The following is an 82,340-nucleotide window of genomic DNA, read 5'->3' on the forward strand; positions in this document are numbered from 1 at the left end:
AGATTTTCATCAAGGTGACCAGTGAGATTTAATTCTCGAACAAAAACTGACGCGCTGGCGGCTCATTCGCGGAGCAATACTCCAATAATCCAGCAGAGTCAAGTTGCCCGGCAGGTTCGCCGCGCAGCGGCTGGGTTCAATACCTAGATAGGCTTGCAAACCAAGCCGAGAAAATCTCTTTGCGCCTTGGCGGCTTTGCGCTGAAATTCCGGCGTGCCTGCGACGGAACACATTCGCAAAAAGTTGAACGATCTGCCCCACAAGCCCGGCATCTATTTGATGAAGGACCGGTTCGGGACGGTGATTTACGTCGGCAAGGCGCGTGATTTGCGCAAGCGGGTCAGCCAGTATTTTCATCCATCGCGGCGCATGGGCTGGGACTTGAAGTTCAACGCGCTGGTCGAAGCTGTTCACGACTTCGATGTGCACACGGTGAAAAGCGAGCCGGAGGCGCTGTTGCTCGAAAGCAAACTCATCAAGGAGTTTCATCCGCGCTACAACGTCAGTTTCCGCGACGACAAACGCTTCATCCTGCTCAAGGTCAATTTGAACGACCCGATTCCGCGCTTTACGTTCACCCGCATCAAACAAGAGGACGGCGCGCGTTACTTCGGTCCGTTCACGGATTCAGGCGCGGCGCGGTGGACGTTGGCGTTCGCCCGCAAACAATTCAACTTGCGCGGTTGCCGTCCATTGACGCCGAACAAAACGGATTACAAGCATTGTCTCTACGCCAATTTGAAATACTGCACCGCGCCGTGCATCGGCAACGTGACGCGTGAACAATATCTGCAACAGGTGGTCGCCGCCTGCGATTTCCTTTCCGGCCAATGCGAGGAACTCAAACAACAACTCGAAGCAGAAATGAAAAAAGCGGCGAGTGCGCAGGACTACGAAAAGGCAGCGTCCATCCGCGATGCGCTGGCGGACTTGCGTAGCACCACGCAAAAGACCAGCAAGTTCGAGCGTCTGCCGTACAGTTTGCCGCTGGCCATTGATCCACGAAAGGATTTGGCGGAACTGGCGAAAGCGCTCGGGTTGCCATCGCAGCCGCAACGCATCGAAGGTTTCGACATCTCCAACATCAGCGGCACGTTTGCCGTCGCGTCGCTGGTCAGTTTCAAAAATGGCCGGCCCGACCGCGCGAATTATCGTCGCTTCAAAATGAAGACGGTCGTGGGTCAGGATGATTTCGCCTGCATGGCCGAGACGGTGCGGCGGCGGTACACGCGGTTGTTGAATGAAACAAAAGAGTCAGTCCCTTCCGGTCACGCATCACGCATCACACATCACGCATCACTTCCCGACCTGATTCTCATCGACGGCGGCAAAGGCCAGCTCAGCGCAGCGTGTGCGGAACTGGAGAAACTTGGACTGGCGCACATTCCCGTCATCGGGTTGGCAAAGGAATTCGAGGAGATTTACCGCCCCGGCCAAAGCGCGCCTTTGCGGTTGAGCCACGATTCTGGTGCGCTGAAATTGTTGCAACGGGTGCGGGACGAATCACACCGCTTTGCCAACACCTACAACGCCCAACTGCGTTTGAAGAAGATTTCGGAAAGCTTGCTCGATGAATTTCCCGGCATCGGCGACCAGCGTAAGGCGGCGTTGTTGAAAAAGTTCGGCTCGGTGCAACGGCTGCGTCTGGCCACGGTTGAGAAAATCGCCGAAGTCCCCGGTTTCGGCGGCAAGGCGGCGGCTGAGTTGAAGAAGTTTTTGGAGGCGCGGACCGCCTCGGAAAGAGAACCACAGATGGACACGAATTCACACGAATAGAGGCGCCGCCGCAATGGCCCCCTCACCCCGTCCCTCTCCCCCTCGGAGGGGGGAGAGGGTGGCTTCCAGCCGGGTGAGGAGGAATGCTCGATCCATCTGTAACAATTGCTCGTGTTCCAATTCTGCCTCCTAAAAGAAATTCGTGCCAATTCGTGAAATTCGTGGCTTCCTCTTGGGCGTATGAACATTCAGGTCGCCGTGCTCTGTGACGCCGCCACGGACAGCAACGGCAAGTTAAATCTCCTCGGCGCGTTCGATACCATCTACACGCAACAGCTCCCCGCCATTCATGCGCAATGCTCGATCGCACTGCGGGCGACGTTTTCCAACACCGAAGAGGGCGCGCACAAACTCACGATCAACTTCGTGGATGAGGACGGCCGGTCCATCATGCCGAACTTTCCACCGATTCCCGTGGACGTGGCGGTGCCGGAGGAAGCGCATTTCATCTCGCGCAACTTCATCATCAACCTCCAGCAACTCAAGTTCGAGACGCCCGGCTTTTACTCCATTGATATCACGCTTGACGACAAGGAGCAAATGAGCATTCCGCTTTTGGTCCGGCAAATGCCGACGCAAACGGAGCCCGGCGAAGCGTGGAAACAGACAACGTGAACGAAACGCTGCTCCTCACGCTCCTGATCTTCATTGCCGCGCTGCTCTACTCCTCCGTCGGGCACGGCGGCGCGTCGGGTTACCTGGCGGCGATGGCCCTGTTCGATGTGGCGCCTGATGTGATGAAACCGACGGCGCTCGTGCTGAATCTCATCGTCGCGTCCATCGGAACAATTCGATTTTGGAACGCCGGATATTTTTCGTGGCAACTGTTCTGGCCGTTTGCAGTTTGTTCAATTCCCTGCGCCTTCGTTGGGGGCGCGTTGAAACTACCGGTCGGTTATTACAAGGTGATCATTGGCGTCGTGCTGCTCTTCGCGGCATGGCGTCTGGCCGTGACACCATCCATGTCCGCGGCTGCGACCACGAAGCCGATCCCACTCCCGTTGGCCTTGGCGCTAGGCGCGGCGCTGGGTTTGCTGTCGGGCCTGACGGGCGTGGGTGGTGGGATATTTCTGAGCCCGTTGATTCTGTTGATGGGCTGGGCGGAAGTGCGGCAGACTGCTGCCATCTCCGCGGCGTTCATCCTGGTGAATTCGTTTGCCGGACTGCTCGGTCACGTGGCGAGCGTCAAAATGTTGCCGGGAGCAATTCTCTGGTGGGCGCCAACTGCGCTGCTGGGAGGATTGCTGGGGTCTGAACTAGGCAGCCGCCGACTGCCGCCGATCGCCATTCGCAGATTGTTGGCGGCCGTTCTGTTCGTGGCCGGAACAAAAATGTTGTTCTTGAGTTCGTCGCCTACTTCCGTGCGGCCACCGCCTCATCCGTCGCCTCCGACAACACCGCAAGCCCTTCTTCGAGGGCGTCGCGGGGAATGGTGAGTGGCGGGGAGATTTTGACCGTCTGCCCCCACGCGCCGACGGGCGAGAAAAAGAGCAGCCCTTTGTGAAAGCAGCGTTCGATGATGTTGTGGGCGAGGTCGTGGTCAGGCTCTTTCGTGCCGGGCTTCACCGTTTGCATGCCGCCCACCAGACCGCGCGCCTTGATGTGGCCGACAACTTTGGGATGACGGGATTGAATGTTTTTCAGGCCTTCAAGCAGCACAGGTCCGAGTCGCGCCGCATTCGCGGTCACATCTTCTTTGACCATTTTTTTGAGGTTGGCCAACGCGGCCGCGCAACAAACAGGATTTCCCGTGTGCGTGCTGCTCAACGAGCCGGGCGGGAATAAGTCCATCACGTCGGCGCGGCCAATCACGGCCGAGAGCGGCAACGAGCTGCTGATGCCTTTGCCGCAACAAATGAGGTCAGGCACCACGCCGTAATGCTCGAACGCCCAGAATTTCCCAGTACGCCCGAAGCCGGCCTGCACTTCGTCGAAGATCAGCAGCGCGTCGTGCTTCCGGCAAAAGTCGGCCATGGCACGGACGTATTTTACCGGTGCAAAGTCCGGCCCGACGCCCTGATAACTTTCCATCATGACGCCCGCGACATTGTCCGGCTCAAGGCCCTTGGCCTTCAACGCAGCGAGAAATGTGTCGAAGCTCGTGTCCGTTTGCCAATAACCGTCCGGGAACGGCGCGTTGAGAATGGCTGGGTCTTCGTTGACAATCCACGCTTTCCCATCCGTCAGACCACCGGCTTGTTGCGCGCCGAGGGTGCGTCCGTGAAATCCGCGTTCGTAACCGACGATGCCGATCTTTTTCCGGCCACCTTTCTTGATGCCGTAGGTTCGCGCGAGTTTGATGGCGCACTCAGTTGATTCCGCGCCCGTGGTGAGCAGGAAAACTTTCTTCAACGGTTCGGGCGCAAGGCCGACAAGAAACTCCACGAGCGCAGCCCGTTCTTCGCTGGGGAAAACGTAATTGTGCAGCAGCCCGCTGTTGACCTGGTCGATGATCGCCTGGCGAATCTCCGGCGCGCCGTGGCCGACGTTGGCGACGAGCACGCCGCTCGACCAATCGAGCCACTGGTTGCCGTGCTTGTCATAGACAAAAATGTCCTCGGCGCGCTCCCACACAATCGGCGGCTGGCCGCGCATGGAGAACGGCTCGAACTGGCGGAGCTTCTTGAGCGTCGGCACGGAGTCCGGATGCGGCAACGGCGTGACGATGCGACGATACTTGGTTTCCACGCGCGGCACCTTGCGCGGCGTGATGCTGAATTCTTTGCCCATAGTTGAGACGACAGATGAACATGGATGGGCGCGGATGAAAAGCAGGAAGTGCACATCGCTCCCTCGCGGGCCAGGCCTGAAGCGGTCGGAGGGTTTCTAAGGCGGCGGGTTTGGCGCGGCGGGTTTTGATCGCTGGTTCAAGCGGTTCGCGCGCCTTGCCGGTCTGTCGGGTGGTGGCGGCGCTTTTTTGCCGCCCGCGGGATTAAGTTGATCGAGGACGCCCTGCAATTGCCGACGCGCGGCTTTCGCCGAGGCGTCTTGCGCATCGGCAGAGACCGGCTTCTCAACAAACGGAGAGTCTTTCATGTCGAAGAGTTCGCCGCGCTCGTTGAGCTTCCAGCCGTCATTGCGGGCGTACCACTTGTTGCCCAACTGAACGTAAATCCATTCGCGCGGATTGCCCTTCTCGCCACGTAATTGCGGGGCGAAGCTACGCCCATCAAACTTCACGTCCTCCGGCATTTTCGCGCCGGCGATTTCGGCAAACGTGGGAAAGAAGTCGCTGAAATCAACGAGGTCGTTGAGCACCCGGCCCGCGGGCACCGTGCCTTTCCAATTAGCGATCAACGGCACGCGCACACCGCCTTCCATCATCGTGCCCTTATGACCGTTGATCTGCCGGCCGCCAATGGTGAACGAACGTTGCGCCGTTCCATTATCGATTGAGAAAAGGATCAGCGTCCGCTCGCGTAACCCGAGCCGGTCAAGTTCACCGACAAGCTGGCCAATCTGCTTGTCGAGATAGGCGACGTTGTCGTCGTAAAGGGTTTCCCGGTTCGTCACTCCGGGCTTCGTGTCCGGTGTGCGCACGATCGGCCCATGCACGAGGTGCGTCGGGTAATAGAAATAAAACGGTTCGTCCTTGTGCCGCTTGAAGAAATCCTTCGCGAAGTCGCGGTACACATCCGGACAATAAACCTCCTTTTCCTCCTGCACGATTTTGCCGTTCTTGGTGTAACTCTTCTCCCAATACCAGCCGCCGGCGGTGTTGTCCGTGATGAACTCGTCAAAGCCCCAATCACCGGGCGAATCTCCCATCTGCCGCCACTTGCCCGCCATGCCGGTGACGTAGCCCGCTTGCTTGAGTGTCTTAGCCAGGGACGGTTCATTCTTGAACGATGGTTGTTTCGCCGTTGGATTGGTCAAACCGCCCGTGCGAAATCCGTAACGCGCCGTCATGATCTGGCAACGGCTTGGCCCGCACAACGGTGTCGAGTAGGCGCGCTCAAATCGGATGCCGGTCTTGGCGAGCGCGTCAATGTTCGGCGTCTTGTCCTTGAAGCGGTCCGATCCGTAACAACTGATGCCTTCGATACCGAGATCGTCGGCGAACAGGAACACGATATTGGGGCGCGCGGGTTTGTCTGCCGCGAGTGAATTGAAAGCAACGGCCGAAACGACGATCAAGGTCGTAAGAAGTTTTTTCATGATCCTGTGTGTGAGACGAAGTGAAGATGACGGAAGTTACTTTCAAAGTCACCTGGATTATTGGGTCTGAGTGCTGGGATGGGCAAGTTTCGTTGGAGTTCACGCTTTAGCGTGCTCTGGTGCCGCCGGCAAGACCCGAACAAGCTAAAGCTTCAACTCCAACTTACTAAGGCGGTCAATTGCCAGGCATTTACAGTCATACCTTGGGTTATTTTCTTCTTCTCGCATCGGCGAAACGTCTCTACGGTTCGACGCAATCAATTCCATTTGCTATGCAGACTTCACTCAAAATCAAACTCAGCGTTTTCATGTTCCTCCAATACTTCATCTGGGGGTCGTGGTATGTGAGCATGGCCACGTATCTGGGCAAGACGCTGGCGTTCGAGGGCGGGCAGATCGGTCTGGCCTACGGCGCATTTGCGATCGGCGCGATGATTTCGCCATTCTTCGTCGGCTTGATCGCCGACCGTTATTTCGCCTCGGAGAAACTGCTCGCCGCGCTTGGCATCCTGGGAGGCGCGCTGATGTTCACGTTGCCGAAGCTGACGACGTTTGCCGCCTTTTATCCGGTGCTTATCATCTATTGCGCCTCCTATGTGCCCACGCTGGCGCTCGGCAATTCGCTCTCGCTGCACCATCTCGCGAACCCGAAACGCGATTTCCCGCTGGTCAAAACTCTTTCCGCGGTCGGTTGGATTGCCGGCGGTGTCACGCTGAGTCTGGTGCTCAAGGGTGAGCAATCCGCGGTGCAGTTTTATCTGGCCGGAGCGGTTTCCATTGCGCTGGGGTTGTTCTCCTTGACGCTGCCGCACACGCCGCCGAAGAAGACCGGCAAAGACGTTCGTCTCGGCGAAATCCTCGGACTCGACGCCCTCGCGCTGCTGAAGAAGCCGTCCTTCGCGATTTTCATCGCGTGCATGTTTCTCATCTGCGTGCCGCTCTATTTCTACTTCGTGAACATGAACATGTATGTCACGGAACTCGGCTGGCGATACACCGCGGCGAAGATGTCCCTCGCGCAGGTATCGGATGTCATCTTTCTGGTCCTGCTGCCTTTCATGCTGAAAAACCTCGGCTACAAGAAGACGATCTTTATCGGCATCCTCGCCTGGGTGACACGCTATTTCCTGCTCGCCGGCAGCGTGAACAATTCCGGCCTCGCCACGTCACTCATCTTCGCCGCAATCCTGCTGCATGGCGTCTGCTACGATTTCCTTTTCATCGCCGGCCAACTCTATGTGGACGACGAATCCAACGAGCGGATTCGCGGCGCGGCTCAAGGCTTCATCGCGTTCATTCTCTGGGGCGTCGGCAATTTTGTCGGCAGCACACTCGCTGGCAAATCACAGGCGTTGCACACGCTCGCGCAACCGCAAGGCGCGATTGCCCATGACTGGCACGGCATCTGGATTTACCCGGCGTGGGGCGCGGCGGCGGTGCTGGTGATCTTTTTGATCTTCTTCCGCGACCCGCCGAAGAAGGCACACACGGACATCATCGCCGGTCGGAAAGAGGAAAATTTGGAAGCGCCTTGAGTTCGGCCGCCTAAGCGGTTTTCTTCCGCGCTAGAAATGAGCCGAGCAAGATCAGCCCGTACCCCACCCAAACAGCCACGACCAGGTGTGACGCGGTAAAAAACATTCCGACCATCTCCACAGATTGTCGGTCAGGCGACGGATTCAGCAGCACCAACATCAGGAAAGACAACCCAAAGAAAATCGCCACCAAGCTGAGCATCCATCTACGCTCCCATGTTCGTATCTTGTGCAGAAAGCAAAATGGAATCATGGCAACTATCGCATAGAGCAGGCCAAATTGGCGGACAGTGATTTCGCCATAAATCGGAATCTGCCCCGCGAGTTTGGCAAAGTCCTCCGTCGCCCATGTCCGTTCAAATTGCCCGCGAGTCAGCACATGGACGAAACCTTCCACCGTTCGCGCATAACCCCAATTCACCGGCGGACTCGTCATCGAGGCCAGCGGCACGTAAAGGTAGGGTGACAGGCCTAGGAGGAACATCGCGACCAGGAGCATAATCGCTTTCCATTCCGTGAAGAAGCTTCGGGTCTTGACGGTAAGGCAGACGCAGATCGTGGTTGTGATTATGCCGAAGGCGAGGTAGAGCGCCCAAAGCGGGCTGGCGATTGACGCGGGCTGGTTGAGCGCGGAAAGGTATCCCATTTGACGTTCCACCCATACCGCCACCCACGCTATGGTTGCGAGAGATAAAAAATCCCGGCCCAGCTTGGTATCCGCGAGCACTACAACGAACGGTAGTCCCACCACTGCCGGAGCAAGTGATTGGCTGCAAGTCAGGGTCACGCCATAAACAAAAACTGCGGCGTAGAGGTATCGCCTTCGCTCTGGCGAATAAAACCAGCGAAACAACAGGCAAATGCAGACCGACAACGACAACACGCTCAACGGCCATGGGCCAACGATCAGGGCTTCCCTCCAGAACGCACCGTCGAAACCCAGTCCCATTCCTGCTACAGCGCCGCAGACAACGCGAAGCACATTCTCCTCCTTCAACGTGAGCCGCTTCAATCCGGAAATCCCTTCGAGCATCAACGCCCCGCCGCGCGACACCATCAACGCGATCAAACCGCACGTCAGCGCGCCAGCCACAGCGGAGGACACGGCCACGCGCCAGGCAATATTCGAGAAGGGCAATAGCTTCGTGAAGAGCCAGCCATAGATCGTCCAGACGGGAAATCCGGGTACTTGAGGCACGCCTGCGTACATTGCCGCGACTGAAAAAATGCCGGAATCTTCCAGTGTCACGTTCGGCGCGAGCGTCCAGAGGTACACCACCAATACCAACGTCGTCGTGACCGCAAAGCTCAACCAATCCGAGCGTTGGAAGAATCGGGTAGCGGCAGAAGTCGCGGGTAGAGCAGCCAACGATTCTTTCAGGGATTCATCGGACGGTGTCGGATTCTCTGTGTTGTCGTTCACTGTGTCGAAACGAAGCGTAAGGAATCGCCTTCACAGAATAGACACCGCGGGAATCGAAATTCGTATATCAATTTGCTTTCTGGTGAATCTGCTAAAACATTTTCCCATCATCCACTCCCGTGATATCGAACTTGATGCCGCCGGTTGCAGAGCATCGTCACGGTTGTGCCTTAGCCCGCTGCTCTGCTCGAATCTTGAACGCGGACTGACTCCGCAACGGAAACGGCGGCGGCGCGTCGGGTGGCAATGAGGCGAGAACTCGTTGCAAACGCTGGCGGGCTTCGACAGCGCCCGGTTCTGCGCTACCGGCGAGGTCGCGTTGTTCGTCAGGATCGGCATTGGCATCGAACAGGCGGCCATCGGAGTAGAGCTTGAAGCGCGCATCGCGCACGACGCGGTTGGTGTGATACTGATTGAAGATCCAGTCGCGCGGCGGTTTCGCGCTTGGTTCGCCTCGCAGAAAGCGAGCGAACGACCGGCCATCGAGCGTCACGCCTTTCGGCAGCGGAATACCCACCAGTTCGCACAGCGTCGGATACACGTCCGAAAAATCCGCCAGTGGCAACGTGCGTCCATCGGGAATAAGTTTCGGATTGTTCGCGAGCAACACCACTTCGCTGCCCGCTTCCGTCAGCGTGTAAAGTCCGCCGCGCACTTCGCGACCGTTGCGCCGGGCGGTGAATTCCTTTTCCGTGCCATTGTCGCTGGCGACGAAGACGATGGTGTTGTCGCGCAGCTTGAGTTCGTCGAGCGCGCGCACCAGGTCGCCGACCAGTTTGTCCGCGTAACGCAGCATGTCGGCAAACATTTCCTGGTGCGGGCGGTTGGTGTTCAGATTGAGCGGTGTGGGCACGACCGGCTTTGTGAAAGTCTGGCCGTGCGTCAGCAACATCGGGTAGTAGAGCAGGAACGGTCTGCTGCGATGGCGGCGGATGAAATCGAGCGCGAACGCCTGCGTCACGTCAGGACCAAATTTGTCGGGATGCGTTTCGCGTTTGCCGTTGCGAATGAACACCGGATTCCAATAGCGGCTTTCAATGTGTTGGTTGAATGCCAGCGTCTCGTCCACGGATTCGCGGCGGATGGCGTCCCTGAATTTTGCGAACTCAGCAGGAGGCACCTCGTTCGTATCCACGCTGCCCGGCCAGACGAGGTGTTCTTCGAAGCCGTGTTGACGGAGAACATCCGGCTCGTCGTAGAGATTGTTGATCTGCCATTTGCCGGCGATGCCCGTGGCGTAACCGGCGTCGCGAAACGAACGCGCAAAAACGAATTCACGTTTGGGATCGAGTCCGCCGCCGCTGTAGAGCGCCGCGTCATGATGGAGGGTGAACCCGCTGCGTAACAGATAGCGACCCGTGAGCAGCACGATGCGGCTCGGCCCGCAGACCGGCGGGGTGTAACAATGTTCGACGCGCACGCCCGTTTGCGCGAGCCGGTCAATGTTCGGCGTGCAATGCTCCTCGCTGCCGTAACAGCCGAACCATTCCTGCCCGACGTTGTCGAGGAGGATGAACACGACATTGGGCTTCGTCGCTGGCGCTGCGTGTAACAGGTTGAAACCGAAGAACAGGAGAAATAGAAGCGCGATAAGTGTGTGTCCCAATTTCGCCCGGGCTTCAAATCGGCTTCTCATAAATCTTCTGGAATACTTGCGTTCGCCAGAATACTTGAAGTTCAAGTCGCGGAGGAGTCGCTTTTCCTCAGGATGCCGGCGCACACAGATTCTGAATCTGTTCAACCGCCTGTATCAACTGTGATTCGCTCTGAATCACGCTGGCATCGCATAGATTGCCGGACGATAAACCGGTTTGGGCACCCGCTGCTTATGCGCCCTGGCGCTGGCAAGCCACGCCTTTTTGGCGACCATGACTTCCCGCAATGCTTCATCCGGCGTCTCACCGTGAGCGGAACAGAATTTTAAGTCCGGGATGTCCGCAATCCAGCATTCGTCCTCGTTGCTCCAGAAAAGATTGATGTAATATTCGCTCATCTAGTCGCCCAAAGTTAAGCCGTTTTCTTCCACCAATTCAAGCAATTGTCGCACTTGATAGAATTTGGCCTGCCGTTCCGGTCGGGCTGAAAGTTCACCATCAAGCCAGCGGGATGCCGGAAAATGCGGTGGCTGCCGCTGGTGCGATCGTGCCGAAAGCCGAAAGCCACAGCCAACCGGCACAAATCCTCGAAGCGGATATTGCGCGAGCCGGACAGGATTTTCTCGTAAACCTTGCGCGGGTTCATTCTTCAAATCGCCGCCTCGTAAATGCGCTGAAACACCTTTCCTTCGCTGGCGCGATTAGGATCAACGAGAGTGATGCCGTCATTGCCGAAGCGCGCCGTCACTGGCGCACCTTTGCCTTCTTGCAAGTATTTGAAATTCAAATCACGCACGAGGCGCGCGGCGTGGACGATGGCGACAACGATGCGCGCTTCTTCGGCGGTTGGATAAATCTCCGCCACGGCGTCGCGCGACTCTTTCAAGAATTTCATCCGGCAAATTGCCACCAGTCCGGCGATGAGGCTGTCCACGCCGTAGCCGACGTACGCTTGCGAGCCGTCGGGGCGTCTCACTTCGCGCGTGAAATGATTGTTGCTCGTGCGCGAGCCGCCGCCTTTGTTCCACCAGCGGAAGCCACGATATTGCTGGTCACTCTCCACCTTGCCGTCCGCACCGACGATTTCGTGGCCCTGATTCACCGGCCCTTCAAAATCCGGCGGTGTGATCCAGTTGTTGTGGAAGTTGATGCTCATGCCGTTGGCGAAATCCACGCGCACTTGCACGGCGTCGTAGGCGTTGATGCCGTCGCGCACGAGGCGTTTCTTCTGGCCGACGGCCGTGAGCGAGACCGGCTTGCTCTTGTAGTAGTGATAAATCAGATCCACCCAATGCGGTCCGACGTAACTGAACGGATCGCTCTGCTCAACCCACTTGAACGTGCTGGTGGAAACTTCCAGCGGCTCTTCGAGATACGCTGTGCCGTAAAGCGGCTGGCCGATGCGCTTCAGAATGTCGTCGCGGATGCGCAGATGATCGGGGTCGTAACGCTTGTGCATGTCCACGGCCACGACGCGCTTTTTCGCGCGCGCCAGTTCGATGATCTGGTCTGCCTCAGCGATGTCGAGGCACATGGGTTTTTCGGTGACGACGTGAACGCCCTTCTCCAATGCGGCGAGGATGACGGGCGTGTGCAAATTGTCCGGCGTAGCGACGGCCATCACGTCGAGATCGGGAACGTCGCGGAGGATATCGAGCCATGGGGTCTCGCCGAAGTAGGGGCGTGAAACGTGATGCGTGAAACTGGAAAACGATTCGGCCGTGCGTTTTGCAGAAGCTTCGGTTCGGGCGGCAACGGCAACCAACTCAAATTTCACGTCCGCGAAGTCACGTGAATGGTGATCCAGTCCGAGGCGGGCGAGCTGGCCGGCGATGCCAAAGCGTTGCAGGTCGGCGTAGGTGCGCAGGTGGACGTCGCCACCGAACATACCCGCGCCGATGAGAGCGATTTTAATTGTGCGTTCCATGTCCTGTGGTAGAGATACGTTTCAAAGTGCCTGAGCTTTGTTTTTTCCAGGGCAGATGCAAATCATTTTCTTCGCCACGCCATGCGTCCGGACGCTATTGGTGCCGGCTCTCAAATCACGTTTCACGTTTCACGTTTCACGTTTTCACCGCCCATGTCTCGATGAACTCTATTGGAACTCGGTCCACTCCGGTTCATTGGAGAAGATCCAGCGGTAATAGTCCGCGCCTCGCAATTGACGGGCGGCAGATTCGTCCACGACCACGGTGCAGCGTTGGTGAAGTTGCAGCGCGGTCGCGGAGATCATGGCGGTGATCGGACCTTCGACAGCCTTGGCGATGATTTCCGCTTTTTCGTCACCGGTGGCGAGCAACAAACAGCGCCGGGAACCCAGGATGGTGCCGACACCCATGGTGATGGCGCGGCGCGGCACGTTGTCCGGCCCGCCGAAGAACGCGGCGTTTTGCGCGATCGTCGCGGGCGCGAGCGCCTTCACGCGCGTGCGTGACTGCAGCGCGGAGAGCGGTTCGTTGAATCCGATATGCCCGGCGCGCCCGATGCCGAGCAGTTGCAGGTCGATGCCGCCGCACTTGCGGATGGACTCTTCGTAGCGCGCGCACTCGGCCTCCAGGTCTTGGGCCCGGCCGTTGGGGAGATAAGTGTTTCGCAAGTCGATTTCCACCTGGCGAAACAGGTGTTCGTTCATGTAATGGCGGTAGGAATGCGGATCGTGCTGAGCCAGGCCGACGTACTCGTCCAGATTGAACGTGCGACAGAGCGAGAAATCGAGGTTCGTTTCGCGGTGCGTGCGTGCGAGCTTGGCATAAACGGATTCCATCGTGCGGCCCGTGGCGAGACCGAGCACGAGGTGCGGATTGGCGCGCAACTCTTTGGCGATGATCTGCGCCACCAAATCCGCGGCGGCGTCGGCGTCCGGTCGTATGATGACTTCCATCGCGGTGAGTTAAACAAAACGGACGCGAATGGACACGAAGAAAAACCGGGACGGACAGCAAACCCGATCAACCAACCAGTCCCCCGCTTTGTCTCAGTCACTCAATTTCTTGAAGGCGTTGCCGGCCAAATGCTCCTTAAGGTGTGGGCTTGTCGTACCGCCAAGCTGCAACGATGTAGTTCAACGCGCCCCTCACCCTCACCCTCTTCCCGGCGGACGGGGAGAGGGTGATGGGTTTGTCGGTCCGCAGCCATCAAGCGGGATATTCCTTCGCGCTTTCAGCAAGCGTGAGAATAACTTTCTTCGCCGGGACTTTTTCCTTGAGCAGCGCAATTTCATCGACGCCGTTCGTCAGCGGCAAGGCGACCTGTCCGCCTTGCGCCGCGGAGCGGTAGAGCGAGGACATGATTTCAAAGCCTTGGTACGCGTGGGCGAAGCAGCAGGGGTGGATTTTGTTTTCATCGTCGAGCCAATCGGCCATTTGCTGGACGTAGGGCGGCATGTCGTAGTTGTAATCCATCCCGCCAGGGCCTGACTGAAAGCCGCCGCTCTTCGTGACTGCGCGCCAGCCGCCGCCGGTCATCACTTCAGTAAAACCTTCGCTGCCTTGCGCACCGATGCGGCACTTGCGCCACCAATACGGAACTTCTGGCACGTCAGGCGCGCCCCCGCCGCAATCGTAAATACCGCGCACGCCATTTTTGAAGTGCACCACGCCGGCGATATAATCGGGCGACGTGTGCAGGTCGGCGAGCTTGCCGCGACCCGCGGCCTGGGCCAGCGCCCACTCGGCCGGTTCGTAATGGTTGAACCAGCACGTGTAATCAATCAGGTGGCTGAGCATGTGCGCGGCCCAACCGGTGGCCGTGCCATAAACCGTGTGAACCCGGCCCAGCGCGCCGCTCGCCACGATTTCCTGTACCTTCTTGTAATGCTCGCCGTAGCGGTGTTGATGGCTCACGACCGCCTTCACGCCGCTGCGGTCGAACGCTTGTTTGATTTGCAAACCCTCATTGCTTGTCATCGCGACCGGTTTCTCGAAGGCGATCAATTTCGCGCCGGACTCAATGCCAAGCTTGACAAAGTCCAGGCGCAAGTTGGGTAGCGTGCAAAAGCAGAACACATCCGGCTTGAGTTTTTTTGCCAGCGCGGCGGCGTCCAGACTTTTTTCGGGATTGCCGAGTTTGGGCGCGGCGTCGTCGAGACGCTTTTGGTCGATGTCGCAAATGCCGGCGACCTGGAAGCGCGGGTTGGCATGGAACGCGGTGGCATGATGGACGCCGCGTTTGCCCATGCCGACGATGAGAACGGAATATTTGGTCATAATGAATTGATTGGTTGAGACGGACTTTATACGCAATCGCCGGTTCCATTGTCAGGAGATCGAACCAGCGACAGCGGAGCTTTCTTCTTGTCGCCGGCCACGGCGGGAAGCTCGATGATCACGGTGAACCCGGACAATGAAACCTTGTGAATCACGTTGGCGGAAACGGCCAGCACGCCGCCGTCGGGCAGCGCAATCTCCTCCACCTGCTCGGATTCAACGTTACGGAAACGCGCGGTGATCGGCTGATCCGACACATAAATCTCGGCGTGATGCTCGTGATAATGCTCGTCCTGCTCCGCCCTCTCGTTGGCGAAAGAGAGCGCGAACGGTCCGGCTGTACCCGTCGCAGTTTCGCCATCCGTAAAATCGCTGGAAAGGCACAACGGGTTCGCCTCACCGGGAGCGGCGTGACGCCAGACATGGCCTTCGAATCGTTCCTCCGGTTTGGCCTTCCGTCCTTCCGAGCACAATTTCTGGAGCAAGGCCGGGCCAAGCATCTCCGGGGCGACCACTTTTAGGTCGTAGCGCCCGTTCATGGCGAAATGCGTCGCGACTTCGGATTTTGGTATGGCGAGGATTTTTCCGTTCATAGCGTCTGTCGGCGGTGCTTGCCACACGCGGACTTGCCCGCTGAGGTCAACGCAAATGCTCTTCAGAAAACTGAATTTTCATCTTTGCGCTAAGCGGTCTGGCTCGCGTCCCATTCTTTGACCTTGGCGATCACGTAATCCACTTCGTCTTCCTTCAATTCAGGAAAGATCGGCAGCGAGACACAAGTTGCGGCGTTGCGCTCGGCGTTGGCGACTGAGCCCGCGATGCGCGCGCCTTTACCCCACGGATAACCGGCCTGCTGGTGAATCGCGATGGAGTAGTGCGTCTTGGCGTCAATGTTATTCTTGACCAGAAAATCCACCAATTGATCGCGTTGCGCAGGCTGCTTCGTCTCCACGACGTAGAGATGGAAGATGTGCCGATAACCGGGCAGTTCGACCGGCAGTGTGATCGACTTGCAATCCTTCAGTCCGGCGGTGTAGCGCGCCGACCACTTCCGCCGCAGATCGTTCCACGCGTCGATGTGTTTCAGCTTCGCGCTGAGGACGCCGGCCTGCAGGTCGTCGAGGCGGCTGTTGAAGCCGAAGCTGTGGACGTTGCGCGCGTTCGAGCCGTGATTGCGCAGCTTGCGGACGCGCTCGTCGATCTGCGGATTGTTCGTCACCAACGCGCCGCCGTCGCCAAAGCAGCCAAGGTTCTTTTGAATGATGAAGCTGGTGGCCATGGCGTCGCTCAACTCGCCGATCTTGAAGCCGTTGCCGCGCGCGCCGATGGATTGGGCGTTGTCCTCGATCAGCTTGAGCTTGTGTTTGTCGGCGATCTTTTTGATGGCAGCCATGTCGGCGCATTGGCCATAGAGATGAACAGGGACGATGGCCTTCGTCTTCGGCGTGATGGCGGCTTCGATCTTGGTTGGGTCAATGCACTTGGTTCTTGGATCGCAATCGACGAACACGGTCGTGGCGCCGGCAATCCAGATCGCCTCCGCCGTGGCGAAAAAAGTATTCGGGTGCGTGATGACTTCATCGCCGGGGCCAATTCCCAGCGCCATCAACGCCAGCCAGATGGCGTCGGTGCCGTTGCCGACGCCGATGGCGTATTTCGTGCCGTGATACGCCGCGAGTTCGCCTTCAAACTGCTTGAGCATCGGTCCCATGACGTAGGCGCCGCTGAGCAGGACCTTCTGGATATTGGCGTCGATTTCCTTCTGGATGTTTTGGTATTGTCGGACGTGGCCGTAGAATTCAACTTTCATGGGGCGAGAAGCTAACTGGCGGCAGACTGAGGTGACAAGTTTTTTGTCTGGGTTGGTGTTCCGCCATCAGGCGGTGCGTGAGGCAAAAGTCGTTTCACCGCCTGAAGGCGGGACTCCGAACGGGCTTGCCGCCGGGCGCTGAAAACTTGTGAGCATCCTTGGAAAAAATCTTCCCGTCAAAATGGTGCGGGCGCACCTCGACAACGTGCCGGAGTTCGCGCTGCCCGACGGCTTTTCGCTGCGCCGGTACCAAGCCGGCGACGAAGCGCATTGGCTGCGAATCCATGCCGTCGCCGACCGCTACAATGAAATCACGCAAGCGCTCTTTCGCCAGGAATTCGGATCGGACGAAAAACTTTTACGTGAGCGACAATTTTATCTGCTTGATCCGCACGGCGAAGTTATTGGCACGGGCGCGGCTTGGTTCAAAGATGGTTTTGAAGGCTTGCAGTGGGGTCGCGTGCATTGGGTGGCCATTGTGCCGGAGTACCAAGGCCGAGGTCTGGCAAAGCCACTGCTGACGGCGATTTGCCGCCGGTTACGCGAGCTCGGCCACGGCCGCGCCTACTTGTCCACGTCCACCGCACGCGCCGCAGCCATCCGCTTGTATCTGCGCTTTGGTTTCAAGCCGATGATTCGGAGCGCGGAGGATGACGCGATTTGGAAGAAGATTCTCTCCGCTTCATGTTGAAATTTGTTCGCCGCCGCGGTGCTTGCCGGAGTAGTCTGCCACCATGAATTCCGCCGAAACCTTTTCCGCCGAACGCGGTTTCAATACTCACAGAGGACACCGATGACCACGACACCTCAAATCGCGCACGCGATCTACCAAAACATTTCCGCCAACATTGCCCGCGTCATGCAAGGCCAGACGGCTGCGACGCGCAAACTGCTCGCCGCGCTGGCCAGCGGCGGGCATGTGTTGCTCGAAGATTTTCCCGGCACGGGCAAAACCACGCTGGCCAAGGCCCTCGCCCGCTCGATTGACGCCAAATTCAAGCGTGTGCAGTTCACGCCCGACCTGTTGCCGTCTGACATTCTCGGTGTTTCGATTTTCAACCAACGCGAGCAACAATTCTTTTTCCACGAAGGCCAGATCTTCACGAACATCCTGCTCGCCGACGAAATCAACCGCGCCTCACCGCGCACACAGTCGGCCCTGCTCGAATCGATGGGCGAAAACCAGGTGAGCGTGGATGGCGAGCGGCGCAATCTCTCGGAACTCTTTTTCGTTGTCGCCACGCAGAATCCGGTCGAGTTTCGCGGCACGTATCCGTTGCCGGAGGCCCAAATGGATCGGTTCGCCATGCAATTCAAGCTCGGCTACGTGCAACCAGCCGAGGAAGTCGCCGTGCTCTCGGCACAGGAACACATTCATCCGCTGGATGAACTTCAACCCTGCGCCTCGCTTGCGGACGTCCTCGCGCTCAAACGCGCGGCGCAAGGCGTTCGCATCAGCGACGAACTCAAGCGATACGTCGTGGACATCGTGGGCGCGACGCGTGGCGCGAGTGGTGTACAACTGGCGGCCAGCCCGCGCGCATCCATTGCGTTGATGAAGGCAGCGCAAGCCCTGGCCTTGTTCGACGGTCTGGAGTTCGTCACACCGGAACAAATCCAGGAACTCGCCGTGCCGGTCATTGCGCATCGCGTGGTGATGGAGCCGCAGGCGCGGTTCTCCGGTCTGACGGCACGCGGCGTGGTCGAAGAAGTCGTAAAGAAAATCAAAGTGCCGGCGTGAAGGCCGGGCAATGAACATCCAACATCGAACATCCAACATCCAACGTTCAATGCCCAAGCGTTGGTTTATGCTTTGGGTGTTCGATGTTGGATGTTGGGCGTTGGATGTTTTCCCATGAATATCCTCTTCCGCCTCCTCTATCTCAACTATCGCATCTTCTCGACTCTCCAGTATTGGGCGATGCGGCGGTTCACGCGCCCAGGGTTGGCGCTGGTCGTCGCGGTCATTGTCGCAGCCACGCTGGGGGTCGATCCGGAAAACACCGTCGGCTACCAAGGGTTCACGCTGTTGTTTTCCCTGCTGCTCGTGGCGTTTCTGTTTGCAGGTTTTTTCAAGGTTCGCTTTACCGCCGAGCGACTTCTGCCGCGCTTCGGCACGGTCGGCAAACCGTTTCACTATCGCGTTGCAGTCAGAAATCTCACGGGCAAAACCCAGAATGGTCTCACGCTGCTGGAGAACATTGCCGATCCGCGACCTTCGTTTGCGGATTGGAAGGCGCGGCAACTCGACGACGAGCGACATCTCCGTCCGTTCAGCTTCAGCCGGCGGCGACGCGCGAATCCCTTCAAACTGGCGACGCTCAAAGATGCCGCGGTGCCCGCCGCTCCGCCGAATCAGGAAGTCGAGACGCGTGTGGAAGTGACGCCATTGCGGCGCGGCATTTTACGATTTGCCGGTTTGTCGCTCGCGCGGCCTGATCCGCTGGGACTGTTCCGCGCGATCCGCAAGATTTCGTTGCCCCAATCCATCCTAATCCTGCCGAAGCGCTACTGGCTTCCGCCCGTCGCGTTGCCGGGCGCGATGAAATATCAGCAAGGCGGCGTGGCGCTGGCGTCGAATGTCGGGCTGAGCGATGAGTATGTTTCGTTGCGGGAATATCGGCGCGGCGATCCGGTGCGGCACATTCACTGGCGGAGTTGGGCCAAAACCGGAAAGCCCATCGTCAAGGAATTTGAGGACGAATTTTTCGTGCGGCACGCGCTGGTGCTGGACACCTTCACCGACCAGTCGCACAGCGACGAGTTCGAGGAGGCGGTGTCGGTCGCAGCGTCGTTCGCCTGCACGGTGCTCACCCAGGAATCGTTGCTGGATTTGCTGTTCGTCGGGTCGCAGGCGTATTGTTTCACGGCAGGCCGCGGCCTGGCGCACGCGGACCAAATGTTGGAAATCCTCGCGTCGGTACGGCCTTGCCACGAACAGACGTTCACCTCGCTCGAGGATTTGGTTCTGGACCACGCGAGCGCGGTGAGTGGCTGCGTCTGCGTGCTGCTGGCGTGGGACAACGAGCGACAACAATTGGTGAGAAAGTTGAAGGCGCTTGGCTTGCCGGTGTTGGTGTTGGTGGTTCGGCCCGCTGGAAAAAATGAACCGCGCGATTCCGGTCCGATGCGCGACGAACCAGGCCACTTGCACTTTCTTGAAATCGGGCGGATAGAAGAACAACTGGCGGGGATGATGTGATTAAATCCGAAATCCGAATGTCGAAATCCGAAACAAATCCGAAGATCGAAGTCCGAACCAGAAGGCTTGACCGCATTTCGGCATTCGGAATTCGGGATTCTTTCGGATTTCGGATTTCGGGCTTCGGATTTTTCAGCAAATGAAGCCTCCTCCCTTGTTGCTCGGCGCCGCGCTGCTCTTCTGGGGCTGGCAATCCGATCTGCTGCTCGTGGGCGCGCTCCTGGCGGTCGTGCTCGAAAGCGCGCGGCTCACCAAGGCGCGTTGGGAATTTTCCGACGAAGACTTCAGCCGCATCTGGACTTTTTGCTGTGTGGTCTTTCTGGGCGCGGCGGTTTATGCGTTCACCTCCAACGAGGGCCCGGCAACCTTCGGCAGCCTTTTCCAGAATCCGAATTTCTACACCCAACGCAACGCCGGCGCCTCCACCGCCAAAACCGCCGCCTCACTCTTCCGCTGGCTGCCGATGATTTTCTTCCCGTTCCTGGCAATGCAAATGTTCAGCACGCGCGAGATGATTCCGCTGGCGACGATTTCGCTCATCCTGCGCCGCCGTTGGAAGAAGGCCAAGAAGGCCGGCAAACCCACGCCTGCGTCGCGCGATGTCAACATCGCGTATCCTTATTTTGGCGGCACGCTGCTGGCGGCGAGCGTGCACCCCGCCGAGGGCGCGACGTATTTCTGGGGTCTGTGTGCGCTGTTGGCATGGGCGCTGTGGGCCCAGCGCTCGCGGCGGTTCGCGGTTGTGGTCTGGGTCATTGCGCTGGCGGTGGCGGTGACGCTCGGTTTCTTTGGTCAGCGCAGCATCGGACAGTTTCAACGCTACCTGGAAAATTTCAATGCGCAGTGGGTCTCGCGGTTCATGCGGCGCGGATTCGGCTTCGACCCGACGCAAAGCCGCACCGCGCTCGGCAACATCGGCGAAATCAAGACCTCCGGCCGCATCGGCATCTGGCTCGAAACGAAGAACGGCAGCCCGCCGCCAACTTACCTCCGCGCGGCGAGTTACCGCGGCTACAAGTCGCCGATCTGGTTCGCTGGCTCGTCCAAGGACGATTTCACGAGCGTCCAGGAAGATGTCCTCAACAGCGGTGAGTGGACATTGCTCCGGAGCAAATCCAACAACGCGTCGGTCAATATCACCTGTTATCTGGCCGGCAGGAAAGACAATTACCCCGCCGACCTGCTGCCGTTGCCAACCGGGAGCGCACGGCTGGAAAACTTTTTCGCGTATCTGCTCCAGAAGAACAGCGCCGGCGCCGTGCTCGCCGAGGGGCCGCGTCTGGTGATGTTCGACGCGCTCTATGGACCGGGGGCAACGATTGATTCGTTTGCGGACACCAACGAGGACCTCAAAATTCCCGACCGTGAGAAGCCGGCGCTCGATTCGGTGATTGAGGATTTGCAACTTCGCGGACAAAGCGCGGAACAGGCGCAGCGGACGCTCGCCGCATTTTTTGCCGACAAATTCACCTATAGCAAGTGGCAGGGCCTGCCGCGCTTCAAAAAGAACGACGACACACCGCTGAGCCGTTTCCTGCTGCAGACCCGCAGCGGCCACTGCGAATACTTCGCCACGGCGACCGTGTTGTTGCTGCGCCGAGCCGCCATCCCGGCGCGGTACGCCGTGGGCTGGTCCGTGCATGAAGGTTCCGGCGGCAAATACGTCGTGCGCGCGCGCGACGCGCACGCGTGGTGTCTGGTCTGGGACAAGGAACAGGAAAAATGGCTGGACTTCGATACGACGCCAGCATCCTGGGTTTCGGCGGAAGGGAAAAACAAGTCGGCGTTCCAATGGCTCTCGGATTTCTGGACGCGTATCGGTCTGGAGATCTCGAAAATCCGTTACGGCCAGAGCAAGCTGCGGCAATATCTCCTGTGGATCATCGTGCCGGTGCTGGCGCTGTTGCTGTATCGAATCATCTTTCGTCGCGGGCGACGGCGACAGCGCGGAGCAAAACCGGGCAGCGCGGAAGTTCTCGACTGGCCGGGGCTGGACTCGGAGTTTTACCAACTCGAAAACAAACTTGCCGAACGCGGCGTGCCGCGCGGGGCAAGCGAGCCGCTGAACGAATGGCTGCATCGCATGGCGGAAACGCCTGACCTCTCCGGGTTGCGCGCGCCGTTGGAGGAATTGTTGCGGTTGCACTACCGCTACCGCTTCGATCCGTTGGGTTTGAGCGAGGCGGACCGGGAATTGTTGAAGCGGGAGGCGAGGAAGTGTTTGGAGAAATTGTCGCGCGCGGAGAAGGCGGTTGTCGCCGGAAAATGAAATAGATTTGCAGCGTTTGTCCGCGCGGGTTTCAGGCTCATTTCAAAAGCAAACGGACGCTGGACTGAGATTCACGTCCAGTATACGGTTGCGACTTGAATCTGGATAGGCTTCAAACCCGGTCGCTTGGTTGGAGGTTAGTCTTCATCCAGTTCGCGCATGGAATCAGCTTCCAAAACTGAGCGCCAAAAGAGCAAGCCGTGGATCACTATGGTGGTTGTCGGCCTCGTTCTATATTTCGTTAGTGTTGGCCCGGCTGCACGGCTGATGTATGGAAAGAATGCCAGCGCAACTGCTGCGCACACTTTCGAGACCATTTACGCACCAGTGATTTGGCTTCAGCACACTCCAATACTGGGTTGGTTCATCTATTGGTATGTAGACCAGTGGGAAGCTATTGACGACTAATACGGAGATAGGCTGCAATCGTTAGCGTCATTTTCCAAACGGCACCTGCACGATTCTCGCCCCGCTATCATTACCGGCACTTCGTAATTTCAATTCGGTACCAACTGCGTTTGCCTCGCGCCGCACGTAACCGAGAGCAACGTTGGCTTTGAGCGTTGGTGAGGCGATGGCGCTCGTGATGTGGCCGACTTCCTTGCCGTCTTTGAACAGTTTGTCGCCGCGCACGGGCAAGGTTTTCAAATCGTCGGCCAGACGCAGGCCGCGCAGTTCGCGGTTCACGTGGCCGATGGTGTGGATGCGGTTGATGACTTCTTGGCCGATGTAGCAGCCTTTGTTGTAACTCACCGCGCGCGCCTCGATGCCGCACTCCAGCGCAATGTTCGTCTCGTCCATGTCCGCGCCGAATCGCGGAATGCCCGCCTCGATGCGTGCCATCTCCAAAGCCATCCACCCGCACGCAAGTCCGCCGACGCTTTTCGCGGCGGCGATGAGTTTGTCAGCCACCACTCCCAATGCAGGCAATGGCACGAACAAGTCAAAGCCTGAACGATCATGTGGCTCGTGACCGCTCACCGTAGCAGCCGACGTCAGTCGGCTCTGGCTCTCCTCGGGAGAAGCTTGAGCCGACTGACGTCGGCTGCTACGACGCCCCAGCCGCGACTGCTTCATCAAATAGATTTCGCCCAGAGTCGGGTCGGTGACTTTTAAGGAACTGAGCGTCGCGTTGGGGATTTCAGCAAACAGACTCAAGCTGCGCACGACGGATCCAGCTTTTGGCCCTTGCACGCTGAGCAAGCCGTAGTGCGGCGCGACATCCACCACTTGCACATCGTCGGCGACGATGTATTTCTCCAGCCGTTGCGTCACGACGGCGGTGAGGCCCGGCTCGAAGTCGAGCAGCAGTTCGTCTTGCAGACAGAAGATGTTGAGGTCGCTCTGCATCTTTCCCTTGGCCGTGACGAGCGCGGCGTAACAACCTTCGCCGACGCGCAGGCGTTTCACATCATTCGTGACCTGACCGTGCAGAAAGCGAACGCGGTCCTTGCCAGTCAGGCAAAGCCGGCTGCGAAAGCTCAGTTCAATTACGCCGGCGGTTTCGCGCAACGCCGCGTGCTCCGCCAGCGCGTCACCGTAATGACTGACGACCTCCGCGCCGTTCACCTCGGCGAAGGTGGCGTTCAGGTCTTGATGAAGTTCGTGCAGAGCCAGTCTTACCATGGAGCGAATGTAACGATTCCTCATTCGCGAAGCACAATGAAAATTGAGAAGTCGGTGTGGGCGAAAGCTGGAGTTCACGCTTCAGCGTGGCCGGAACAAGCTAAAGCTTGAACTCCAACCAACGGACACGGTCCCCGCATCTACACAATCGCCTTTCCCGTCGTTGGATCGAAGAAGTGCGCACTGCGCGTGTCGAAGACGAGGGAGGTTTTTTGCTTCACGGCCACTCGATCGGTTGCGTTAACGCGGGCGATAAACGAGTGCGAGCCGGTGGTGAGATAAATGTAGGTCTCAGAACCCATCGGTTCGATGATTTCCACCGAGGCATCCACTATTCTTTCCGGCGGCGCTTCGCGGGCGTGAAGTTTATCAACGATGTTTTCCGGGCGGATGCCGAAAACAATTTTCTTCCCGATGTAGTTGCTCAATTTTGGCGACATCACATCATCCAGTTGAACGGTGAAGTTGTCAGGTGCGGGAATCTGTGAGTGTTGTTCCCGAAAACAAAGTCCGTTTCCTGCTTGCGCTATCTCACCACAAAAGACATTCATGGGTGGCGAACCGATGAAACCAGCGACGAACAGGTTGGCTGGATGGTGGTAGATGTTCATCGGCTCGTCCACCTGCTGGATGACGCCGTTCCTCATTACCGCGATGCGGTCGCCCATCGACATGGCTTCCCCCTGGTCATGCGTGACGTAAATCATGGTGGCGGCGAGGCGGGCCTGGAGTTTAACGATTTCGGCGCGCATCTGCACGCGCATCTGGGTGTCCAAATTGGAAAGCGGTTCGTCGAAAAGGAAGACCCTGGGTTTGCGCACCATCGCGCGACCTACCGCCACGCGCTGACGCTCGCCGCCGGAAAGCGCCTTGGGCAAACTGTCGAGCCAGGCCGTGAGGCCAAGAATCTCTGCCGCTTCCTTGACGCGGTGTTCGATCTCCGCCTTGGGATGCTTCCGTAGCTTCAAGCCGAACGCCATGTTCTCATACACCGTCATGTGCGGATACAGTGCGTGGTTTTGAAAAACCATGGCGACGTCGCGGTCTTTTGGGGACATGTCATTCATCACCTCGTCATCAATGGAAATTGTGCCGCGAGTGATTTCCTCCAAACCGGCGATCAGGCGCAACGTCGTAGTCTTGCCGCAACCGGACGGGCCGACGAGAACAAGGAGTTCCTTGTCCTCGACGGTGAGGTTGGCGTTGTTGACGGCGCAGATCTCCCGGCCTTTTCGCTCTTTGAAAACCTTGGTGAGGTTTTCGATCCGTACTCGTGCCATGAATGAAGTGTTGAATGTTCAGCGCCAAACGTCGAGCGCGGAGTGATCCAGGTGCGGAGGGCGGAAGTTGTATCGGTTGCCAAAAGTAATCTCCAATTTGAACGACGCCCCCTCACCCTTCCCTCTCCCCATCCGATGGGGAAAGGGTGGCGAAGGCCGGGTGAGGGGTTGTTCATTTTTCTATCCGGAAATCTTTTTTGATAATCACTCCAAGACTTGCTTTTCCAGATGGCGAATATGGCGTTGACGCTGGCGCGAGCTTCTCCGCATGATGCGAATCGCGCCCGACAATCCAGCTTGAGCGAAGTGATCGGAGTCGGTTGTCGTGGCCAGAACTCAACACGGATCATGAATCTCGATGCGCTTTATTCGGAGCTGACGTTAAACACTGATGCGAAACTTGTTCTCCTCGTGCTCGACGGCCTGGGTGACATTGCCACAAAGGAACAGGGCTACTTGACGCCCCTGGAAGCAGCCGCGACGCCCAACCTCGATGCATTGGCCAAGGACGCAGCGCAGGGAAGGATGATTCCGGTCGCACCCGGCATCACACCCGGCAGTGGGCCGGGTCATCTCGCGCTGTTCGGTTATGATCCGTTGGAGTTTCAAGTCGGACGCGGCGTGATCGAAGCGCTCGGATTGGGTCTTGAGTTGAAAGCAGGCGACGTGGCCGCGCGTGCCAACTTTTGCACGCTCGACGCCAAAGGGATTGTGACGGACCGCCGCGCTGGGCGGATCGAAACCGAAATCTGCGAAGAGCTTTGCGAGTTGCTGTCGAAAAAGATCAAGAAGGTGGGCGACGCGCAGGTCATCATCAAAGCCGGCAAAGGTCATCGCTTTGTGGTCATCCTCCGCGGCAAGGGTTTGGAGGGGCCGCTGACGGACGCCGACCCGCATCGCGAAGGCGCGCTTATTCCTATTGCTCAACCAGTTAACCGCAAGTCGGCCAAGGCCAAGAAGGCGGCTAAATTGATCAAGGAGTTCTACAAATTGGCGTTGCCAATCATCGCGAAGCGAAAGCCTGCGAACGGCTTTTTGATGCGTGGCATTGCCCACCGACCGGCGATTCCGCTCTTCGAGGAGCGCTACCATCTGAAGCCTGCGTGCCTCGCTGTCTATCCGATGTATAAGGGGCTGGCGCAACTGGTCGGCATGACCAAACTTGAAGGACCGCAGACCATTGCCGGGCAATTCGAGCGTTACCTGGCCGAGTACGAGAACTATGATTTCTTTTTCATTCATTACAAGTACACCGACATGCACGGTGAGGACGGCAACTTCGAAGCGAAGAAAAAGGCGATCGAAGAGTTCGACGCGGCGCTCCCCATCTTGCTGCGAAAGAGACCCGACGTCCTCGCGATCACTGGCGATCATTCCACGCCGTGCGCGTTACGGGGTCACTCGTGGCATCCGCAACCGGTGTTGCTGGTGTCGGCGACTTCCGGTTCGGACAAACTCGACCGTTTCACCGAGACGAATGCGAACCGTGGCTCACTCGGAGTGTTCGAAGCGAAATGGCTGATGCGTCTCATGCAGGCGAACGCAAAAATGTTTGACAAGTTCGGAGCTTGAGCTGGAATTTTATCCAGTTGCCAAAAAACTTTTTCAAAAAATGTGTTGCATGTCGGTAGAAAAGATTTTTTATTTTTTCAAAATAAGACTAGTCAGCAGAAAGATTTCTGTCTAAATGAACTTAGATGAACCCAAAAAACTGATCGGGGGTGATATTCGTGGCAGCTAAAAAGAAAAAAGCAGGAAAGAAAAAGAAGTAACCATCACCCAACACCAGGATGGCAGGTCTGGTCCCAGCGACAGGTTTCCCATCCTGGTCAATTGATCTGTCTCGCCCCGCCGCCGCATGGCCAAATTGGTTTTTGACATCGAGTCCTCCACGCTGCCACTGACAAACTTCGATGAAGTGCAGCAGGAGTATCTTTTTCGCGAGACGGAAAAAATCACCGACGTAGTCGCGCGCGAAACCCGCCGCGCCGAAATCCTTCAGCAGTTCAATCTCTGGCCCTTCACCGCCCAGGTGGTGTGCATTGCCATGCTCAATGCGGACACGGTGCGGGGTCAGGTGCTGTTCACCGCGGATGATTGCGAGGCGGACACTGCCGAGGCCGGGCCGGTCGAGTTTGTTGCCTGCGTGGATGAGACTGAACTACTGACGGCCTTTTGGGACGTGGCCCAGCATTATGAGGCGATTGTGACGTTCAATGGGCGCGGTTTTGATGTGCCCTTCCTTTACCTGCGGTCCGCTCTCTTGAACGTCCCGATCAAACGCAAGGACTGGCTCGGCTACCGTTTTCAAACTGAACCGCATTGCGATCTGGCAGAACAACTTACATTTTACGGCGTCAGCGGTCGGGATGGGGCGGCGCGCAAGTTCAATCTCGATTTCTACTGCAAGGCCTTCGGCATTGAATCACCCAAGAGTCACGGCGTCACGGGGCTGGACGTAAATCATCTGCTGGCGGAAGGCAAGTATCGCGAGATTGCCGAGTATTGTTTGCGGGACGTGCGCGCCACCGTGGAGCTTTACCGGATCTGGAAAGAGCGGCTGGCGGGAATCAAATGAGTGCGGAGTGCGGAGTGCGGAGTGCGGAATCCGAAGCGCGCCGCGGTCGTGAGAGGACGTTCGTTTGTTTTGCAGTCAAGGAGGAGGCGGCTGCGTTTCGAAAAATCGCAGCGGGCAGAACCGATGTTGCGATTCTCATCACCGGCATCGGACAGAACAACGCTCAAAGGTCGGTTCGCGATTTTCTCCGGCAGCATTCTCCTCAGCGTGTGTTCACCTGCGGTTTTGCCGGTGGTCTGAATCCCAAACTCAAAATTGGCGATGTGATTTTTCTCACTGTCTATCCCGATTTGGACAAGGCTCTGGCTGAGTCGGGCGCATCGCCAGCAAGTTTGTTTTGTGCACAGCGCATCGTGACGACGGCGGCGGAAAAGCAAGAGTTGCGTCGCACCACAGGTGCCGACGCGGTGGAAATGGAATCAGGCGCGATTCAAGCCGTCTGCCGCGAGCGCGGAATTCCTTGCGCGACAGTGCGCGTGATCTCAGACACAGCCAACGAAGATTTACCGCTTAACTTCAACCGACTTGCGAAGCCGGACATGAGCCTCGATTACGGCAAGCTGGCGCTGGCAATTGCGAAATCGCCCGCGCAAATTCCAGCACTGTTGCGGCTGCAGAAGAATTGCCGGTTCGCAGCGGAGCAGCTCGCCCGTGTATTGGCGAAGGTCATCTGGCCGCCGTAGGCGTTTGGGCGGCGGGGATTGCGTCCGCCGGTTTGGACTTCGCCTTCTCGCTGTAGCTCACCAGTGCCGCGCCGACGACTATCAGCGCCACGCCTGCCCAACGCAGCGCCGACACTTCTTCCTTGAGAATGATCTTCGCCGCAATGGCGGTGATGACGAAACCAAGAGAAGTCAACGGCCAGATCAGACTGACATCCCGCTGGGAGAGCAGGTATAGCAAGCAGCCAAAAAAAATCGCCTCGAAGAAAATGCCCAGCAGAATATTGCGGTTGACGGCACCGCGCGCCACGAGCCGGCCGATTTCCGCCAGGGTGACCTGTTGAAGTTCACCAATCTGTTTCAGGCCGGCGCTTAAAAAAACCACGCCCACCGCCTCGAACAAAAGACCGATAATCAAGACAAACAGAATTTTGGTCATGCTATAAATCCTCGTAACGAATCAACTTGATGCCGAGTTCTTCAACCAGCGCCTTCACCCGTGGACTGACCAAGGCATCGAACTCGTGCTTAAATTCGTCGAGCGACGGATGCGAGTAAAGCTCCGAATCGCCGGCCGGCAACTGCGGGAGAAGCCGCGTGACGAATCCTTGATCCACGCGCGCATTTTGCAGCAGGCCGAACACCTGCAAGGTATGTCGAATATTTTTGCGCTGAAGAACGGGAAGCGCGCGTCCGGAAAGCAAGCGATGAATCAACGCATGACTCACCCGATACCCCCAGTGGCCGGAAGCCAGGCGCGCATTCAACCAAAAAGGGTCGCGGGTGAAGCGGAAACGCCGGATGCCGAGCCGGTCGGCGTCCTCCATCAGAATCCGGAAGATGGTGGGGTGGAGGTGGAGGTGGAGATGCCCGTTGACATGGTCGAGCGGAAGACCGGTGGCGCGGAATTTTTCGAACTGCGCATGAATTTCCTGACGTAACTGATCGCGCAGGCTTTTTCGGGCGAAGTACCGAAGGCCGGCCTTAACCGGACAATCGACGAATTCGTGTTGCGGGTTGACCAGGCTGGGAATCTCTTCTGCGGACAATGCTGAATGACCGCCCAGCAGGGTCAGGTGCAGCCCCACGCCCAGGCGCGGATTTTCCTTCGCCAGCGCGACGGCTTCCGCAAAGGCCGGCTCGTTCACCATCAAACTGGCGGTGGTGAGGATGCCCTCCCGATGAGCGCGGATGACCGCTAGGTTGATGGAACTGGAGCGGCCGAAATCGTCGGCGTTAACAATGAGGCGGCGGGCGGAGGTCATCAGGCGACGGGTGTTTGGTTCTTAATGTTAATCTTAATCTTGCTCTTCTGCTCCTCCTTCGCCGGCAGATTAAGAGGAAGATTAAGATTACGATTAAGAAGCGAACAAGGCTTAGGGCGTGCCATAATTCGGCGCCAGGGCGCCCGAGACCAACCGACACCAGGTGCGGAAGATGAGCAGGAACTTCTGGCCCTTGTTCAAGCGCGTCGGTCGGTCGCCAAAAACGTTGAACTGCTGCCGCTCCAGTTTGCGCAACAACCGCCAGTAAACCGAGCCCATCAATTCCGCCGCAATCATGGCGCGACGGTCTTCAGCGGGCAAAGTCTCCCGGGCAAGTTGATAAAAATGGCGCGCGCGGCTGGCAACACTCGCCGCCAGTTCACGAAAGCGAGTTGAGTATTCAAGTCGTAGAATTTCCCCGGATGAAATTTGAAAGCGGGCCAGCTCGGCAAGCGGCAGGTAGATGCGGCCGCGTTCGGCGTCGGAACGCACATCGCGCAGGATGTTCGTCAGTTGCAAGGCCTTCCCCAGATGGATGGCATAATCGCGAGACGCCGGATTCTTGTAGCCGAAGATCTCGATGCTCAAGAGTCCGACGACGGAAGCCACGCGATAACAGTATTGTTCCAGGTCGGCATAATTTTCGTAGCGCTTGATGGCCAAGTCCATCTCCACACCGCGGAGCAACTCATCAAAGTACTCGAACGGAAGCCGATATTGTTGAATGACCGGTTGGAGTTCGCGGTTGACTGGAAACTGTGGTGTCTCCGCTCCGCAGGCCCGGCGGATGTCGTCGCGCCACGCGGCCAGAACCTGGCGACGCCGGTCGATTGGCGAAGTTTCATCATCGGTCACATCATCCACTTCGCGGCAAAATGCGTAGAGGGCGGATATCCCATCGCGTTTGGTCCGCGGCAACAGCACGAACGCCAGCGCCAGGTTGGAGGCGCTTTTGCGGGTGATTTGCCGACTTTCTTGCATGCCTTACTTTGGCGGTGGGGGTTGATCCTCCGGGCGGATGGGCGGGAGGCCGCCGGTTTCCGCGAGCGTGGGATTGCGCGGCCGATGTTCCTTGCGGTGCCGGTGCCTTCGGCGATGCCGGTGGCGCGGGGGACTGGCGGAGGCCCCGTCCGGTGAATGGATTTGGGCGAAGGAAGGTGGATGCGGAGTGCGCAACAGGCCGCGGCGGCGGTGTTTACGATGCAGGAGGTAGGCAAAGAGAAAAACCAATAATGTGATGGCCACCAGAACCGCCACAAAAATCGTCACCTCATCGAACCGACGCGTGGCGACCAGTTGGTTGGCTGGTTGAGCATCGCTCACATTGGTATCAACCTGGGCCAGAATCAGACTGGTGGGTTTCATAAAGAATCTTCCGCTTCAGCCGGCAACGCACTCACCTCACTACCCTCGGGCACCGCGCTGATGTTCAATCGCCGCAGCCGGTAGCGCAGAGCGTGTCGGCTGATCTTCAACTGTTCGGCCGCCTTGGCGATGTTGTAGTGATGTTCTTCCAGCACACTGGTCACCAGTTCGCGTTCGAATTTGTCCAGCAGGGAATCCAGGGATTGGGTGCGGAGGGCGGCCGGCGCCCCGGGTTTGTGCAGCCGGGTTTCGATTTCAAAATCCGGCAGGCTGGCGGCTTGGATTTCGTCGGTCGTTTCCAAAATCAAGGCGCGCTCCACGACGTTGCGCAATTCCCGGACGTTGCCGGGCCAGTGATGGGCCAGCAACTGTTCGCGCGCTGGTCGGGAAAATCCTTTCGTGGGCTTGTTCACCACCCGGCTGAAATGATTCAAAAAATGGTCGGCGAGCAACAACACATCGTCGCCTCGTTCGCGCAGCGGCGGCAGGCGGAATTGGAAGACATTCAAGCGGTGGAACAGATCCTCGCGGAAGGTGTCGTCGCGGATCGCCGCCACAATGTCCCGATTCGTGGCGGCAATCAGGCGCACATCGACCTTCAACGGCTGAGTGCCGCCGACGCGCGTGAAGCTGCCGTCTTCCAAGAAGCGCAGCAACTTGGCTTGCAGCGGCTTGCTCATGTCCGCAATTTCATCCAGAAAAATCGTCCCGCCGTCCGCTTCTTCCACGCGTCCGGGTTTCTGTTTGTGCGCACCGGTGAACGCCCCTTTCTCGTGGCCGAACAGTTCGCTTTCCAACAGCGTTTCGGGGATGGCAGCGCAATTGATGCGGATGTAATTGGCGGCGTGCCGACGGCTCAGGCTGTGAATGGCGCCGGCCACCAATTCCTTGCCGGTGCCGCTTTCGCCGAGGACCAGCACGGTCGCATCAGTCGGCGCAACTCTTTGAATCAACTGCCGCAACTCCCGCATTTGCGGCGATTCGCCGATGATGTGTTCGAGGTGATACGTTTCAAAAGCCTGCGCGCGCAAGGCGACGTTTTCCTGCAGCAGGCGATAACGCTCGGCGCAACGCGAGACGGCGTGCAGCAACTCCTCGGGCGCAAACGGTTTGGCCAGATAATCAATCGCCCCTGCTTTGATGGCTTCCACGGCCAGCTTGGGGGTGGCGTAGGCGGTGATCATCAGGATCGGCAGGTCCGGCCATTGGGCGCGCGCTTTGCGCAGGAATTCAAAGCCGCTCATGCCACCAAGCCGGGCATCCGTGATGACCATGAAAAAATTCTCCTGCGCCAGCAGGCTCAGCCCCGCTTCGGCCGATTCAACCGCGCGGGTCGAATAGCCTTCGTCGCCCAACACAGTCTCCAGGGAGAGACGCATGTTTTTTTCATCGTCCACGACGAGCACGGGTGGCAAGGGAAAGCTCATGGGCCAAGTCTCAGCAACAGTTTCGCGGGGAACAATAATATGAAGCGCGCCCCTTGTCCAAGCTCTGATTCAACGCGCACAGTTCCACCGTAAAGCTCCACGTTGTGTTTGACGATCGCCAGCCCCAGTCCCGTGCCTCTTTCCTTGCTGGTAAAGTAGGCATCAAAAATCTTCCCCAACTTGTCGGCGGCGATGCCCGGCCCGTCATCCCGGACAATCACTTCAATGGAATAATCGCGCTGACAATGAGCGCTCAGAAAAATGTTTCCCTTTCCCCGCAATGCTTCACGAGCATTTTGCAGCAGGTTCACAAATACCTGGAGCAGATGGGCGCGCTGCATCAACAGCGGCGGAAAATGGGCCGCATAATCGCGATGGATTTGGATCTCATATTGCGCGCCGCGCGGAAAGACTTGCTCGACGGCGCGCTCCAGTTCCTCGATCACGCTCAATTTTTCCACACGACCTTCGCTCAACTGCGCATAACCAATCAGTTGCGTGATGATGCGGTCCGAGCGTTCCACCTCCTCCTGAATGATTTGAATCTGTTGAGCCGCGTCGCCTTTGCCTTCACGCAACGCGCGCTGGAGGGAGAAGGCCGCATTGTTGATGATGCCCAACGGGTTTTTCATTTGATGGGCGATTTCGGCGGCCAGCCGGCCAGCGGCGGCCAACTGTTCCTGGCGGGCGGCAAATTCCTGCGCTTCCTCCTCCACATGACGTTGCTTTTCCAACAAAGCCCGCACCCCGTAACAACTAATGGTCATCAACCAAAGGATGATCAGGCGTAGTAGAAAGGGTTCAGTGGCGACCTCGGCGCTCGGGGCTTCGGGTTGTGAATTCACCAGAATCCGATGGCGGGCAGGTTGAGACTTGACCGATGGTTGAACAACCTTCCGGGTCGGCGGCAGATAAAGCGCGGTGGTTTCCAGCTCGCCGACGTTGATGGCCAGGCTGCCTGCGCCAAGGTAAAAACCGCTCAACATCAGATTCAACACGATTTGCGGCATCGCCAGCGGAATGCTCAGAGCGTTGACCACGATCAACCCTGGAAAAACCCAGAAAAGAATGCTTTCGAATCCGCCAGTCACCAACGTCAGGCCCGCCAGCATCAGACCGTCCAACAAACCGACCGTAAACACCAGCCATTGGATCATCCCGAGGGGAAAGCGTTTCACCACTAGGAGAACGCTCGCGGCGCCGGCTTGAAACAGCACGTAGAAAACAAAGAAGTTTTGCAGCGTTTCCAGGACGACGCCCTGCGTTGTGGCCACCTCGGCGAGCCAGCGCGAGTAAAACAGATAATAAAGCACCACTCCCGTCACCATCACCCGCGCCGGCAAAACGATGTTGCGCTGCACCGCCAGAATGCGTGAGGTTTGCTGGGGCGGATCGGGGGCTGGAATTTCCAGCATTGCGGCCAGTTTTTTTGGCCATTGCCATTGGAATTGATTCATAGGCAATCTGCCCTCCGGGCATCTTTACTTATCAGGCCAGCAATTCCAGAACGCGGGCAGCCACTTTCTCCACTGGCCAGAGCCGTCCCAACCCTTCGTAACCGCAGGAGAGTAGCCCTTCCTCCGGCCCGATGAACTCGGCGCCGCGCGACTTGAGCGTTGCCACGTTTTGTTGCGTGGCCGGGTGCAGCCACATCTTGCCGTTCATGGCCGGCGCGATCAGCACCTTGGCTTTGGGATTCAGCGCCAGCGCAATGCACGTCAAGGCGTCATCGGCAATGCCATTCGCCATTTTTGCCAGCGTGTTGGCCGTCGCGGGCGCGACGAGCAACAGCGCCGCCTCATCGGCGAGTTTGATGTGGGTGGGTTTCCAACCTTCCTCCTCGTCGTAAAGGTCGGTGACGACCGGATGGCGGGACAGGGTCTTGAAGGCGAGCGGCGTGATGAAGCGGAGCGCATCCGCGGTCATCACCACGTGCACATCACCACCCCGTTGCGTCAATTGGCTGGTCAACTCCGCCGCTTTGTAAGCCGCGATGGAGCCGGTCACTCCAAGAACAATATTTTTACTCTTGCTCATCGGTTGCGCCTTGCGTCGGCCAGTGCTCAATCAACTGCCGGCGGTTGCGCCCGGGCCGGGCGCATTTTTTCCGCCTCTACGATCGCCTGCATCCGTCGCAAATCTTCGGCAATGGTCGTGCTGATCAATAGGTAATCGAAATTCTTCCACTGCGCAATCTCCTGCCGCGCCACGCCGAGTCGCTTTTGGATGGTTGCCGGCGAATCAGCGCCCCGTTTCTTGAGCCGGTTTTCCAATACAGCCAGCGAGGGCGGCGTCAGAAACGTCATGACCAGCGCCCGTTTCAATTCCTCATCCTCTTCGGTCCGCGCGCGAATCGTGGCCGCGCCTTGCACATCCACGTTGAGCAGCACATCCCTGCCTTGCCGCAGCTTGCCCAGCACTTCGGTCTTTAATGTCCCGTAGCTGTGACCGTAAACTGTCGCGTGTTCCAGAAAATTGCCTGCCTGCACCCGTTTGAGAAAGGAGGCGGCGTCCAGAAAATAATAATCCACTCCGTCGCGCTCGCCTTCCCGAGGAGGCCGCGTCGTGCAGGTGACGGCCCGCGTGAGACCGGGATTGGCCGCGAGTAGTTGCTGGCAAAGCGTCGTCTTGCCGCCACCGGAAGGCGCGGAAATGACAATCAACAATGGACTCGGATGCGCATCAGCCATTTTGAAATCCGGCGTGGCCGGTGCGCAACAAGGTGCCGATACGAAGGCGCGCGGCAGCACACCTCCGACTTCCGACTTCTGACTTCTGACTTCGGGTCTTCATTCCACGTTTTGCGCCTGTTCCCGGAATTTTTCCAGTTCGGCCTTGAGCACCACGACTTCTCGCGAGATCAAACTGTCATTGGCTTTGGCGCCGAGGGTGTTGATTTCGCGGTTCATCTCCTGCGAAAGAAAATCCAGCGTGCGGCCGACCGGCTCCCTGGACTTCAAGCAATCCTCAAACTGCTGAAAATGACTTTCCAGTCGCGTGATCTCCTCGGAAACGTCCGAGCGATCCGCGAAGTAAATCACCTCCTTGAGCAGTCGCTCGTCCTCCAGTCCCGGCACTTCGAGGCCGGCGTTCTTGATCCGCTCGCGCAATTGTTCCTGGTACCGCTTCGCGACCTCGGGCGCCTGTTTGCGCACCCGCGCCACCGATTGGCGGATCACCGCCATCCGCGATTTCAAATCGTGCGCCAGATGGGCGCCCTCCCGCTCGCGCATCTTCACCAGTCCCGTCAACGCCTTTTGCGTGGCCTTTTCCACGGCCGGCCAGAAGTCATCCGCGTCGGTCACCGGCTCGTCCGTTTGCAAGACGCCGGGCGCGCGCGCCAGCAGTTCCAAGGAGACAGGGTCAGTCAGTTTAAGACTCCTGGCCAGTTTACGAAACTCGCGCGCATACGCCCTGGCCAGGGCCGCGTTCAACCGGACTTTGCCGCCTGCTTTTTCATCTGCGGAATGAAGCGAAACCCGCACCGTCAACCGGCCGCGCGCAATGCCGCGATTGATTTCATCCCGCAACCGCGACTCCAACGGCTCCAACTCGCGCGGTAAATTCACGGAGATATCGCTCTGTCGGCGGTTCACCGAACTGAGTTCCACCGTGATTTTGAAGCCGTCCTGCGCGCACTCGCCGCGTCCGTAGCCAGTCATGGATTTCATGCGTGCGGCGACTATGCGAAAACGTCGCCGCACAAGCGAACTTTTTTTGGACGTTCACCTCCCGATCCAAGAAATCACTTGCACTTGAGGTGTGCCCTGTCGAATCTCTGACCACTGATTATGAAATCTCCGGCTGTGTGGGTGAATCTATTGATCGGGCCGTCCCTCTTGATGGCCGCCGGCGCAACCAATGAAGTGTCCGTCAGCCCCAAGGACCTGCCGCGCGTCCCGCCCACCGAAGCGACCAACGCCCTCAGGAATTTCCGGATCAAAGCGGGGTTTCGGCTGGAACTAGCGGCCGCCGAACCGCTCGTCGTCAGTCCCGTCGCCATGTCCTTCGATGAGAACGGGCGCTTGTTCGTCGTCGAAATGATTGATTACTCCGAGCGCCGGCCGGAGCAACTCGGGCGCATCCGGCTGCTCGAAGACACGAACGGCGACGGGCGTTTCGACAAGAGCACCGTGTTTGCCGACCATCTTCCCTGGCCGACGGCGGTGATTTGTTACGATGGCGGCGTGTTCGTCGGCGCCACGCCGGACATTCTTTTTCTGAAAGACACCGACGGCGACGGCGTGGCGGACGTTCGCCGTCAGGTGTTCACCGGTTTTGCCAGTGACTACGCGCCCTACGAAACCAACAAGCTCAACGTTCAGGCGATGCTCAACAGTTTCAACTGGGGACTCGACAATCGCATTCACGGCGCCACGAGCCTGAGCGGCGGCAAGGTCACGTCGGTGGAGAATCCGACCGCGCCCATCGATCTGCGCGGACGCGATTTTTCCTTTGATCCAAAAACGCTCACGCTGACCGCCGAAGCCGGCGGCGCGCAACACGGACTCAGCTTCGACGACACCGGTCGAAAATTCCTTTGCAGTAACAGCGATCACATTCAGACGTTGATGTACGATGATCGCTACGCCGCGCGCAATCCGTATTACGCCATGCCCGGTTCGCGCGTCAGCATCGCGGCGGACGGGCCGGCGGCCGAGGTTTATCGCATCAGTCCCGACGAACCGTGGCGCGTCATCCGCACGAAATGGCGCGTCACCGGGGTGGTGCCCGGCCTCATCGAAGGGGGCGGGCGGCCCTCCGGTTACTTTACTGCCGCGACCGGCACCACGATTTATCGCGGCAACGCCTGGCCGACGGAATACCTGGGCGACGCATTCATTGCCGACTGCGGCAGCAATCTGGCGCATCGCAAAAAACTTTACCCAGATGACGTCGGGTTGCTGGCGAAACGTCCGCCGGGCGAAGAGCGAGTGGAGTTCCTGGCCTCGACGGACAACTGGTTTCGCCCGGTGCAATTCGCCAACGCGCCCGATGGCAGCCTGTATGTCATCGACATGTATCGCGAAGTGATCGAACACCCGTGGTCGCTGCCCGAGCCGCTCAAGATACATCTCGACCTGAACAGCGGCAATGACCGGGGGCGCATCTACCGCATCGTGCCGTTGAATTTCAAGCAACCCAAACTCCCTCAACTCGGCAAGGCGACGACCACCCAACTCGTCGCCACGCTCGCGCATCCGAACGGCTGGCATCGCGACACTGCCGCGCGACTGTTGTATGAGCGGCAGGACAAGACCGCGGTGCCGCTGCTCACGCGGTTGCTCAATGACTCCAAGTTTCCGCTGGGCCGGATGCACGCGCTTCATGCGTTGGACGGTTTGCACGCATTGACCGAAGCGCACGTGTTGCGTGGATTGCGAGACGCCGACCCGCGCGTGCGCGAACACGCGGTGCTGCTGTCGGAGAAATTGATTTCCAACAACGGCGTCATCGCCGAAGCGATTTGGAACCAACTGCGCATGCTGACTGCCGACCCCGCGCTCCGCGTGCGCTATCAACTGGCCTTTACGCTCGGTGAATTCAAACACGCGGGCCGCGTTGCGGTGCTCGCGCAAGTCCTCCGGAGCGATCTGCCCAGTAAATGGATGCAGGCCGCGGTGATGAGTTCGCTCGCGGAGGGGACAGGAGAAATGTTCGTCACGCTGGCGTCAGACCCGGTTCTGCGCAACGCGCCGGTCGGCCAGGAATTTTTGAGTCAGTTGGCAACCGTCGTGGGCGCCAAGAATCAGCCGGAGGAAGTGAACGCAGTGTTGAATTTCATCGCCGGCCTGAACGAACAGCAGCCGCGCTTTACCTTCACGCGCGCGTTGGGGGACGGACTGCTACGCGGTCACAGTTCGTTAACCGCGGCGGATCGGCAGGGAAAACTGAAATCCCTTTACTCGGAAGCGGTGGTGGTGGCGGCGAACCTCCGCATTCCTGAGCCTTTGCGGCTGCAAGCCATCCGACTGCTGGGTTCGACGAGCTACAATGAAGTGGGTGACACGCTGATCCGCCTGCTGGATCCGATTCAATCCCAAGCCGTGCAATCGTCGGCACTCACCACCCTCACCAGTTTCTCGGACCCCCGAATCGGCCACACTCTGGCGCAGCGCTGGCCCAACCTGACGCCGGCGCTGCGCAATCAGGCGCTCACCGCGCTGTTGGCCCGGCCGGAACGTGTGCCAGCGCTGCTGACCGCCATTGAGCAGGGAACCATCCGGCCGGCCGATCTTTCGCCAAACCAAACAAAGTTCCTGAAATCTTATCGCGATCAATCGATTCAAAAACGTGCTGTTAAAATTCTCGCGGAACCACCCACCCGCGCACGCCAGGAAGTGGTGAACAATTTCATGCCGGCTCTGCAACTGAAGGGAAACGCGGCTGCCGGCAGGGAGATTTTTCTCGCCCGTTGCGCCACGTGTCACCGGTTGGAAGGCGCCGGCTTTGCACTGGGGCCTGACCTCACCAGCGTCAAATCCAGCGGCAAGGAAACCATGCTCATCAACATCCTGGACCCGAATCGTGAAGTGCTGCCGAATTACATCAGTTATGTCATCGAAACCAAGACCGGCGACAGTTTGATCGGCTTGATCGCCAACGAAACCGCCACAAGTGTCACGTTGAAGCAGGCCGGCGGTGTCGAGTCCGTGGTGCTGCGGTCCAACATTCAGTCGATTCAAAGCCAGGGCCAATCGACCATGCCGGAGGGGCTGGAAGCCGGCCTGACCGCGCAGGACCTCGCCAATTTGCTGGAATTCATTGCAACGGCCGGACCGTCCAAATAAACGTCCGCCATGGCTCGTTGCGCGGTCTGGAAGTTTTCCATTTCCCAAAGGCACATTCTCCGTCATCCTGCTGGCATGGGCAAACGACGTGAGGCACGGGAACGCGCCGTGCAATTTCTTTATCAGTACGACCAGAATCCGACCGACGATCTCGATGAGGCCCTCAATCTATTCTGGGATTCGCAGCGCAAATCGGCGCTCGCGGAGGACAAAGCCGACTCCACCTGGGGGCAACCGGTCGAGTTGGCGCCGCCGACTCCCGAGGAAGCTGCCCTGCGCCTCTTTGCTGAGCCGTTGATCCGCGGCGCGCTGGAGTATCGCGATGAACTGGACGAGCAGATCAAGAAACACGCGCTGAACTGGGACTTGCACCGCATCGCCGTGGTGGACCGCAACATCCTCCGCCTCGCCATTTACGAAATGCTGCATCGCGAGGACATCCCGCCCATCGTCAGCATCAACGAGGCGGTGGACATCGCCAAAAAATTCTCAACCCCGGACAGCGGCAAATTCGTCAACGGCATTTTGGACAAGATCAAAGGCGAGTTGATGCGTCCGGCGAGGATTGTCAAATGATGTTCGCCGACCTCCATCTGCACACGAATTTTTCCGATGGCACGTACACGCCGGAGGAACTGGCGGTGTATGGCCGGCAGCACGGATTGGCGGCCATGTCGTTGACCGACCACGACACCATTGAAGGTTGCGCCCGGATGGCGGCGGCCTGCCACGCCACCGGCATCGAGTTCATTTCGGGCGCCGAATTGACGGCCGAATTGAACCACATCGAACTTCACCTGCTCGGTTATTGCATCGACATTCACAATTCCAAATTGCTGACCGAAATTGCCCATTTCCAAATCGTCCGGCAAAACCGCATCCGCGAAATGGTGGCTCGGCTGAATCAACTCAACATTCCGTTGCAGGCGGATGCCGTGTTTGCGCTGGCCAATTGTAAAGCGCCGGGCCGGCCGCATGTCGCCCGCGCGCTGGTGCAGGCCGGGCTTTGCCCCAGCCTCGACGAAGCCTTCAACCGTTTTTTGAAAAAGGGCCGGCCCGCGTGGGTGCCCAAGTTCAAAATCTCCGCGTTGGACGCCATTACCCTGATTCACCAGGCGGGCGGCGTGGCGGTGCTGGCGCATCCGGGTTTGAACCGCTCGGACGACATCATTCCCGATCTCGTTGCGGCGGGCTTGGACGGCCTCGAATGTTTTCACAGCAGACATTCCACCACCACAGCGGAACATTACCTGATGTTGGCCGACGAACATCACCTCCTGGTCACCGGCGGTTCGGATTGTCACGGCATGAACAAAGGCAAACCGCTCATCGGCACGATCAAACTGCCTTACGAACATGTCGAAAAGCTCAAGACCACCGCGGCCTCAAGGCGCCATCACGAGCAACTGGCACTCGTAAATCGTAAATCGTAAATCGCAAATCCCCGCATGGGCCTCTTCTCCAAGTTCAAAGCCGGTCTCGCCAGGACCCATGGCAAACTGGCGCACGAAATCAAACGCATCGTCACGCGCTCGCCCAAACTTACCAGCGAATCGCTTGAAGAACTCGAACACGCTCTCATCGCTGCCGACCTCGGCATGGCCGTCACGCAACAGATCATCGCCGCCGTCAAGCAAGCCTACGAATCCCAGGGCACGACCGGCCACGACGTGTTCGCCATCGCGCGCGCGGAAGTGGAAAGGAATTTGTCCTCGAACAAACCCGATCTGCTGAAAGCTCCCAGCGGCCCGACCGTCGTCTCCATCGTCGGCGTCAACGGCACGGGTAAGACCACGACCTCCGCCAAGCTTGCACACTACATCCAGTCGCAGAAAAAGACCGCTCTGCTCGCCGCGTGCGACACCTTCCGCGCCGCCGCCATTGAGCAACTCAAACTCTGGGGCGCGCGCCTCAAAGTCGAAGTCATCGCCAGTGCGTATGGCGCGGACGCCGCGTCCGTGGCGCACGACGCCGTCACCGCCGCGCAGGCGCGCAAGGCCGATTACCTCTTCATTGACACTGCGGGCCGCCTGCACACCAAGCACAACCTCATGCAGGAACTGCTCAAGCTCCATCGCGTCATCGGCAAGCAACTGCCCGGCGCGCCGCACGAAGTCCTGCTCGTGCTCGACGGCAGCACCGGCATGAACGCGCTGAACCAGGCGCGCGAATTCAACAAAGCCGTCCCGCTCACCGGCCTCATCGTGACCAAGCTCGACGGCACGAGCAAAGGCGGCATGGTGGTGGCGATCCAGAAGGAACTCGGCCTGCCCATCAAATTCATCGGCCTCGGCGAGCAACCGGACGATTTGCAACCCTTCGACGCGAAACAATTCGCGCAGGCGTTGTTTGAGGAATAAAAGCTCTTTCGCTGACGCCTAATTTCGGTTACTTTGCCACCATGAACGCAGTCCTTGAAAACCCGGATAAAGTCTGGACGTATGAGGACTATTTGAGCCTCGACGATGGCGTCTATTTTGAAATCATCAACGGCAAGGCCCTTATGTCTCCCTCACCCGAACTTTTCCACCAACGCTGGGCGCGCAAAATCTTTCTGGCTGTGGAACGCCATGTCGAAGCTCGGAAGCTGGGCGAAGTTTTTTTTGCGCCGATTGATGTGGTTCTGGATGAGAAGAACGTCGTTCAGCCCGACCTCATTTTTATCTCCAACGCCAACGCCCGCATTTTGGAACGTCGCGGTGTCATGGGCGCGCCCGATCTGGTAGTGGAAATCATTTCTCCGACAAGCCTGCGCCGCGATCGTTATGACAAACGCGAACTCTATGCCCGCTTCAGCGTGAAGGAGTTCTGGCTGGCCGATGTCGCCAACCGATCCATCGAAATCCTTTCGCTTCAGAAGAGCGGCTACCAATTGCTCTCTGGCGCCACGAATGAAGGGAAAATCCGCTCCGAAGTTTTTCCCGGATTTGAACTCGACCTCGCATCGTTGGTTTGAACCATGCTCAGCAGCGCGGGCTCGGCGAGCAACCGGACGATTTGCAGCCTTTCGGCGCGAAACGGTTTGTGGAGACGGTGTTCGAGGAATAAACTGAAAACAGATATATGTCCTGCATGTTCACAGTTTGTGGAACGAAGTTTGATCCAGACGCATTTCTCAAGCGTTCCAAGCTCAAACCCCATGTTGTTTGGCATAAGGGCGAGCCGGTGTTTCCGAGAACCAAACCGAAGGGAAGGAAGCTTCCCGCTTCGGGAATCAAATATGAAGCAAGCCGCAAAGGTTTTGGCAATCTGACGGGACAGATCAAAGATGCGTTGCACTTTCTGCAAAAGTGGCACCGCGAGGTATTGAAGCTCGCTCGTTATCCGGGGGTCGAGGAGGCTTACCTGGACTTCGGAATTTGGAGGCGGGACGTGGTGGGTCAGGTTGATAGTTTTCCACCCGAACTCGTTCAATCTGCTGGACGCGCTGGTGTCGGCATTGTCCTTTCTGTTTATGCCGTTTCGCCACCTCGAGGTTTGAAGCGCATCTTCAAATCGAAAGTCTGGAGTAAGAACCAAAAGCGATGACGCATTACGAATGTAATCCGCGTTTACAGAAGTTGATCCGCGGTTGATTCTCATTCTGGCCGGCAGCCCTTTCCGTTTGGGCCTCTCCACCCGCCATCGTCTTTTGGCTTTGGCGTGACACGCGTCAGCGGCTACGATACGTGGCGATGTCTGACGCCCAATTCATGCGCCTCGCTCTCCGGCTCGCTCGGCGCGGTTACGGCACGACTACGCCGAATCCGGTGGTGGGTGCCCCTTTCGCGGTTTCTTTCACGCTCGTAACCAATTCATTTTCTGGCTATTGACCCGCGCCCATGAAAATTCGGTGGACGCCGCCGGATTCTCCTGACAACTCCGAAGGATTGCATTACGTCGCTTGCTCCTTTAGTTTCACGCCATGAAACAGGTCGAGCTGAAAGCGGACACAGCCTGGCGTAAATCGCGCCTGGCCGCGCGCCTGCTCATCCGCAAGGAATCCCGCCCGCTCCGCCCACGCGAGCAAGCACTGGCACGCCAACTCAGTCAGGATTTCGAAGTGACCAACCGGCTCATTCAACAGGCGCTTTATTTCCTGGGCATCGGCCCGCGCAAACATGCCTTCGATCAAAAATTGGTGGGCAGGCGAAATTGACTGGGCCACGCCGGCGGGACAGTTACTCCAGAAATTTCTGGTCGCGCTGCCCACGAATCGGCCATTTCATTTCACCATCTATGGTTCGGCGCCGCTGCAACTCACCGTGGATCGCCAGTTGTTGAGCGGCGATGTGGATTTGTTTTCCGACGACGATGAGGATTTGTCGGCCTTCATCGCGGCAGCCAAACTGGATAAGACGCAAGGCGGTTTTTACCTCGAACCGGGTTTCGAACTGAGCTTCCGCACCAGCCCGCGCTGGCGTCAGCGCGCGGCCAAGGTTCAACGCGGAAACGTAACCCTTACCATTCCCCACCCGTTGGACATTCTCATCGGCAAACTGGATCGCCTCGACGCCAAGGATCTGAAAGCGTTCGAGCGAGTCGTCCAACTCACAGGGCATCCCACGGCGGACGAATTCAAACGCGAACTCCAGAATGCGCTGGATTTGTTCCGTCCCGCCTTTGACGAGGATTCGCCAAATCGTTACCCGGAAAACACACGGCGGCTGTGGCGCGAAATCTTCCATGCCGAGATTGATGTCCGACGCGATATCATTGAGCCGGCCAACGCGCGGAGAAAACAAGGCTACGGCGAACTGCCGCCGGATTACAAAAAGGTTCTTGGCCAATGACCTGGCTGAGTTCGACCGATCTCGCCGACAAGGACGTGGGTTTCATGCGCCTCGCCCTCCGGCTCGCCCGACGCGGTTACGGCACGACTTCGCCGAATCCAATGGTGGGCGCGGTGCTGGTGAAGGGCGGCAAAATCATCGGACGCGGCTGGCATCGGCGCGCGGGTTTACCCCACGCGGAGATCGAGGCGCTTTGCGACGCGCACAAGGGCGGCCACAATCCCTGCGGCGCGACGCTTTTCGTGACGCTCGAACCCTGTTGCACGCACGGGCGCACGCCGCCTTGCACGGACGCGATCATCGCAGCAGGCCTCAAGCGCGTGATCGTTGGGGCGACTGATCCGAATCCGAAGCACGCCGGAAAGGGTATCAAGATTTTGCGACGCGCGGGGATCGAAGTGAACCAAATTGGTCAAACCCACCCCCGCCCCCTCCAAGGGAGAGGATCATTTGGTCGCCCGCGCCCGGCTAGTTCCCCTCTTGGAAGGGGTAAGGGGTGGGTTCACGCGAACAATCCAGCAAGACGTATCGCCGGCGAGTGCGCGAAGCTCAACGAGTCATTCAATCATTGGATTGTCCGTCGCACACCATTCGTCACGGTGAAGGCCGCAATGACGCTGGACGGAAAAATCGCGACGGCCAGCGGCGAATCAAAATGGATAACCGGTCCGCAAGCACGCGCTTACGGAATTAAGTTGCGGCAAGGGAGCGACGCGATTCTGGTCGGCATCAACACGATTCTGGCGGATGACCCTAGCTTGACGGCGCGGACGAGGAAAAACATTCAACATTCAAAATCCAACATCCAACGCCCAAGATTGCGCCGCATCGTTCTGGATTCGCTGGCGCGCACGCCGCTGAACGCAAAGGTTGTGAGGGACGAAGACGCCGCGTTGACAACGATTGTGGTGAGCAAACACGCGCCGAAAAGTCGTGTGGCGGCGTTGAGAAAGCATGTGAACGTCATCATCGCGCCGACCAAAAAATCGCAAATCGCAAATCGCAAATCGCAAATCAATTTGCGCTGGCTGCTGAAGAAACTTGGTTCAGAAAACGTGACGAGCCTGCTGGTCGAAGGTGGTGGCGAGGTGAACGCATCGTTCCTGCTCGGCGGTTTCGCGCAACGCGTCGCGTTTTTCTATGCGCCAAAAATTCTGAGCGGTCGCGATTCACGCAAGGCGGTGGCGGGAGCGGGTGTGGAGCGACTCGCGGACGGGATTCAACTCAGCGCTGTGGAGTGGCGGCGACTGGGACCGGATTTGTTGTTGACCGCGCGGGTTGGAGTTCAAGCTTGAGCTTGTTTTCCAGAGCGGCTTCAACAAACTCAGACCAGCCGAAGCTTGAACTCCAACGGCCATGTTCACAGGAATCATTGAAGAAACGGGCGTTGTCGAACGCATCACGAAGACTGCGAAGGCGATTGAATTGACGTTGCGCGCGCAACGTTGCGGGCGCGGCTTGAAAGCGGGCGACAGTCTGGCCGTCAACGGTTGTTGTCTCACGGTGGCGAGGATCAAATCGCGCGGTCGTTCCAAAATCGTGCAACTGGATTTGCTTCAGGAAACCTGGCAACGAACGAATCTGCGTTTTGCCCACGTCGATTCGCTGATCAATCTGGAACGCCCGCTGCCCGTCAATGGGCGTTTGGGCGGGCACTTCGTCACCGGTCACATTGATGGGGCTGGAGAAATCATTCGCTGGGAGCGTGCCGGGCGGGACCACGTTCTGGACATCGCCGCGCCACCAGACGTGATGCGCTACATCGTGTTCAAAGGCTCGATTGCGGTGGATGGCATCAGTCTGACCGTGGCGGCGGTGCGGAAGAAAAGTTTTCGCATCTGGATCATCCCGCACACTTACGAAGTCACGGCATTGCGGGAACGGAAAGTGGGCGATGCGGTAAACTTGGAAGCGGACATCCTGGGCAAATATGTCCGGCAGTTTCTCAAGGCCGGGAAGCCGGCTTGAATTGCGGCTCGCTTTCCTTGCTCATCGACGCGGGCGCAATCTCGCGCACGCGGCTCGCTGGAATGTAAACATCTTTGCCGGCCCCATCCTTGAAATGGTAACTACCGTGCTCCAAACGCGGTTTGGTGGCAGTCGTGATGATGCTGCCATTGGCGAGCTTGAGGTTGTAGTGCCGGGCGCAACCCGTCAGCAACGCGGCGCAAAGGGCGCCGATGGATAGAAGGCGATTCTTCATCAACGGGCAACCGGGTGAGTTCACCAATGTCGTTTTGGTGCGCCTGGCAGGATTTAAGCCGGCGTCCCGAACCGTTCGCGAATTGCTCATGACGGAGACTTAAATGACACAAGTTGCTCCTGCATTCAACCTTCGAGTGAAACTCTTCTCATCCATCAGCAGGCCGCAGGTTCGCACGGAGTGGCAAAGAAAAGCACGAAGCCCACGAACGATGGGGCGAGAATCCCAGCGATCAGAAATTCAACCGAAGATGAACCCGAATGGTCCCGGATTCATCTGCCGCCAAGGAACGTTTCCTGAATCAAACTCTCCACGGAGATCATCGCGGCTTGCAATTCAGCGCGCTTCGAATTCAGCTCCGGATCAGCAGCGACCTCCGCTGAGAGCGCCAGCGCCTCCACGCAGCGCTCCTTCAAGGGCAGATAATCATCGCGCTGCCCCAACTCGACGACCAGTTCCTTGACGCGATCGATCCGCTGCAACGCCTCCGCAATCTTCGCTTTGGCCCGGTCCACCCCGACCTCGCCGCGCTTGACCTCCTGCAGCAACCGACACTCAAAAATCCGGCAACAATCCGGGCGATGCGGGTAAATGCTGCAGCGCTTACCCTTCAGCGCGCGACAGGGCTGCAACAACAGTCCGCCTTCTTTCTCGTCAACGTCTTCAATCTCCAACCCCATGACTTCCAGCCCCGAGGCTTCGTCAGTACCGGCCAGCTCGACATCGGCAAACAACGACCCGTCGCAACAAAGCCCGCACCGGGTGCACAGTTTGTCGGTCAGGCTCGGCTTCATGCAGGGAAGATCAAAACGCCGACAGTAATGTCCATACCCGGCCAATTGGCAAGCACGGCGGGAGGGGAGAAGCATCGTGCGACACGCCCAGCTAGGAGGACCAAGGCAAACCGCAGAACATTCAACAGCGAGCGCGGGCCGATGGCCTACGGCGGACCAATGTTGATCGTGATGGTATTTGTCCCGCTAAAGGCGCCATAAGTGACGCCGAGGAGGACGGTGTAGTTGCCGTTGTTCGTGTAAGTGTGCTGCTGTTGAACCGGCGCTCCGATCTGCTCGGAGCTGGCGGTCGTGCCGTCGCCGAATGACCACCAGTAAGTGTATTTTTGCGTGCCCAACAACTGAATCTCCGCCAACTGGACGGCGACGGCGGTGAGCGGGTTGGCGACGGAGTCAATGCGCAGGCGGTAGATGTTGTAAGCAGCGGGGTTGGCGACAGGGAAAGCCCGGGCTTGATAACGATCCGTGAAGGCCTGATTGATTTGTGTATCCAGAGTAATCCAGGTCGCCCCGCCATTTGTAGAGCCGAGTAATGCCCAGGTGGCCGGATCGCGTTCAGGCGCGTCGTTGGCCGACATGATCGTGTAATGGGTCACCACACGGTCCAAGTCGCCGGGGTATTGATATTGGATCCAACTGGCGCGGGTGGCGGGGTTGTCATTGGCAAAGTCCAGCCATTTGGCCGGGGTGTTGTCGAAGGCATTGGCGGCCAACTCATAATTTCCGTTGAGGCCGTTGTTTTCTCCCGCAGCCGTCACGGTGCCGAGGTGATCATCAGTGGTGTCGAAGGGAACCGGGGCGGGGGTTCCGCCGCTCGCCTGCGCAGTGAATTGAACGGTAACAGGCGCGCCGCTGGCGTTGGTGGGTGTGGCCGACAGGCTGACTGCCAGTGGCGGCAATGGCGGCGATGGTGAAATAGGAATGGTAGCGGTATTGGGCCGCTCGCCGCTGAGAATTTTTGAGCCTTCGGCGGCCAGACGCAGATACCAATCGGCGGGCAGCCCGTCGTAAGTTACGAAATATGCCTGAGTCGGTGGTGTGTTGCTCACCTTGAAAATGGCGGTGCCTTCATCCACTTCGTCGAACATAGCCACGTAGGCCATGTCGAGGCCGAGGTCTGCGGCGGCATGGAATTGTTTCCAAAGGAACTCGCCACCGAGTCGGGGAATCAGGGACGAGCCGGGCGGCTGTTGCTGCAAATTATCCCAACTGAACCCCGGATAAATGACGGGCAGATAAAGCATTCCCGCGTTCGAGGCTTCCGGCAAATCCTGCGACCAGTAAGCGGTCGAAGCGTATTTGTTCGTGCCGTCAATGGAAACATTTCCCACGTTCCAAGGACTGTACACGTCGAAGCGCCGGAAAACGTTCGACCAGCCGGGTGCCGTTTCCGTCCGCCACCACCACGGGCCGCCGCCCACGAGCGTGACGCCGTAGGTCGGGTCGTTCTTGAAAAAATCGATGATCTGATGGGCGAGGTTGGTGGAGAATCGTTCGGGGAAAAAGCCCCAGATCATCAGGACGGGTTTGCTATCGTGATGGAGGTAGCGCGGGTCTTGCGTAATGTGCAGGTTGTCCACGAGCCAGACCCAGTCGTTGGTCAGCCGGCTGAAAAGACTGTTGGTGGACTGCCCACTCATGTCGTAAGTGATGGAAAATGTTCGTCCCGTGCGGTTGGCAGCTTTGCGCGCGTGGTCCAGCACGTTGGTTGGATGGCTTGCAACCCCAACCACAAATCGTTGCACAAAGACTCCGTCGATGCCGTAATCCAGCATCCAATCAAAATGCCGATCCACGGTCTGCTGGTCCTGCGAACTGAACAAGTACGCCTGGCTGCCATCAGGATATGTGAAGCCGGGGGCGGGATATTGGTTGGTGTATTCGCTCATGTCGGGCCACATCTCGAAAGTCAGAGTGTCGGATGCGATGGTGCTTGAGGAACGACTCCAATGAGTCCATTGACTGCCGCCGTCACCGGGACAGCGAAACCAGCCCTGGTAGCCGCAGAGGATTTTTTTATGGAGAGTGGTGGCGTCCACCGTTTGATTCAAACGAAAGAACTTCGCGCCGGTCATAATGGGGGTCGCGTACGGGTTTGGGGCGTTGGTAATCGTGATCCAAGGCCCGGAGATTTGAGCTGCCCATTCCAAAGCACCCCGACTGTCCCAACTGATGACCAGACTGCCATTGGTCTGTAGCGAGTGGGTCACCGCGGCGGCGGCGTGCAAGTTCACCGCACTGATGAGAACAAGAATGGTGGTCCGGGCGATTAGATTGATCATCCGCTGCTTTTTCATCTGAGTTCAGTATAGCAGCCGAGGGAGGAAGTGCCGACAGTAACCGCACGCAGTGCTCACCAGGCTCCGCGATGGCCTCCATCCAGGGTGTACGTCCAGTACTTTTCGTACATCCGCTGAATTGGTTTCCAGGTCACTGAGCCATCAACATAGCCGACATTGCCCCCGACCGCTCCCGCCTGTCGTGCGGTCGTGGGTTGGACGATTGGGTACTGGTAAATGCGACCATTGCGTTTCACGGCGCCGCCCTTTCCGTGCGGTGCGATGACCCAGTTGTAGCCGCCCACTCCGTTGGCCGCCCAACTGTTTAGATCAGAAAAGAGCACCAGTTGTTGAGCTTCAGCCAGGGCGTTGCTGTTAATGAGGCTGGAGGCGTCGGTGAGTTTGATTACCGATTGCCAGCCGGCCGCTTTGGGCATGATACGGCCCCCATGATAATGGTAACCGATATAGTACCCGGTGCCGGTTTGATAGCGGCCATTGGGTGTGTCCGTAATACCCGGCAGGGAGAGAGGATAAACATTGGGACAATCAAAGACTTTGTCACCATAGGTGTTGCTGATCGACTGGTACATCACCGACGAAATGCTCATCAGAAACGAATCGCCGCCATTGCGAATGCCATCAAAGACCCGGTCGTTGTTGTCGAGGGCATAGACGTGCGTGGCGATGCCGAGTTGCCGCAGATTGCTGACGCAGTTCCCTCGCTTGGCTTTCTCCTTCGCGGCGCTCAACGCGGGAAGGAGCAGACCGGCCAGGATCGCAATGATGGCGATGACCACCAGGAGTTCAATGAGGGTAAAGCCGCCGGTGGAAACTATCGGTCGATCTGATAGAAATTTGCCTTTCAAAGCTGAGCGCGTAACAGAGAATTGATTCGCGTCGGTGGTCATGTTGTGAGCCTGCGTCTGAGCATTTTCAGCGTCAAGTGGCGTTTCACGCGCAATCGCCACCTCGTAACTGAGATTTTTCGCACCGCGTTTTTTTCTGACCAGACCGCTTGCGCGGATTGCCCCTTCTCTCGCCAAGGCTATGGAGGGCTGGGCCGGAAGCGATCCTTGACAAGGACCCTTAAGTAGATCGTGATGAGGCATGGCCGAGCGACACTGTTGTCCGGCGGGATTTTTCCACGGCGACGACTGGTTTTCAAATTCTGAAAGGGCTTCCGCTGAATGAGAGGGCGATTTTACCGACTCATTCGCGATCTTCACTTGTACCTGGGGCTGTTCAGCAGCCCATTCGTGCTCGTCTTTGCCATCAGCGTGTTTTTTCTGGTCCACTCCTGGCTGCCAAAGATCGGTTCAGAAACTTCCAACACACGGGTTGTGTCCGGCTTGCCGCTTCCAGGAGACTTGCAGACACTTTCGGGCCGACCGCTCATTGATGCGCTTAAGGCGACGCTTGAAAAAGCGGATGTCCACGGTGAGGTCGGATTCATCCGGCACATGGTCAAAGAGGAGAAGCTGATCATACCCGTAACAATTCCCGGACGCGAAACGATCGTGACCATCAACATCGCCAGCCGTGAGGCAACCATCGTGACCCGTGAGACCGGTCTGGCCGATGCCCTGGTGACGCTCCACAAATTTCCGGGTCAACACCTGGTCAATATCCGGATGAACTGGTTCTTTACGAAGGCGTGGCGTTGGATGGCGGACGCCACGGTGTACCTGATCCTGTTTATCTCGGTCAGCGGGATTTATCTCTGGTATGTGCTGCGCGCGGAACGCAAGGTGGGATTGCTCCTGCTTTTCGCGGGGGCGTTATCGTTTTTTGGAATGGCCTATGCCCTCAGCCACTGAACCAACCAGCAAATCGCCGCGAGCCTCTCGATTACGGGCCGGATTCGAGCGCTGGAATCGCAAGCTGCATTTCTACGCGGGATTGTTTTTGCTCTTCTTCCTGTGGCTGTTTGCCTTCAGCGGCCTGCTCCTGAACCATCCGACCTGGAGCTTTGCGGAATCCTGGACGAACCGCAAAGAGACGAATTACGAACGCGCGATTACTGCTCCCGGGCCGGAAGTGAAGGGTAACCTCGGACAGGCGCGCGAGATTCTGAGACAACTCGGAATCGAGGGTGAGATTCTGTGGACAACCACGAGGACGAACGCCAATCAGTTCGATTTTCAAGCCAGGCGCCCGGGCCATTTCTTTTTTCTCAAAGCCGATCTGGCGCAGCGGCGCGTCACCGTGCGGCATAGTGTTGTGAACTTGTGGGGAGTGATCAAAGTGCTCCACACATTCACGGGCGTTCAAATGGATGATGCGCGCCAAAGCCGTGACTGGGCGCTCACGTTCTTGTGGGCCTTTTCGATGGATGGCGTTGCAGCGGGCATGATCTTCATGGTTCTAAGCAGTTTGTATATGTGGTGGGAGCTTCCGCAGAAACGCCATCTTGGGGCCGTTGTGCTTGGCCTCGGATCGCTAAGTTGCGGCCTGTTTTGCCTCGGTCTCCGCTGGCTTTTTTGACGCCGCCCACGGCAGTCCTCCTCATAAGAAACCAGACTTGACCGGGCGCATCGGCATCCGAGGGATTGACCTTCGCGCCGATGTTCTCGGCTTCGGGACGGTTGAGCAGGTATTTTACGAAGGCTCGGGAGGAGACAAGTTGATGGTTGGCAGATTCCTGTGCGGGAATGAATGCACCTCTCAGTTTTCTGAGTAATTATGGTGCGCTTAGCAGGACTTGAACCTGCACGGGTTGCCCCACTACCACCTCAAAGTAGCGTGTCTGCCAATTCCACCATAAGCGCGACCCTGCATAATCAAGCAGGTCACCGCACAATTCGCAAGGCATTTTGTTTTCCGAGGTTGATGTTGAGATAAGTGTCAGTTAAGGTCATTCAATTTATGACGTTGACAGAGAAAATATTGGCGCGCGCCGCCGGCAAAACCCGCGTCGAGGCGGGCGACAACATCTGGGTGAAGGCGGACATTCTGATGACGCACGATGTTTGCGGGCCGGGCACGATCGGTGTGTTCAAGCGCGAGTTTGGCAAGACCGCCAGGGTTTGGGACAAAAACAAAATCGTCATCATCCCCGACCACTACATTTTCACCGCGGATTCCAAGTCGAACCGCAACGTGGACATCCTCCGCGACTTCTCGAAGGAGCAAGGCCTGCCGTATTTTTACGATGTGATTGACGACCCAAACGGCCACTGGGTCTTCGATGCTGCGAAGGGCAACCTGAAGCGGCAATACGGGGCGCACTACGCCGGCGTCTGCCACACGGCGTTGCCCCAGAAAGGCCACACGCGGCCCGGCGAGATTTTGTTCGGCACCGACTCGCACACCTGCATGGCCGGCGCGTTCAATGAGTTCGCCACGGGCATCGGCAACACGGACGCCGGTTTCGTGATGGGCACGGGCAAGCTGCTGTTGAAGGTGCCGGAGACGATGCACTTTCGCCTCGAAGGAAAATTGCAACCCGGCGTGATGGCCAAGGATGTAATTCTGCATTGCATCGGCGAGATTGGTTTCGACGGCGCGACTTATCGCGCGATGCAGTTCGACGGCCCGGGCGCGGCTGGCCTTTTGATGGACGACCGCATGACCATCGCGAACATGGCCATTGAAGCCGGCGGCAAGAACGGCATCTTCGAGTTTGATGAGAAAACGAAAGCGGCGGTGGATCGTCGGTGCAAAGCAAACGGCACTAAGTCCAGTTATCAACCGGTCGAACGGGATCGCGATGAAAAGTTTGTTTATGAACTGACGGTTGATCTCTCGAAACTCGAGCCGACCGTGGCCTGTCATCCGGATCCCGGTCAGCGCAAACTCGCGCGCGAATTGGGGCACGTGAAACTGGACCGCGCTTACATCGGCTCGTGCACCGGCGGCAAGACGAGCGATTTTCTTGAGTTCGCCCAGGTGCTGCGCGGCAAGCGGGTGGCGATTGATACGTTCGGCGTGCCGGCGACCCCGGAAATCGTCCATGATCTGCAGACCGCGACGTGGGACGGGAAGACCGTTTGGCAAATTCTTTTGGACGCCGGTGTCCAAATGACGGAGAACGCCGGTTGCGCTGCGTGCCTTGGTGGGCCGGTGGACACTTTTGGGCGGATGAACTCGCCGATGAAATGCATCAGTGCGACGAACCGGAATTTCCCGGGCCGCATGGGACACAAGGAGTCACAGGTCTTCCTCGCGTCACCAGTCACGGTGGCCGCCAGCGCCCTCACAGGGAAGATCACCGACCCGCGTGAGTATTTGGAAATTGAGAAGTGAATGGCCAGCGAGGAGAAATTGCTTGAGCGACTGCGGGATTTTCAGCGCGATCGAAGCTGGCATTTCGAGGAGCTTTGTCGATTGTTGCAACGGCTTGGCTTTGAGATGCGGATTTCAGGAAGCCATCATTTTTTTCGCCGAGTCGGTTTGCGGGAGATAATAAATTTGCAACCGCAGTCGGGTCGTGCGAAGCCTTATCAGGTGCGGCAGGTGCGGAAAGTGTTGCAGACAAACGGACTGTTATGAACACGAAATACGAGATCGTGGTTTATTGGAGTGAGGAAGATGGCTGTTTTCTGGCCGAAGTACCGGAACTGCCGAAACTCATTACCGATGGAGCGACGCGAGTCGAGGCACTGTGCAATGCGGAAGCCATGATTGACGCTTACCTGCAAACTGCGCGTGAAGCCGGTTGGTCTGTTCCTGAGCCTTCTGGACGCATGGCGTTCGCTTGACTTTGGCCGTGAGCACGCTGGCAGGGAGGCTTGTTAAGCCGCGCGAGTAGTGGGGGAATTAACCACACCCGATTCTTGTGAAAAGATACTGCTGTGTCACGACGTCTAAATTGGTCGGTTCAATTTGCGAACAACATCCTGACAGGTTCGATTGCCCAGACGCTCTCATTCATCACGCCGAGAGCACGGGAGAATACGGCATTATCATCCACGATGGTGGAACTTCGATTCTGACGATTTCATTTTGTCCGTGGTGTGGAAATCGTTTGGGATGCAGAGCCAGTTCGTCTGGGAAGCGAAAAATTGGCGTTTGAGAAAGTCAATTTTCGCTTCGCAAGATTCGCACCGGCAAACAAATCGTGAATGGCGTGCCTCCACAGAAGGAACAAAAATCTTGGTGCGCGACTCCCGAACTCATAGTCTGCTCATTGCATGGACCGGGAAAAAATGGATCGTTGGTGCGAGCGCGGCATTCTGGGATTGGTGTTGGCCATCCTGATCTTTGGCCCGCTGGCCACCGGAGCCGTGCGCACCCTGGAGTTGCTCGTCATCCAAGGATTGACGCTCGGCGTGATTGTGCTTTGGGGCGCGCGCTTGTGGCTGAGCCAGCGGATGAAGTTGCTCTGGCCGCCGATTTGTTGGGCGGTTTTAGTGTTCGTGGGTTATGCGATAGTTCGTTACCAGTTGGCGGACATTGAATACGTGGCGCGGCAGGAGTTGATCAAGATTTTGATCTACGCGTTCCTGTTTTTTGCCATCCTCAACAATCTGCACGGCCGGGAGCCGGCCCAGATCATCTCGGTGACACTCATTTTTTTGGGCATGGGGATTTCCTTTTATGCGCTGTACCAATTCCTGACCGGTTCAACTCGCGTGTGGCATTTCATCAGTCCGTACGCGGGACGCGGCATGGGCACGTTCATTTCGCCAAACAACCTGGCCGGTTTTCTTGAAATGCTTTTGCCGCTGGGACTGGCCTACACGTTGACCGGACGGCTCAATCATTTGACCAAGGTTTTTGTGGGTTACGCGACGCTGGCACTGGCGGCGGGCATTGGCGTTTCAATCTCGCGTGGCAGTTGGGTGGCCACGGCGCTGGTGTTGATGATTTTCTGCTGCGTGCTGCTGCTGCGCCGCAGCCATCGCATTCAAGCCGCAGTCGTGCTGACGGTGTTGGTCGTTGGCACAGCAGTCTTTCTCACGAAAGGCGAGCGCGGCCAGGAGCGCCTGAAGCGCACGTTTTCGCAAGGCAAAGTGAGTGACACGCGCTTCGAACTCTGGGCGCCGACCGTCCAGATGTGGCAGGACAATTTCTGGTGGGGCGTCGGGCCGGGACATTTTGATTACCGCTTCCGCGCTTACCGTCCGCAGTCGATCCAGTTGCGCCCTGACCATTCGCATAACGATTATTTGAACACGCTGGCGGACTGGGGAGTCGTCGGCACGGTGATTGTATCGGCGGCGTGGCTGTTGCTCTACTGGGGGGTTTTTAAGACGTGGAGATATGTCGGCGGCGCGGTAAACGATTTTGGGGCGAGGCAGAGCAGTCGCTTCGCATTTGTTTTGGGGGCGTCGCTGGGCTTGCTCGCCATGCTGTTGCATTCGGTTGTGGATTTCAACATACACATTCCGGCCAATGCGATTCTGGCCATTGCGCTGATGGCGTTGCTCACCGGTCATCTGCGTTTCACCACGGAGCGATACTGGGTCACCAGCGGCTGGCCGGGAAAGTTGCTGGCCACAATGGTCTTGTTGGGAGGCATTCTTTATCTGGGGCAACAAGGTTGGCGGCGCGCCAATGAATATGTCTGGCTCAACCGGGGCGAAGTCGCGCCGAGTGATTCAACGGCGCAGATCGCAGCCATGGAAAAGGCGTTTGCGATTGAGCCGATGAATTTCGAAACTGCGTTCGTCATTGGTAAAGCGCTTCGGGAGCAAAGTTTCCTAGCCAACAGTAATTTCCGGGAACTCGCCCAGAAGGCGATGGACTGGTACGAGCGCGCCCAGAATTTGAATCCTTACGATGGCTACAACTACCTGGGTTACGGCATGTGTCTCGATTGGCTTGAACGCCATTCGGAGTCGAAGCCTTATTTTGAGCGGGCTTATCAGCTTGATCCCAACGGCTATTTCACATTGGCCTACATCGGCAGGCACTATGTGGAGATGGGACAATACGCGGCGGCGAAACCGTGGTTTGAAAGATCTCTCCGATTACAATGGAAGGACAACCCGATTGCCGAGAACTACCTGGCCATCGCCAATGAACGACTGGCCGAAGCGGCTTCCCGCCAGGATGGCGTCCTGTTGCCCGGCCTCCGCCCTGCCGTCCAGCCCCCTTAGAATCCTGCGAGAAAACCTGGAATATTAGTTTGACAAGCAGGCGTGGAACACTAAAATTCGCTTAAGTAAGAATTGATGACCCAATAAACACAGGAGATTCTATGAAACTTTTGAGGAACTGTGCCAACAAACTGGTTGCCGGCAGCGTTGCGTTATTTGTGCTGGCGTGGGCGGCTGAACTCTCCGCCGCACCTGGAAAACAAGGATCAGGTCAGGGATCGGCCACGGTCAGTGGCGTCAAAGGTGCGACCCGATACAGCACCGATAACGGCCGGACCTGGCATCCGGTCAAAGTAGGATTGATCCTCAAGGCGCCAGCCCTCATCCAGACCGCGGCCAATTCACACGTGGACCTTGTGTTGGGAGAACGTGAAGTTACCGGCCATGAACCGACCATTGGAAATCTGGTTTTCACTCCGGGAACGGGAGAAGACGCCAACGTTTTGCGCATCACCCCGGACAGTATTTTGTCCATCGACAAATTGATGGTTGAGGAAACTGGTGCCGACGTGGTGTCCGATACGCAATTGGACCTGCGCGCGGGCCGGATCATGGGGAATGTGAAAAAATTGTCCGCGGCGTCTCGATATGAAGTCAAGTTCCCAACTGGCGTGGCCTGCATTCGCGGCACCATCTACACGATTGACAAGAATGGATTGACCCGTGTTCTAACGGGATCGGTAGTGGTTTCTTACCTTAAGGACGGAGTCGTGCAGACTCAGGTCGTCATGGCTGGCTATCAGTTTGACCCGGCCACCGGTTTAGTGACCCCCATTCCTGAGTTCGACAAGAAAGAAATGGTCAGAGAGTTCAGGGAATTAGGCGGGAAACCAAATGTCCCGCCCACGACCTTCACGGTGGATAACACCATCTATTACGTTTCACCCACTACAGGTCACAACGGCGTCGGCATTGGTCCGCCCCCGGGCGGCGTTGGGAAAGCCAATTAATTGGCCCCGGTTCATTTTCAAAGCCAGCGCGACCTTGTGTTGCTCTGGTTTTTTTGTTTAGTTGCCGGCAGTGAAGTTGAAAACCAACAAACTGGCACCTCTGCTCATCGCCATGGGCGTCATGGGGTTGGTTTGTCTGGTGCAGGCGTTGCGCCCCGCCTTCTTTGAACGGCTTGAGTGGATGACCTATGATTGGCGGGTGCGCGAGGCGGTCAACTTTTCACCCACTGCGGCCACCAACCTGGGGTTTGTTTATATCAATGACAAAAGCATCGAAGCAGTTCACAGCGGCGAGTTGGGTTTTCATTTCGGCTTGTATTGGCCCCGCCTGGTTTACGGGCAACTGGTGCGGGAGTTGGCAGCTCAAGGGGCCAAAGCGGTAGCCTTCGACGTGATCTTTGGCGAACTGCGCGCGGATCACCCCGATGTGCCGGTAGCGGACAAATCACTCCTCGCCATCGACAGGTTGTTTGGCCAGCCGCTCAACCGATTTGAGGATAAGACGCTTCTGCCCTCTGACGTCTTTTTTGCCTGGCAAATGCAGAAGGCCGGCAATGTCATCATCGCCGACACAAAAAATGTCGCGCCTCACGAATTGTTTCGCACGAATGCCATGGCCATTGGGGACATCGACGCCGATAAAGATACCGATGGCGTTTTGCGCCGGGCGCGGGCCTTCAAGCTGCGGTGGCATCCCGTATTTCAAGCCGCCGCGAGCCAGTTGGGGATTGATCTGGGGAAGTCTCGCATCGAAAACAAACGCATACTTTTGCGGGCACCGGATGGCCAGGACACGAGCATCCCACTCGATGGCGACGGCAACTTCGATCTTGCGGATTTTGTGGGCGACAAAATTCCCAAAGGCTGGCCGCGCCACGACAAGCCGTTCCAACACATCTGGCACATGGGCATCGTCGTGGCCGCGCAGGAACTGAAACTGGACTTGTCCAGGGCCGAGGTGGATTGGGGACACGGCCGGATCGTTTTACGCGGCGCCGACGGCGTGCAGCGGGTCATCCCGGTTGACCGTAACGGCTACTTTTACATCGACTGGAGCTTGCGGCGGACCGATGCGCGACTGACCGATCAAAATATCAAGGACGTTCTAAAGCAAGATCATGACCGGCTGGCCGACAAGGCAGCCGACCTCAAGAATCTTTGGCAAAACAAATTGGTGATCGTCGGATCAACGGCGACCGGCAACGACCTGGCCGATTTGGGCGCCACACCACTCGACAAGGAAACCAATTTGATGAGCAAACACTGGAACATCGCGAACTCCGTGATCATGGGTCGGTTCATTCAACGCAGCTCACTCCCAATGGAGTTGCTGTTGATCATCGTTGCGGGAGCAATCGTCGCCATCCTGACGTGGAGGTTGCGCTCGTTCACGGCGTTCCTGGCGGTCATGGCTTTGGCGACGGGGTACGTGGCGCTGGCCTTCTATCTTTACGTGCAGCAGCGCTACTGGCTGCCGCTGGTTCTGCCCGTCGGCTGCGCCATGCTGATGCAATACCTCTGCCTCGTCACTTACCGGGCCATTTTCGAGCAGGACGAAAAGCGCCGTCTCAAATCCATTTTTGCCAGACTCGTCTCGCCCGACGTCTTCGACGAATTGGTGAAGACCGAAAAACTCTCCCTGGTCGGCGCGCGACGGGAAATCACTGTTTTCTTCACCGACGTTCGGGGCTTCACGGAGTTGACGGATACGAACCGGGAAAAGGCCGCGCAGTATATCCGCGAACACAAGCTCACCGGCGAAGCCGCCGAAGCGTGTTTCGATCAACAGGCGCAGGAGACCTTGAACGCCGTCAACCTTTATCTGGGCACGATTGCCGACATGGTGATAAAACATAACGGCACGCTCGACAAATACATCGGCGATTGCGTGATGGCATTTTGGGGAGCGCCCATTCCCAGCCGCACCCATGCGGTCGCGTGTGTGCGTGCCGCCATTGACGCCCAACGCGCCGTTCAGGAGTTGAATCAACAGCGCAGTGTACAAAACCAGCGCCGCAGCGAGGAGAATGTGTCACGCGCCGCCGCGGGCCAGCCGCTGTTGCCACTGCTGCCAATTCTGGAAGTCGGTAGCGGGATCAACACCGGCGTCGCCACGGCGGGTCTCATGGGCCTGGACGTGCACTTGAATTACACGGTGTTTGGTCGCGAAGTGAATCTGGCCAGCCGACTGGAGAATATTTCGGGACGCGCGCACATCATCATCGGAGAAGCCACGTATGCCGCCATTTCGAAGGACGACCCCAAGCTGGCCGCCTCGTGCGTGGCCCTGCCGCCAGTAAACGTCAAAGGCATCCGCAACGCCGTAAACATTTACGAAGTTCCGTGGCAGCCGATTAATCCGATGCCGGTCGCAAGCGACAAGAACACTCCAGCTCAGTCTGCCGATCTCCCCGAGGTCAACCCGGCCGCAACAACGCGGGCTTGAAGAATTTTCAGGCTTGAAAGGCGCGCGACTTGAGCCGCCGCCCTAATGGCGGAATTTTTGAGTGGGAATCCGCAAGCAGTCGGCTAAACTGAATTCCATGCGCATCGTGGTTTATCCTGGCAGCTTTGATCCTCTCACCAACGGTCATTTGGACGTGATCCAACGGGCGGCCAAGTTGTTTGACCGGGTCATTGTCGCGGTGGCGCAGAACGAAAGCAAAAGTCCGCTGTTCAATCTGAAAGAACGGGTGAGACTGGTGAAAAGCTCGATTCAACATCTTGCGAATGTGGAAGCTGATTCGTTTTCCACGTTGCTGGTGGATTATGTGGAGCGGCGGACCGGCCACGCCATCATTCGCGGGCTGCGCGCGGTGTCGGACTTTGAATTTGAATTTCAACTGGCGCTGATGAACCGTAAATTAAACGAGCGCGTGGAAACCATCTTCATGATGCCCAAAGACACTTACACCTTTCTCAGTTCGCGCATCGTGAAAGAGATCGCGCGGTTGGGCGGCGATGTGAGCGCGTTCGTGCCGGGGCCGGTGCAGGCCGCCCTCATCAAAAAACTGGCCAAGGCGACCCGCTAATCCTTTAATTTATGAGGTTATGCCATTGCTTGTTAATCTGCATCATGTCGAAGCGAACAACCTGCGGTTGGTGGGCGAACTGGCGGTCAAGGAACTGGAGCTGGAGCAGGTGGATGAGTTGATCCACGCGGGTCAGCCGCTGCAGTACGACCTGGAAACGCAAAAACTCGCCGATGCCATTCTCGTGCAAGGCCGATTGCAGATCACGTTGGATTGCGAGTGCGTTCGCTGTTTGAAATCTTTTAAATACAACCTGGAGTTGAACCACTGGGCCCGCCATCTGCCTCTGAAGGGAGAGGACAAGGTGCTGGTCGCCAGCGATTGCGTGGACTTGACGCCCTATGTGCGGGAAGATATTCTCCTTGAGTTGCCGCGCCATCCGTTGTGTAAACCTGAATGCAGCGGATTGCTGAGAAAAGCAACGAACCAAAAGAAAAAAAACGGTGGCCGTGCGACGGAAGAGGTTTCGTCCGCGTGGGCTGAGTTAAACAAACTGAAATTGTAGAAAATTTATGGGTGTTCCCAAACGCAAACCATCGAAGAGTCGTCAACGTCAACGGCGCGCTTACAACAGCGTGCTCACCTTGCCTCAACTGAGCACCTGCCCGCAGTGCGCGGCGCCGTATATTCCACACCGGGTTTGTCCCGCTTGTGGCTATTACAAGGGCCGCCAGGTGTTGACCGTCACCGCCGGAGCTTGATTCAGTAGCAAGAGCGCGGAGTTGGCGGCGTCCCTTCTGCGCTCTTTCCATTTATGCGAATTGTAGTGGATGTCATGGGTGGCGACCACGGTTGCGGGGTTATTGTCGAGGGAGTCAAACTCGCGCTCAACGCCAACCGAAAAATCACCGAGCTTTATCTGGTGGGCGACCAGGCGCAGATCAAGCCGGCCCTGACCCGCAGCCAGCTCCAGGATGCGCGTGTAAAAATAGTCCATACCGTCGAAGTCCTGACCATGGAAGACAAACCGGTCGAGGGATTGCGACGAAAGAAGGACTGCTCCATTGCCCGCGCCATGGAACTGGTCAAGAACGGCAAAGCCGAGGCGGTGATTTCACCCGGCAACACCGGCGGCATTTTTGCCGCGGCCACGTTCAAATTGGGCCGGCTTCCCGGCGTGGATCGGGGCGGCATCGCCACGGTGATTCCCGGAATGGACAATGAATTTGTGCTGCTCGATTCCGGCGCCAACGTCGAGTGCAAGCCGCTGCATCTGCTGCACTACGCCGTCATGGGCAACGTGTATTCCCGCGAGATTCTCGGCTACCCGAAACCGCGCGTCGGGGTGTTGAGCATCGGCACCGAGGATAGCAAGGGCAATGAATTGACGCTCGAAGCCTTTCAGCTTTGCAAGCAAGTGGACCTTAATTTTGTCGGCAATGTGGAAGGTCATGACCTGTTCAACAACCGCGTCGAAGTGGTGGTGTGCGACGGTTTCGTGGGCAACATTGTTTTGAAGACCTGCGAAAGTCTGGCGACCGGAATCTTCGCCATGTTGAAACGGGAACTGCTCCGCAATCCCAAGCGCAAGCTCGGCGCGCTCCTGGCTCAGAACGCCTTTCGCACGATCAAGCGCCGCATGGACCCGGATGCTCATGGTGGCGGTCTCCTGCTTGGGTTCAATGGGATTGTGCTGAAAGCCCACGGTTCTGCGCGCGAGCGCGCCATCATGAATGCCGTGCGCATTGCGTCCGAAACCATCCAGCACAACGTGACCGGTCTCATCAACCAGGAAATTGCCCGCGCCAATGAACTGTTGGCCCGGGCCAGCCCCAGCCTTCCCCACCCCGTTCCCGCATGAAAACCAGTCCGACAAAGAAGATCGTTTACCCCCGCGCCAAACACGGCTTCCAGGGCCGCACTTGTGCCATCGCGGCCGTGGGGTCGTATGTGCCCAAGCGGATCCTGACCAACGCCGACCTGGAAAAAATAGTGGATACGTCGGACGAGTGGATCGTCACCCGCACGGGCATCCGGGAACGCCGGATGGCGGCGCCCAACGAATACACGTCGGACATGGCCGCGCGTGCCGCCATACTCGCCTTGCAGCGAGCGCACGTCACCGCCGAGCAGATCGATCTGATCATTGTCGCCACCATCACGCCGGACCTGGTGTTTCCTTCCACGTCATGTCTGGTGCAAGCAAAGATCGGCGCCCATCACGCCGCGGCGTTTGACATCGAGGCCGCCTGTTCGGGATTTATATTCGGTCTGGAAATTGCCCAACAATTCATCATGTCCTGCACCTACAACACCGTCCTCGTGATCGGCGCGGAAAAACTTTCCTCCATCATCGACTGGCAGGACCGGAATACCTGTGTGTTGTTTGGCGACGGCGCGGGCGCCGCCATTTTACAAAACCGCCCGAACACGCACGGCCTGCTCACCACGGTCATGGGTGCCGACGGACGCAAAGCGAATCTGCTCTCCATGCCTGGTGGTGGAAGCCGCTGCCCGGCCACCGCCAAGTCGGTCGCCGCCCGTTTGCATTACCTGCGCATGGAAGGCAAGGAGACGTTCAAGAATGCTGTCAATGCTATGACCAAGGCCGGCGAGGAAGCGCTGCTCCGTTGTCAGCTCGACATCTCACAAATCAAGTGCGTCATTCCCCACCAGGCGAATCGCCGGATTATCGATGCCGTCGGCGAACGTCTGGGTGTGAAGCCGGACCAGATTTTCGTCAACCTTCACAAATACGGCAACACCTCGGCCGCCTCCGTCGCCATCGCTTTGGATGAGGCGGCGCAATTGAACCGCTTCCGTCGAGGCGATCTGATCCTGCTGGTGGTCTTCGGCGCGGGGTTGACTTGGGGCGCGGCGGTGATCGAGTGGTAGAGACAAAGCTTTGTTTGACGTTCTTTTGGTGTGTGCTAGAGTGATTTCACAACTATGAGTGCAAGAAAACTAGAACCCTCCTCCGGTGACTTTTCGAATGTTAATGTTCAAGCTAGAAAGACCAGCTTAACCCTGTCCGGCGGCGCTGTCAGCCTCAGCAAGAATGGCATTGAGTTTCGTTCCCCCACCGCCATAGCCCCTTGGACCGAGATGACGGTGGATTTGCAAGCTCCCCGCAGTGTCAGGAAGCTTCACTGCACCGGCGTCGTGGTGGCGTGCCATGGCAATCGCCACAGCGGCTATCTCGTCTCCATGCTCTTCACGGGCCTTTCCCGTCAGACGCAAGCGCAGTTGAACCTGCTGGCTTATTCCTGACTGGCAAAGATTCTTCAGCCTCTGCTAGTCTCCGGGCATGGAATTATTCTATCGGATCTTAAAGACGGCCATTGAAGGAGGCGCGTCCGACGTTCACATCAAAATCGGCACGCCCGTCATTTTCAGGATCAATCGCCAGCTCGTTGCCATCGAGTGTCCCGTTCCCACGGAAGCCTGGATGAAAACGGTGGTGGACGCCATTGTGCCCCACCATTTGACCAAGAAGCTCGAAGTGGAGCGCGAGATTGATTTTTCCTATTATGTGCCTGAGATCGGCCGCTTTCGTACCAATCTTTTTCAGCAACGCGGCCAGTTCTGTCTGGCCATGCGGTTTGTCAAAACGCAGGTGCCGAGTTTCGAGCAACTGGGTCTCCTGGAGACCATCAAGAAGATTGCCGAATCACCGCGCGGCATCGTGCTGCTGGCCGGTTCGACCGGTTGCGGCAAATCCACGACGCTGGCGGCGATGGTCGAGCATATCAACGCTCATTTCAAAAAACACATCATCACGATGGAAGACCCCATCGAATATGTGTTTGAAGACAATCAATCCGTCATCGAACAGCGCGAGGTAGGGTTGGACACACTTTCCTTCCGCGAGGCGCTCAAACACGTCCTGCGGCAGGACCCGGACATCATCATGATTGGCGAAATGCGCGACGCCGTCAGCTTCACCGCCGCCATGAGCGCCGCGGACACCGGCCACCTCGTGCTCTCTACGCTCCATACGACCAACGCGTCCCAGTCCGTGAGCCGTATTCTCGATTTTTTCAAGGCCGATGAGCGTGAACAAATCCGGCGTCAACTCGCCGGCACATTGCAGGCCGTTGTCTGTCAGCGCATGGTCAACACGGTGGAGGGCGGCGTCACTCCCGCCCTGGAAATCATGATCAACACCGGCACCGTGAAAAAATTGATCGAGGAGAACCGGCTCGATAAATTGCCGTCCGCCATCGAAACTGGTGGGGAAGATGGAATGTTGAACTTCAATCAATCCCTGTTGCAGCTCGTCAAGGAGAGGCGAATTTCGGAGGCGGAAGCCTTGGCCAAAGCGACCAACGCCCAGGCGCTGGAGATGAATTTCAAGGGCATCTTCCTGGACGAAGGCCGCAGGATTTTGGGTTGACCAAAACGCAACTGCGTTTCTACGCGCGCGGCGCGACGTACATTTTTCCACCTTCGAGATGCTCGACGATCATCTCGACCGTGCGGTCAATCGCGCCAAGATTTTCCTGCACCACCTTCAGCGCATTGCGTCCCAACGCCTCGCGGCGCGCCGCATTCCCGAGCAACTCGCCCAGCGCGCGTTCCAATTCGGCAGCGTCGTTCACCTGCACGGCGCCGTCCTGCGCGAGGAAAAGCCTGACCACATCGGTAAAATTCTGCATGTTCGGCCCGAACACCATCGCCTTTCCAAGCGCGCCGGGTTCGATCGGATTTTGCCCGCCAACTGCCGTCAAGCTTTTGCCGACAAAAATCACCGTGGCATGGCGATAAAAATGTTTCAGTTCACCGGTGCTGTTGACCAGCAGACACTCGACTGCTCCGGTGGCCTCCTGCGGTACGGACGCCATCTCGGTGCGATACACGAATTTCACTCCCTTGGACTTCAGTTCACGCCCAACCTCCCGGCCCCGCTCAAAGTGACGCGGCACGAGCACCAGGAACAGGTCAGGGAAGCGTTCGCGCAATCGTTGAAATTGTTCCGCCAGGATTGCTTCCTCGCCGTTGTGGGTGCTGCCGGCCACCAAAATCGGCGCGTGGGCCGGCACTCCCAACCGAGCAAGCATGGCGGGCACGTCCAGCGGTCGGCGCTCGTCCAGTTTCGCCGTGTCAAATTTCAGATTGCCGACCACGCGAATTGCTTCCGGGCGACAACCCAGTTCCCGAAGCTTCGCAGCGTCGGCCTCGTTCTGCGCGCCAACTCCTGTGAATGAGGCAAACAATTGTTTGAACAGAAACCCGAAGCATTTATAGCCGCGATAGGAACGGTCGGAGAGCCGGGCGTTGACCAGAAACAGGGGAATTCCCTTGGTGCGGGCGCGCCAGATGAAATTCGGCCAGATCTCCGCCTCCACCAGCACGACTGCCTCCGGATGGAACACACTCAAAGCTCGACGAACATAAGCGCGGCGGTCGATGGGATAATAAATCTTGCCAATGTGAGGCGGCAGTTTGCTCTGCAAGTCATCCATGCCCGTCGTAGTCGTTGTAGAGGCCATGATCTTGAGATTGGGCACTTTGGTTTCAAGGGCCTGAATCAAATGTGTGCAAATACCCACCTCACCCACGCTCACCGCGTGCACCCAGCCGACGTGCCGATTGGTAATAGCCTGCTTTATATTGGTGTCATATCGCGCGAAGCGCTGGCCAAACCCTGATCGCCAGTTGCCCCGCCGCAACATCTTGAGAAAATAGTAAGGCGACGCGAGCCAGAAACCCAAAAAGAATAAAATGTTGTAAAGCGTTCGCATTCGTCTCGCGGGAAAGTCCTGCTTACGTTAACATCAAAAGTCTCTTCCGCGAATCAAGAATTATTTGGCGGGATTCGCGGCGGCGGGCGGCGCATTACTCCGTGGTTTTTCGTTGCCATAATTCTTCACCAGGTAATCCACCAACGGCTCCACCTGCTCTTCGGGAATCGGTGCGCCATAGACCTTCTGCATTTTTTGCACACCGGCTTTCCAAAAGGCGCGCGGCATCGGCGGTTGCGTGGATATGTAATCTGCCGAATGGCAAATGATGCATTGCGTGGCCGCGATCTCAGACCCGGCGCCGGGCTTGAACCGATTCGTTTCCGGCGGCAAACTGAACTGCATTTCTGCCGCGATGACGCATCCCGCGCCTACGGCCAGGAGAACCGCCCACACGATTCGCCAGGTGGTCCAATCAGATTTGTTCGCTGTCCTCATGACTTCCTCACGCGGCATTGACCCGCACAGTTTCCACCACGTTCCGCATGTAGCCCGCCGGATTCCACAACGGCTCCAGCGGTTGCGACTGGCCGATGCGGTTGGTCGCCTTCACCTTCAAGGCAACGGCACCGGCGCTTTTCGGCGTGAAGGGAATTTGCCATTCGCAGAATGAATACTTCCCCAAATCATTGCCGAGGTTCGTTTCGCGCCACGTCTGGCCGCCGTCGGCGGAAAACAAGACCTCCCGGATGCCATAACCGCCATCAAACGCGATGCCCTTTACAGTCAACCGTTCACCTATTTTGACTTGCTCGCCGTCCATCAAACTCGTGATGAACGAACGGACGTTGAGACGGTTGATCGGAATTGTTGTCTTTGGCGTCGTGCCCGGTTCGACGCACGCGCATGAATTTGCCGGAATCCGATACGCCGGATTCATCCAAAAGCCGCCGAACTCCTCGTCGATCACGGTGATTTCATTCACATGCTTGACCCAATAAGTTCCGTAATGACCGGGAACGACGAGGCGCAAGGGCAAACCGTTGAGCACCGGCAACTCCTCGCCATTCATCTCATACGCCAGCATGACTTCGCCGTCGAGCGCGTGATCAATGTCGAGGGCCTTGATGAAGTCGGGCGTTTTGGGAACCAGCGGCAAGTCCAGTCCGTTAAAGGTCACCTGCCGCGCTCCGGCTGCGACGCCGGCTTTCTCCAACACGTCTTTAAGCCGGACCCCCTTCCACCTTGCGTTGCCCATGGCGCCATTGCCCATCTGGCCGCCGCCCACGCGCGGTTGAAAAAAGCCACGCCCATTGCCGGAACATTGATTGACCGCCACGATTTCAACCGGCTCAAAGTGCGATTTCAAATCCGCAATGGAGAAAGCTCCGGGCGATTTCACTTTGCCCGCAATGGTGACGCGAAATGTTTCCGCGTCCAGATTGGCCGGCGGTGACAACGTGAGATGATAGCGCACGAAAAACGCATCGTTCGGGGTGAGGATGCTTTCGTTGAAAACGGAAAACGGCGTTTCCAGTTGTGGCGGTCGCGTCGTGATGCGGATCAACGGCCGCTTCTGCGGATACTTGACGAGAGGCCGCGCCCCATTTTCAAACGGCAGTGTGACGGTGTCGTCCGCAGACGACCTGAGCGGCGGGCCGACCAAAACGCCAGCGAGGCCAAACAAACCCGCCTCCCGCAAAAACTGGCGGCGATCAAGATTGCGTTGAACCAGCATATCATCCCGGGTCATCGCGACAATTTTGCTTGTCGGGCCAACGCGGGTCAATATTGGAATCCACGGCCGAGCCAGACAAGCTGAAGCTTGAACTCCCGCAGGCGCGCCTGGGTTGGAGTTCAACCTTCAGGTTGCTCCGGGCTGACACGAGCACCACGCGGCACATTTGGAGTCTCCAATCAGCCATACCGGACCTCAAGCCCAGTAATGATAATTCACGTCCGGAAAAATATTATCCAGCCACTCAAACTTCTGGAGCCAGGTTTCATTCACGCGCGTGGTCGTAAGTTGTTCGTGCAATGCGATGAAGCGGAGCAAATGGTCTTTGACCCGTCTCTTCGCGTAATCCGGGCTGGTGCCGGTGCGGAGAATGAACGGCCAATCGCTGGCCTGCGCGAGTAATAGCTCGCGGGCCGCTTGTTTCAGAGCGCGCTCTTTGAGTCCATCAGCGCGGGGAAAACGCCGCACCAGGTCGGTCATCCGTTCCTGTGCGATGTGGAGATGGGGCTGAATCCATTGGTTGGTTTCGTTCAGCCAGACATTCCAGTAACCTTCCGCGCCCCAGCTCGACGCGCTGGGCGCGGCGACTTGCTGGGTCGGATGCAGGCGCAGATACTCCCGCGGAGTGATCAGTGAAAAGACCTTCTGATCGTAGTAAGCCTTCCGCACGAAGTAATCGAGAAACTCCGGTCCTTCGTACCACCAATGACCGAACAGTTCCGCGTCATACGGCGACAGCACCAGCGGCGGACGATCCATGATGCCGGCTAGTTTCTGGATTTGCCCGACACGTTCGCTAAGGAAATGTCCGGCGTGATCGGCTGCAACCTGCACGGCCATGCCGCGGTTATAGATTAGCTTCTCGCCCGCGCTGCCGGTGATGCGGTGATACTTGATGCCGGTGAATCCGCGTTGATCCGGCGCCGGCAAGTGTGGCCTCACGTAATCAAAATCGAGATCGAAACCGATGTCGCGGTAGAAATCGCGATAGCGGACGTCGCCGGGATAGCCTTCGTGCTTGCTCCAGACCTGCCGGGCGGAATCGAGATCGCGCCCGAATGCCGCGATGCCGTTGGGTGTGTAGATCGGCGCGAACACGCCGTAGCGCGGACGTGGACGTGCGTGCAGGATGCCGTGCGTGTCCGTGACGAACCAGCGGATGTTCGCTTCCTGAAGGATTTTCTCCACACCCTCCGCGTAGGCACATTCCGGCAGCCAGATGCCGGACGGATCGCAGTCGAAACAGCTCCGGTAGTGATCGCGAGCGACGAGGATTTGCGCGCGCAACGACGCGGGCTGGCTGGCCAGCAACGGCAGCAGCGCGTGAGTCGCGGCGCAAGTGATGATCTCCAGTCTGCCCTGTTCCTGAAACTTCCGGAAGGCGCCGACCACATTGCGGCCGTACGCGAAGTAGGTGTTTCGAATGGTCGTGAAGCGATGATGATACATCCAGGCCAGTTCATGATAAGCCCGGTCCCAATGCGTGCGATGAATTTCCTTCTCGGCCAGTTCAATCAAGCCCTCGAGGTGACGCTGATAACGATCCTGAAGCAGTGGGTCGAGCAACATCGAACAAAGCGTGGGCGAAAGCGAGAGCGTCAGGCGCGTTTCCATGCCATCGCGCAACCAGCCCTCCATGACCTGGATGAGTGGCAGGTAGGTTTCGGTGATCGCTTCAAAGAGCCAGTTCTCCTCCAGAAACTTTTCGTGCTCCGGATGCCGGACAAACGGCAGGTGCGCGTGCAACACAAGTGCGAAGTAACCTTGCATGAGGAAACTTTAGAAGACGACCGTCAAGTCGTGCAAGCGTGCCGAAGAAACTTTGCGCGCAACGGAGGGTTGGTGCTCGCCGCGGCAAAGTTCACTCATCAAAATCCTGGGTCAGGCGGGCGGCAATCGCCGGGCTTTTAATCAAGATCACCAAACCGATTACAACGGGAACACCGGACAGCAGACAACGCATCACTTGCCAATCGGCTTTATGGAGAAAATGTTTGAGGACGTAAACCCCCAGATCGAGGAGGCCGAACAGGATGAACCCCGACGCCACCAATCGAATCAAAAGCAGGGCGGCTCTCTTGTAGGGGTTCATACCGTGGGCCCAGTCTCTTGAAACAGTTCCTTCACGGTCGGACGCAGCAGAACTATGATCGTGAAAACGCCGAGTACCGTGCCGAACGGGATGAACATGCAACTGACGCCGGCAACCACCAGGCAATATAGATAATGTTTGCGCCGCGAAAGGTTACGACCTGAACAAATGACCAGTGCGGCCACCGACCAACCGATCAAAACAAACACCCCTCCCAAAATCACGAAGAACCATCCGAGAAATGGCGGAGGCGCGTTGCCATGCGAGCCCCAAAAAGCCGGCGAGACGATCATCAGGATACCGATGGTAATGTGGAGGATAGGAATGCAGGCGAATAAAGCCATCATGCCGCCCACAACATAATGGAAAATCGAAAGCAGCCCGAGTTGTTCGGCATCCTGGTTCATGTCCCTCAAGCGACGTTTGCGGCCAGCGGTGGTCTTAAGGTCGCGTCCTGTGCGTGCGCGCCGACCTCACCGCGGTAATCCGTGCTCCGGCTGAACCGAAGCCCGGCCCGCCGCGTGTCACTGCCGTCGGCGGACGTGGCGGCGGCCGGGAGATCATATTGACCGTCCGGCAGCGCAAACCGATAACTGAAGGTGCCGTCGGGGCGCAACTTGATCGTGCGACCGCCGATGGCGACCGTTGCCCCTGGTTCCGTCGCGCCATAGAGAATCAACTCGGCATTGACATTGAACCAGAATGATTTGGGCCGCTGTTCGCCTCCGAACGGACTGGAGACGCTCGAGACACCGGGCGAGGTGGGAAGCGAAAACTGCGTGACGCCAGCCGAAGAAATCTCAGCCGCAAGCTGGCGGCGGATCAATTCCGTGATTTCCAATGAGCCGATCCAAACACAGCGCACTTTGTCCATGGTGACAATACCGGCGAGCGCGCGTTCCTGTTCGGACGTCCACTGCCCGGCAGGCGGGAGGTTTTCCTTAGGCAAATGCATCAGGCCGCTGGCGCGAAGCTGTTGCAGAATTTCCGTCAGCGGGATGTGTTCGCGAACAACCGCCTTGACGAGTTGCAGGAGTTGGGCAAAGGGCACGTCCACCGGCAGCGTGGCAAATTGCACGGACGTGTCGGCGGACATCGCATCGGGCGGCGTCAGCGTGGCGGCGGAAGTGGAGATGCTCACCCATTTGCCGCCCGACCGGTAGTAACCGAGTTCGCCGACGTACTTCGTGCCCGCGCGGTCAACCGGCACGAACCAATGGCGCGATTCCGGATGCACGTGAATCTGGGAAACTGGCCCACCGCCGGCCGCATTAATGTAAATGCGCAATACCAGGTGGTGATCGCCGGACAGCGCGTTGTATTTTTTTTGCTGTTCGCGCGTCAGGTCCCATTGGGCGTAAAGCCAATGCGGATCGCGCGCGGTCAAAAGCAAGTGCTTCGTGCCATACGCCTCCGGCAGTTCCCCGAAATCTCCGGTGACTTCAAAATGTTCAACTGGTGCCGTCGGCCCCAAGACATACCGTTCGCCAGGACCACTGATTGGGGGTGGAGAAGGCGCGTCCCCTTCCAGCAACAGCGGGGGGATCTGGACGGTCGTCTTGCGGGCAACTCGGGGTTTGACTGTGGCTCGCGGCGCGGCCTTGCGCGTGCGAACGGTTTTCGGGGCTGCGGTCGGGGTACTGACTGCTTTGGCGGGGGGCGGGGTGGTGCGGCGGCGCACAGTTTTGGTGACAGCTCGTACGACATTCTTGCGGGATGATTTGTCAAGTTTCATAAGCTATTTCGACGCGAATTGGCGGGTTCTTCGACCTCAATACACCCGCAGATTACGGCCAAATGATATTGCACGCAACGGGAAATTGACTCCGATCCGGCGCCAGCTCAAGTTGGCCTTAAAGACAGCTTGCAAATCAGCTGGCTACTATGCTAAAGAGTATCTGCGCGCGCTGCCAATTTTTGTTTGAGGTTGAAACATGAACCCCCAGCCTGACAGCAACTCAGAGACGCTCATCTACGTGGTGGATGACGAGCCCATCCTTTTGGAGCTCGCCACGTTCATTTTGGAACCGCTCGGCTACCGTCTGAAAACTTTTCGCGATCCCGACGCGGCGTTTGAAGCATTCCGGTCCGCGGACCACCCGCCCCAATTGCTCATTACCGACTACGCCATGCACCAGATGAACGGCCTGGAGTTGCTCAGGAAATGCAAGACCGCGGACCCGAAGTTGAAAACCCTGCTGGTCAGCGGCACGGTCGGCGAAGATATTTACCGCGATTCGACCATCAAACCGGATAAATTTCTGGCCAAGCCCTATCACGCCAACCAACTCAGTGACCTGGTGGAATTGTTACTCCGCAAATAAACCGCCGGCCGTCTGGTTCTATCTCAAAGTTTTCAAATAGGCAAAAAGGTCAGCCACGTCCTGCGCCTTCAGCGTTTCCAGCAATCCCTCCGGCATCATCGACGTCTTGGTGAATGAAGCCCGCTTCACCCGATCGCGCTGAATATGCACGTCTTCGCTACCGGGCTGTCGCAAAACGATTTCCGCCTCATTCTGCGAAACCAAAAATCCCTCCAGCAGGTCATTACCCTTGGTCTCCACGCGAAACCGGTAGTAGCCCGACTCCACGGCCGCGTTCGGCGTGAGGATGGATCGCAGCAACGCCTCCGTGCCCATGACGCCGGCTCCGTTCAATGTCGGCCCGATATTCGCGCCTTCGCCATGCACGTTGTGGCAGGTCATGCAGACCGTTGTGAAGGTCGCCTTGCCTCTGGCTTCGTCGCCGCCCCCCTCGACGTAGTGGCGATAGATATCAAACTTTGCTTTCTGTGCCCGCGCATCCGATGCGCTCAACAGAGGCGGAAAATCCATGGTCTGTTCCACTTTCACCTGCCCATTCAGTCTGCCCCAAGAATCGCCGGCGAAATAGTGAACCAGTCCGGATGGCGGTGGTTCATCCTGGAAGCTGATCTGCCACGCGTCGCGAATTTCTTCTGCGGCGCGTGCGACATTCCAAATGCGATATTCCGCGAACGTGCCCGCCGTGCCCTTCGCCGGGGTCGTGCGGCCAATGTCGAGGTTGGTGAAAGCGATGTTCAACGACTCGCCCTTGGCGGTGTCCGGTTCGCCGTTGAAATAGATTCGGAACTGTCCGGTATCGTCGCGCGTGACCGCGACATGTGTCCAGACCTCCGCCTCGATCTTCTTGTTGGCAATGATGACATCGCCATATTGCGGCCCGGCGAAAATCCTAAACCATCGACCGGCAAAATTAAAATCCGCGCCGCCGGGAACGCCCAGGATGCCGTCCTCGTTGTCGATGCCCGGATCGAGTTTGACCCACGTCTCGACAGTGAATGGGCCGCTGAGTTGAACTTTTGTGTCCACGTAGTCTTCATTGTGCCCACTCAGACGTAACACCGGTCGAAGTTGATCGCTCAACTGCTGGCGTAGTGCAGCCAGGTCAGGATCGTTTCCCAGAATGGTTCGGAGTTTGTCCAGCGAATACTCGTCGAGTTCCTGCGCGGCAATGTCCCCACTCTTGACGGCGCGCAGCAACGCGCGGCTGTTCGCCTCGGAACTCGTGAGCCGGTCCACGGCCGCCTTGCGCAGACTGACTGGCAGCACTGGCCAGAGTTCCACAAGCAACGGCACCGCGCGGTCGCTGCGGGCCGAGGCAAGCGCAACGATGGCCTCCCGCTGCAACGGCTCCCCGGCTTTGCCCGTCAACGCCAGTCGTTGAAAGAGCTCAACCTGCGTTGATCCCATTTCCCGCAACGCTTTCAATCCAGCCAATTGTCGCTCCGGCATCTGCCCCGCTCGCGTGGTATAGGCGACGACTTCGGGTTCGAGTTCGCGCAGGCGAAAGGCCGACGCCAGTTGAATCATGAGTTGTTGATTGGATTCGGAGGCGTCGCGTTGGACGAGCGATCGCGCAGCGGCGACCAGATGCGTCGCGAGGTTCGAGTTCTCCAGCCGGCCGCGAGCATTCAGCAGTGTCCGCAAGGTTTGCGCTTGTGTGGCGGGAAGTTTAAGCACGTCATCCAGCACTTCGCCAACGCCAGGCTCATCGCTAAACCTTGCCAGTAAAACAAGTTCCTCATCCGTGAGGATGCGTTTGATCTCGGGGACGGTGCGGGCCAGTTGCACTGCGCCCGCCCTTTCGCCGAGCGACAAAGTCGCCAGCAGCCGATTTTCCAACGGAAGTTTTTTCCCCGCTTCCGAATCGAGAAAAGCGGCGAGGGCTTGCGGATTCTTTTCCAACGCGACCCGCACCAGACTGCGCTCGAAGGCGCGGTCCGCTGCCGGGCCAGCCGCGAACGTCGGCTCGCCACCCTGTTGCGGCTTGATAATTGGCCCGTCGATCTGTGGTTTGCCCACTCGCACCAGCAGTTCGAGAACTTTGAGGTTCGGATTAGCAATTCCATCCAACGTGCGAATGATCTCGGCGCGAACTTGGGGATCGGGATCGTCGAGCAACGGTTCGAGTCTCGCCACCATCTTGTCGGCGGAGAATTTCTGGGTGCCGAGAACGCGCACGGCTTCTCGACGAACATCCCGGCTGACGTCTTTCACGAGTTTCTGCAACGTTGCCAGTTGGACTTTGCCCAGACCTTCCAGCGCCCAAAGCGCGCTGAGGCGAGCAGGAGGCGCATTGCCTGCCTCGCGGCGTTCGCTCATTTTCTTTAACGCAGACGCCAGGCTGAACGACTGGCGATCAATGATCTGCCGCACGGCGGCACGCGCCTCCCACGTGGAAGCGGTCGCGAGATGTGGCGGCAATTCCTTTTCTGGGATTCGTGTCAGATCGGGAATCGCGCGTGGCGGCATCGTTGCATGGCGCACGCGCCAGATGCGGCTGCGGAACTTGTCGCGTTCCGGATGCGTGCGCGGAACTTCGTTGTGGGAAATGATTTTGTTGTACCAGTCCAGAATGTAAAGACAGCCGTCCGGTCCAAACTGAATCGCAATTGGGCGAAACCACGGGTCGGCGCAGTTGATGAAATCAGGCAGTTTTTCCAGCCGATAGCCCGTGCCATCGGGATGGATCTTGATGGCCTGAATCTTTCCGGTGATCGGATTGGCGACATACATCACCTCGCGATATGGCGGCGGAAAACCGTTCTCATCCTCCGCCAGCGCCAGACCGGACAACCCCGTGCCGCCCATTTCAAAATTGGCCAACGGCGGTTGCCAAGGTGAGTGCGGTTTCATTTTATGCATGCCAATGCCCGGATACGTGCCACCGATAAAGAACGGCACGACTGGATAGCCGAGATCGTTTGCCTCCTGAATGAACATCTCGCCGCGCCGATTAATCACGAAGCCCCAGATGTTGTTCAACCCGCTTTCGACGATTTCAAACCGCGAGCCGTCCGGTTTGAAGCGGGCCATCTTGCATTGGTCGAATTGGACGGTTGTTCCTTCCTTCGTCTTTACCGACGAAGAGTTGAACGCGCCTTGCGCAAGATAAATCCAGTTGCCCGGCCCGCGCACGAACCCGTGGGGCATCAGGTGGGAATCCTGAATGCCGAAACCGGTGAGCAATAGCTCCTTCTTGTCCGCCTTGCCGTCGCCATCGGTGTCGCGCAGGAAAAAGATGTCCGGTCCCTGACCGACGATCGCGCCGTCCTTGAACGGCAAAATGCCCATCGGCATTGCCAAACCGTCAGCGAACGTGCGCGGCGGCTGGCGACCCGGTCGCGTCGGCGTGTCGAAAATCAGCACACGGTCTTTGCCGCCGCGTTTGTAGAGTTCCGCGGCACGTTCCGGATTCTCGTTGCCATCAAGCGGATATTCGGTAGCCGTGTTCGCCCACAAACGGCCGGCCTCATCGAAGTTGAAGGCGACCACTTTGTTGATGTCTGGATCGGCGGCGACCAATTCGATCACGAAGCCGGGCGGGAGCGTGAAGGTGGGCTGCTGTTCCTCCGCAGTCAGTGGCGACTCTTTGGGCGGCTTGCCCGTCGTCGGCGCGGCTTGGAACTCACCAGGCTGGCCAAAGGCGGCTGCGACGCTGACAAACAATAGACCCGGGAGGCAAAGAAAATGTGGTTTCATTTGGCGCATGAACGATGCGACAAGGGTCACCAGTGTCAAGCGCCGCACTCGAGAGCTGGTCCAATAGTAGCTCCGAAATTCAATCCCGGCTCTTTTGAGTCAACTCGCACGGGAGTTTGATCACATCCTCCTTGTCCATGAACCACAGGTGCGTCCACTCGAAGTCGTTGTCGTCGTCGGTGCACGCTCCGTTCTTGAGGAAAGTAAATTCATGCGGCAACCCCTCGATGCCGCCGATCAACCTGCCGGCCCAGCCATCGTGGATGCGATCTGGCAACACCTCGCGGGGCAATTTCCCTGGCGCTAAGTGCGGCCACCGTGGCTTGAACAAACCCTATCCAAACAGTCGCCGCGGCAAACAGGCCGGCATGAATCGTAGGGGTAAAAGATTTTTGTGTCTCATCTGAATTATTGAGTGATTCGCACGGAAGAATTTCTGCGACCCGGTTGGCGTGAACGAATAAATCAAAGCTGCGCAGGCCGCACATCACAATCACCCCGTATCTATCTTTCGTCTTTTGCAAACTCAACTCAACCCTCTTCGTTAAACAACATTTCGCCGGAGTGCGAGCCGGCAAAACTGCCGATAGTGATTGTTGGAAGCTGTGGGTTCATGTCGTACTTGGCTTATGCAAATAAGTTCCCCAACGCGAGATTACAGGGTTTTGAGCCGCCGACCAGTTCGTCGCCGCGAACTGGGACGAGAGCAGCGGCGTGTTCAACCCGGCGCTGAAGGAGGACTCGAATCCGGATCAGCGCGCACAACTTCCCAGCGGATGATCGGCTGCACGGCTGTGGGCCGGAACGAAACGAGTCCGGGCAACGGACCATCGGATCGGCGCGACGGACTTGCGCGGATGCGGACTGGTCGCCGCCCGGGTTTGTCCACGAAATGCTTTTGGCTTCGCATGGTACGCGGACTGGCCTGGACATGGCCACGGCTCATCCGTGGTCGGGAACGGATTCGGACTGGTTTGCGGAGAGGTCGCGGAGGTGGATTGTGCACGGCTACAGTCAAATTGTCGGCGTCGTCGTGGATTGGCCAAGGGCACAGACGTGTTTGATTTCGGCGAGGATATCTTCCGAATTTCCGTTTCTTTCAGCAATTCCGTGGGGATTGGATTTTGCTTTTGAGTTGTGCGTCTTACAAATTCTCAAGACTGACCGTGGCGCTGCTCTCAGTCGCGCCATCAAACACCACCCACCGCTCGCACGAGAGGTTCTTCACCGTTTCCAGTGGATTGCTTTTTGTCACGATGAAGCGGGGCTTAAAACCAGTCTCGAGCGATCCGTAAGGTTGTTTGTTGGTTAACACTTTATTGTTTCCATGCGTCACCTGGCAGAGGATTTCAAGGGTGGGCATCCCCGCGTTCTCGAGCAGTTCCATCTCGTACAGCAACCCCGTCCCGTGAGCGACGCCACACGATCCGGAATCGCTGCCGACGAGCACGTTGACGCCCAGCCCAATTGCTTTTTGAAGACTGCGCGCGTGGTTTTCGAGAATCTGCTTCAAGTGGTTCAGCGTTTCACCGGTCCAGCCCATGATGTCGGCATGATCCAGTTGTTCCTGAACGGGCGCAAAGGTGAGCACCCACGAAATATCTTGGTCGCGCATTCTTCTCAATTGATCCTCCGTAATAAAGAAACCATGTTCCACCGTGTCCACTCCGCCATCAATTGCATACCCCACGCCAACCTCACCGGAAGCATGGGCCATGAGATGCCTGTGCTGCGCGTGCGCCGCCTGCTGAAACTGTTGAATTTCTTCAACGCTGAACTGAGGCTTGGCGGCGACCTGGCCTTTGACGAAATTAATGATTCCGGTGGGAACGATTTTAATATGATCCGCGCCTTCGGCAATCCGCGCTTGGACGCAGCTTTCAATATTGGCATGGTCTTCCAATGGTTTTCCAAAAAAATTACCGTAGCGTCCCTGCCGGTAGATGCCGGCGCCTGGACTGAAGACGTTGGCGGTGAACGGTGGGCAGTCTTTGGCGGCGGTGACCTTGCTCAAGCGCAGGCCAACCTGATCCTTGTCCCCACCGTCGCGCATGGCGATTATCCCGAGGCGCGCCAGGGTGCGGAGACGGGTTTCGGCCTTCTGATAAAGCGTTTGAGGATCTTGCTTCTGGTAGTCGGTCCGCTTTTCGGCCGCCAACTCCGCGCCTTCGAGAAAGATATGCGAGTGACCCTCGATCAATCCGGGCATGACCGTATATTCGGGAAGGATCAAATCGGGAGTCTTTTGCCCATTTAGAATTGCCGCCTCCGGCGCTTCGGTGCCCACATGCAAAATGCGGTTCTGGTTATAGACTAAATGCGCTTTTTTAAGAACCCGCCGGTTTTTCGCATCCAGCAATTGACCCACTACAATCCAACGCATCGGATTTGCAGGGGTGACTCTTAAATGAGCTGGCATGTCTGGATTCATCGCTCTGGGTTCTGTACTATAATGACGAATGTTCCCGCATTTTCGACAAAGATTTGTGGACATTTCTCTCTTCCTCTCCCCGCGACGAAGGAGCGGGGAGAGGACCGAGGAGAGGGGCAATCCAATACAAACGCGCCTCCTCTCCCCGGCCCTCTTCTCCATCGGAAGGAGGAGAGGTAGTGGTTGCGGCTTTGGCTTCCGTGAAGGAATCAGTTTTCATCATCCCAAAGTTCCATCAACGCATCCAGTTGCCGGTAGCCCGCATCTTCCTGGGTCTCGCCTGATCGAACTCTGCCCGCTTCAAGAATGTGGATTAAATCTTGAACGAGCTTTTCGTCCTTGGACATCGGGACGGTATTTTTCTCAGGATTTGAGAGCGCAAAGTCCAGGCCCGCTTCCATCGCCAGACAGAGGAAGGCTCTATCCAGCGGAACTTGCATCGGTTTGGGGGTGCCGATGGCGAAGTTTGAAAGTCCGACCGAGATATGAATGCCCGCCAGGTTTTTTTCGGAACGAATCGCCTGGATTGAATCGAGGCAGCGGTTGATCAGCCCGCTGGTGTCGGAAGCAATGGGCGCCAACCCCGGATCGATGATGATGCGGTCATTGGCGATGCCAGCCTGCTCGTGAAGCATGGAGACAAAAAAATTCGTCGTGGTCAAAATATCCCCGACGGTTTTGGCCGAACCATGAGAGCCGTCCGGCATCAAACACTCGGAAACCATAACGATCACGTTCATGTCGTGCGTGCGTGCCACCTGGATCATTTCCGCGATGTTATCTCGCGAGACGGAAATTGAATTAAGGATCGGACGACCATTGGATTTCGCCGGATTGAAGTGCTTGAGACATTCGCGATGAAAGGCGACGTTCGGATTGTCAAAACTGAGGGGCACGTCGGTCACTTCCTGAATGGCGGGAATGACCAGTGGCAGAAAGTCGAGCATCTCCTGGAGCGTCACGGGAAGTTTTTGAGTGCCGTCAATGTTGAGGGTCAGGTGGGAAGCGCCGAGATTTGTCTGGATTTTGGCCAGCTCCTGGTAACCGGCAACATTGCGCGCCTGCCATGCTTTCCGGGCGCGAGCGTAGGAATTGTTCATCAGTTCGCCGATGACGTGAAGTTTCGTTGGATTCATGAGGGTTCCGCCGCGGCCTTTTTTGAAGTGTGATCCTTACCCAGCCAGAAATTTGCCCAACTGGAGGTTCCGCGCAGCCCCTGGTTCTGGATGACGGGGACGTGATCGAGAAGTTGTTCGGATTTTCCTTCGTATTTCAGGCGATCATAAGCCCGCGCCCAAATGCACTCATAGTCAAAGACCTCGCATTTGCCATCCCGTGTACCGCCGCAGGGCCCATTTCGCTGATTCTTGGCGCATTGCGACTCGGGACATAAGAAAGCGGTCTCCTCCAGTGAGCAATCGCCACAATCCTGACAGGAATACAGCACCGCTTTTGAGAGCTGCTCAATGAAGCGCATCCCCGGCGGGCCTTGACTGGGATTCTTTGCTTTTTGGCAGATCTTTTCGGCCAGTGGCGCCAATCCTTTTCCTTTTTCGAACATCAGCGAATGAAATCGCTTCGCAAGGTGGTAGCCCAAGGTGACATTTTTGTTGGAATGCCTTTCGCGCAAGGATTTCTTCCATGCCTGATTCACTTTGCCAGGACGGCACAGGCCGGTAGCTTTGTCTGGTTCAAAAAGGAAGAATTCGCCCGGGCGGGAAAAGGAGATTTCCCTGGCAAAAAGTTTCCAATCATCCGGGGCGAAGGATTTTTCCAAATCGAGAATTTCTTCAATCTCCGCGTAGCTGTGAACCCCGCCCAGGTAGCCCGCCTTGTAACCGACTCCCCGATAGATAGCGAGTTGCTTCGCGGCAAATTCGTGAAAAAACTTTTTGCCTTTATCGGGGGAAGCTCCCTGTTTTTGACATATTTCGTTGAGCTCGTTCGTGAGGATAACGCCCGGAATTTTCATTTGATTGAACAGGCGCGCCACGAAAGGACTTAACACATAGACGTTGCCAACCACCGGGATGTGATCCAGTTGCCGCAAGCGGAGGTATTCGAGCAGTTCGTGACCCTTGCGGGAATCGAACCCAATCTGATTGATGATAAATTTCGCCCCGCTTAAAATCTTTTTCTCCAACTTGTAATACTGGGGCAGCAGGGTGTTCTCATGAAATTTGAAATTACTCGTCACCGCGCCGGCAAAAAAATGCGTCGCGTCGAGCTTCGTTGGAATTCTGGCGCTGCCCGAGGTGACCTCCAGCCCCTCATTCATCTTCTCAATCAGGGTCAACAACGCCACGGAATCGATGTCGAAAACCGGCTTGGCGCGACCTTCAAAACTCTCGATCGGGTAGTCTCCGGTTAACGCCAAGATATTGTGAAACCCTTGACTGGCCAGCAGCCAGAGCTGGCTTTCCAGCGCGTAACGGTTGAAATCTTTGCACGTCAGATGGATGATGACTTCCTTTCCGGCATACAGAATCGGCGTGCCCAAGGCGATGGGGGCGAGTTGCGGATTTCCTCCGGCATTGTCCGTGATGGACACCCAATCCACTCGCGGGCTGTGCGTCAGGTCGGCTGAAAAATTCCGGGTTTTCAACGTTTGCTGTTGCGTCATGGTGCCCCGCGTGGAAACCAACTCGACCCCGAGCGGAAAACGATCCGTTTCCGAGAGGATTGCTTTCAGCCGCAGGTTGGATTGCAAATCAATCATGATTTCAGGCGACTATCCCAGGCGTCCAAGTTTTCTGCAACGTGGCACACGACGGGTCCGGGTGAGATCGTGCCAGCCCAGCTTAATGAATCGGGCCTTGGCGGTGTGCTCCGCCCTGCGGGCGTTGCACGTGAACTCTTCCTCAGCCACCCGGTGGGTCAGCAGCGCCAGCCGGCGTATCCGGGAGTCGGTCGGTTGCTGTTTTGGTTTAGTCATAAATGAGGGCGAGGTCTGCTCGTTTGATTTTGCAACTATCACCGATGGCTGAGAATAAAGCACAACTTCAGGAGCGGCATCAAGTTAATCGCCGTCAGTCTGGTTTGTAGCCCTAGGCCCCGTAGCGACCATCCACCCACTCCAACCGGATAGCCGACCGTACTTGTCGATTCGCAATTCATGGACGCTCTCGGTTACCCGCTTGAGCACTTTGCAAAGGAGCACAGCGCCCGCAAGTTCGCCGGCGGGGTGTCGCGCGGAAGCTCGCAGCCAGCGCCGACGATGAAACGGCGTGGAGGCTGCCCTCAACCCCGCCAGCCGTGCGCCCGCCGCGATGAGTCGTTTGCAAGTTTGTCGATTGTCGAATTGTTGCGATGGAAAACCTTAGCGAAGTGACGGCGTTCTGGCTACACCAGGTCTTCTCAAAAACTGGCACTTTGGTCTCAGCAGGCACAACGGCCGGATGCACTGGATGCGCTCATTCCTCGCAGATTTGCTTCGTACGATCGGTCGGCTTGGGCTCACAGGAAAGGTCATAAGCCCAAGCCGTTGAGCGCAGGAAGCGAACTCGAAACCAAACCATCGAGTGGTCAACAATGAAATAGAAGCCCGGCAAGTATTAGCCGAACGTTCGATCAGCGAGAGGAAATCCTCTTTGATGGCACCCAGACAGTGGCTTGTGACGAGTTCCGGGGACAAGCGCAAATTCTTTGGTAATGCTGGAAGTCTCTGTGGAGTTTGGAGGTTGAGATTTGGAGCTTTTACCTCGACGGGGCGTGGTTAAACTTGGGCCATGAAAATTGAAGCGTTGCACATCGCCATGAAAGTCCGGCATCCCCAGTACGGCGTCGGCCAGGTCAAAACCATTTCCGAACACGCGGCCGAGATTCGCTTCGACGATGGGCAACGCACCGTCTCGCCCGAATCGGCCGGGCTCGAACTGGCAGAAGCGCAAGCGGCCGTGCGCGGTTTGGATGTCCCCCTTGCCCAGTTCATCCGGCAAACCGTGAGTGTGGCCGTCAAGGAACTCGGCTTGGAAAAACCCGATTCATTCGTCGAGCAACTCGCCCGTCGCTGGCATAACGGACGCATGGTCTTGCACTCCGCCGATCCGGCACTGCAACCCAAGGAAGTCCCGCTCGAAACCTTTTTCCATAAAGTAGTGATGGTGCGCAACCAACTTCGCGTGTTGGAACAGAAGATCAATGCTCATGAGAAACTCACCGACGCCGAAAAGGTGGAGATGCAGCAATACATCACGCGTTGTTACGGTTCGATGACCACGTTCAACATTCTGTTCAAGGAAAAGGAAGCGCGCCGTTTCTGAGTCCGTGACCTCAAAGCCGGATTGAATTACGCTACAGGTTAGAGGGGCAGGCCCTGGCGAAGGAAGCCCGTAGGGCGACCGGAGCCAGGGCCTGCCCCTGGCGGTCCAAAACCGAAACGGAAACATG

General features: G+C 57.6%; 74 protein-coding genes, 1 tRNA gene and 3 pseudogenes. 39 read left to right on the forward strand and 39 right to left on the reverse strand.

Translation table 11 applies throughout. From position 1 onward, the window contains the following. The first annotated feature begins 279 nt into the window (after positions 1-279). The 3 genes from HY298_17750 (at position 280) to HY298_17760 (ending at position 3,212) form a co-directional block, all read left to right on the forward strand. Positions 280-1,776, forward strand: a complete 1,497-nt coding sequence (locus tag HY298_17750; GenBank protein ID MBI3852106.1) for an excinuclease ABC subunit UvrC — start codon at positions 280-282, stop codon at positions 1,774-1,776. A 180-nt stretch (positions 1,777-1,956) separates the two neighbouring features. After that, positions 1,957-2,391 carry a hypothetical protein gene (locus HY298_17755; protein MBI3852107.1) on the forward strand — a complete coding sequence of 145 codons (435 nt, stop codon included), beginning with the start codon at positions 1,957-1,959 and terminating at the stop codon, positions 2,389-2,391. After that, on the forward strand, positions 2,388-3,212 hold the full coding sequence (locus tag HY298_17760) for a sulfite exporter TauE/SafE family protein (GenBank protein ID MBI3852108.1): 825 nt from the start codon (positions 2,388-2,390) through the stop codon (positions 3,210-3,212). The genes HY298_17755 and HY298_17760 overlap by 4 nt, the downstream gene beginning before the upstream one ends. Here HY298_17760 and HY298_17765 read toward each other — a convergent pair. Both HY298_17765 and HY298_17770 read right to left on the reverse strand, forming a co-directional pair. Beyond that, entirely contained in the window at positions 3,130-4,506 is a 1,377-nt protein-coding gene (locus tag HY298_17765; GenBank protein ID MBI3852109.1) for an aspartate aminotransferase family protein, read from the reverse strand. The genes HY298_17760 and HY298_17765 overlap by 83 nt on opposite strands. A 96-nt stretch (positions 4,507-4,602) precedes the next feature. Further along, entirely contained in the window at positions 4,603-5,934 is a 1,332-nt protein-coding gene (locus HY298_17770) for a sulfatase-like hydrolase/transferase (GenBank protein MBI3852110.1), read from the reverse strand. A 272-nt stretch (positions 5,935-6,206) separates the two neighbouring features. Between HY298_17770 and HY298_17775 the strand changes: the two genes are divergently transcribed. Next, positions 6,207-7,469, forward strand: a complete 1,263-nt coding sequence (locus HY298_17775) for an MFS transporter (protein ID MBI3852111.1) — start codon at positions 6,207-6,209, stop codon at positions 7,467-7,469. Positions 7,470-7,479: 10 nt separating this feature from the next. Here HY298_17775 and HY298_17780 read toward each other — a convergent pair whose 3' ends face one another. The 9 genes and pseudogenes from HY298_17780 to HY298_17820 form a co-directional block, all read right to left on the reverse strand. Further along, on the reverse strand, positions 7,480-8,892 hold the full coding sequence (locus tag HY298_17780; GenBank protein ID MBI3852112.1) for a DUF2723 domain-containing protein: 1,413 nt from the start codon (positions 8,890-8,892) through the stop codon (positions 7,480-7,482). A 157-nt stretch (positions 8,893-9,049) separates the two neighbouring features. Next, positions 9,050-10,528 carry a sulfatase-like hydrolase/transferase gene (locus tag HY298_17785; protein ID MBI3852113.1) on the reverse strand — a complete coding sequence of 493 codons (1,479 nt, stop codon included), beginning with the start codon at positions 10,526-10,528 and terminating at the stop codon, positions 9,050-9,052. A gap of 135 nt (positions 10,529-10,663) precedes the next feature. Further along, complete coding sequence (locus HY298_17790) at positions 10,664-10,885, reverse strand: type II toxin-antitoxin system HicB family antitoxin (protein MBI3852114.1); 222 nt, start codon at positions 10,883-10,885, stop codon at positions 10,664-10,666. Continuing rightward, positions 10,886-11,133: pseudogene (locus HY298_17795) on the reverse strand (type II toxin-antitoxin system HicA family toxin). A gap of 3 nt (positions 11,134-11,136) precedes the next feature. Continuing rightward, positions 11,137-12,414: a Gfo/Idh/MocA family oxidoreductase gene (locus HY298_17800; GenBank protein MBI3852115.1), complete on the reverse strand. Its 1,278-nt coding sequence runs from the start codon at positions 12,412-12,414 to the stop codon at positions 11,137-11,139. 168 nt (positions 12,415-12,582) lie between these two features. Continuing rightward, a complete protein-coding gene (gene nagB / locus HY298_17805) occupies positions 12,583-13,368 on the reverse strand; it encodes a glucosamine-6-phosphate deaminase (GenBank protein ID MBI3852116.1) in 786 nt (261 codons plus the stop codon). Positions 13,369-13,621: 253 nt separating this feature from the next. Then, positions 13,622-14,692, reverse strand: a complete 1,071-nt coding sequence (locus HY298_17810) for a Gfo/Idh/MocA family oxidoreductase (protein ID MBI3852117.1) — start codon at positions 14,690-14,692, stop codon at positions 13,622-13,624. A 26-nt stretch (positions 14,693-14,718) separates the two neighbouring features. Continuing rightward, positions 14,719-15,285 (reverse strand): hypothetical protein, encoded by a 567-nt coding sequence (locus tag HY298_17815; protein MBI3852118.1) that lies wholly within the window; start codon positions 15,283-15,285, stop codon positions 14,719-14,721. A gap of 89 nt (positions 15,286-15,374) precedes the next feature. Then, complete coding sequence (locus tag HY298_17820; protein ID MBI3852119.1) at positions 15,375-16,502, reverse strand: DegT/DnrJ/EryC1/StrS family aminotransferase; 1,128 nt, start codon at positions 16,500-16,502, stop codon at positions 15,375-15,377. Between the two features lie 148 nt (positions 16,503-16,650). Between HY298_17820 and HY298_17825 the strand changes: the two genes are divergently transcribed. The 4 genes from HY298_17825 to HY298_17840 all read left to right on the forward strand — a co-directional run bounded on the left by HY298_17825 (position 16,651) and on the right by HY298_17840 (position 21,973). Continuing rightward, complete coding sequence (locus tag HY298_17825; GenBank protein ID MBI3852120.1) at positions 16,651-17,193, forward strand: GNAT family N-acetyltransferase; 543 nt, start codon at positions 16,651-16,653, stop codon at positions 17,191-17,193. Between the two features lie 102 nt (positions 17,194-17,295). After that, on the forward strand, positions 17,296-18,243 hold the full coding sequence (locus tag HY298_17830; protein MBI3852121.1) for a MoxR family ATPase: 948 nt from the start codon (positions 17,296-17,298) through the stop codon (positions 18,241-18,243). A 114-nt stretch (positions 18,244-18,357) separates the two neighbouring features. Beyond that, entirely contained in the window at positions 18,358-19,704 is a 1,347-nt protein-coding gene (locus HY298_17835; protein ID MBI3852122.1) for a DUF58 domain-containing protein, read from the forward strand. A gap of 139 nt (positions 19,705-19,843) precedes the next feature. Then, positions 19,844-21,973, forward strand: a complete 2,130-nt coding sequence (locus HY298_17840) for a transglutaminase domain-containing protein (GenBank protein MBI3852123.1) — start codon at positions 19,844-19,846, stop codon at positions 21,971-21,973. 435 nt (positions 21,974-22,408) lie between these two features. Here HY298_17840 and HY298_17845 read toward each other — a convergent pair whose 3' ends face one another. Further along, a complete protein-coding gene (locus tag HY298_17845; protein MBI3852124.1) occupies positions 22,409-23,599 on the reverse strand; it encodes an aminomethyl transferase family protein in 1,191 nt (396 codons plus the stop codon). 140 nt (positions 23,600-23,739) lie between these two features. After that, on the reverse strand, positions 23,740-24,879 hold the full coding sequence (locus HY298_17850; protein MBI3852125.1) for an ABC transporter ATP-binding protein: 1,140 nt from the start codon (positions 24,877-24,879) through the stop codon (positions 23,740-23,742). A 348-nt stretch (positions 24,880-25,227) separates the two neighbouring features. On the opposite strand from HY298_17850, the gene HY298_17855 reads away from it, so the two are divergent. The 3 genes from HY298_17855 (at position 25,228) to HY298_17865 (ending at position 28,140) form a co-directional block, all read left to right on the forward strand. Next, positions 25,228-26,451 (forward strand): 2,3-bisphosphoglycerate-independent phosphoglycerate mutase, encoded by a 1,224-nt coding sequence (locus HY298_17855; protein ID MBI3852126.1) that lies wholly within the window; start codon positions 25,228-25,230, stop codon positions 26,449-26,451. Between the two features lie 286 nt (positions 26,452-26,737). After that, positions 26,738-27,457, forward strand: coding sequence for a ribonuclease H-like domain-containing protein (locus tag HY298_17860; protein MBI3852127.1), 720 nt, complete (start codon positions 26,738-26,740; stop codon positions 27,455-27,457). Continuing rightward, positions 27,454-28,140, forward strand: a complete 687-nt coding sequence (locus HY298_17865) for a hypothetical protein (protein MBI3852128.1) — start codon at positions 27,454-27,456, stop codon at positions 28,138-28,140. Before HY298_17860 ends, HY298_17865 begins: the two co-directional genes overlap by 4 nt. On the opposite strand, the gene HY298_17870 is transcribed toward HY298_17865, so the two are convergent. The 9 genes from HY298_17870 to HY298_17910 form a co-directional block, all read right to left on the reverse strand. After that, positions 28,124-28,558, reverse strand: a complete 435-nt coding sequence (locus tag HY298_17870) for an EamA family transporter (protein MBI3852129.1) — start codon at positions 28,556-28,558, stop codon at positions 28,124-28,126. The genes HY298_17865 and HY298_17870 overlap by 17 nt on opposite strands. Before the next feature lies 1 nt (position 28,559). After that, on the reverse strand, positions 28,560-29,384 hold the full coding sequence (gene hpnK, locus HY298_17875; protein ID MBI3852130.1) for a hopanoid biosynthesis-associated protein HpnK: 825 nt from the start codon (positions 29,382-29,384) through the stop codon (positions 28,560-28,562). A 111-nt stretch (positions 29,385-29,495) separates the two neighbouring features. Then, entirely contained in the window at positions 29,496-30,365 is an 870-nt protein-coding gene (hpnD, locus tag HY298_17880) for a presqualene diphosphate synthase HpnD (GenBank protein MBI3852131.1), read from the reverse strand. A gap of 3 nt (positions 30,366-30,368) precedes the next feature. Beyond that, positions 30,369-30,749, reverse strand: coding sequence for a hypothetical protein (locus HY298_17885; GenBank protein MBI3852132.1), 381 nt, complete (start codon positions 30,747-30,749; stop codon positions 30,369-30,371). Then, entirely contained in the window at positions 30,746-32,176 is a 1,431-nt protein-coding gene (locus tag HY298_17890) for a sigma-54-dependent Fis family transcriptional regulator (protein ID MBI3852133.1), read from the reverse strand. Before HY298_17890 ends, HY298_17885 begins: the two co-directional genes overlap by 4 nt. After that, a complete protein-coding gene (locus HY298_17895; GenBank protein ID MBI3852134.1) occupies positions 32,173-33,633 on the reverse strand; it encodes a GHKL domain-containing protein in 1,461 nt (486 codons plus the stop codon). The genes HY298_17890 and HY298_17895 overlap by 4 nt, the downstream gene beginning before the upstream one ends. 31 nt (positions 33,634-33,664) lie before the next feature. Then, a complete protein-coding gene (locus HY298_17900; GenBank protein MBI3852135.1) occupies positions 33,665-34,213 on the reverse strand; it encodes a phosphopantothenoylcysteine decarboxylase in 549 nt (182 codons plus the stop codon). A 26-nt stretch (positions 34,214-34,239) separates the two neighbouring features. Further along, on the reverse strand, positions 34,240-34,866 hold the full coding sequence (gene gmk / locus HY298_17905) for a guanylate kinase (GenBank protein ID MBI3852136.1): 627 nt from the start codon (positions 34,864-34,866) through the stop codon (positions 34,240-34,242). A 99-nt stretch (positions 34,867-34,965) separates the two neighbouring features. Continuing rightward, the gene (locus HY298_17910; protein ID MBI3852137.1) at positions 34,966-35,838 is read right to left on the reverse strand and encodes a YicC family protein; all 873 of its coding nucleotides are present in this window, start codon (positions 35,836-35,838) and stop codon (positions 34,966-34,968) included. Between the two features lie 129 nt (positions 35,839-35,967). On the opposite strand from HY298_17910, the gene HY298_17915 reads away from it, so the two are divergent. From HY298_17915 to HY298_17965, 11 genes and pseudogenes are all read left to right on the forward strand, one after another. Beyond that, positions 35,968-38,967, forward strand: a complete 3,000-nt coding sequence (locus tag HY298_17915) for a c-type cytochrome (GenBank protein MBI3852138.1) — start codon at positions 35,968-35,970, stop codon at positions 38,965-38,967. Between the two features lie 75 nt (positions 38,968-39,042). After that, positions 39,043-39,543 (forward strand): transcription antitermination factor NusB, encoded by a 501-nt coding sequence (gene nusB, locus HY298_17920; GenBank protein ID MBI3852139.1) that lies wholly within the window; start codon positions 39,043-39,045, stop codon positions 39,541-39,543. Further along, on the forward strand, positions 39,543-40,400 hold the full coding sequence (locus tag HY298_17925) for a PHP domain-containing protein (protein ID MBI3852140.1): 858 nt from the start codon (positions 39,543-39,545) through the stop codon (positions 40,398-40,400). Before nusB ends, HY298_17925 begins: the two co-directional genes overlap by 1 nt. 15 nt (positions 40,401-40,415) lie before the next feature. Next, a complete protein-coding gene (gene ftsY / locus HY298_17930) occupies positions 40,416-41,327 on the forward strand; it encodes a signal recognition particle-docking protein FtsY (protein ID MBI3852141.1) in 912 nt (303 codons plus the stop codon). 41 nt (positions 41,328-41,368) lie between these two features. Continuing rightward, entirely contained in the window at positions 41,369-41,923 is a 555-nt protein-coding gene (locus tag HY298_17935) for a Uma2 family endonuclease (GenBank protein MBI3852142.1), read from the forward strand. 116 nt (positions 41,924-42,039) lie between these two features. Next, positions 42,040-42,495: a hypothetical protein gene (locus HY298_17940; GenBank protein MBI3852143.1), complete on the forward strand. Its 456-nt coding sequence runs from the start codon at positions 42,040-42,042 to the stop codon at positions 42,493-42,495. 376 nt (positions 42,496-42,871) lie between these two features. Beyond that, positions 42,872-43,105 (forward strand): hypothetical protein, encoded by a 234-nt coding sequence (locus tag HY298_17945; protein ID MBI3852144.1) that lies wholly within the window; start codon positions 42,872-42,874, stop codon positions 43,103-43,105. Beyond that, entirely contained in the window at positions 43,068-43,739 is a 672-nt protein-coding gene (locus HY298_17950; GenBank protein MBI3852145.1) for a hypothetical protein, read from the forward strand. Before HY298_17945 ends, HY298_17950 begins: the two co-directional genes overlap by 38 nt. Positions 43,740-43,783: 44 nt before the next feature. Then, a pseudogene (gene ribD / locus HY298_17955) lies at positions 43,784-44,146 on the forward strand (bifunctional diaminohydroxyphosphoribosylaminopyrimidine deaminase/5-amino-6-(5-phosphoribosylamino)uracil reductase RibD). A 204-nt stretch (positions 44,147-44,350) separates the two neighbouring features. Beyond that, on the forward strand, positions 44,351-45,034 hold the full coding sequence (locus HY298_17960; protein ID MBI3852146.1) for a dihydrofolate reductase family protein: 684 nt from the start codon (positions 44,351-44,353) through the stop codon (positions 45,032-45,034). A 61-nt stretch (positions 45,035-45,095) separates the two neighbouring features. After that, on the forward strand, positions 45,096-45,707 hold the full coding sequence (locus HY298_17965) for a riboflavin synthase (GenBank protein MBI3852147.1): 612 nt from the start codon (positions 45,096-45,098) through the stop codon (positions 45,705-45,707). On the opposite strand, the gene HY298_17970 is transcribed toward HY298_17965, so the two are convergent. The 4 genes from HY298_17970 to HY298_17985 form a co-directional block, all read right to left on the reverse strand. Further along, on the reverse strand, positions 45,685-46,032 hold the full coding sequence (locus tag HY298_17970; protein MBI3852148.1) for a YgdI/YgdR family lipoprotein: 348 nt from the start codon (positions 46,030-46,032) through the stop codon (positions 45,685-45,687). The two genes, HY298_17965 and HY298_17970, sit on opposite strands and share 23 nt — an antisense overlap. Positions 46,033-46,214: 182 nt before the next feature. Continuing rightward, the gene (locus tag HY298_17975; GenBank protein MBI3852149.1) at positions 46,215-46,736 is read right to left on the reverse strand and encodes a YkgJ family cysteine cluster protein; all 522 of its coding nucleotides are present in this window, start codon (positions 46,734-46,736) and stop codon (positions 46,215-46,217) included. Between the two features lie 146 nt (positions 46,737-46,882). Next, positions 46,883-49,033: a hypothetical protein gene (locus HY298_17980; protein ID MBI3852150.1), complete on the reverse strand. Its 2,151-nt coding sequence runs from the start codon at positions 49,031-49,033 to the stop codon at positions 46,883-46,885. Between the two features lie 56 nt (positions 49,034-49,089). Next, positions 49,090-49,926: a type II secretion system protein gene (locus HY298_17985; protein MBI3852151.1), complete on the reverse strand. Its 837-nt coding sequence runs from the start codon at positions 49,924-49,926 to the stop codon at positions 49,090-49,092. Positions 49,927-50,205: 279 nt separating this feature from the next. On the opposite strand from HY298_17985, the gene HY298_17990 reads away from it, so the two are divergent. Then, complete coding sequence (locus tag HY298_17990; protein MBI3852152.1) at positions 50,206-50,835, forward strand: PepSY-associated TM helix domain-containing protein; 630 nt, start codon at positions 50,206-50,208, stop codon at positions 50,833-50,835. Beyond that, positions 50,819-51,502, forward strand: coding sequence for a hypothetical protein (locus tag HY298_17995; GenBank protein ID MBI3852153.1), 684 nt, complete (start codon positions 50,819-50,821; stop codon positions 51,500-51,502). The genes HY298_17990 and HY298_17995 overlap by 17 nt, the downstream gene beginning before the upstream one ends. 199 nt (positions 51,503-51,701) lie before the next feature. Here the strand turns inward: HY298_17995 and HY298_18000 are convergent. Continuing rightward, positions 51,702-51,786 (reverse strand) — tRNA-Leu (locus HY298_18000). Between the two features lie 97 nt (positions 51,787-51,883). Here HY298_18000 and HY298_18005 point away from each other — a divergent pair. The 13 genes from HY298_18005 (at position 51,884) to HY298_18065 (ending at position 64,379) form a co-directional block, all read left to right on the forward strand. After that, positions 51,884-53,263 carry a 3-isopropylmalate dehydratase gene (locus HY298_18005; GenBank protein ID MBI3852154.1) on the forward strand — a complete coding sequence of 460 codons (1,380 nt, stop codon included), beginning with the start codon at positions 51,884-51,886 and terminating at the stop codon, positions 53,261-53,263. Further along, positions 53,264-53,509: a type II toxin-antitoxin system HicA family toxin gene (locus HY298_18010; protein ID MBI3852155.1), complete on the forward strand. Its 246-nt coding sequence runs from the start codon at positions 53,264-53,266 to the stop codon at positions 53,507-53,509. Then, positions 53,506-53,718, forward strand: a complete 213-nt coding sequence (locus HY298_18015; GenBank protein ID MBI3852156.1) for a type II toxin-antitoxin system HicB family antitoxin — start codon at positions 53,506-53,508, stop codon at positions 53,716-53,718. The genes HY298_18010 and HY298_18015 overlap by 4 nt, the downstream gene beginning before the upstream one ends. Before the next feature lie 432 nt (positions 53,719-54,150). Beyond that, positions 54,151-56,061: an O-antigen ligase family protein gene (locus tag HY298_18020; GenBank protein MBI3852157.1), complete on the forward strand. Its 1,911-nt coding sequence runs from the start codon at positions 54,151-54,153 to the stop codon at positions 56,059-56,061. A gap of 101 nt (positions 56,062-56,162) precedes the next feature. Next, the gene (locus tag HY298_18025) at positions 56,163-57,011 is read left to right on the forward strand and encodes a FecR domain-containing protein (GenBank protein ID MBI3852158.1); all 849 of its coding nucleotides are present in this window, start codon (positions 56,163-56,165) and stop codon (positions 57,009-57,011) included. Positions 57,012-57,081: 70 nt separating this feature from the next. Next, entirely contained in the window at positions 57,082-59,457 is a 2,376-nt protein-coding gene (locus HY298_18030; protein MBI3852159.1) for an adenylate/guanylate cyclase domain-containing protein, read from the forward strand. 97 nt (positions 59,458-59,554) lie between these two features. Then, a complete protein-coding gene (coaD, locus tag HY298_18035) occupies positions 59,555-60,043 on the forward strand; it encodes a pantetheine-phosphate adenylyltransferase (GenBank protein MBI3852160.1) in 489 nt (162 codons plus the stop codon). Between the two features lie 19 nt (positions 60,044-60,062). Next, positions 60,063-60,548, forward strand: a complete 486-nt coding sequence (locus tag HY298_18040; protein ID MBI3852161.1) for a DUF177 domain-containing protein — start codon at positions 60,063-60,065, stop codon at positions 60,546-60,548. Positions 60,549-60,555: 7 nt separating this feature from the next. Then, positions 60,556-60,744 (forward strand): 50S ribosomal protein L32, encoded by a 189-nt coding sequence (gene rpmF, locus HY298_18045; GenBank protein MBI3852162.1) that lies wholly within the window; start codon positions 60,556-60,558, stop codon positions 60,742-60,744. Between the two features lie 53 nt (positions 60,745-60,797). Continuing rightward, complete coding sequence (gene plsX / locus HY298_18050; GenBank protein MBI3852163.1) at positions 60,798-61,844, forward strand: phosphate acyltransferase PlsX; 1,047 nt, start codon at positions 60,798-60,800, stop codon at positions 61,842-61,844. Next, positions 61,841-62,878: a ketoacyl-ACP synthase III gene (locus tag HY298_18055; protein MBI3852164.1), complete on the forward strand. Its 1,038-nt coding sequence runs from the start codon at positions 61,841-61,843 to the stop codon at positions 62,876-62,878. Before plsX ends, HY298_18055 begins: the two co-directional genes overlap by 4 nt. Positions 62,879-62,932: 54 nt before the next feature. Then, positions 62,933-63,253 carry a PilZ domain-containing protein gene (locus HY298_18060; protein MBI3852165.1) on the forward strand — a complete coding sequence of 107 codons (321 nt, stop codon included), beginning with the start codon at positions 62,933-62,935 and terminating at the stop codon, positions 63,251-63,253. A 37-nt stretch (positions 63,254-63,290) separates the two neighbouring features. Next, positions 63,291-64,379 carry a PilT/PilU family type 4a pilus ATPase gene (locus HY298_18065; protein ID MBI3852166.1) on the forward strand — a complete coding sequence of 363 codons (1,089 nt, stop codon included), beginning with the start codon at positions 63,291-63,293 and terminating at the stop codon, positions 64,377-64,379. Between the two features lie 19 nt (positions 64,380-64,398). Here the strand turns inward: HY298_18065 and HY298_18070 are convergent, their stop codons facing one another. The 7 genes from HY298_18070 to HY298_18100 all read right to left on the reverse strand — a co-directional run bounded on the left by HY298_18070 (position 64,399) and on the right by HY298_18100 (position 71,232). Beyond that, on the reverse strand, positions 64,399-65,727 hold the full coding sequence (locus HY298_18070) for a 3-deoxy-D-manno-octulosonic acid transferase (protein MBI3852167.1): 1,329 nt from the start codon (positions 65,725-65,727) through the stop codon (positions 64,399-64,401). A 60-nt stretch (positions 65,728-65,787) separates the two neighbouring features. Continuing rightward, positions 65,788-66,165 (reverse strand): cytochrome c, encoded by a 378-nt coding sequence (locus HY298_18075; GenBank protein ID MBI3852168.1) that lies wholly within the window; start codon positions 66,163-66,165, stop codon positions 65,788-65,790. A gap of 7 nt (positions 66,166-66,172) precedes the next feature. After that, positions 66,173-67,405 carry a molybdopterin-dependent oxidoreductase gene (locus HY298_18080; protein MBI3852169.1) on the reverse strand — a complete coding sequence of 411 codons (1,233 nt, stop codon included), beginning with the start codon at positions 67,403-67,405 and terminating at the stop codon, positions 66,173-66,175. A gap of 195 nt (positions 67,406-67,600) precedes the next feature. Next, entirely contained in the window at positions 67,601-69,175 is a 1,575-nt protein-coding gene (locus HY298_18085) for a DUF1957 domain-containing protein (GenBank protein MBI3852170.1), read from the reverse strand. A 91-nt stretch (positions 69,176-69,266) separates the two neighbouring features. Beyond that, positions 69,267-69,497 (reverse strand): hypothetical protein, encoded by a 231-nt coding sequence (locus tag HY298_18090; protein MBI3852171.1) that lies wholly within the window; start codon positions 69,495-69,497, stop codon positions 69,267-69,269. Beyond that, positions 69,494-69,904, reverse strand: coding sequence for a hypothetical protein (locus HY298_18095; GenBank protein MBI3852172.1), 411 nt, complete (start codon positions 69,902-69,904; stop codon positions 69,494-69,496). The genes HY298_18090 and HY298_18095 overlap by 4 nt, the downstream gene beginning before the upstream one ends. Before the next feature lie 5 nt (positions 69,905-69,909). Beyond that, positions 69,910-71,232 carry a DUF4912 domain-containing protein gene (locus HY298_18100; protein MBI3852173.1) on the reverse strand — a complete coding sequence of 441 codons (1,323 nt, stop codon included), beginning with the start codon at positions 71,230-71,232 and terminating at the stop codon, positions 69,910-69,912. Positions 71,233-71,431: 199 nt separating this feature from the next. Here HY298_18100 and HY298_18105 point away from each other — a divergent pair, with 199 nt between their 5' ends. Then, positions 71,432-71,821, forward strand: coding sequence for a response regulator (locus HY298_18105; GenBank protein MBI3852174.1), 390 nt, complete (start codon positions 71,432-71,434; stop codon positions 71,819-71,821). 18 nt (positions 71,822-71,839) lie between these two features. Here HY298_18105 and HY298_18110 read toward each other — a convergent pair whose 3' ends face one another. The 5 genes from HY298_18110 to HY298_18130 all read right to left on the reverse strand — a co-directional run bounded on the left by HY298_18110 (position 71,840) and on the right by HY298_18130 (position 80,670). Further along, the gene (locus HY298_18110) at positions 71,840-75,520 is read right to left on the reverse strand and encodes a c-type cytochrome (protein ID MBI3852175.1); all 3,681 of its coding nucleotides are present in this window, start codon (positions 75,518-75,520) and stop codon (positions 71,840-71,842) included. 79 nt (positions 75,521-75,599) lie between these two features. Further along, a complete protein-coding gene (locus tag HY298_18115) occupies positions 75,600-75,797 on the reverse strand; it encodes a hypothetical protein (GenBank protein ID MBI3852176.1) in 198 nt (65 codons plus the stop codon). A gap of 867 nt (positions 75,798-76,664) precedes the next feature. Then, a complete protein-coding gene (locus tag HY298_18120; GenBank protein ID MBI3852177.1) occupies positions 76,665-77,939 on the reverse strand; it encodes an amidohydrolase family protein in 1,275 nt (424 codons plus the stop codon). Positions 77,940-78,160: 221 nt separating this feature from the next. After that, positions 78,161-79,087, reverse strand: a complete 927-nt coding sequence (locus HY298_18125) for a dihydropteroate synthase (protein MBI3852178.1) — start codon at positions 79,085-79,087, stop codon at positions 78,161-78,163. After that, positions 79,084-80,670, reverse strand: a complete 1,587-nt coding sequence (locus tag HY298_18130) for a methylenetetrahydrofolate reductase C-terminal domain-containing protein (GenBank protein ID MBI3852179.1) — start codon at positions 80,668-80,670, stop codon at positions 79,084-79,086. The genes HY298_18125 and HY298_18130 overlap by 4 nt, the downstream gene beginning before the upstream one ends. A 1,333-nt stretch (positions 80,671-82,003) precedes the next feature. On the opposite strand from HY298_18130, the pseudogene HY298_18135 reads away from it, so the two are divergent. Then, a pseudogene (locus HY298_18135) lies at positions 82,004-82,213 on the forward strand (hypothetical protein). Positions 82,214-82,340 lie beyond the last annotated feature (127 nt).

This window comes from Verrucomicrobiota bacterium (assembly GCA_016200005.1).
In the GTDB taxonomy this organism is placed as follows: Bacteria; Verrucomicrobiota; Verrucomicrobiia; order Limisphaerales; family PALSA-1396; genus PALSA-1396.

Bases quoted from the DNA above. Each gene is read 5' to 3' on its own strand.
- HY298_17750 (MBI3852106.1), top strand. From the start codon at position 280: ATGAAGGACCGGTTCGGGACGGTGATTTACGTCGGCAAGGCGCGTGAT.
- HY298_17755 (MBI3852107.1), top strand. From the start codon at position 1,957: ATGAACATTCAGGTCGCCGTGCTCTGTGACGCCGCCACGGACAGCAAC.
- HY298_17765 (MBI3852109.1), bottom strand. From the start codon at position 4,506: ATGGGCAAAGAATTCAGCATCACGCCGCGCAAGGTGCCGCGCGTGGAA.
- HY298_17770 (MBI3852110.1), bottom strand. From the start codon at position 5,934: ATGAAAAAACTTCTTACGACCTTGATCGTCGTTTCGGCCGTTGCTTTC.
- HY298_17775 (MBI3852111.1), top strand. From the start codon at position 6,207: ATGCAGACTTCACTCAAAATCAAACTCAGCGTTTTCATGTTCCTCCAA.
- HY298_17785 (MBI3852113.1), bottom strand. From the start codon at position 10,528: ATGAGAAGCCGATTTGAAGCCCGGGCGAAATTGGGACACACACTTATC.
- HY298_17790 (MBI3852114.1), bottom strand. From the start codon at position 10,885: ATGAGCGAATATTACATCAATCTTTTCTGGAGCAACGAGGACGAATGC.
- HY298_17800 (MBI3852115.1), bottom strand. From the start codon at position 12,414: ATGGAACGCACAATTAAAATCGCTCTCATCGGCGCGGGTATGTTCGGT.
- nagB (MBI3852116.1), bottom strand. From the start codon at position 13,368: ATGGAAGTCATCATACGACCGGACGCCGACGCCGCCGCGGATTTGGTG.
- HY298_17810 (MBI3852117.1), bottom strand. From the start codon at position 14,692: ATGACCAAATATTCCGTTCTCATCGTCGGCATGGGCAAACGCGGCGTC.
- HY298_17815 (MBI3852118.1), bottom strand. From the start codon at position 15,285: ATGAACGGAAAAATCCTCGCCATACCAAAATCCGAAGTCGCGACGCAT.
- HY298_17820 (MBI3852119.1), bottom strand. From the start codon at position 16,502: ATGAAAGTTGAATTCTACGGCCACGTCCGACAATACCAAAACATCCAG.
- HY298_17830 (MBI3852121.1), top strand. From the start codon at position 17,296: ATGACCACGACACCTCAAATCGCGCACGCGATCTACCAAAACATTTCC.
- HY298_17835 (MBI3852122.1), top strand. From the start codon at position 18,358: ATGAATATCCTCTTCCGCCTCCTCTATCTCAACTATCGCATCTTCTCG.
- HY298_17840 (MBI3852123.1), top strand. From the start codon at position 19,844: ATGAAGCCTCCTCCCTTGTTGCTCGGCGCCGCGCTGCTCTTCTGGGGC.
- HY298_17845 (MBI3852124.1), bottom strand. From the start codon at position 23,599: ATGGTAAGACTGGCTCTGCACGAACTTCATCAAGACCTGAACGCCACC.
- HY298_17850 (MBI3852125.1), bottom strand. From the start codon at position 24,879: ATGGCACGAGTACGGATCGAAAACCTCACCAAGGTTTTCAAAGAGCGA.
- HY298_17855 (MBI3852126.1), top strand. From the start codon at position 25,228: ATGAATCTCGATGCGCTTTATTCGGAGCTGACGTTAAACACTGATGCG.
- HY298_17860 (MBI3852127.1), top strand. From the start codon at position 26,738: ATGGCCAAATTGGTTTTTGACATCGAGTCCTCCACGCTGCCACTGACA.
- HY298_17865 (MBI3852128.1), top strand. From the start codon at position 27,454: ATGAGTGCGGAGTGCGGAGTGCGGAGTGCGGAATCCGAAGCGCGCCGC.
- HY298_17870 (MBI3852129.1), bottom strand. From the start codon at position 28,558: ATGACCAAAATTCTGTTTGTCTTGATTATCGGTCTTTTGTTCGAGGCG.
- hpnK (MBI3852130.1), bottom strand. From the start codon at position 29,384: ATGACCTCCGCCCGCCGCCTCATTGTTAACGCCGACGATTTCGGCCGC.
- hpnD (MBI3852131.1), bottom strand. From the start codon at position 30,365: ATGCAAGAAAGTCGGCAAATCACCCGCAAAAGCGCCTCCAACCTGGCG.
- HY298_17885 (MBI3852132.1), bottom strand. From the start codon at position 30,749: ATGAAACCCACCAGTCTGATTCTGGCCCAGGTTGATACCAATGTGAGC.
- HY298_17890 (MBI3852133.1), bottom strand. From the start codon at position 32,176: ATGAGCTTTCCCTTGCCACCCGTGCTCGTCGTGGACGATGAAAAAAAC.
- HY298_17895 (MBI3852134.1), bottom strand. From the start codon at position 33,633: ATGAATCAATTCCAATGGCAATGGCCAAAAAAACTGGCCGCAATGCTG.
- HY298_17900 (MBI3852135.1), bottom strand. From the start codon at position 34,213: ATGAGCAAGAGTAAAAATATTGTTCTTGGAGTGACCGGCTCCATCGCG.
- gmk (MBI3852136.1), bottom strand. From the start codon at position 34,866: ATGGCTGATGCGCATCCGAGTCCATTGTTGATTGTCATTTCCGCGCCT.
- HY298_17910 (MBI3852137.1), bottom strand. From the start codon at position 35,838: ATGACTGGCTACGGACGCGGCGAGTGCGCGCAGGACGGCTTCAAAATC.
- HY298_17915 (MBI3852138.1), top strand. From the start codon at position 35,968: ATGAAATCTCCGGCTGTGTGGGTGAATCTATTGATCGGGCCGTCCCTC.
- nusB (MBI3852139.1), top strand. From the start codon at position 39,043: ATGGGCAAACGACGTGAGGCACGGGAACGCGCCGTGCAATTTCTTTAT.
- HY298_17925 (MBI3852140.1), top strand. From the start codon at position 39,543: ATGTTCGCCGACCTCCATCTGCACACGAATTTTTCCGATGGCACGTAC.
- ftsY (MBI3852141.1), top strand. From the start codon at position 40,416: ATGGGCCTCTTCTCCAAGTTCAAAGCCGGTCTCGCCAGGACCCATGGC.
- HY298_17935 (MBI3852142.1), top strand. From the start codon at position 41,369: ATGAACGCAGTCCTTGAAAACCCGGATAAAGTCTGGACGTATGAGGAC.
- HY298_17940 (MBI3852143.1), top strand. From the start codon at position 42,040: ATGTTCACAGTTTGTGGAACGAAGTTTGATCCAGACGCATTTCTCAAG.
- HY298_17945 (MBI3852144.1), top strand. From the start codon at position 42,872: ATGAAACAGGTCGAGCTGAAAGCGGACACAGCCTGGCGTAAATCGCGC.
- HY298_17950 (MBI3852145.1), top strand. From the start codon at position 43,068: ATGCCTTCGATCAAAAATTGGTGGGCAGGCGAAATTGACTGGGCCACG.
- HY298_17960 (MBI3852146.1), top strand. From the start codon at position 44,351: ATGACGCTGGACGGAAAAATCGCGACGGCCAGCGGCGAATCAAAATGG.
- HY298_17965 (MBI3852147.1), top strand. From the start codon at position 45,096: ATGTTCACAGGAATCATTGAAGAAACGGGCGTTGTCGAACGCATCACG.
- HY298_17970 (MBI3852148.1), bottom strand. From the start codon at position 46,032: ATGAGCAATTCGCGAACGGTTCGGGACGCCGGCTTAAATCCTGCCAGG.
- HY298_17975 (MBI3852149.1), bottom strand. From the start codon at position 46,736: ATGAAGCCGAGCCTGACCGACAAACTGTGCACCCGGTGCGGGCTTTGT.
- HY298_17980 (MBI3852150.1), bottom strand. From the start codon at position 49,033: ATGAAAAAGCAGCGGATGATCAATCTAATCGCCCGGACCACCATTCTT.
- HY298_17985 (MBI3852151.1), bottom strand. From the start codon at position 49,926: ATGACCACCGACGCGAATCAATTCTCTGTTACGCGCTCAGCTTTGAAA.
- HY298_17990 (MBI3852152.1), top strand. From the start codon at position 50,206: ATGAGAGGGCGATTTTACCGACTCATTCGCGATCTTCACTTGTACCTG.
- HY298_17995 (MBI3852153.1), top strand. From the start codon at position 50,819: ATGCCCTCAGCCACTGAACCAACCAGCAAATCGCCGCGAGCCTCTCGA.
- HY298_18005 (MBI3852154.1), top strand. From the start codon at position 51,884: ATGACGTTGACAGAGAAAATATTGGCGCGCGCCGCCGGCAAAACCCGC.
- HY298_18010 (MBI3852155.1), top strand. From the start codon at position 53,264: ATGGCCAGCGAGGAGAAATTGCTTGAGCGACTGCGGGATTTTCAGCGC.
- HY298_18015 (MBI3852156.1), top strand. From the start codon at position 53,506: ATGAACACGAAATACGAGATCGTGGTTTATTGGAGTGAGGAAGATGGC.
- HY298_18020 (MBI3852157.1), top strand. From the start codon at position 54,151: ATGGACCGGGAAAAAATGGATCGTTGGTGCGAGCGCGGCATTCTGGGA.
- HY298_18025 (MBI3852158.1), top strand. From the start codon at position 56,163: ATGAAACTTTTGAGGAACTGTGCCAACAAACTGGTTGCCGGCAGCGTT.
- coaD (MBI3852160.1), top strand. From the start codon at position 59,555: ATGCGCATCGTGGTTTATCCTGGCAGCTTTGATCCTCTCACCAACGGT.
- HY298_18040 (MBI3852161.1), top strand. From the start codon at position 60,063: ATGCCATTGCTTGTTAATCTGCATCATGTCGAAGCGAACAACCTGCGG.
- rpmF (MBI3852162.1), top strand. From the start codon at position 60,556: ATGGGTGTTCCCAAACGCAAACCATCGAAGAGTCGTCAACGTCAACGG.
- plsX (MBI3852163.1), top strand. From the start codon at position 60,798: ATGCGAATTGTAGTGGATGTCATGGGTGGCGACCACGGTTGCGGGGTT.
- HY298_18055 (MBI3852164.1), top strand. From the start codon at position 61,841: ATGAAAACCAGTCCGACAAAGAAGATCGTTTACCCCCGCGCCAAACAC.
- HY298_18060 (MBI3852165.1), top strand. From the start codon at position 62,933: ATGAGTGCAAGAAAACTAGAACCCTCCTCCGGTGACTTTTCGAATGTT.
- HY298_18065 (MBI3852166.1), top strand. From the start codon at position 63,291: ATGGAATTATTCTATCGGATCTTAAAGACGGCCATTGAAGGAGGCGCG.
- HY298_18070 (MBI3852167.1), bottom strand. From the start codon at position 65,727: ATGCGAACGCTTTACAACATTTTATTCTTTTTGGGTTTCTGGCTCGCG.
- HY298_18075 (MBI3852168.1), bottom strand. From the start codon at position 66,165: ATGAGGACAGCGAACAAATCTGATTGGACCACCTGGCGAATCGTGTGG.
- HY298_18080 (MBI3852169.1), bottom strand. From the start codon at position 67,405: ATGCTGGTTCAACGCAATCTTGATCGCCGCCAGTTTTTGCGGGAGGCG.
- HY298_18085 (MBI3852170.1), bottom strand. From the start codon at position 69,175: ATGCAAGGTTACTTCGCACTTGTGTTGCACGCGCACCTGCCGTTTGTC.
- HY298_18090 (MBI3852171.1), bottom strand. From the start codon at position 69,497: ATGAACCCCTACAAGAGAGCCGCCCTGCTTTTGATTCGATTGGTGGCG.
- HY298_18095 (MBI3852172.1), bottom strand. From the start codon at position 69,904: ATGAACCAGGATGCCGAACAACTCGGGCTGCTTTCGATTTTCCATTAT.
- HY298_18100 (MBI3852173.1), bottom strand. From the start codon at position 71,232: ATGAAACTTGACAAATCATCCCGCAAGAATGTCGTACGAGCTGTCACC.
- HY298_18105 (MBI3852174.1), top strand. From the start codon at position 71,432: ATGAACCCCCAGCCTGACAGCAACTCAGAGACGCTCATCTACGTGGTG.
- HY298_18110 (MBI3852175.1), bottom strand. From the start codon at position 75,520: ATGAAACCACATTTTCTTTGCCTCCCGGGTCTATTGTTTGTCAGCGTC.
- HY298_18120 (MBI3852177.1), bottom strand. From the start codon at position 77,939: ATGCCAGCTCATTTAAGAGTCACCCCTGCAAATCCGATGCGTTGGATT.
- HY298_18125 (MBI3852178.1), bottom strand. From the start codon at position 79,087: ATGAATCCAACGAAACTTCACGTCATCGGCGAACTGATGAACAATTCC.
- HY298_18130 (MBI3852179.1), bottom strand. From the start codon at position 80,670: ATGATTGATTTGCAATCCAACCTGCGGCTGAAAGCAATCCTCTCGGAA.